General features: G+C 70.7%; 101 protein-coding genes, 2 pseudogenes and 1 riboswitch (2 of these 104 cut by a window edge). Of the genes and pseudogenes, 40 read left to right on the top strand and 63 right to left on the bottom strand.

Translation table 11 applies throughout. From position 1 onward, the window contains the following. The 4 genes from CP981_RS24405 to CP981_RS24390 all read left to right on the top strand — a co-directional run. A protein-coding gene (locus tag CP981_RS24405) for an NUDIX hydrolase (RefSeq protein WP_085924758.1) crosses the window boundary here: on the top strand, positions 1-207 show its end. It extends 261 nt beyond the left edge of the window; the window shows 207 of its 468 coding nt (coding positions 262-468); the start codon falls outside the window, past its left edge; its stop codon occupies positions 205-207. A gap of 492 nt (positions 208-699) precedes the next feature. Further along, positions 700-855, top strand: coding sequence for a tryptorubin family RiPP precursor (locus CP981_RS39565; protein WP_425282159.1), 156 nt, complete (start codon positions 700-702; stop codon positions 853-855). A gap of 77 nt (positions 856-932) precedes the next feature. Continuing rightward, the gene (locus CP981_RS24395) at positions 933-2,003 is read left to right on the top strand and encodes a cytochrome P450 (RefSeq protein WP_085924759.1); all 1,071 of its coding nucleotides are present in this window, start codon (positions 933-935) and stop codon (positions 2,001-2,003) included. Between the two features lie 66 nt (positions 2,004-2,069). Next, entirely contained in the window at positions 2,070-2,516 is a 447-nt protein-coding gene (locus CP981_RS24390) for a GNAT family N-acetyltransferase (RefSeq protein WP_085924760.1), read from the top strand. A 103-nt stretch (positions 2,517-2,619) separates the two neighbouring features. Here the strand turns inward: CP981_RS24390 and CP981_RS24385 are convergent, their stop codons facing one another. The 10 genes from CP981_RS24385 to CP981_RS24340 all read right to left on the bottom strand — a co-directional run bounded on the left by CP981_RS24385 (position 2,620) and on the right by CP981_RS24340 (position 14,768). Beyond that, positions 2,620-3,039 carry a cytidine deaminase gene (locus tag CP981_RS24385; RefSeq protein WP_085924761.1) on the bottom strand — a complete coding sequence of 140 codons (420 nt, stop codon included), beginning with the start codon at positions 3,037-3,039 and terminating at the stop codon, positions 2,620-2,622. Then, positions 3,036-4,316 carry an ABC transporter permease gene (locus CP981_RS24380; RefSeq protein ID WP_085924762.1) on the bottom strand — a complete coding sequence of 427 codons (1,281 nt, stop codon included), beginning with the start codon at positions 4,314-4,316 and terminating at the stop codon, positions 3,036-3,038. Before CP981_RS24380 ends, CP981_RS24385 begins: the two co-directional genes overlap by 4 nt. Next, entirely contained in the window at positions 4,313-5,455 is a 1,143-nt protein-coding gene (locus CP981_RS24375; RefSeq protein WP_085924807.1) for an ABC transporter permease, read from the bottom strand. Before CP981_RS24375 ends, CP981_RS24380 begins: the two co-directional genes overlap by 4 nt. Before the next feature lie 23 nt (positions 5,456-5,478). Further along, the gene (locus CP981_RS24370) at positions 5,479-7,035 is read right to left on the bottom strand and encodes an ABC transporter ATP-binding protein (protein ID WP_208852975.1); all 1,557 of its coding nucleotides are present in this window, start codon (positions 7,033-7,035) and stop codon (positions 5,479-5,481) included. A gap of 218 nt (positions 7,036-7,253) precedes the next feature. Next, positions 7,254-8,285, bottom strand: a complete 1,032-nt coding sequence (locus tag CP981_RS24365) for a BMP family lipoprotein (protein ID WP_085924764.1) — start codon at positions 8,283-8,285, stop codon at positions 7,254-7,256. A gap of 246 nt (positions 8,286-8,531) precedes the next feature. Further along, on the bottom strand, positions 8,532-9,803 hold the full coding sequence (locus CP981_RS24360; RefSeq protein ID WP_085924765.1) for an amidohydrolase: 1,272 nt from the start codon (positions 9,801-9,803) through the stop codon (positions 8,532-8,534). A 138-nt stretch (positions 9,804-9,941) separates the two neighbouring features. Beyond that, positions 9,942-11,150 carry a hypothetical protein gene (locus tag CP981_RS24355; RefSeq protein ID WP_244329773.1) on the bottom strand — a complete coding sequence of 403 codons (1,209 nt, stop codon included), beginning with the start codon at positions 11,148-11,150 and terminating at the stop codon, positions 9,942-9,944. A gap of 31 nt (positions 11,151-11,181) precedes the next feature. Continuing rightward, positions 11,182-12,108: an N-acetylneuraminate synthase family protein gene (locus CP981_RS24350; protein WP_085924766.1), complete on the bottom strand. Its 927-nt coding sequence runs from the start codon at positions 12,106-12,108 to the stop codon at positions 11,182-11,184. A 54-nt stretch (positions 12,109-12,162) separates the two neighbouring features. Next, a complete protein-coding gene (locus CP981_RS24345) occupies positions 12,163-13,416 on the bottom strand; it encodes an acylneuraminate cytidylyltransferase (RefSeq protein WP_085924809.1) in 1,254 nt (417 codons plus the stop codon). 32 nt (positions 13,417-13,448) lie between these two features. Then, the gene (locus CP981_RS24340) at positions 13,449-14,768 is read right to left on the bottom strand and encodes a DUF6716 putative glycosyltransferase (RefSeq protein WP_341873687.1); all 1,320 of its coding nucleotides are present in this window, start codon (positions 14,766-14,768) and stop codon (positions 13,449-13,451) included. Between the two features lie 187 nt (positions 14,769-14,955). Between CP981_RS24340 and CP981_RS24335 the strand changes: the two genes are divergently transcribed. From CP981_RS24335 to CP981_RS24325, 3 genes are read left to right on the top strand one after another with little or no spacing between them, the layout of a single operon-like run. Then, the gene (locus CP981_RS24335) at positions 14,956-15,972 is read left to right on the top strand and encodes a glycosyltransferase family 2 protein (protein WP_085924768.1); all 1,017 of its coding nucleotides are present in this window, start codon (positions 14,956-14,958) and stop codon (positions 15,970-15,972) included. Continuing rightward, positions 15,972-17,327: an alpha-2,8-polysialyltransferase family protein gene (locus CP981_RS24330; RefSeq protein ID WP_085924769.1), complete on the top strand. Its 1,356-nt coding sequence runs from the start codon at positions 15,972-15,974 to the stop codon at positions 17,325-17,327. The genes CP981_RS24335 and CP981_RS24330 overlap by 1 nt, the downstream gene beginning before the upstream one ends. Continuing rightward, positions 17,324-18,478 (top strand): acyltransferase family protein, encoded by a 1,155-nt coding sequence (locus CP981_RS24325; protein ID WP_085924770.1) that lies wholly within the window; start codon positions 17,324-17,326, stop codon positions 18,476-18,478. Before CP981_RS24330 ends, CP981_RS24325 begins: the two co-directional genes overlap by 4 nt. A gap of 12 nt (positions 18,479-18,490) precedes the next feature. On the opposite strand, the gene CP981_RS24320 is transcribed toward CP981_RS24325, so the two are convergent. Beyond that, entirely contained in the window at positions 18,491-19,165 is a 675-nt protein-coding gene (locus CP981_RS24320; protein WP_085924771.1) for a TetR/AcrR family transcriptional regulator C-terminal domain-containing protein, read from the bottom strand. Positions 19,166-19,202: 37 nt separating this feature from the next. Here CP981_RS24320 and CP981_RS24315 point away from each other — a divergent pair, with 37 nt between their 5' ends. Continuing rightward, a complete protein-coding gene (locus tag CP981_RS24315; protein WP_085924772.1) occupies positions 19,203-20,765 on the top strand; it encodes an FAD-dependent monooxygenase in 1,563 nt (520 codons plus the stop codon). Positions 20,766-20,901: 136 nt separating this feature from the next. Here the strand turns inward: CP981_RS24315 and CP981_RS24310 are convergent, their stop codons facing one another. Both CP981_RS24310 and CP981_RS24305 read right to left on the bottom strand, forming a co-directional pair. Further along, a complete protein-coding gene (locus tag CP981_RS24310; protein WP_085924773.1) occupies positions 20,902-22,299 on the bottom strand; it encodes a GntT/GntP/DsdX family permease in 1,398 nt (465 codons plus the stop codon). A 74-nt stretch (positions 22,300-22,373) separates the two neighbouring features. Continuing rightward, positions 22,374-22,892, bottom strand: coding sequence for a gluconokinase (locus CP981_RS24305; RefSeq protein WP_085924774.1), 519 nt, complete (start codon positions 22,890-22,892; stop codon positions 22,374-22,376). A 131-nt stretch (positions 22,893-23,023) separates the two neighbouring features. On the opposite strand from CP981_RS24305, the gene CP981_RS24300 reads away from it, so the two are divergent. Then, complete coding sequence (locus CP981_RS24300; RefSeq protein WP_085924775.1) at positions 23,024-23,725, top strand: FadR/GntR family transcriptional regulator; 702 nt, start codon at positions 23,024-23,026, stop codon at positions 23,723-23,725. 34 nt (positions 23,726-23,759) lie between these two features. Here CP981_RS24300 and CP981_RS24295 read toward each other — a convergent pair whose 3' ends face one another. After that, positions 23,760-23,972, bottom strand: a complete 213-nt coding sequence (locus tag CP981_RS24295) for a hypothetical protein (RefSeq protein ID WP_085924810.1) — start codon at positions 23,970-23,972, stop codon at positions 23,760-23,762. Positions 23,973-24,444: 472 nt separating this feature from the next. On the opposite strand from CP981_RS24295, the gene CP981_RS24290 reads away from it, so the two are divergent. Continuing rightward, the gene (locus tag CP981_RS24290; RefSeq protein ID WP_085924776.1) at positions 24,445-24,900 is read left to right on the top strand and encodes a hypothetical protein; all 456 of its coding nucleotides are present in this window, start codon (positions 24,445-24,447) and stop codon (positions 24,898-24,900) included. A 127-nt stretch (positions 24,901-25,027) separates the two neighbouring features. Next, positions 25,028-26,953, top strand: coding sequence for an LVIVD repeat-containing protein (locus CP981_RS24285; protein ID WP_085924777.1), 1,926 nt, complete (start codon positions 25,028-25,030; stop codon positions 26,951-26,953). On the opposite strand, the gene CP981_RS24280 is transcribed toward CP981_RS24285, so the two are convergent. Continuing rightward, positions 26,929-28,527, bottom strand: a complete 1,599-nt coding sequence (locus CP981_RS24280; RefSeq protein WP_085924778.1) for an acyl-CoA mutase large subunit family protein — start codon at positions 28,525-28,527, stop codon at positions 26,929-26,931. The two genes, CP981_RS24285 and CP981_RS24280, sit on opposite strands and share 25 nt — an antisense overlap. 101 nt (positions 28,528-28,628) lie before the next feature. On the opposite strand from CP981_RS24280, the gene CP981_RS24275 reads away from it, so the two are divergent. Further along, positions 28,629-29,531: a L,D-transpeptidase family protein gene (locus CP981_RS24275; RefSeq protein ID WP_425282158.1), complete on the top strand. Its 903-nt coding sequence runs from the start codon at positions 28,629-28,631 to the stop codon at positions 29,529-29,531. Positions 29,532-29,791: 260 nt separating this feature from the next. Here the strand turns inward: CP981_RS24275 and CP981_RS24270 are convergent, their stop codons facing one another. The 3 genes from CP981_RS24270 to CP981_RS24260 all read right to left on the bottom strand — a co-directional run bounded on the left by CP981_RS24270 (position 29,792) and on the right by CP981_RS24260 (position 33,924). After that, entirely contained in the window at positions 29,792-30,832 is a 1,041-nt protein-coding gene (locus tag CP981_RS24270; protein WP_085924780.1) for a hypothetical protein, read from the bottom strand. Beyond that, positions 30,832-31,623, bottom strand: coding sequence for an RNA polymerase sigma factor (locus CP981_RS24265; protein WP_425282157.1), 792 nt, complete (start codon positions 31,621-31,623; stop codon positions 30,832-30,834). The genes CP981_RS24270 and CP981_RS24265 overlap by 1 nt, the downstream gene beginning before the upstream one ends. A 576-nt stretch (positions 31,624-32,199) precedes the next feature. Further along, on the bottom strand, positions 32,200-33,924 hold the full coding sequence (locus CP981_RS24260) for a beta-N-acetylhexosaminidase (RefSeq protein ID WP_208852974.1): 1,725 nt from the start codon (positions 33,922-33,924) through the stop codon (positions 32,200-32,202). Between the two features lie 235 nt (positions 33,925-34,159). Between CP981_RS24260 and CP981_RS24255 the strand changes: the two genes are divergently transcribed. The 5 genes from CP981_RS24255 (at position 34,160) to CP981_RS24235 (ending at position 38,483) form a co-directional block, all read left to right on the top strand. Then, positions 34,160-34,858 carry a 2-oxo-4-hydroxy-4-carboxy-5-ureidoimidazoline decarboxylase gene (locus CP981_RS24255; RefSeq protein ID WP_425282156.1) on the top strand — a complete coding sequence of 233 codons (699 nt, stop codon included), beginning with the start codon at positions 34,160-34,162 and terminating at the stop codon, positions 34,856-34,858. 204 nt (positions 34,859-35,062) lie between these two features. Further along, the gene (gene sdhC, locus CP981_RS24250; protein ID WP_085924814.1) at positions 35,063-35,443 is read left to right on the top strand and encodes a succinate dehydrogenase, cytochrome b556 subunit; all 381 of its coding nucleotides are present in this window, start codon (positions 35,063-35,065) and stop codon (positions 35,441-35,443) included. 6 nt (positions 35,444-35,449) lie between these two features. After that, on the top strand, positions 35,450-35,935 hold the full coding sequence (locus CP981_RS24245; protein ID WP_085924781.1) for a succinate dehydrogenase hydrophobic membrane anchor subunit: 486 nt from the start codon (positions 35,450-35,452) through the stop codon (positions 35,933-35,935). 20 nt (positions 35,936-35,955) lie between these two features. Beyond that, on the top strand, positions 35,956-37,710 hold the full coding sequence (sdhA, locus tag CP981_RS24240; protein WP_085924782.1) for a succinate dehydrogenase flavoprotein subunit: 1,755 nt from the start codon (positions 35,956-35,958) through the stop codon (positions 37,708-37,710). Beyond that, positions 37,710-38,483 carry a succinate dehydrogenase iron-sulfur subunit gene (locus CP981_RS24235; protein WP_053209451.1) on the top strand — a complete coding sequence of 258 codons (774 nt, stop codon included), beginning with the start codon at positions 37,710-37,712 and terminating at the stop codon, positions 38,481-38,483. Before sdhA ends, CP981_RS24235 begins: the two co-directional genes overlap by 1 nt. Here the strand turns inward: CP981_RS24235 and CP981_RS24230 are convergent. The 8 genes from CP981_RS24230 to CP981_RS24190 all read right to left on the bottom strand — a co-directional run bounded on the left by CP981_RS24230 (position 38,467) and on the right by CP981_RS24190 (position 45,911). Further along, on the bottom strand, positions 38,467-39,294 hold the full coding sequence (locus CP981_RS24230) for a hypothetical protein (RefSeq protein ID WP_244329772.1): 828 nt from the start codon (positions 39,292-39,294) through the stop codon (positions 38,467-38,469). The two genes, CP981_RS24235 and CP981_RS24230, sit on opposite strands and share 17 nt — an antisense overlap. Positions 39,295-39,565: 271 nt before the next feature. After that, complete coding sequence (locus CP981_RS24220; protein WP_085924784.1) at positions 39,566-40,069, bottom strand: FBP domain-containing protein; 504 nt, start codon at positions 40,067-40,069, stop codon at positions 39,566-39,568. A 112-nt stretch (positions 40,070-40,181) separates the two neighbouring features. Next, complete coding sequence (locus CP981_RS24215; RefSeq protein ID WP_143658874.1) at positions 40,182-40,781, bottom strand: hypothetical protein; 600 nt, start codon at positions 40,779-40,781, stop codon at positions 40,182-40,184. Between the two features lie 124 nt (positions 40,782-40,905). Further along, positions 40,906-42,087: a S8 family peptidase gene (locus CP981_RS24210; RefSeq protein ID WP_085924786.1), complete on the bottom strand. Its 1,182-nt coding sequence runs from the start codon at positions 42,085-42,087 to the stop codon at positions 40,906-40,908. Positions 42,088-42,202: 115 nt separating this feature from the next. Continuing rightward, a complete protein-coding gene (locus CP981_RS24205) occupies positions 42,203-43,636 on the bottom strand; it encodes a hypothetical protein (RefSeq protein WP_244329771.1) in 1,434 nt (477 codons plus the stop codon). 69 nt (positions 43,637-43,705) lie between these two features. Next, positions 43,706-44,017, bottom strand: a complete 312-nt coding sequence (locus CP981_RS24200; RefSeq protein ID WP_085924788.1) for a hypothetical protein — start codon at positions 44,015-44,017, stop codon at positions 43,706-43,708. A 216-nt stretch (positions 44,018-44,233) separates the two neighbouring features. Next, positions 44,234-45,601 (bottom strand): metallophosphoesterase, encoded by a 1,368-nt coding sequence (locus CP981_RS24195; protein ID WP_150522366.1) that lies wholly within the window; start codon positions 45,599-45,601, stop codon positions 44,234-44,236. Positions 45,602-45,623: 22 nt separating this feature from the next. Beyond that, positions 45,624-45,911, bottom strand: a complete 288-nt coding sequence (locus tag CP981_RS24190) for an SCO4848 family membrane protein (protein ID WP_085928684.1) — start codon at positions 45,909-45,911, stop codon at positions 45,624-45,626. Between the two features lie 10 nt (positions 45,912-45,921). On the opposite strand from CP981_RS24190, the gene CP981_RS24185 reads away from it, so the two are divergent. After that, positions 45,922-47,352, top strand: a complete 1,431-nt coding sequence (locus CP981_RS24185) for a D-alanyl-D-alanine carboxypeptidase family protein (protein WP_244329770.1) — start codon at positions 45,922-45,924, stop codon at positions 47,350-47,352. A 115-nt stretch (positions 47,353-47,467) separates the two neighbouring features. On the opposite strand, the gene CP981_RS24180 is transcribed toward CP981_RS24185, so the two are convergent. The 4 genes from CP981_RS24180 to CP981_RS24165 form a co-directional block, all read right to left on the bottom strand. Then, positions 47,468-48,475: a YihY/virulence factor BrkB family protein gene (locus CP981_RS24180; RefSeq protein ID WP_085928682.1), complete on the bottom strand. Its 1,008-nt coding sequence runs from the start codon at positions 48,473-48,475 to the stop codon at positions 47,468-47,470. 172 nt (positions 48,476-48,647) lie between these two features. Beyond that, the gene (locus CP981_RS24175; protein ID WP_085928681.1) at positions 48,648-49,232 is read right to left on the bottom strand and encodes a 2'-5' RNA ligase family protein; all 585 of its coding nucleotides are present in this window, start codon (positions 49,230-49,232) and stop codon (positions 48,648-48,650) included. Between the two features lie 182 nt (positions 49,233-49,414). Then, positions 49,415-50,425, bottom strand: coding sequence for a tryptophan--tRNA ligase (gene trpS / locus CP981_RS24170; protein WP_244330070.1), 1,011 nt, complete (start codon positions 50,423-50,425; stop codon positions 49,415-49,417). Between the two features lie 354 nt (positions 50,426-50,779). Continuing rightward, positions 50,780-52,051 (bottom strand): serine hydroxymethyltransferase, encoded by a 1,272-nt coding sequence (locus CP981_RS24165; RefSeq protein ID WP_085928680.1) that lies wholly within the window; start codon positions 52,049-52,051, stop codon positions 50,780-50,782. Between the two features lie 57 nt (positions 52,052-52,108). Beyond that, positions 52,109-52,200, bottom strand: a riboswitch (ZMP/ZTP riboswitch). A gap of 130 nt (positions 52,201-52,330) precedes the next feature. Here CP981_RS24165 and rocD point away from each other — a divergent pair. Both rocD and CP981_RS24155 read left to right on the top strand, forming a co-directional pair. Further along, positions 52,331-53,536 carry an ornithine--oxo-acid transaminase gene (gene rocD, locus CP981_RS24160; RefSeq protein WP_085928679.1) on the top strand — a complete coding sequence of 402 codons (1,206 nt, stop codon included), beginning with the start codon at positions 52,331-52,333 and terminating at the stop codon, positions 53,534-53,536. 93 nt (positions 53,537-53,629) lie between these two features. Next, positions 53,630-54,459, top strand: a pseudogene (locus CP981_RS24155) (IS5 family transposase). 16 nt (positions 54,460-54,475) lie between these two features. On the opposite strand, the gene CP981_RS24150 reads toward CP981_RS24155, so the two are convergent. Beyond that, entirely contained in the window at positions 54,476-55,816 is a 1,341-nt protein-coding gene (locus CP981_RS24150) for an NsdA family TPR-like regulatory protein (RefSeq protein ID WP_150522365.1), read from the bottom strand. A 196-nt stretch (positions 55,817-56,012) separates the two neighbouring features. On the opposite strand from CP981_RS24150, the gene CP981_RS24145 reads away from it, so the two are divergent. The 4 genes from CP981_RS24145 to CP981_RS24130 all read left to right on the top strand — a co-directional run bounded on the left by CP981_RS24145 (position 56,013) and on the right by CP981_RS24130 (position 58,002). Next, entirely contained in the window at positions 56,013-56,327 is a 315-nt protein-coding gene (locus CP981_RS24145; protein ID WP_167536145.1) for a hypothetical protein, read from the top strand. A gap of 86 nt (positions 56,328-56,413) precedes the next feature. Further along, complete coding sequence (locus tag CP981_RS24140) at positions 56,414-56,644, top strand: hypothetical protein (protein ID WP_085928687.1); 231 nt, start codon at positions 56,414-56,416, stop codon at positions 56,642-56,644. Further along, the gene (locus tag CP981_RS24135) at positions 56,619-57,131 is read left to right on the top strand and encodes a DUF6879 family protein (RefSeq protein ID WP_085928688.1); all 513 of its coding nucleotides are present in this window, start codon (positions 56,619-56,621) and stop codon (positions 57,129-57,131) included. The genes CP981_RS24140 and CP981_RS24135 overlap by 26 nt, the downstream gene beginning before the upstream one ends. Before the next feature lie 25 nt (positions 57,132-57,156). Beyond that, a complete protein-coding gene (locus CP981_RS24130) occupies positions 57,157-58,002 on the top strand; it encodes a helix-turn-helix domain-containing protein (RefSeq protein ID WP_085928689.1) in 846 nt (281 codons plus the stop codon). A 568-nt stretch (positions 58,003-58,570) separates the two neighbouring features. Here the strand turns inward: CP981_RS24130 and CP981_RS24120 are convergent. From CP981_RS24120 to CP981_RS38785, 3 genes are all read right to left on the bottom strand, one after another. Next, positions 58,571-59,761 carry a glutathionylspermidine synthase family protein gene (locus CP981_RS24120; RefSeq protein WP_085928691.1) on the bottom strand — a complete coding sequence of 397 codons (1,191 nt, stop codon included), beginning with the start codon at positions 59,759-59,761 and terminating at the stop codon, positions 58,571-58,573. Positions 59,762-59,777: 16 nt separating this feature from the next. After that, positions 59,778-60,179: a hypothetical protein gene (locus tag CP981_RS24115; protein ID WP_085928692.1), complete on the bottom strand. Its 402-nt coding sequence runs from the start codon at positions 60,177-60,179 to the stop codon at positions 59,778-59,780. A gap of 196 nt (positions 60,180-60,375) precedes the next feature. Further along, positions 60,376-67,743, bottom strand: a complete 7,368-nt coding sequence (locus tag CP981_RS38785) for an Ig-like domain-containing protein (protein WP_167536144.1) — start codon at positions 67,741-67,743, stop codon at positions 60,376-60,378. A gap of 645 nt (positions 67,744-68,388) precedes the next feature. On the opposite strand from CP981_RS38785, the gene CP981_RS24065 reads away from it, so the two are divergent. After that, complete coding sequence (locus tag CP981_RS24065) at positions 68,389-68,928, top strand: GNAT family N-acetyltransferase (protein ID WP_085927610.1); 540 nt, start codon at positions 68,389-68,391, stop codon at positions 68,926-68,928. A gap of 90 nt (positions 68,929-69,018) precedes the next feature. Here the strand turns inward: CP981_RS24065 and pdxR (CP981_RS24060) are convergent, their stop codons facing one another. After that, positions 69,019-70,440, bottom strand: a complete 1,422-nt coding sequence (gene pdxR / locus CP981_RS24060; RefSeq protein WP_085927611.1) for a MocR-like pyridoxine biosynthesis transcription factor PdxR — start codon at positions 70,438-70,440, stop codon at positions 69,019-69,021. Positions 70,441-70,487: 47 nt separating this feature from the next. Between pdxR (CP981_RS24060) and CP981_RS24055 the strand changes: the two genes are divergently transcribed. From CP981_RS24055 to CP981_RS24045, 3 genes are read left to right on the top strand one after another with little or no spacing between them, the layout of a single operon-like run. Continuing rightward, positions 70,488-71,006, top strand: coding sequence for a carboxymuconolactone decarboxylase family protein (locus CP981_RS24055; protein WP_107429588.1), 519 nt, complete (start codon positions 70,488-70,490; stop codon positions 71,004-71,006). Continuing rightward, positions 71,003-71,503: a carboxymuconolactone decarboxylase family protein gene (locus tag CP981_RS24050; RefSeq protein ID WP_085927612.1), complete on the top strand. Its 501-nt coding sequence runs from the start codon at positions 71,003-71,005 to the stop codon at positions 71,501-71,503. Before CP981_RS24055 ends, CP981_RS24050 begins: the two co-directional genes overlap by 4 nt. Continuing rightward, positions 71,500-72,228, top strand: coding sequence for an isocitrate lyase/PEP mutase family protein (locus tag CP981_RS24045; RefSeq protein WP_085927613.1), 729 nt, complete (start codon positions 71,500-71,502; stop codon positions 72,226-72,228). The genes CP981_RS24050 and CP981_RS24045 overlap by 4 nt, the downstream gene beginning before the upstream one ends. Positions 72,229-72,305: 77 nt before the next feature. On the opposite strand, the gene CP981_RS24040 is transcribed toward CP981_RS24045, so the two are convergent. Beyond that, positions 72,306-72,776 (bottom strand): carboxymuconolactone decarboxylase family protein, encoded by a 471-nt coding sequence (locus tag CP981_RS24040; RefSeq protein WP_244330069.1) that lies wholly within the window; start codon positions 72,774-72,776, stop codon positions 72,306-72,308. Between the two features lie 106 nt (positions 72,777-72,882). Between CP981_RS24040 and pdxR (CP981_RS24035) the strand changes: the two genes are divergently transcribed. Beyond that, the gene (gene pdxR, locus CP981_RS24035; RefSeq protein WP_085927615.1) at positions 72,883-74,310 is read left to right on the top strand and encodes a MocR-like pyridoxine biosynthesis transcription factor PdxR; all 1,428 of its coding nucleotides are present in this window, start codon (positions 72,883-72,885) and stop codon (positions 74,308-74,310) included. Between the two features lie 57 nt (positions 74,311-74,367). Here the strand turns inward: pdxR (CP981_RS24035) and CP981_RS24030 are convergent, their stop codons facing one another. Then, positions 74,368-75,522: a trypsin-like serine peptidase gene (locus CP981_RS24030; RefSeq protein WP_085927616.1), complete on the bottom strand. Its 1,155-nt coding sequence runs from the start codon at positions 75,520-75,522 to the stop codon at positions 74,368-74,370. Between the two features lie 359 nt (positions 75,523-75,881). After that, complete coding sequence (locus CP981_RS24025) at positions 75,882-76,211, bottom strand: ArsR/SmtB family transcription factor (RefSeq protein ID WP_085927617.1); 330 nt, start codon at positions 76,209-76,211, stop codon at positions 75,882-75,884. A gap of 90 nt (positions 76,212-76,301) precedes the next feature. On the opposite strand from CP981_RS24025, the gene CP981_RS24020 reads away from it, so the two are divergent. Then, positions 76,302-77,276: a quinone oxidoreductase family protein gene (locus CP981_RS24020; protein ID WP_085927618.1), complete on the top strand. Its 975-nt coding sequence runs from the start codon at positions 76,302-76,304 to the stop codon at positions 77,274-77,276. A 72-nt stretch (positions 77,277-77,348) separates the two neighbouring features. Here CP981_RS24020 and CP981_RS24015 read toward each other — a convergent pair whose 3' ends face one another. From CP981_RS24015 to CP981_RS23990, 7 genes are all read right to left on the bottom strand, one after another. After that, positions 77,349-77,561, bottom strand: a complete 213-nt coding sequence (locus CP981_RS24015; RefSeq protein ID WP_085927619.1) for a hypothetical protein — start codon at positions 77,559-77,561, stop codon at positions 77,349-77,351. Positions 77,562-77,737: 176 nt separating this feature from the next. After that, the gene (locus CP981_RS24010) at positions 77,738-78,730 is read right to left on the bottom strand and encodes an ABC transporter substrate-binding protein (RefSeq protein ID WP_425282155.1); all 993 of its coding nucleotides are present in this window, start codon (positions 78,728-78,730) and stop codon (positions 77,738-77,740) included. A 2-nt stretch (positions 78,731-78,732) separates the two neighbouring features. Continuing rightward, positions 78,733-80,724, bottom strand: a complete 1,992-nt coding sequence (locus tag CP981_RS24005) for an ABC transporter permease (RefSeq protein ID WP_085927620.1) — start codon at positions 80,722-80,724, stop codon at positions 78,733-78,735. Next, the gene (locus tag CP981_RS37860; protein ID WP_167536143.1) at positions 80,721-80,891 is read right to left on the bottom strand and encodes a hypothetical protein; all 171 of its coding nucleotides are present in this window, start codon (positions 80,889-80,891) and stop codon (positions 80,721-80,723) included. The genes CP981_RS24005 and CP981_RS37860 overlap by 4 nt, the downstream gene beginning before the upstream one ends. Continuing rightward, positions 80,891-82,024 carry a quaternary amine ABC transporter ATP-binding protein gene (locus CP981_RS24000; RefSeq protein WP_085927621.1) on the bottom strand — a complete coding sequence of 378 codons (1,134 nt, stop codon included), beginning with the start codon at positions 82,022-82,024 and terminating at the stop codon, positions 80,891-80,893. The genes CP981_RS37860 and CP981_RS24000 overlap by 1 nt, the downstream gene beginning before the upstream one ends. Next, positions 82,024-83,565, bottom strand: coding sequence for a GMC family oxidoreductase (locus tag CP981_RS23995; protein ID WP_085927622.1), 1,542 nt, complete (start codon positions 83,563-83,565; stop codon positions 82,024-82,026). Before CP981_RS23995 ends, CP981_RS24000 begins: the two co-directional genes overlap by 1 nt. Before the next feature lie 57 nt (positions 83,566-83,622). Next, positions 83,623-85,125 carry an aldehyde dehydrogenase family protein gene (locus CP981_RS23990; protein WP_085927623.1) on the bottom strand — a complete coding sequence of 501 codons (1,503 nt, stop codon included), beginning with the start codon at positions 85,123-85,125 and terminating at the stop codon, positions 83,623-83,625. Positions 85,126-85,339: 214 nt separating this feature from the next. Between CP981_RS23990 and CP981_RS23985 the strand changes: the two genes are divergently transcribed. Continuing rightward, positions 85,340-86,155 (top strand): hypothetical protein, encoded by an 816-nt coding sequence (locus CP981_RS23985; RefSeq protein WP_085927624.1) that lies wholly within the window; start codon positions 85,340-85,342, stop codon positions 86,153-86,155. Between the two features lie 94 nt (positions 86,156-86,249). Next, positions 86,250-86,822: a Uma2 family endonuclease gene (locus CP981_RS23980; protein WP_244329769.1), complete on the top strand. Its 573-nt coding sequence runs from the start codon at positions 86,250-86,252 to the stop codon at positions 86,820-86,822. A gap of 28 nt (positions 86,823-86,850) precedes the next feature. On the opposite strand, the gene CP981_RS23975 is transcribed toward CP981_RS23980, so the two are convergent. Next, positions 86,851-87,429: a carboxymuconolactone decarboxylase family protein gene (locus CP981_RS23975; protein WP_085927625.1), complete on the bottom strand. Its 579-nt coding sequence runs from the start codon at positions 87,427-87,429 to the stop codon at positions 86,851-86,853. A gap of 99 nt (positions 87,430-87,528) precedes the next feature. Between CP981_RS23975 and CP981_RS23970 the strand changes: the two genes are divergently transcribed. Further along, a complete protein-coding gene (locus tag CP981_RS23970; RefSeq protein ID WP_167536142.1) occupies positions 87,529-87,738 on the top strand; it encodes a DUF5988 family protein in 210 nt (69 codons plus the stop codon). A gap of 20 nt (positions 87,739-87,758) precedes the next feature. On the opposite strand, the gene CP981_RS23965 is transcribed toward CP981_RS23970, so the two are convergent. From CP981_RS23965 to CP981_RS38175, 5 genes and pseudogenes are all read right to left on the bottom strand, one after another. Continuing rightward, positions 87,759-88,739 (bottom strand): hypothetical protein, encoded by a 981-nt coding sequence (locus CP981_RS23965; protein WP_085927627.1) that lies wholly within the window; start codon positions 88,737-88,739, stop codon positions 87,759-87,761. 2 nt (positions 88,740-88,741) lie between these two features. Further along, complete coding sequence (locus tag CP981_RS23960) at positions 88,742-89,116, bottom strand: hypothetical protein (protein ID WP_085927650.1); 375 nt, start codon at positions 89,114-89,116, stop codon at positions 88,742-88,744. Next, complete coding sequence (locus tag CP981_RS23955) at positions 89,103-90,971, bottom strand: hypothetical protein (RefSeq protein WP_167536141.1); 1,869 nt, start codon at positions 90,969-90,971, stop codon at positions 89,103-89,105. Before CP981_RS23955 ends, CP981_RS23960 begins: the two co-directional genes overlap by 14 nt. Before the next feature lie 146 nt (positions 90,972-91,117). After that, positions 91,118-91,393 (bottom strand): DUF397 domain-containing protein, encoded by a 276-nt coding sequence (locus CP981_RS38780; RefSeq protein WP_085927628.1) that lies wholly within the window; start codon positions 91,391-91,393, stop codon positions 91,118-91,120. Between the two features lie 37 nt (positions 91,394-91,430). Then, positions 91,431-92,165, bottom strand: a pseudogene (locus tag CP981_RS38175) (helix-turn-helix domain-containing protein); the annotation flags it as partial. Between the two features lie 216 nt (positions 92,166-92,381). Between CP981_RS38175 and CP981_RS23940 the strand changes: the two are divergent. Next, a complete protein-coding gene (locus CP981_RS23940) occupies positions 92,382-92,744 on the top strand; it encodes a hypothetical protein (protein WP_085927630.1) in 363 nt (120 codons plus the stop codon). A gap of 94 nt (positions 92,745-92,838) precedes the next feature. Here the strand turns inward: CP981_RS23940 and CP981_RS23935 are convergent, their stop codons facing one another. From CP981_RS23935 to CP981_RS23920, 4 genes are all read right to left on the bottom strand, one after another. Continuing rightward, the gene (locus CP981_RS23935) at positions 92,839-93,831 is read right to left on the bottom strand and encodes a malate dehydrogenase (RefSeq protein WP_085927631.1); all 993 of its coding nucleotides are present in this window, start codon (positions 93,829-93,831) and stop codon (positions 92,839-92,841) included. 458 nt (positions 93,832-94,289) lie between these two features. Further along, on the bottom strand, positions 94,290-95,390 hold the full coding sequence (locus CP981_RS23930) for a helix-turn-helix domain-containing protein (protein ID WP_085927632.1): 1,101 nt from the start codon (positions 95,388-95,390) through the stop codon (positions 94,290-94,292). Between the two features lie 252 nt (positions 95,391-95,642). Beyond that, positions 95,643-96,527: a helix-turn-helix domain-containing protein gene (locus CP981_RS23925; protein WP_085927633.1), complete on the bottom strand. Its 885-nt coding sequence runs from the start codon at positions 96,525-96,527 to the stop codon at positions 95,643-95,645. Next, positions 96,524-97,414: a helix-turn-helix domain-containing protein gene (locus CP981_RS23920; RefSeq protein ID WP_085927652.1), complete on the bottom strand. Its 891-nt coding sequence runs from the start codon at positions 97,412-97,414 to the stop codon at positions 96,524-96,526. Before CP981_RS23920 ends, CP981_RS23925 begins: the two co-directional genes overlap by 4 nt. A 326-nt stretch (positions 97,415-97,740) precedes the next feature. Here CP981_RS23920 and CP981_RS37855 point away from each other — a divergent pair, with 326 nt between their 5' ends. After that, positions 97,741-98,154 carry a peptidase inhibitor family I36 protein gene (locus CP981_RS37855; protein ID WP_158092698.1) on the top strand — a complete coding sequence of 138 codons (414 nt, stop codon included), beginning with the start codon at positions 97,741-97,743 and terminating at the stop codon, positions 98,152-98,154. Between the two features lie 111 nt (positions 98,155-98,265). Here CP981_RS37855 and CP981_RS23910 read toward each other — a convergent pair whose 3' ends face one another. Beyond that, positions 98,266-98,694, bottom strand: a complete 429-nt coding sequence (locus CP981_RS23910; protein ID WP_085927635.1) for a DUF3017 domain-containing protein — start codon at positions 98,692-98,694, stop codon at positions 98,266-98,268. A gap of 66 nt (positions 98,695-98,760) precedes the next feature. After that, on the bottom strand, positions 98,761-99,615 hold the full coding sequence (locus CP981_RS23905) for a bifunctional methylenetetrahydrofolate dehydrogenase/methenyltetrahydrofolate cyclohydrolase (RefSeq protein ID WP_085927636.1): 855 nt from the start codon (positions 99,613-99,615) through the stop codon (positions 98,761-98,763). A gap of 242 nt (positions 99,616-99,857) precedes the next feature. On the opposite strand from CP981_RS23905, the gene CP981_RS23900 reads away from it, so the two are divergent. Together CP981_RS23900 and CP981_RS23895 are read left to right on the top strand one after the other, a co-directional pair. Further along, positions 99,858-100,607, top strand: a complete 750-nt coding sequence (locus tag CP981_RS23900) for an RDD family protein (protein ID WP_085927637.1) — start codon at positions 99,858-99,860, stop codon at positions 100,605-100,607. 117 nt (positions 100,608-100,724) lie between these two features. Beyond that, the gene (locus tag CP981_RS23895; protein ID WP_085927638.1) at positions 100,725-101,297 is read left to right on the top strand and encodes a hypothetical protein; all 573 of its coding nucleotides are present in this window, start codon (positions 100,725-100,727) and stop codon (positions 101,295-101,297) included. Between the two features lie 68 nt (positions 101,298-101,365). Here the strand turns inward: CP981_RS23895 and purH are convergent, their stop codons facing one another. Continuing rightward, positions 101,366-102,928: a bifunctional phosphoribosylaminoimidazolecarboxamide formyltransferase/IMP cyclohydrolase gene (purH, locus tag CP981_RS23890; RefSeq protein ID WP_085927639.1), complete on the bottom strand. Its 1,563-nt coding sequence runs from the start codon at positions 102,926-102,928 to the stop codon at positions 101,366-101,368. Next, complete coding sequence (gene purN, locus CP981_RS23885) at positions 102,925-103,581, bottom strand: phosphoribosylglycinamide formyltransferase (protein WP_085927640.1); 657 nt, start codon at positions 103,579-103,581, stop codon at positions 102,925-102,927. Before purN ends, purH begins: the two co-directional genes overlap by 4 nt. Before the next feature lie 245 nt (positions 103,582-103,826). Between purN and CP981_RS23880 the strand changes: the two genes are divergently transcribed. After that, entirely contained in the window at positions 103,827-104,708 is an 882-nt protein-coding gene (locus CP981_RS23880; protein ID WP_085927641.1) for a hypothetical protein, read from the top strand. Positions 104,709-104,752: 44 nt separating this feature from the next. Here the strand turns inward: CP981_RS23880 and CP981_RS23875 are convergent, their stop codons facing one another. Next, positions 104,753-106,378: a cell division protein PerM gene (locus CP981_RS23875; RefSeq protein WP_244329768.1), complete on the bottom strand. Its 1,626-nt coding sequence runs from the start codon at positions 106,376-106,378 to the stop codon at positions 104,753-104,755. A 99-nt stretch (positions 106,379-106,477) separates the two neighbouring features. Here CP981_RS23875 and CP981_RS23870 point away from each other — a divergent pair, with 99 nt between their 5' ends. Then, positions 106,478-107,374 (top strand): sigma factor-like helix-turn-helix DNA-binding protein, encoded by an 897-nt coding sequence (locus tag CP981_RS23870; RefSeq protein ID WP_244329767.1) that lies wholly within the window; start codon positions 106,478-106,480, stop codon positions 107,372-107,374. A 109-nt stretch (positions 107,375-107,483) separates the two neighbouring features. Here CP981_RS23870 and sucD read toward each other — a convergent pair whose 3' ends face one another. After that, positions 107,484-108,368 (bottom strand): succinate--CoA ligase subunit alpha, encoded by an 885-nt coding sequence (gene sucD, locus CP981_RS23865; RefSeq protein ID WP_018089556.1) that lies wholly within the window; start codon positions 108,366-108,368, stop codon positions 107,484-107,486. A 20-nt stretch (positions 108,369-108,388) separates the two neighbouring features. After that, positions 108,389-109,564, bottom strand: coding sequence for an ADP-forming succinate--CoA ligase subunit beta (gene sucC / locus CP981_RS23860; RefSeq protein ID WP_085927643.1), 1,176 nt, complete (start codon positions 109,562-109,564; stop codon positions 108,389-108,391). 876 nt (positions 109,565-110,440) lie between these two features. On the opposite strand from sucC, the gene CP981_RS23855 reads away from it, so the two are divergent. Then, positions 110,441-111,361 carry a peptidoglycan-binding protein gene (locus CP981_RS23855; protein WP_085927644.1) on the top strand — a complete coding sequence of 307 codons (921 nt, stop codon included), beginning with the start codon at positions 110,441-110,443 and terminating at the stop codon, positions 111,359-111,361. A 133-nt stretch (positions 111,362-111,494) separates the two neighbouring features. On the opposite strand, the gene CP981_RS23850 is transcribed toward CP981_RS23855, so the two are convergent. Then, a protein-coding gene (locus tag CP981_RS23850; RefSeq protein WP_085927645.1) for a hypothetical protein crosses the window boundary here: on the bottom strand, positions 111,495-112,496 show its 3' portion. Its footprint extends 516 nt past the window's final position; the window shows 1,002 of its 1,518 coding nt (coding positions 517-1,518); its start codon lies off the right edge, out of view; it ends in the stop codon at positions 111,495-111,497.

The raw sequence follows: 112,496 nt of genomic DNA, 5'->3' as shown, positions 1-112,496 counted from the left end.
GTCTTCGCCTACGACGATGGCGAAGTGCGGCAGGAATTCTCCATCTGCTTCCTGGCAAGACCGTTGGGCGGGCGGCTGGCGGTGTCCGAAGAATCCACGGACGTCCGGTGGTTTGAGCCCGGAGAGATTGATGCGCTTCCGATGGTGCCCAGCATCCGAAAGCGCCTGAACGACTGGCGCGACGGCAATATGCCCGCCACACGCTGAAATCGCCCCTGCGCCGGCTCAGCTCTCACCGGCGAACTGCCCGCAGTGGCCGAGGCGCTGGAACTGATCCGGGCCTGAGGACAAGCTGACATTCCTCGCCTGAGTCGAACTCCCCCTGGCGTCAGAACCCGACCGGGCCGACGATCTGCGCACCGGCCGCGAGCCGCGCAGAGACGACCGACTGCGCCACTTTCACCACCGCTTCACGATTTTTCCGTGTGGGAGAGCCACCGCGCCGGAGCAGGGACCGGGGACCTTCGGCCGGCCTATAGAACATGCTCATGTCACATAATCCATGACCAAACCACCCCATTCGATGCCATCCACCCCCTTTTGATGTCCATATTGGGCCTCTATGGATGGATTAGTACTGATTCGCCGAGATGCGAATGTGGATGAATTCGAAACGTGAATGAGGCAATTCAGTCAGTGATGTGGGTCACTTGACACATTCATCGAACAGGCCTTCACTTTCCACAGCAGTTGAAATGAATGCCGGGAATTCTGCCCGGTATCGACATCTTCTGCCATCGCATAAGTATCTCGTTCGCCACGCAAATGGAGGTGCTCATGAAACTCGTTCGCATCGTCAAGAAGTTCCGTCCAGAAAAGAGCCTCAAGGCATACGCCTGGTACGGCTGGATTTAATTAGACAGCTTCCCTGCCGGGCTCGCGTCGGTCAGGAGTTCTGGCCGGCGCGAGCTGCCTACCCACGGAGTTCAGCCATGCCTATGCACCGCGTCGGCGAGAGCGGTCGGGTCATCGAGTTCGCGCCGAGGATCGACGAACTGTTAAGTCGTTATCGTGGTGCGTCGCTTTTTCGTCTGGAGCCCGACACGATCGGGGTATCCGGCGCCGAGCTGATGGACCGCTTACTCCGCAGCAGGCCGGCCAACGCGGAGGAGAGGCCCACCTTCAAACCCGTCCAGGGGCGGCTCGTTAGCCGTACGGATGCGTCCACCTTTATGCAGGCCGTGGGCTCGGACGTGCGGAACGCGCTGCAACGTCCCCTGGATGAGGCGGTCGACCTGACCGGCCGGTGGCCGCATGTGGCGCATGTTTATCTGCGGGATCTCGTTTTCGGAAACGAACGTCTGCGATTCCGGGTTCTGGTCGACCGCAGGCTGGAGTTGACTCCGAAACTGACCTGGTCGGCCGTCGCCTCCGGAGCCGCTTTGCTGGGCAGGCCCGGGCAGGACGTGCCGCTGTCGAAACTTGCCGCTCTCGTGCTCGATTCCAAGACCTACGGTGACCGGCGCTATGCCATGTACCTGTATCGGCGGGTGGCCGCACCGGTGTGCTTCACCGTATCCGCGCTGGTCACCAACGCCCTGTGGCTCGGGGCTCCGTTCAGCGATGACGTATCGAACCGGAACATCCTCCTTGAGGCACTCCGGCTGCTTCCCCCCTCATGGAACATCTTGCGAATGGCTTCTCCGGAGTTCTCGGACGTGGACGCACGGATCGGCCCGAAAGACGATGTCCTGTTGCTTCCCCTGCTGAGCCACCGCGATCCCGAGCTCTGGGACGAGCCCGACGCGTTTCGTCCCGACCGCTGGGAAGAGCTGGACGGAGACAACCACCCCGGGTATTTCCCCTTCGGCCACGTAAACGAACGATGCTGGGGCCGGCATATGGTCCTGCCCCTGGCCGAACGGCTCCTCGACATCGTGCGCCGGGACGGACTGGTGGTGAATCCGGGGCAGACCAGGGGGAAGGTCGAACTCGACGGTTTGCTCGAAGTGTCCGAAGTGCAGATGACTCGACCGATGGCTAGTCCTATGGCTCGTCCGTGACGGCCTGACTGTCCGTCCCACCTGGACGGGGTTGACGTGCGGAAGGGACTCGGGTCTTCTGCTGCGATGTCTGATCTTCGTATTCAGCGGCCGGACGGCGACGACGCCCTCAAGGACTGGCAGTTCGTCCACAACACGATTATTCCTACCCACCTCCTTTCGCTGGAGGAGGTGCGGGAGCGGGCGCAGCGTCACCATTTGGAGGTCGCGTATGCCGGTGACGAGCTCATCGGGTGCAGCACGGTGCGCCCGCCTGCCGATGACACGCTGACGGTGACCGTGATCGCCCGTGTGCTGGAAGCTCATCGTGGTCAGGGGTTCGGGGAGGAGCTTTATGCGCGCGGGCTCAGCAGGGCGCGGGAGTGGGGCGCCGAAGTGATCGAGACCGTGGTGCTGTCCTCCAACGAGGACGGGCTGCGGTTCGCGCGCAAGCACGGGTTCGTCGAGACCGAGCGCTATCTGCTGCCGGGGGACAGCATTCCGTGGATCGACCTGCGTCTTGCCCGGTCCTGACGCTTCGGGAGCGTTCGGGCCTTCCAGCGGGGCGACGGTCGAGCAGGTGGTGCCGGGGGCGGTGGGCGGCGGGGATGGAGTCACTGCCACCCACCGCTCCCCGTCACCCCCTCAAATGCCCCGGCCCGAACGCGTCCGGAAGCAGCTCCGACAGCGGGCGGATGCCGGCCGCCGTGTCGACCAGGAGGTCGGGGCCGCCGTGTTCCCACAGGAGTTGGCGGCAGCGGCCGCAGGGGACGAGGAGGTCGCCCGCCCCGTCCACGCAGGTGAAGGCGGTCAGGCGGGGGGCGGGCCCGTCGTTGTCGGTCCGGCCCGCGAACAGCTCTGAGATCAGGCCGCATTCGGCGCACAGGGCGAGGCCGTATGAGGCGTTTTCGACGTTGCAGCCGGTGATGGTGCGGCCGTCGTCCACGAGGGCGGCGGCGCCTACGGGGTAGCCGGAATACGGGGCGTAGGCCCGGGACATCGCGTCCCGGGCCTGCGCGCGCAGTGCGGTCCAGTCGACCGGCACCGGTGGTGTCATGTGCCTTGTCCTCGGCGGTAGGGCTTGCCGTTCGCCTTCGGCGGCCGCAGCCGCTGGGAGAAGAGGGCGAGTACCAGCAGGGTGGCGATGTACGGGCTCGCCTCGACCAGTTCGAGGGGAACGGTGTCGGCCAGGAAGTACCAGATGACCAGGACGGCGGCAGCTATGCCGGCGACCACACCCTGGGTGCGCTTGGCGGCACGCAGCCGGAGCAGGGCGAGCACCGCGAGGAGCGCGGCCAGGCCCAGCAGCAGGGCGTGGACGGTCGGGCCGCCGCTGCGCAGCTGCATGGCGTCCATGAAGCCGAACAGGCCCGCGCCCATCGCGACGCCGCCCGGCCGCCAGTTGCCGAAGATCATCGTGGCGAGACCGATGTAGCCACGGCCGCCGGTCTGGCCGTCCTGGAAGAAGTGCACCCCGATGGAGAGGAAGGCACCGCCGAGGCCGGCCAGGGCACCGGAGACCAGCACCGCCGCGTACTTGTACGAGTAGACGTTGACGCCCAGGGACTCGGCCGAGATCGGGGCCTCGCCGCAGGAGCGCAGCCGGAGCCCGAAGGAGGAGCGCCACAGCACGAAGAAGGTGCCGATGAACAGGCCGACGGTGAGCAGGGTCAGCCAGGAGACGTTGGTGACCGCGGCGCCGAGGATGCCGGCGGCGTCGGAGACCAGGAACCAGTGGTGGCCCTCCAGGGTGTTCAGGGCGTCCGACAGGCCGGGGACGGTGAACGTCGGCATGTCGGGCATCGGCGGCGACTGCTTGTCGTTGCCGCCGGCCAGCATGGCCGCGCTGCCCTCCTGGCCGAACCACAGCGTGGCCAGGTACTGGGTGGCGCCGAGCGCCAGGATGTTGACCGCGACACCGGAGACGATGTGGTCGACGCCGAAGGTGACGGTGGCGATGGCGTGGATGAGGCCGCCGAGCGCGCCGCCGAGGATGCCGGCCGCGGCCGCCGCCCAGGGGCCGTGCTGCCAGCCGACCCAGCCGGCCGCGAACGAGCCGAGCATCATCATGCCTTCGAGGCCGATGTTGACCACGCCGGCCCGCTCGGACCACAGTCCGCCCAGACCCGCCAGGCCGATCGGCACGGCGGCGCTCAGCGCGGCGCCGAACTGGCCGGTGGAGGTGAGGTCACCCGCGCCGGTGACGGCCCGGAGGACGGAGACGGCGACCAGCCCGACGGCGATGATCAGCAGGATCCATGGGTAGGTCAGCTTGCGCCGGCCACCCTTCCCGGGGACCGCGAGCTTCGTCGCGGTCTTGAGGTCCGTACTCACGCCGACACCTCCGGGTTGTCGCTCTTGTCAGACTTGTCGGTGTTGTTCGTACGGGACAGGGCGGCCAGCTCCTCGCCGACCTTGCGCTGCTGAAGGCTCAGCCCGTAGCGGCGCACGATCTCGTAGGCGATGACCACGCAGAGGACGATGACGCCCTGCATGACGCCGACGATCTCCTGGGCGTAGCCCTCGAACTCCAGCCGGGAGCCGGTGCGGTCGAGGAACGCCCACAGCAGGGCGCCGAAGGCCATGCCGATGGGGTGGTTGCGGCCGAGCAGCGCGATGGCGATACCGGTGAAGCCGATACCGGCCGGGAAGTCCGTGCCGTACTGGAAGGACTCGCCGAGCAGGGTGGGCATACCGACCAGACCGGCCGCGGCACCCGACAGCAGCATGCTGCACAGGACCATGCGCTTGACGCTGACCCCGCTGGCCTCGGCGGCCGGCTCGGAGGCGCCCACGGCGCGCAGGTCGAAGCCGAAGCGGGTCCGGTTGATCCCGAACCAGTACAGCGCACCGGCCAGGATCGCGATCACCACGAAGCCGAGGACCGGCTTGGGGTGGGTCGGGAACGAGAAGAAGTGGCTGGACTCCGGCAGGAACTTCGTGTGCAGGAGGTTGCCGTCCTTGATGGCGAGGCGGCCGTCCTGGAGGAAGTAGCCGATGATCGACGCGGCGATGGCGTTCAGCATGATCGTGGTGATCACCTCGCTGACGCCGCGGGTGGTCTTCAGCAGACCCGCGATACCCGACCAGATCGCGCCCACCAGCATCGCGATGACGATGAGCAGGATGATCTGGAGTGCGCCGGGCAGCGCGATGGCGCCGCCGACCGCCGCGGCCGCGAACGCCGCCAGGCGGTACTGGCCGTCGACGCCGATGTTGAAGAGGTTCATGCGGAAGCCGATGGCGACCGCCAGCGCCGAAAGGTAGTACGGCACCGCCTTGTTGATGATCCAGACCTGGCTGTCGCTGTAGTGGCCGTAGTCGGCCATGATCCCGTAGGCCCGGAAGGGGTTCTCACCGGAGGCGAGGAACACCAGGGACGAAATCACTATCGCGGCGACGATGGCCAGGACGGGCGCGGCGATCGCCAGGATCACCTTGTCGCGGGTGGCGCTCTTGGCGATGGCGTCCACGGTGGGGTTCTTGGTGGAGGTGCTCACTGCTCGTCGCCCTCCTGCTCACCGGCGTCGTGCGACGCACCGTCTCCCGGCGTGCCGTCTTCCGGCGCACCCTCTTCCGCAGCACTGAGGTGGCCTCTGGCGGCACCGGTCATGGCGGAGCCCAACTCCTCCGGGGTGATGACGGCGGGGTCCGCGTCCGCGACCAGCCGGCCCCGGTACATCACCCGCAGGGTGTCGGACAGCCCGATCAGCTCGTCCAGGTCGGCAGAGATCAGCAGCACCGCCAGACCCTCGCGGCGCGCCTCGCGGATCTGTTCCCAGATCTGCGCCTGCGCGCCGACGTCGACCCCGCGGGTGGGGTGGGCGGCGATCAGCAGCTTGGGGTGGTGGCTCATCTCGCGGCCGACGATCAGCTTCTGCTGGTTGCCGCCGGAGAGCGAGGACGCGGTGACCTCGATGCCGGGGGTGCGCACGTCGTACTGCTCGACGATGCGCTCGGTGTCCTTACGGGCGCCGGGGATGTCAAGGAGCTTGCCCTTGCTGTTGGGGCGCTCGGTGACATGGCCCAGGATGCGGTTCTCCCACAGCGGGGCTTCCAGCAGCAGGCCGTGGCGGTGGCGGTCCTCGGGGATGTAGCCGATGCCGCCCTCGCGCCGGGCGCGGGTGGAGGCGCCGGACAGGTCCGTGCCGTCCAGGGTGATCGTGCCGTGGTCGGGGCGGCGGGTGCCCATGACGGCTTCGACGAGCTCGGCCTGGCCGTTGCCCTCGACACCGGCGACGCCCAGCACCTCGCCCTTGTGGATGGTGAAGGAGATGCCGTCCAGAACGGTGCGGACCACGCCGTCGGAGTCGGTCGCGGACAGATGCACGTCGCTGACGCGCAGCATCTCCTCGTCCGTGACGGTCGACTCGCGGGTCTCCGGCGACGGCAGTTCGCTGCCGACCATCAGCTCGGCGAGCTGCTTGGGGGTGGTCCCGGACGGCTCGACCGAGGCCACGGTGGTGCCGCGCCGTATGACGGTGATGTCGTCGGCGACCGAGAGCACCTCGCCCAGCTTGTGCGAGATGAAGATGACGGTCAGGCCCTCGGACTTGAGCTCGCGCAGGTTGTCGAAGAGCGCGTCGACCTCCTGCGGGACCAGGACGGCGGTCGGCTCGTCGAGGATCAGCGTGCGGGCGCCGCGGTAGAGGACCTTGAGGATCTCGACCCGCTGGCGGTCGGCGACACCGAGGTCCTCCACCAGCACGTCGGGGCGGATGTTCAGCCCGTACGCGTCGGAGAGTTCCTTTATCTTCGCGCGGGCGCCGGCGCCGATGCCGTGCAGTTTCTCCGCGCCGAGAACGGTGTTCTCCAGGACGGTGAGGTTGTCGGCGAGCATGAAGTGCTGGTGCACCATGCCGATGCCGCGCGCGATGGCGTCGCCCGGGGTGTGCAGGGTGACCTGCTCGCCGCCCAGCGCGATGGTGCCCTCGTCCGGCTTCTGCATGCCGTAGAGGATCTTCATCAGGGTGGACTTGCCGGCACCGTTCTCGCCGCACAGGGCGTGGACGGTGCCGCGGCGCACGGTGAGATGGATGTCGTGGTTGGCCACGACGCCGGGGAACCTTTTGGTGATTCCGCGGAGTTCTACAGCGGGGGCGTCCGGGACGGCGGGGCCGCTGCTCGTGGATGCTGCGTTGATGGCGCACTCCCCTCAGGGATGAAGGAGCGGAAAGGACGGAAAGTCAGGGACCGGAAGGTCACAAGGGGGACAGGGGCTCGCCCCGGGGGTCCGGCGCTGCGGCGCCCCGGGGCGGCGGTGGTCCCGGGCTACGGCGTCTCCTTGACCTTCACCTTGCCCTCGATGATCTTCTTCCGGGCCGCATCGATCTGCGGCTGGATGTCCTTGATGAACCCGCCCGAGGTGGCGAGCGACACCCCGCTGTGCTTGAGGTCGTAGGAGTGGATGCCGGTCAGCGGCTTACCGTCCTCGGCGCTCTTGATCAGGTCGAACACGGCCACATCGACGTTCTTCACGACCGACGTGAGGATCCGGTTCTTGTAGCGGGCCAGACCCGGCTGCTGGTACTGGTCCGAGTCCACGCCGATCGCCCAGGCACCCTTGACCTTGCTGATCGCCTCGATGGTCCCGGCGCCCGACTGCCCGGCCGCCGTGTAGATCACGTCGATACCGCTGTCGAGCATGCCGCCGGCCTTGGCCTTGGCGGCCGCCGGGTCGTTGAACCCCTTGTCGTTGTTGGGGTACAGGTACTGCGAGGTGACCTTGGCCTTCGGGTCGGTGTCACGGACCCCCTGCTCGAAGCCGGCCTGGAACTTCTGGATCAGCGCGTTGTTCACACCGCCGATGAAGCCCACCTTGTGGTTCTTGCTCTTCAGCGCGGCCGCGACCCCGGCCAGATACGAGCCCTCGTGCTCGGCGAAGACCATCGCATCGACGTTCTTGCCCTCGGGCACGGCGTCCACGACACCGAACGTGGTGGCGGGGAAGTCCTTGGCCACGTTCTGCACGGCCTGGCTGTAGGCGAAGCCGACGCCGATGACCGGGTTGTAGCCGGCCTCGGCGAAGGAGGTGAGCCGCTGCTCGCGGTCCGCCTCGGTCTCGCCGTTCTTGGCGGTGAGCATCTTGACGTTGACGCCCAGCTTCTTGGTCGCGTTGTCCGCACCGCGGGCGGCCGCTTCGTTGAACGAGTGGTCGTCCCGGCCGCCGATGTCGAAGGCCAGCCCGACCCCCGCGTGTTTGGCGCGGTTGGCCTCGGCAAAGCTCTGACCGCACGCGGTGGCGGTGAGCGCGAGGCCCGCGGTGGCGGTGGCCGCGGCGGCAATCCTGATGACCCGACGCACGGGGCCTTCCCTTCGCTCTAAGCGCCCCCATTGGCGCTGGCTTGTCGGGAGATTAACGCGCGTAGACCTGGCGCAAAACCCTCCACTGCGTGGACGTTATCGATTCGAGGCGTAGGGCACCTGAACGAAACACGGGCGGGCAGGCCGCGCGGCCCGTCCCGGCAAGCTTCCGGAACGGGCCGTTATGGAGTCATTACGGACAGTGTCCCGCTATAAGGGACCGGCCGGCGTGACGGGTGCGCGCGCTCAGTCCGCGAGGTCCCCGTCGAGGAGGGCCGCGCCGGTGAAGAGTTCGACGCCGGCCTTGATCGCCTGCTCGTCCACATCGAAATCGCCGCGGTGCAGGTCCCGGTGCGTGGGGTCGGCGGGCGGATGGACGCCGAGGCGGGCCATGGCGCCGGGTACGTGTTCGAGGTACCAGGAGAAGTCCTCGCCGCCGAGGGACTGCTCGGTGTCCTCGATGGCGCCCTCACCGCGGCGGGCGGCCATCGCGGAGTGCAGCAGCTGGACGGTGACCGGCTCGTTGACCACCGGCGGCACCCCGCGGACGTAGGTGATCTGGGACTTCGCACCGTGCAGCGCGGCGACCTCGTCGATCGCCGCATGGACCAGGTCCGGGGCCTTCCGCCAGGCGTCGAGATCAAGACAGCGGACGGTGCCGGAGAGTTCTGCGTGCTGCGGGATGACGTTGCAGGCGTGTCCGGACGCCAGCCGGCCCCAGGTGACGGCCAGACCGGCGCGGGCGTCGACCCGGCGGGCCAGCAGCGCCGGTACGTCCACGGCGACCCGGGAGGCGGCGGTCACCATGTCGGTGGTCAGGTGCGGGCGGGCGGTGTGCCCGCCGGGGCCGTCCAGCTCGACCTCCAGCCGGTCGCAGGCCGAGGTGATCGCTCCCGTACGGAGCCCGATCCGGCCGGCGTCGACGCGCGGGTCGCAGTGGACGGCGAGGATCCGGCCGACGCCCTCCAGGGCACCGGACTCGATCGCGTCGGAGGCGCCGCCGGGCAGGATCTCCTCGGCGGGCTGGAAGAGCAGGCGCACGGGGCGCGGCAGGGCTCCGGCGCGGGCCAGCTCGGCCAGGACCAGACCGGCGCCGAGGACGACGGCGGTGTGCACGTCATGGCCGCAGGCGTGGGCGCGCCCTGCGACCGTCGAGGCGTAGTCGACGGTCTTGGTGTCCGGGATGGGCAGTGCGTCGATGTCCGCCCGCAGCGCCAGCAGGGGGCGCTCGGGGGCGGCCGCGACGGCCCGCCCGTCGGCCGTGGCGTCCCGGGTGCCGATGTCGCAGATCAGACCGGTGCCGGTGGCCAGTACCCGGGGCCGCAGACCGGCCCGCTCCAGCCGTTCCTTGATCGCCGCGGTGGTCCGGAACTCCTGGTTGCCGAGTTCCGGGTGCCGGTGCAAGTCGCGCCGGAAGGCGCTGAGTTCGGCGCGCAGCGCCTCGGGAAGGGCGCCGGGGAGCTGATCACCGGCGGGGGTACGGGCGGCGCTGACCTCTCGGGACTTCACGTGGTTCACCCGTGGAAGGTTACGGGCCCGGAGGGGGCAACTGTCCTTCGATCAACAAAAGTTCAGCCCGTTAGGGGAAGAAAATCAGGCCGCTCGGCGCATGGATGGTTTATGCGACGGGTATGCAGTAGGGCTTCCCGCGCTCCTTCATCCGGCGGCCATCGGCTGGGTGAACGGCAGTCGCTGCACGTCGCGGGCGGTGCCGGTGACCCCGTCGAGGAAACCCTGGGCCCGCGGTGAGGCGTTGGCCGTCAGCCACTCCGGATCGATGTCGCAGACCGCGACCTTGACCTCCGTCCCCCGCAGCGCCAGCGGCAGGGTGTGCACCACGGTGGAGGGGAAGCTGACGATCAGCCGTCCGATGGGGCCGCGCCGGGCGATCAGTTCGAGCGGCAGATCGGGCCGGACGATCTCCAGCCCGGTCTCGGCCACCAGCCGGCGCAGCTTCTCGGTGCTCTCCTTGCGGTGCGCGAAGTAGCGGGTGGCGCCGTGCGTACGGGCCAGGCTGCCGACCGCGGCCAGATAGCGCTCGGTGTCCACGACCCCGGTCTCCACCAGCGAGGTGCCGACGATGTCGGCGGCGCGGGTGAGCCGGGGCGGGCCGAAGCGGCCCCGGGTCCAGGCGAACTCGTTGGTGGTGACCTCGACGCCCGGGGGCGCCTCGACGGGCATCGAGCTGAACAGGCCGACGGTGCGCCGCCCGCCCTCGGGAGCCGGGGTGAGCCGGCGCCGGGCGGTGGCGGAGAACGGGGCGAAGATCAGGTCCCGTGCGCCGCGGCCGCTGCCGTTGCGGTGCCAGCGCACCAGCTTTTCCCCGCGGGCGAGTTGGGAGATGAACTCCATGGTGGCGGTGCCGTCGTCGACCACGACCAGGTCGCGCGCCCTGGCGAGGGAGAGCAGCAGCTGGACGTAGCGGGAGAACGGGTCGCCGATGACGACGCGGCGGGCGCGGCGCAGCAGCGGGGTGAGGCCGCCGATGGTGCGCATCGGCGCGGTCGGGCCGCCGCGGGCCTCCTCCCAGCGCACCGTATGGCCTTCGTCGCGGGCGAGTTCGGCCATGCGCCGCAGCTGGCCGCGGGTCATGGGGTCGTGCGGGGAGAGGACGACGACGGTGAGCCCGGTGGCCTGTGCCGTGTGCGCCCACTCCAGGACGTTCAGCAGCTGCACCGGGCTCTCGACGAACGCGAGGGTGCCGGTGTCCCGGGCGCCCGTACGCGGCTCACCGGAGCGTGCGGTCCGGTGACGCTGCCGCGGCACCCCCCGGAGACGACGGGCGGGAGTATCCGTCGTCTCCGGGGGCGGAACCTCGGCGCCGGGCGTGCCGGGCACGGCGCGGGTCCCTTCGGGTGAGGTCACCTTGGCTCCCGTCGGTTCGTCGGCCGGGCGGTCAGACGGCGGCCGGCTCGGCGGCCTCGGCCTCGGCGACCACGCCGGTGACGCGGCGCAGCTTCTTCATCGGGCCGAGCTCGCTCTCGTAGACCTTCTTGACGCCGTCACCGAGGGACTCCTCGATGGTGCGGATGTCGCGGACCAGGCGGGACAGGCCGCCGGGCTCGACGGAGGCGGCCTGGTCGGAGCCCCACATGGCGCGGTCGAGGGTGATGTGGCGCTCGACGAAGGTGGCGCCGAGGGCGACCGCGGCGAGGGTGGTCTGCAGACCGGTCTCGTGGCCGCTGTAGCCGATCGGGACGTTCGGGTACTCGTCCTGAAGGGTGTTGATCATGCGGAGGTTGAGCTCCTCGGCCTTGGCCGGGTAGGTGCTCGTGGCGTGGCAGAGCAGGATGTTCTCGCTGCCCAGGACCTCGACGGCGTGCCGGATCTGCTTGGGGGTGGACATGCCCGTCGAGAGGATGACGGTGCGGCCGGTGGCGCGCATGGCGCGCAGCAGCTCGTCGTCGGTGAGCGAGGCGGAGGCGACCTTGTAGCAGGGCACGTCGAACTTCTCCAGGAAGGCGACGGACTCGACGTCCCACGGGGAGGCGAACCAGGCGATGCCGCGCTTCTTGCAGTACTCGTCGATGGCGCGGTAGCCGTCCTCGTCGAACTCCACGCGGTGGCGGTAGTCGATGTAGGTCATCCGGCCCCAGGGGGTGTCGCGCTCGATCTCCCACTGGTCACGGGGGGTGCAGACCTCGGGGGTGCGCTTCTGGAACTTCACCGCGTCACAGCCGGCGTCGGCGGCGGCGTCGATCAGCGCGAACGCGTTCTCCAGGTCGCCGTTGTGGTTGATGCCGATCTCACCGGTGACGTAGACGGGGCGGCCGGGGCCGGCCTCGCGGTTGCCGAGGGTGCGGAGGCGGGAGTTGGTGCTCATGGGGAGGTTCCTTCGCGTTGATAAGGGGGTGTGTGGAGGTGGGGTCTGGGTGGGTTACAGGGACGGGCCCAGCAGCCAGGCGGCGATCTCTCGGATCGCGCCGCTGCCTCCGGGCGTCGCGGTGACGGCGCGGGCCGCGCCGCGCACCACGTCGTGCGCCCCGGCGACCGCCACGGGCCAGCCGACGAGGTCGAAGCACGGGAGGTCGTTGACGTCGTTGCCGACGTAGAGCACGCGCTCGGGCGCGATGCCCGCTTCCTCGCACCACTGCTTGAGGGCGAGGTCCTTGCGGTCGATGCCGTGCAGGACGGGGACCTGGAGCTTGCGGGCCCGTGCGGCGACGACCGGGTTGGTCTCCGTGGACAGGATCAGCAGCTTCAGCTCCGCCTTGCGCAGCGCGGCGATGCCGAGGCCGTCGCCGCGGTGGACCGCGACGATCTCCCGTCCGTCGGCGTCGATCAGCACCCGGTCGTCCGTCTGGGTGCCGTCGAAGTCGAGGACGACGGCGTCGATGTCGTCGACGGTCGGCAGGGCGCCGGGCCGCGGGGCGTCCAGCAGGGGTGCCAGGGCGCGGGCGCGGGCCAGGTCGTGCGGGTCGTCGATCTCCAGCACCCGGGCCGGGTCGGTGCGCACGAGTTCGGTGCGGCCGAAGAACCGGTGGCCGGCGGCGCGGAACCCGGCCGCGTCCATGCCGTAGGCGGCGCCGGTCTCCAGCAGGTCCTGGGGGCGGTCCTGGCGGCGCGGCCGGAAGGACTTGTCGTGGTTGACGCCGTAGCCGCCGGCCGGGAGCGTGGCATCGGCCGGGCTGCCGGTGTCCGCCGTGTCCAGGCCCGCGTCCTCGGCCGCGTCCCGCCAGACGAAGCCGTGGAACGGGGCCACGGTCAGCGCGCTGTCGGCGCCGCCCTCGACGACCGCGGCGGCCACCCCGTCGATGTCCTCGCGGACGATGAACGGGCTGGTGCACTGGACCAGCAGCACCGCGTCGACCGACGCGCCCTGCTCGGCCTCGTAGGCGTCCATGGCGTGCAGGACGGCGGCCTCGCTGGTGGCGGTGTCCCCCGCGATGTCGCCGGGGCGCCGTACGACGACCGCTCCGGCGCCGCGGGCCGCGGCCGCGATCCCGGCGTCGTCGGTGGAGACCACGACATCGGTGACCAGGCGGGCGGCACGGCATTCCCGGACCGCGCGGGCCACCAGGGGCACTCCCCCGACGGCGGCGAGGTTCTTGGCGGGCACGCCCTTGGATCCGCCGCGGGCGGGTATGACGGCCACCACGGTCGGGGGGCTGCTCTGCGGGTTCGGCGGCATTTCGGGCTCCTTCCGGGAGCTGACCGGGGTGGTCACAGCTGTCCCCAGCGGCGGATGGCGGGGGCGACGCGCTGGACGCCGTGGCGATAGGCGCCGCGGGCGGCCTCGCGGACCGTCTCGCGGGCGACCCGGCGCAGTCCGCCGGTCTCCTCGGGGGCGTCCGCGTGGCCGGCGATCGGCTCGCCGTGCGGGTCCAGGCCGTGCCGGGCGAGGATGCCGGGGAGGTAGCCGGGGGCGGTGCGGGGTGTGTAGTACGGGGTGATCGCCGGGAGGCGATCGGCGGTGCGCAGCGCGCTGACCCGGGCGCGGGCCGCGTCGAAGGCCTGCTCGTAGTCACCGTCCGCGGCGACGCCCTGGCGGGCCAGCCACCGCGGGTCCGGCTCCGGGCGGTGTCCGGCGTCCAGCTCGTCCCAGGAGGCCAGGCAGCCGGAGCCGAGGAAGTGGTGGTTGCCTAGGATCTCGCGGATGCCGAGGTCGGTGAGGACGGCGGTGGGGATGCCGCGGTGCAGCGACTCCAGGGCGGCGGTCGAGCTGACCGTCACCAGCAGGTCGGTGCGGTCCAGGACCTCGCCCATGTTGCCGTACACCAGGCGGCAGTTGGCGGGGAGTCCGCCGGGGGCCTTGGCGGCGAGCTTCTGGTAGGGCAGTTCCTCGATGTGGGTGGTGTGCTCGCCCGGCTTGCTGCGGAGCTTGATCAGCACCTCCCGGTCCGGGTGCCGGCGGGCGTGCTCGACCGCTCTGCGCAGCAGGTAGGTGCGGTCGGCGCGGCTCTCCGGGACGGACGGCTGGGCGGCGAACACCACGGTGTAGGGGCTGTGCGCGCCGGTGTAGCGCGCGCCGCCGAGGAACGGCAGGGCGCATTCGACGACACCGCTGTCATCGGCGCCGACCCCGCGGTACACCTCGCGGAACCGGTCCGCGTCGTGCCGGGAGTTGGCGAGGACGACATCCGCGCCGTGCCGCAGCAGCAGCCCGTCGGCGAGCTTCTCGTAGACGACACCGACATAGCCGGTGACGACGACGGGACGGGTGTCCGCGTCTCGCCAGGCGTGGGCGAGGCCGTGCAGCATCGCCTGCACCGCTCCGCCTACACAGGCCAGCACGATGACGTCGTAGCGCGTACGGTCGATGGACCGGACGAAATCCACGCCCCTGATTTCGCGCAGCGAGTCCGCACGGGCGCCGACCTCGTCGAGCTGGCGGACCGTGGGAGTGGCGCGGCCGCGGAGAAGGTAGCCGTCGAGCCGGATGTCCGATTGGATTCGGTACGCTGTCAAAGCGCCCCATTTCCACCGGGTATCCGAGTCGGCGAGTACGGCGACCCGCGGCGAAGAGTTGGTACGTGATGGCACGTCCAAGACGCTAGGAAGGCATTTCGTTGGACGGGCCAACTGGGCCGCAACAAAGGGTTAACAGCGGGTCGACGAATGGCGAACCGGCCCGATAGTCGGCCTGGTTAACCATCCCGCCATTCTTCGTTCACCTTGAGGTCCGCACCCGGTAAAGACGAATGCCGCCTCCGCACCTAACGTCACCCGGGTGGTTAAGCTCTCCGTCATCGTGCCGTTCTACAACGTGCAGACATACGCGCCCGACACCCTGAAAAGCCTGGCGGCCAATGCCCGCGAGGACTTTGAATTCCTGCTCGTCGACGACTGTTCCCGCGACGAGACCCCGGAGATTCTCGCGCGCGCCGAGCGCGAGCTGCCGGGTGCCAGACTGCTGCGGCACGAACAGAACGGCGGCCTGGCCACCGCCCGGAACACCGGCCTGGACGAGGCCCGCGGCGAGTACGTCACCTTCCTGGACGGCGACGACTGGCTCGCGCCCGGCTACTACCCCGAACTCCTCTCCACCATCGAGGAGTTGGGATGTGACTTCGTCCGTACCGACCATGTCCAGTGCACCGCCCGCGCGCGCACCGTGCACCGGGTCCCGCACGGCCGGCGCGGGGTGGCGATGGACCCGCGCGAGGTGATCCTGCCCGCCGACCGCTCCACCTCGGTCGACTACGCGTACGCCTGGGCCGGGATGTACCACCGGCGGCTGCTGGACGACGGGGTACTGCATTTCAAGGACGGGCTGCGCACCGCGGAGGACCGCCCGTGGATCTGGCGGCTGCACCGCGAGGCGAAGTCCATGGCGGTGGTCGGACTGCTCGGTGTTTTCTACCGGCGCGGTGTGGCCTCTTCCCTGACCCAGATCGGTGACGTGCGGCAATTGGACTTCATTCGCGCCTTCGATCAGGTGATCGAGGAAACGGCACAGGACCGCGATGCGGATCTTCTGCTGCCGAAAGCGGTGCGCACCTATTGCGCGATCATTTCCCACCACCTCGGTTCGATCGAACGCTTCGAACCGCAGGTCGCCCGTAAATTGCGCACGATGAGCGCCGCGGCCATGAAACGCATGCCGCAGGACGTACTGAAGGAAGCCCTGGATTCGATGGATGTGCAGCGCGCGTCCCGGCTGCGGCGGCTGCGCCGTCGCCCCTCCCCCACGCTCTCGGCTCCCCTCGAGCAGGGCGGTACCCCCACGGCGGAGGTCGTCGCCTGATGTCCACCCGACCCCGTACCCAGATCTTCATGGCATCCACGCTCTACGGCGCGGCGACCCTCGCCGCCGCGCTGGACGCCGACTGCTTCGCCCCGGCCGAGCGCCGGCTGCTGCTGCTCAGCAACAACGCGACGACCCCGGAGACCACCGCGTCGCTGGACACCATGCCCGGCTTCGCGCAGCTGCGCGGCCGCTTCGACCGGGTGCTGTCGTGGAACGAGACGATCAGCCCGTTCCACCCCGGCGGCTGGTCGCCGCGCGCGGACGACGTCCCGCTGTGGGAGCGGCATCTGCGGCTGCTGTGGGGCCTGGGCGACGACCGCGTCGAGCTGGTCGTGGAGTCCATCCAGGTCAACCCGGCGCTGGCGCTCGCCCAGCTGTTCCCCGACGCGCCGATCGATGTCTACGCCGACGGCCTGATGAGCTACGGCCCGACCCGTAACAAGCTCGATCCGCTGATCGGCACCCGGATCAGCCGGCTGCTGCATCTGGACCTGGTGCCGGGCCTGACGCCGCTGCTGCTCACCGAGTTCGATGTTCCGCCGCAGACCGTGCCGACCGACGCCTTCACCAAGGTGCTGGCCGAACTCTCGGACGCCAGTGGCCCGTTGGAGGTCCCGGACGGGGCGGCGCTGCTGCTCGGCCAGTACCTCTCCGCGCTGGGCATCCTCACTCCCGAGGAGGAAGAGGAGCTGCATGTGCGGATGGTGCGCGGCGCCGCCGAGCGCGGCCACCGCGAGATCGTCTTCAAGCCGCACCCGTCCGCGCCGGCCCGCTGGTCGCGGCTGCTGGAGCGGGAGGCCGAGAAGCTGGACATCGCGCTGACCGTGCTGGACAGCCCCGTGCTGGCCGAGGTGCTCTACCAGCGGATGCGGCCCGCGCTGGTCGTCGGCTGCTTCTCCACCGCGCTGCTGACGGCCGCCACCTTCTACGGGCTGCCGACGGCGCGGACCGGCACCGGACTGCTGCTGGAGCGGCTGTCGCCGTACCAGAACAGCAACCGGATGCCGGTCACGATCGTGGACGCGCTGGTGCCGGACCTGGGCGACCGCAGCGAGCACCCGCGGGCGTATGCCACCGCCGAGGGCATCGAGGGCCTGGTCACCGCGGTCGGCTATGCGATGCAGCACCAGATCTATCCGCAGCTGCGGCCGTCCGCCGAGCGTTATCTCGCGACCCATCTCGACACGTTCACCCGGCGCTACTTCAAGCGCCGCCGGCTGACCGCGCTGGCACTGCCCGGGGCGATCCCGTCGCAGCTGTCGTTCATTCCGCGCAATGCCACCGTCCGCCGGGTCGCGCGCCGGGCGCGTGCGGTGCAGCGGCGGCTGAAGAAGCGGGCCGCGTTCGGATGACCGCCGCCCCCCAGCTGACGTCCGGTGCGCCGCCCGCCGCGCCGGACCTCGTCACCGAGGCACCACAGCCCGTCATACGAGGGCGCAGCCGCGGTCCGTCGCGGCTGCGCGCCCTCGACGGGCTGCGGCTGCTCGCCGCCCTGATGGTCGCCGGGTACCACCTCGGGGGGCGCGGCGGCGAGATAGCGCAGGCCTGGGGCGATTCGCCCGCCCAGCAATTCCCCACCGCCGCCCCGCTGTTCGCCTACGGCTGTCTGGGCGTCCAGATCTTCTTCGTGATCAGCGGCTTCGTGATCTGCCTCAGCGGCTGGGGGCGCACCCTCCGGGCCTTCATCGCCTCCCGGGTCTCCCGTCTCTATCCCGCCTACTGGGCCGCGATCCTGCTGATCACCGCGGTCTTCGCGCTGCCTTGGGTCGCCTACAAGGCACTGCCGCCCAGCGAGGTGCTGACCAACCTGACCATGCTCCAGCAGCCGCTGGGCGTGGACCGGGTGCTGGGGGTGTGCTGGACCCTCTGGGCGGAGATGCGTTTCTACGCACTCTTCGCGCTCTGTGTCGTCCTGCCCGGCGCCACCCGCGGCCGGGTGGTGCTCTTCTGCGCGGGCTGGACGCTGGCCGCCGCCGTAGCCCAGGCCGCCCACGAGCCCTTCCTCGACACCGTCCTGATGCCCGAGTACGCCCCGTTCTTCATCGGCGGCATCGGGCTGTATCTGCTGCACCGCTACGGCGCCCGCGATCCGATCGCGTGGGCGATAGTGCTGGTCAGCTGGCTGATCGGCCAGCACTACGCGGTCGCCGGCCTGTGGCACGCACCGTCGGCCACCGCATTCTCCTACCGCTCGACGGCGGTCATCATCGCCGTCGTCACGCTCGGCTTCGCCCTGGTCGCAGCCGTCGCCCTGGGCAAGCTGCACTGGGCGAACTGGCGCTGGCTGACCGTCGCGGGCGCGCTGACCTACCCCTTCTACCTCGTGCACGAGCATCTGGGCTGGGTCGCGGTGCGGGCGCTGCACCAGGGCGCCGGGCTGCCTTCCTACGCGACGCTGCCGCTGACCGTGGGGCTGATGCTGCTGCTTGCCTGGGTGCTGCACCGTTTCATAGAGCGCCCGCTCACGCCGGTGCTGAAGCGGTCGATCGACCCGCGCCGCTGACCGTCCCCCGGCTCAACTCCGCGGTTCCGTACGGGCTGTCGCCTCGATTCCGGCGATGATGAGGCGCAGCCCGGCCTCGAAGTTCCGCTCGATGTCGCCGAACATCTCCTCGCCGGCCGCCTTCGCCAGCGGATGGCCCGTGCCGATCTGCTCCGCGCGCAGTTCCATGTCGTAGGCCGGATCGCGGTGCTGCGGCGCACCGGGGTCCGGATGGACCGACTGCTCCTCGATCACCAGGCCCATGGTGAAGTTGTAGACCGTCCACCACGCCTGCGCCGCCTGTCGCAGCGTGAAGCCCGCGCCGGTGAGCAGGCCGAGGAGATTCTCCAGCGGCCCGGAAAAGCTCGTGTCGGTCATCCGGGTGCCGCCGAAGACCTTGCCGCCGTCGCGGTAGCCGAGGAGTTCGCGGCGCATGCCCCGGCAGGTGTCGCAGAGGGTCTCCTGCCAGGTCCGGCCGGCACCGGCCGCCTCGCCCTCCCCCCTCCACGACACGGTCATCCGCCGGAACATCTCGGTGGCCATCTCGTCGAGCAGCTCCTGCTTGTTCTTGAAGTGCCAGTAGAGCGCGGGCGCCTGAACGTTCAGCTCCTTGGCGATGCGCCGCAGGGTGAGCCCGTCGAGGCCGACCTCGTTCAGCAGCCGCAGAGCGGTGTCGACAACCTGTCGCCGGTCGATACGCGAAACCATGTTGACAACTTAACACCGTTAAGGCCATGCTCGGAACATGGAACTTAACAACGTTAAGGAGCCCGCCGGTGTTACGGGCGACCTCCCCACGACCGTCGACGTACTGATCTCCGGAGCCGGCCCGACCGGCCTCGCCCTCGCCATCGACCTCACCCGACGCGGTCTGCGCGCCCTGCTCATCGAGCGGCAGGACCGCCTCTCGCCCGGCGCCCGCGGCACCGGAGCGCAGCCGCGCACCCTGGAGGTCTACGACGACCTCGGGGTACTGGACGCGATCCGCGCGGTCGGCGGGCTCTACCCGACGGTGGGCTTCTGGGAGGACGGCAAGATCGCCCGGACCGCCGAGATGATCGAGCGGGTCGCCCCGACACCCGCCAGGCCGTACACGAACACCCTGATGGTGCCGCAGTTCCGCACCCAGGAGGTGCTGCAAGCACGGCTGCGGGAGCTCGGCGGCACGGTGCTCCTCGGCACCGAACTCACCGCGTTCACCCAGGATGCGGAGGGGGTCACGGCCACGCTGCGCGGCTCCGACGGGGTGCAGCGCAGCGTGCGCGCCGCCTATCTGGTCGCCGCCGACGGCGGGCGCAGCACCGTACGCCGGGCGCTGGGCATCGGGATGAGCGGACCGTCACTGCCCCCGGGCGCCGCGGTGCTCGCCGATGTCCGGGTGGACGGCCTGGACCGGGACCACTGGCACCGCTGGGTCCGGCCGGACCACCGGTTCGTCGCCCTGCTCCCGCTCGCCGGCACCGACTACTTCCAGACCATGATGATGACCCACTCGACGGACACCTCGCCCGAGGCGGTCCGCGCCGAACTCGCGGCCCACACCGACCTCGACGCCGGGCAGATCCGCGAGGTCCTGTGGTCCTCCCTCTACCGCCCCAAGGCGGGCCTGGCCGACGCCTACCGCGACGGCCGGGTCTTCCTGGCCGGCGATGCCGCGCACATCCATTCCCCGGCGGGCGGCCAGGGCCTGAACACCAGCGTCCAGGACGCCTACAACCTCGGCTGGAAGCTCGGCCAGGTGCTGCGCTACGGCGCCCCCGACACCCTGCTCGACAGCTACGAGGCCGAACGCCGGCCGATCGCCGAGGGCATCCTCGACACCAGCACCCGTTTGCACCGCTCCGGCTCACTGCGCCGCGGCCGCGAGCTGCACCAGCTCGGCATCGGCTACCCCGACAGCCCGCTGACCCGGGAGCTGCGCACGGACGTCCCCGAGGGCGTGCCCCGCGCGGGCGACCGGGCCCCCGACGCCCCGTGCACCACGGCCGACGGCACCCCCACCCGGCTCTTCGACGCCTTCCGGGGCCCGCACTTCACCCTGCTCACCCTCGGTGCGACCGACCTCGACACCAGCACGCTGCCGGCCGATCCGGCGCTGCTGCGCCTCGTCCGCGTCGGCGGCCCGGACCCCGATCTGGTCGACACCGACGGCCATGTCCGCGACGCCTACGGCAGCGACCCGGCCGTTCTCCTCATCCGCCCCGACGGCTATCTCGCCCTCGCCGCACCGGCCGAGGACGCGACGGCGCAGGTGGCCGCGGCCCTCGCGGCCTGCGTCGGCACCGCCGTCCCGCAGCCGGCCGGCTGACCGTATGCGCACGAGGCCGTACCAGCGGATGTCCGCTCGTACGGCCTCGTGCCGGGGACAGGCGCCCGTGGGGGGTGTGGCGCCCGGGGCGGCGATCCGCCCGGAAAGAACAGCGGCCCGACGCCGGACCGGGGCCCTACAGGACCAGCGACAACAGCAGGACGCAGACGATCCCGACCACCGAGATCAGCGTCTCCATCACCGACCAGGTCTTCAGCGTCTGGCCGACGTCCATCCCGAAGTACTCCTTGACCAGCCAGAATCCGGCGTCGTTGACATGGCTGAAGAACAGCGAACCGGAGCCGATGGCCAGCACCAGCAGCGCGGCGTGCGGGGTGCTCATCTCCGCGGCGAGCGGGGCGACCAGCCCGGCGGCGGAGATGGTGGCGACGGTCGCGGAGCCGGTCGCGAGCCGGATGGTGACCGCGATCAGCCAGGCCAGCAGCAGCGCGGAGAGGTGCCAGCCCTTGGAGACGTCCATGATCATCTGGCCGACAGCGGCGTCCACCAGCGTCTGCTTGAAGCCACCGCCCGCACCGACGATCAGCAGCACCCCGGCGATCGGGCCGAGCGACTTCTCGACGGTGGCGGCGATCCGGCCCCGGGTGAATCCGGCCGCCCGGCCGAGCGTGAACATCGCGACGATGACGGCGGTGAGCAGGGCGATCAGCGGCGAGCCGATGACGTCGAAGACCTTCTGGACCTGGTGCCCGGGGTTGTCGACGACGATGTCCACCAGCGCCTTGGCGAGCATCATCACCACCGGCAGCAGCACGGTCGCGACGGTGATCCCGAAGCCGGGCCGCTTCTCCAGGTCGTCGGAGGCGCGCTCGGGCACCAGGTTCTCGGGCGGCTGGATGTCGACCCAGCGGGCCGCGTAACGGGAGAAGACCGGGCCGGCGATGATCGCGGTCGGGATGGCGACGACCACGCCGAGCGCGAGCGTCACTCCGAGGTTCGCGCCGACCGCGTCGATCGCCACGAGCGGCCCGGGGTGCGGGGGTATCAGCCCGTGCATGACGGAGAGTCCGGCCAGCGCCGGGATGCCGATCCGCATCAGCGAGAAGTTGCCGCGCTTGGCGACCAGCAGCACCACCGGGATCAGCAGCACGATGCCGACCTCGAAGAAGATCGGCAGCCCGACGATCCCGGCGATCAGCACCATCGCCCAGGGCATCGCCTTGCGTCCCGCCTTCGCCAGGATCGTGTCGACGATCTGGTCCGCACCGCCGGAGTCGGCGAGCAGCCGGCCCAGCACCGCACCGAGCGCGATCAGTACGCCGGTGCCCGCGACCGTCGTGCCCAGGCCCGCCGAGAAGCTGGTGACGGTCTTGTCGAGGGGTGCACCGGCCACCGCGCCGAGCACCAGCGAGCCGATGATCAGCGACAGAAAGGCATGCAGCTTGAACTTGGTGATGAGCAGGACGATGACGGCGATGCCGGCCAGGACGGCGATGCCCAGCTGCGCGTGACCGGCCGTGGTGATCGGCTCGGCCGCGTCCGCTGCGAGCATCTCGACGCTGAGATGTGTCACGGCGATTCCCTTGGTTCGACGGAGGGGGAAGGGGGTGCTGCGTTACCTGTGGGGGGAGTTGGGGTGAGGGGGGCCTAGTCGCCCGCGACGTCCCTCGCGCGCAGTGCGGCCACCGCCCGCCCGGCGATCTCCTGCGGGGAGCCGGACACCTCGACGAGGACACCGGCCTCGTCGGGCCCGAGCGGTTCGAGCGTGGCGAACTGGGAGTCCAGCAGCGCGGTCGGCATGAAGTGGCCCGTGCGCCCGGCCATCCGCTCCTCGATCAGCGCGCGCTCACCGGTGAGGTGCAGAAAGACGAGGCCGGGGGCGGCGGCACGCAGCCGGTCGCGGTAGGCGCGCTTGAGCGCGGAGCTGCTGACCACCCCGCCGTGCCCGGCCCGTTCGCGCGCCCAGGCTCCTATGGCGTCCAGCCAGGGGCCCCGGTCGGCATCGTCCAGCGGGCGGCCGGCCGACATCTTGGCGATGTTGGCCGGCGGATGGAAGTCGTCACCCTCGGCGTACGGGACGCCCAGTGCGTCGGCGACCAGCGGGCCGATCGTGGTCTTGCCGGTGCCGGCCACGCCCATCACGACGATCACGTCGGGGGTGCTCATCCCGTGGTACCTCGCTGTCTTCATCGACCTCGTGCGGCCCCCACTGAAACCCATTAGGTACGACGTATTCAAGAGCCTGTGATGCAAACGTCATACTTAATTCGCCGAGACCGGGAACGTAGGCTTGCCCCATGGAAAACGAGGGGAAGGGACTGCACGCCCGCGTGCTGGAGTCCCTCGGTCCCGCGATCACCGCGGGCGACTACCCTCCGGGCACGATCCTGCGTACGGACGAGCTGGAGCAGCGCTTCGACGTCTCACGCACGGTCATCCGCGAGGCGATCCGGGTACTGGAATCCATGCAGCTGGTCGCCTCCCGGCGCCGGGTGGGAGTGACCGTCCGCCCCACCGAGGAGTGGAACGTCTACGACCCGCGGGTGATCGGCTGGCGGCTGGCCGGCCGGGACCGCCCCCGCCAGCTGCGGTCCCTGACCGTGCTGCGCTCGGCGATCGAACCGGTCGCCGCGGGCCTGGCCGCCCGGCACGCCACCCCCCAGCAGTGCGCCGAACTCACCGAACAGGCCATGGGCATGGTCGCCACCTCACGCGGCCAGCAGCTCGACGCCTACCTCGTCCACGACACGGCCTTCCACCGCGTCGTCCTGACCGCCTCCGGCAACGAGATGTTCGCCCGCCTCGGCGATGTGGTCGCCGCCGTCCTGACCGGCCGCACCCAGCACCATGTGATGTTCACCGACCCCGACCCGGCCGCGGTCACCCTCCACGTACAGGTCGCGGAGGCCGTACGAACCGGCGACGCGGCACGCGCGGAGTCACTCACCCGCGAGATCACCGCCGGCGCGATGGCCGAACTGGACGTCCTGGCGCCGTAATTACCACCCGCGGCCGGCTGCCTGCCTGCCTGCCTCAGAACAACGGCTGCTGACCCGGCATCGGCGGCTCCTCCGGATCGAAGAGCTTCTCCGCCGGGGCCATCATCGGCGCGATCCGCCGCGAGCCCGGACAGGAAATCAGCTCCAGCACCGTCCGCCGCCCGGGCGGGTCATGGCGGGCAAAGCGCCCGCCGACGACGGCGATCTCTCGGGTGCAGATGGGGCACGCGCGGCGGGGTGACAACATGCCCACAGTCTGACGCAGCCCGCCCCGGGACTCACAGGCTGCCGGCGCCTGCGGGGCGAGCGGGCCGGGCTCCGGGTGCACCGCGGCCGCCGGCGACGCGTGTCCCCCACTTTCGGCACTCGCACCCGACCAATAAGCAGGAGACCCACCAGTTTCGGCCCCCTGTGGGGGACCACCGAATTGGCCAGGACTCAACGTCATCTGAAGTTCGATGACGTACTGAAGCGGCCCCTCCAAGTTGGTCGTTGCAGGTCATAGGCGAGGCCATTTCAGAGCATCGTTCAATGTAAAACCAAGCGGCGATCAGTTCCAGCCGTCACGGCGTTCCAGAAAAACGTCACTGCCGGCCCACCGTCGGATGACGGGCGAGAAACCGCAGCACCGAGCCGGATAGACCGATCACCGCAGGGGTAGGCAGGCACGCGAAGATCTTGGTGCACACAGCACACCAAAAGGATCCGGAGGGAATTTCATGACCTTCAAGAACATCTTCGACAGCGGCGGGAATGAAGCCAAGTCCGCCGAAGATTCCGCACAAAATGTCAATGAAAAAATTCCCGGCGCTTGGCCCGAGCGAGAAGGCGTCGATCCGGAGCTCTACGACGGAATTCCCGAAGCCGCGCGCGACCCGAAGATTATCCGCGAGACATCGCCTGAGGCACTCGCCGTAATGAACAACTTCCTCGCCCCCCTGTTCAAGAACACCCAGACGGCAGCCACCAAGCAGCGGGAAGCCAGCGAAAACCCCGAATCGACATCCGACATGGCGTCTTCGGCCAAGGATGAGGCATTCAAGAAGGTGGAGGTGGAGATCAGGGACGAAGACCAGCCAAAGGCCGGCGACGAAAGGCTGGAAGAACTGAAAAAGGAAAACCAAAAGTCGGCCAAAAACGTCAAACGGCGTAGCGATGGTTCGGTCGAGTGGTGAGGGCCGAGTAGCAACGGCCCCGCTCGGCAGCCTGACGACTTCTCATTCGGTCACGCCAGGCTGGAAACCACTCACACACCATCACTGAAAAATCACTGAGTTCTGCTACGCAGGGAGGCTGGAAGACATGGGCGGCGCCACCAAAAACAACGTGAGTACCACTCATCTGGGCGAACGGTTCATCCGCCACCCACTGACCGGGCGAAACCTGAAGGAGCTCGAAATCGCCGACAAGACCGCTGCCATCCTGGAGCGGAACAAGGACAAACTGATGAGGAAGGCCGAGAAGAAAACAGCAGAGGGGAAGGACCGGTATATCGCCCCCACCGGGTTCTCCTTGAACAAGGGCCGATTCGGCGACTTTCCCGATGGGGAGGATGCGGCACACCAACGCGGGTGGCGCGCCTATATGACGGTGGGTGTACCGCTCATCGAAGAACGAAGCGACATTGCACAGCCCCCTCCTGACGTGATCTCCAAGCAAACGTACGTCAATCGAACCGACCCCATCCCCATGGATTGGTCGCACACTGTCGAATTCTCGATTTCGAACACCATCAGCTGGTCACTCCAGGGGCAGGTGCAGCTCACTTTCGGGGCGAAAACCACTGCATCACTGCAGCAGCAACTGCAGAAGAGCATGGCGATGAACCAATCCGAGAAGACTACCCTGAAGAACAGCAAAGACAATCAGGGCGTTGACGCAGAGTCTCAGTCACAAACGACGAGTACGACAACAGCCACGAGTACCGCAACGGGCACCGGGGAATTGTCGGCGCAGCTGATGCTTGGGATCACTGCTTCTGTCAGCGGTTCGTTGACCACTGCGTTCAAAACATCGTCCACGCTGAGTGGGAAAATCGGCAGCCGGGTAGACGTCCTGGCCACGCAACGACGTCAGGTGCGGAGGTTCGACTACGAATTCCCTATCTCCTTTGGCGGGTGGGTCGCTTTGTATTACCCCGAGCCAGTAGAGGTCAAGGAGACCAGTCCAGAGGGCCCACAAGCCAAGGAACCGAAATACTCCAAGGTGATTGCATGGAAGCTCGGCGGGACTGAGACCGCTACCGCTACGGAGGATTTCGACTTGACCGATAAAGGCAAGCCGTTTACGCAAAAAGGGGAAGCCGAGCTCGTTTCCACCCTCGCCGGGGTGCACGAGGTATTCGAGCTTGAAAAACTTGACTTCGATATGAAGCAACACCCTCTTCACAAGGGCGGCAGCGAAGAGCAAGAGAGCCCGAAAGAGGCTCCCTTCGCGCTCGCCACCGGGCTGGGGACGGCCGATGGCCTCGCGCTGGACCTGGAGAACCAAAAGGCGTACGTCACCGAGCGGTACAACGGCGGCAAGCTGCACAAGGTGAATCTCGCCAACGGCAACCCGGACTGGGTCTTGGAGAAGCTGGGCGAAGTCAACGATGTGGCGCTGGACCTGCCGGGCAACAAGGCCTACGTCGCCGACTACAGCGGCAAGCGCCTGATCAGGGTGAACCTGTCCGACCGCGCCACCTCCCCGGTCACGGGCACCGAGGGCGTCGGAGCGTACGGCGTTGCGCTGGACCTCCAGGGCAACAAGGCCTACGTCGCCGACTACGACGGCGGGAAGCTGATCGAGTACGACCTGAACAGCGAACCGGCGAAGAAGCTGCGCACCTGGGACGTTCCGAGGGCCGCCGGAGTAGCGCTGAACGGGGGCAAGGCGTACGTCGGCCAGTACGACCGCAACGGGCTGTACGAGGTCGACCTGACGGCAGACGGCAACGCACCGCAGACCGTGGCCACCAATCTCGGGTACAGCGTCCGCGTAGCGCTGGACGGCGCGGTCAACGCATACGTCTCCGATACGAGCGGCAGCAAGCTGCATGAGGTCGTCGTGGCTGACGGCGAGGCCAAGGGCCGTCAGCGCGTGGTGGCCGAGGGGCTCGGCACGGTCTGCGGCCTCGGGCTGGACCGCGAGCACGGCTTGATCTACGTCAGCAACCGGCAGGGCAAGCTGTGGCGGATCTCCGGCGTGCTGCCCGACGCCGCTCAGAACGCATCCGTCGGCACATAAGTCCCCCACACCCCCCGCAGCGCCTCGCACACCTCGCCCAGCGTTGCCCGGGCGCGCAGTGCCTCGCGCATGGGGTAGAGGACGTTGTCGGTGCCCTCGGCGGCCTTTCGGAGGTCGCCGAGGGTTGTGGAGACCGTGCGCTGGTTGCGGCGGGCCCGCAGGGTGGCGAGGCGTTCGACCTGCTGGGCCTCGATGGCGGGGTCGACGCGCAGCGGCTCGTAGGGCTCCTCCTCGTCCAGCTGGAAGCGGTTGACGCCGACCACGACGCGCTCGCCGGCGTCCGTCTCCTGCGCGATGCGGTAGGCGTTGCGCTCGATCTCGTCCTTCTGGAAGCCCCGCTCGATGGCGGCCACCGCGCCGCCCATGTCCTCGACCCGCCGCATCAGGGCCACGGCGGCCTCCTGCACGTCATCGGTCATCGACTCGACGGCGTAGGACCCGGCGAACGGGTCGACGGTGGCGGTCACATCGGTCTCGTACGCGAGCACCTGCTGGGTCCGCAGCGCGAGCCGGGCCGACTTGTCCGTGGGCAGCGCGATGGCCTCGTCGAAGGAGTTGGTGTGCAGCGACTGGGTGCCGCCGAGCACGGCGGCGAGCCCCTGGACGGTGACCCGGGCGAGGTTCACCTCGGGCTGCTGGGCGGTGAGCTGCACGCCCGCGGTCTGGGTGTGGAAGCGCAGCATCATCGACTTGGGGTTCGTGGCCCCGAACTCCTCCCGCATCACCCGGGCCCAGATCCGGCGCGCGGCACGGAACTTGGCAACCTCTTCGAGCAGCGTGGTGCGCGAGACGAAGAAGAAAGAGAGCCGGGGCGCGAAGTCGTCCACATCCATGCCGGCGGCAACGGCCGTCCGTACATAGGCGATGCCGTTGGCGAGCGTGAAGGCGATCTCCTGCGCGGGCGAGGCACCCGCCTCGGCCATGTGGTAGCCGGAGATGGAGATGGTGTTCCACCGGGGGATCTCGGCCCGGCAGTACTGGAAGATGTCCGCGGTCAGCCGCAGGGACGGCTGCGGCGGGAAGATATAGGTGCCCCGTGCGATGTATTCCTTGAGCACATCGTTCTGGATGGTCCCGTTCAGCTGACCGGCCGCCACCCCTTCCTCCTCCCCCACCAGTTGGTAGAGGAGCAGCAGCAGCGCGGCGGGTGCGTTGATCGTCATCGACGTCGACACCTTGTCCAGCGGGATGCCACCGAGCAGCACCCGCATGTCCTCGACGGAGTCGATGGCCACCCCGACCTTGCCGACCTCGCCGGAGGCGATCGGGGTGTCCGAGTCGTGCCCCATCTGCGTCGGCAGGTCGAAGGCGACCGACAGCCCCGTCGTGCCGTGGGCGATCAGCTGCCGGTAGCGGGCGTTGGATTCACGCGCGGTGCCGAAGCCGGCGTACTGCCGCATCGTCCAGGGCCGCCCGGTGTACATCGACGGATAGACCCCCCTTGTGAAGGGGTAGGCGCCGGGCGCGCCGAGCCGGCGCTCCGGGTCCCAGCCGTCCAGCGCCGCCGGCCCGTACACAGGCTCGATGGGCAGACCGCTCTCGTTGTGCCGCACACTGCCCGACTCGTGCGCCATGGGGGTACGCCTCCCAGTGGGTGACCGGTTCGTCCGGGTTTACGCCTTGCTCACAGCATGCCCGCAGGTTCGCCGCCGCGCAGCACTGGGAAGAGTCACCGATGGCCGGTCGGGCCGCCGAGATCCGGGGGTTGCGCATGCAGCGGAGCAGGGGAAGACGTACGGCGCCGGCGGTGGCCGCGGTGCTGGTGGTGGCGGCGTTCGCAGTGGGCTGCCGTCCGGTGACGGTGACCGGGGCCGGCGCCCCGGACAGCAAGGGCGTCCGCTACGCCCCCACCACTCCCGCTCCTCCACCCCTCGGCCGCCACATGCCACCCGCCCGGCACGCCACCAAGCCGCGCCCCGCCCACACCCCGCACCCCGCAAGAACCCCCAGACCACTGATGGCGCCGGGCTCGCGCGGTGCGCAGGTCCGCGAACTCCAGGCGCGGCTGGCCCAGCTGGGCCTGTTCGGCCGCACCCCGACGGGCTACTACGGCTCGGTCACCACCACCGCGGTCCGCGCCTTCCAGCGGCGGCAGGGCCTGCCCCGTACGGGCACCGTGCAGCCCGCGACCTGGCGTGCCCTGCGCAAACAGACCGGCCGGCCGTCACGGACACACCTCCACCCGCCCACCGCACAGCCGATCGGCGTCCCCGATCCGCGCTGTATGAGGGGCAGGGTGATCTGCATCAGCAAGCGGAGCAACACGCTCGCCTGGGTGGTCGACGGCCGGGTCGTCTCGGCGATGGATGTCCGCTTCGGCTCGCAGTACACCCCCACCCGCGAGGGCACCTTCCACATCACCTTCAAGAGCCGCCATCACTTCTCGACGCTCTACCACACGGCCATGCCCTACGCGATGTTCTTCAGCGGCGGCCAGGCCGTCCACTACTCCGCGGATTTCGCCGCCCACGGCTACCGCGGCGCCTCCCACGGCTGCGTCAACGTCCGCGACAAGAAAGCGCTGGCCCCCCTCTTCAACACGGTCAGACCAGGCACCAAGGTGGTCATCTACCACTGACCCGCACTCAACCAAGGGCAATGGCATTTCTTTGACCGAAGCGAAAATTGCTCCACCCCCACCCCGCGCAACCACATCCGCGAGAGCGGCGCCGGCTTAGGCGCAAGGAGGAGGGAGCGGCGCGGGCAGGGCCGGGGGAACGTGCCCCGCCCGCGCCAGATGCGCTGAGCCGTGGGTACGGGGGGAACCCCGGCTCTTCGCGCAGCCGATGACCAGTCGGCTCATTCAGTACTGCGTCACCGGCTCAAAAAACGTCACACCTACGGGGTGACGGTGTCGCTCGGGGCGGCGTCTCCGGGGTCCGTGGTGGTCACCGAGGGCGTCGGAGCCGGGGTGGACGTACCGGAGCCGGGTGTGCTGCCGGGTGTCTGGGAGGGGTGGGCGTCGTCGTCCTCGTCGCCACCCGAGCCGCCGCTCTGTCCGGTGCCGCCGGTGCCTCCGGTGCCGGCGCCGAAGCCGTCGTCGCTGCCGGAGCTGCCGCCGTCCTGGTAGCGCGCCAGGTAGGTGCGGCAGAAGAGGTGCACCTTGTCGGCGCCGCCGGCCTTGCGTTCGAGGCGGCGCAGCGTGTCGCGGTCCAGGCCGTCCCGTTTACCGGACTCATAGGCCTGGCAGACGGCGAGCAGCACGTTCTTCCGGTCGCCGCTGCCGGGAAGCCCGGTGCTCTTGTGACCGGGTCTCTCGCCGCGTCCGGTGCCGCCGCCGGGGGTGCCGCGGCCGGGCTGCTTGGTGGCGCCGGAACTGCTGCCGGGTGCGGGGGTGTCGGTGGGCCCGGCGGACTTGCCGCCGGGGGTGGGGTCGGGGGTATGCCCCGTGGTGCCGTCGGTCTGGGCGCCGGGTTGGCGGGTGTCGAGCGGCCCGGGGCTCTTGGCGGCGGAGACGCTGGAGGCCGGGTGGGGTTCGGCGCCGCGGAAGGGGCTGGGCAGCACGCCGGTGCCGGCTCCGACGGCGACGCCGCCGATGGCGCAGGCGGCGAGGGCCACGGCGAAGCCGCGCCGGAAGGGGCGGCCGAGGCGGGTGCGTTCGACGGATCCGGTGGCGCGTGCGGTGCGGCCGCTCGGGAGCGGTTCGGCGGCGGCGCGGTGGTGTGCGCCGCGGCGGGCGGCCTGCCGGAACGCGGCGACGGCGGCCTCTTCGCCGGGGAGTTCGGCGGTGCCGGGCGTCTTGGCGCCGACCGCGGCGGCGGCCTTGAGGAGCTGTTCGAGTTCGCCTGCGTCGTCACCGTGCCGGGCACTGACCTGTTCACCGCGCAGCAGTCGCTCCGCGGTGTCCTTGTCGAGCCAGTTGTACCGGTCGTCGGCCATCACATGTCCTTCTGCGTTCGTGCGGCCGTTTCCGTCACACCTGGTACGTACGATTCCGCCATGCCGTCGCGGCGCCTTCTGCCCTGTACGGGCACCCCACTCACCGTTCCACCACCTCGGCGCCGGCCCGCCGCGGGCCGGCCGGTGGGGGTGCCTTCCTGCTGGCCGGCGCCGCCTTCGCCGCCGTCCTGACTGCTGTCCTGCCGGGTGCCTGGGCCGCCGCCCGGTTCCTCGCCGAGGAGTTCGGCGAGCCGTCGCAGTCCGCGGTGTGCGGCGGTGCGTACCGCCCCGGCCCGTTTGCCGAGCACCTCCGCGGCGCTCTTGGCGTCGAGCCCGACCACCACCCGGAGCACCACGGCCTCGGCCTGGTCCTGCGGCAGCCGGGATATCAGCCGCATGGTGCGGCCGGTGCCCAGGGCTTCGAGTGCCTCGCCCGCGGTGTCGGACGCGCCGGGGGTGTCGGCCAGTTCGCTTTCGTCGCCGCCGATCGCGGGGCGGCGGCCGCGCATCCGGATGTGGTCGAGGGCGCGGTTGCGGGCGATACGGGCGGCCCAGCCGCGGAAGCGGTCGGCGTCGCCGCTGAAGCGGGCGAGGTCACGGGTGATCTGGAGCCAGGCTTCGGAGGTGACGTCCTCTACGTCCGGTTCGCTCACCAAGGTCCGTACATATCCCAGAAGTCGGGGATGTACGGCCCGGTAGACGGTACGGAACGCCGCCTCGTCGCCGTCCTGCGCCGCCTGCACGGCCACCGTCAGCCGACGGTCGTCCGGCTGAATGTCGTCCCCTCGCACGGGTCCATCCTGTCGCACGCGGAATGTCCGCCGCCCGGTCCTTGCTGCTTTCTCGCTTACCCGGCCACGTCACCGGCCCGGCTCCGCCTGGGCGCCGGAGCTGTGCCGGCTATCGCCTGCCGTCGGCCACTGGTCGGCCGGAAACCCCCGGTAACCCGGTTGTTCCTGCTGACCGTAACGCGTGCGTCACTGCGCTCCGCACCCGGGAGGGGCACACCGACCGCTCCGGCGGGGCCGGGAACGCGGGCGCGCACGGCTTCGCCGGTGCTCCGGCGACGTGCGTGCACGGATCCATCGGGCACTCCCGGGGAGGACGGCTTTCCGGACCGCGCAAAGCGGCGCGAACAGTGCGCCTACCAGCGCGGATCCGCACGTTACGGGCCTGTCCGGGCCCGCGTCCAGACCACTGGCCGTACCCCTGCCCGTACCCCGTGTGACGCTTTCGCACCGCCTGGCGCTGTATCGGGTAGGGGCCGTAACCGGCCCTTCGCGAACGACGGCCGGGGCCTCTCCTGTGGGGGGTGGCGGCCCCGGCCGTCCTCGTACTCTCACCCGTTTCTTACCGGGTCGGCGTGCTCACACCCGGTCGGCCAGCGCCTTGAAGCCCGTCCAGGACAGGGCGGGCGTCCGCGGGTCCCAGGTCTTCTGCGCCAGTGCCGCCAGCGGCAGCCGGATTCCGGCGGCCACCTGCGCCTGGGTCTGCGCCTGCGCCCGGTCGCTCCAGATCGCGAAGCGCGCCCCGGGAATCCGGTCCGGGCCGGTCATGCTCGCGGGCACCGACACCGGCTGGGTACCGCGGATCACCAGCGGGGTCCAGGTCTCGTAGATCCGCTGGCCGGTCGGGTAGACGAACTGGTTGGGCTCGCCGAGGACGTAGTAGAGGTACTCGTCGTTGAAGTTCATGACGTTGCGGCCCTCGCGCAGGAAGGACGAGGGGTCGCGGTGTCCGCCCTCCTTGCCGGTCCAGTAGTCGACCATCCGGTTCTTGTCCGGGGACACCCGCGGGCTGGAGAAGAAGCCGTCGTTCCAGGCCTCGATCCGGTTCTTGCCCTTCGCCTCCACGGTCTTCTGCCGGTCATTGAGCCAGCCGGTCGTCAGGTCCTCGATGGTGCCGTTGGGCCCGTACTTCTGCCGTGCGGCCTGCGCGAGCTGCGGGTACTTGGTCGCCGGGGAGGACGACATCAGCGCCTGGTACTCGTCGCCGCCCAGGTGCCAGTAGGCCGGGGCGCCCTTGGGGTTGGTGAACAGCTCGCTCATTTCCTTCAGCAGCGAGTCGATCAGCGGGGCCGACTTGGGGTTGGAGATGTCGATCGCGCCGGTGATCACCCGGCCCTGGGCGTTGCGCAGCTGGAGGTTGGGGTAGTGGGCCAGGACGGCGCCCAGGTGGCCGGGTGAGTCGAGTTCCGGGACGACGGAGATGTGCAGGCTGCCGGCGAGCGCGACGATCTGGCGGATCTGGGCCTTGGTGAGATGGTCGGCGGAGACGATCTCGGGGTGGGTGTCGCTCTGGATGCGGAAGCCCTGGTCGTCGGAGAAGTGCAGCTGGAACTGGTTGAGCTTGAGATCCGCGATCTCCCGGATCCGGGCCTCGATCCAGTCCTGGGTGTACGGCTTGCGGGCGTTGTCCAGTGACATGCCGCGCTGCGGACGGCCCGGCCGGTCCTGGATGGTGCCCTCGGGAAGACCGCCGGCCGCGCGGACGGCCTGTTTGACGGTGCGGGTGCCGTAGAAAATTCCGGCGTCGGTGGGGGCCGTGAGAGTGAGCCGGGTGCCGTCGGCGGTGAGGGTGTAGGCCTCGTCGGCGGCGCCCTGGACGGGCACGTTGTTCGCCTGCTGCGCACCGCCCTTGCCCGTGATCTTCACCTCGATGTCGCCCGGCTGCACGGTCTGGTCGCCGTAGACGACGGTCAGTCCGAGGTCCCGGGCCATCCGCTGGGCCTCGTCGGCGACATTGCTCTTCTCGCCGGCCGGTACGACCACCCGGGCCCCCTTGGAGGGCCGCCAGCCCCGGCCGTCGGCCCGGCGGAAGTCCCGGACGGCGGGGATGACCTGCGGCGTCCCGGTCACCGGCGCCCAGGTCGGGGTGGCCCGGGCGGAGGTGGGGTTGACCTTGGCGCTGGTGCTCCCGGGCGTCTCGGTGTCCGCGGTGCCGGAGCAGCCGGCGAGCAGCAGGGCGGCGGCGAGCGCCGCGGCCGGAAGCGCGGACCGGGCCGCCGGGCCCGTGCGCCGCGTCGGCGTCGTCGCGGGGCGCAGGGAGGCCGAGGGCCGCGGGGCGCGCGGCGGCCGCATCGGGTTCGACATCGTGCAATCCTCACTTTTCGGGGCGAAGGCATTGCCAGGTGTGCGGAGCGGGTCGTCCATGGGACGCGCGAAAGCTCTCCCATCCGGGTGAAATTCGCGCATCCGTCGGACAGTGGTCGCCAAGCGTCGTTAGCGTGGCGTCTCCGTTCGTCACCCCCATCACAGGGCTCTCCCGGGTCCGCCGGATACCGCCGGGGGGACGTCGCACACGCACCACCGCCCTACCCGTCGCCGCTTGGTACGTATCCCGGCTTCGGTCCGCTCCTCCCCCAGCTTCCTTCAGTCGCCCGTCCCGCACCTGTCGAACCGACCTATTCGCATCCGTCCGAGGAGGCCCACGCTGTCCGGTGACATCCCGGCCGCCCGGCCGACGACGCTGCGCCCGCCGCAGCCCCCGCGGCGCGGCATATCTTCACGGGTCGGCGGCGCCGCGCTGCCGCACCCCCGCACCGAGGGCATCGGGCTCCTCCGCTTCAACACCCTGCCCCGCGAGGACGCCCTGGCCACGCTCCTGAGCTGCTGCGGCAGCCGCCGCTGGGCCGAGCGGGTCGCCGCGCACCGCCCGTATCCCGATCCGGAGTCCCTGCTCGCCGCGGCCGACGAGGCCTGTTACGACCTGACGGCGGCCGAGCTGGACGAGGCGCTCGCCGAGGAGTCGCTCTCGCCGCAGCCGCTGGTCGGCGCCCGTGGCCCCGGGACGCTGGCCGCCCACACCGCACTGCGCGCCGCGCACGCCGAGTACGAGCGGCGCTTTCGCCATGTCTTCGTCATCTGCCTGGACGGCTACCGCGACGAGGAGCTGCTCGACCAGGTGCTGTCCGGGATCCGCACCCGGCTGGGCAACGAGCCGGACGAGGAGCGGGCGGTCGCCGCGGACGAACTGCGCCGGCTGACCCGCGGGCGGCTGGCCCGGCTCATGGCCTCCGGCTCGTGACGGATCGCGGCTTGTGGCCGGGAACATGACGGTTCGTGCTTGTGTGATAGCCCGTTGGTGCCTGTTTGATCACACCTGAGGACCCCGGCGCAAGGAACCGACAACACGTCGCTACGATGGCCAGGGCCGGTGGACCGTACCCGGCCGGGCCCGACCGACAGAGAAGCCGGCTGGCCCCAATCCCCGCTCCCGGAGGGTTTTTCCGTGCCGGCTGGAACGCTGTACCGCGGCCGGGAAGGCATGTGGTCCTGGGTGGCTCATCGAGTCACCGGCGTCCTCATCTTCTTCTTCCTGTTCGTTCACGTCCTCGACACCGCACTCGTCCGCGTCTCCCCCGAGGCGTATGACGACGTCGTAGCGACCTACAAGACGCCGATCGTCAACGTGATGGAGTACGGCCTGGTGGCCGCCATCCTCTTCCACGCGCTCAACGGCCTCCGGGTCATCGCCGTGGACTTCTGGTCCAAGGGCCCGAAGTACCAGAAGCAGCTGCTGTGGACCGTTGTCGGTATCTGGGTCGTCCTGATGGCCGGTGCCTTCTACCCCGTGCTGCAGCACACCCTGCGCACGCTGTTCGGGAGCTGACGCGAGATGTCTGAAACCACCTCCGCAGAGACCACGGCGGCGGGCGGGCCGGACGGCGTCTCGCTCTACGACGTGGACCACCCGGCCCCGGTCATCGAGCCGCCGCGCAAGCGCACCAAGAAGACCGGGCGCGCCTCCCGTGGCAACTTCGAGATGCAGGCCTGGCTCTTCATGCGGCTGTCCGGCATCGTCCTGGTCGTCCTGGTCCTGGGCCACCTGCTGATCCAGCTGGTCCTCGACGGCGGCGTCTCCAAGATCGGCTTCGCCTTCGTGGCCGGCCGCTGGGCCTCGCCGTTCTGGCAGGTCTGGGACCTGCTGATGCTGTGGCTGGCCATGCTGCACGGCGCCAACGGCCTGCGTACGGTCATCAACGACTACGCACAGCGGGACAACACCCGCTTCTGGCTGAAGATGCTGCTGTACACCGCGACGGTGTTCACCGTCCTTCTGGGCACGCTGGTGATCTTCACCTTCGACCCGAACATCTCCTGAAGCCGGGGCTGACTGGAACCATGAAGATCCACAAGTACGACACCGTCATCGTCGGCGCCGGCGGCGCGGGCATGCGCGCGGCCATCGAGTCCACGAAGCGCAGCCGCACCGCGGTCCTGACGAAGCTCTACCCGACCCGCTCCCACACCGGCGCCGCCCAGGGCGGCATGGCCGCCGCCCTCGCGAACGTCGAGGAAGACAACTGGGAGTGGCACACCTTCGACACGATCAAGGGTGGCGACTACCTGGTCGACCAGGACGCCGCCGAGATCCTCGCGAAGGAGGCCATCGACTCGGTCCTCGACCTCGAGAAGATGGGCCTGCCGTTCAACCGCACGCCGGACGGCACGATCGACCAGCGCCGCTTCGGCGGTCACTCCCGTAACCACGGTGAGGCCCCGGTCCGCCGGTCCTGCTACGCCTCGGACCGCACCGGCCACATGATCCTCCAGACGCTGTACCAGAACTGCGTCAAGGAGGGCGTGGAGTTCTTCAACGAGTTCTACGTGCTCGACCTGCTGCTCCAGGACGTCGACGGCGTCAAGAAGTCCGCGGGCGTCGTCGCGTACGAGCTGGCCACCGGCGAGATCCACGTCTTCCAGGCGAAGGCGATCATCTTCGCGTCCGGCGGCACCGGCAAGTTCTTCAAGGTGACCTCCAACGCGCACACCCTGACCGGTGACGGCCAGGCCGCGGCCTACCGCCGCGGGCTGCCGCTGGAGGACATGGAGTTCTTCCAGTTCCACCCGACGGGCATCTGGCGCATGGGCATCCTCCTGACCGAGGGTGCGCGCGGCGAGGGCGGCATCCTTCGCAACAAGGACGGCGAGCGCTTCATGGAGAAGTACGCGCCCGTCATGAAGGACCTCGCCTCGCGTGACGTCGTCTCACGCTCCATCTACACGGAGATCCGTGAGGGCCGCGGCTGCGGTCCCGAGGGCGACCACGTCTACCTGGACCTGACCCACCTGCCGCCGGAGCAGCTGGACGCCAAGCTCCCGGACATCACCGAGTTCGCGCGGACCTACCTCGGCATCGAGCCCTACACGGACCCGATCCCGATCCAGCCGACCGCGCACTACGCCATGGGCGGCATCCCGACGAACGTCGAGGGTGAGGTGCTGGCCGACAACACCACCGTCGTGCCGGGCCTGTACGCCGCCGGCGAGGTGGCCTGTGTCTCCGTGCACGGCGCCAACCGCCTGGGCACCAACTCGCTGCTGGACATCAACGTCTTCGGGCGCCGGGCCGGCATCGCCGCGGCGGAGTACTCGGCCACGGCCGACTTCGTCGAGCTGCCCGAGGACCCGGCGCAGCAGGTCGCCGACCAGGTCGAGCGGCTGCGCAACTCCACGGGCAGCGAGCGGGTCACCGAGATCCGCAAGGAGCTCCAGGAGTGCATGGACGCCAATGTGATGGTGTTCCGCACCGAGCAGACGATCAAGTCCGCGGTCGAGAAGATCGGCGAGCTGCGCGAGCGCTACCTGAACGTGTCCATCCAGGACAAGGGCAAGCGGTTCAACACCGACCTGCTGGAGGCCATCGAGCTGGGCAACCTCCTCGACCTGGCCGAGGTCATGGCGGTGTCCGCGCTGGCCCGCAAGGAGTCCCGCGGCGGTCACTACCGCGAGGACTACCCCAACCGCGACGACGTCAACTTCATGCGGCACACCATGGCGTACCGCGAGGTGGGCGCAGACGGCGTCGAGTCGATCCGCCTCGACTACAAGCCGGTCGTGCAGACCCGCTACCAGCCGATGGAGCGTAAGTACTGATGAGCACCCCGACTCTCGACAAGCACTCCGCGGCACTGGACGCGGCCGAGGACGGCGCTTCGCATCTGATCACGGTCACCTTCCGGATCCGCCGGTTCAACCCGGAGATCTCGGAGGACGCCAGCTGGGAGGACTTCCAGCTGGAGATCGACCCCAAGGAGCGCGTCCTGGACGCCCTCCACAAGATCAAGTGGGAGCTGGACGGGTCGCTGACCTTCCGTCGTTCCTGCGCCCACGGCATCTGCGGCTCCGACGCCATGCGCATCAACGGCCGCAACCGTCTCGCCTGCAAGACGCTGATCAAGGACATCAACCCGGAGAAGCCGATCACCGTCGAGGCCATCAAGGGCCTCACGGTGCTCAAGGACCTTGTCGTCGACATGGAGCCCTTCTTCCAGGCGTACCGCGATGTGATGCCGTTCCTGATCACGACCGGCAACGAGCCGACCCGTGAGCGCCGGCAGTCCGCCGAGGACCGCGAGCGCTTCGACGACACGACGAAGTGCATCCTCTGCGCCGCCTGCACCAGCTCCTGCCCGGTGTTCTGGAACGACGGCCAGTACTTCGGCCCGGCGGCGATCGTCAACGCGCACCGCTTCATCTTCGACTCGCGTGACGAGGGCGGCGAGCAGCGCCTGGAGATCCTCAACGACAAGGACGGCGTCTGGCGCTGCCGGACGACCTTCAACTGCACGGACGCCTGCCCGCGCGGTATCGAGGTCACCAAGGCCATCCAGGAAGTCAAGCGGGCGCTGATCACCCGCCGCTTCTGAGCCCTGCGGCGATCCGGGTCCCGACCCGGCCGCCCAGCAGCGCCGGCACCTCCCGAAGGGCCTCGCCTCCGTATCCCCGGGGGCGGGGCCCTTCGGCATGTCCGCTCTCCCGCTCCTTCGCCGGATACACGAGCACCGGCGGCAGCGCCTCGTCCACCAGCGCCACCGGCACATCTCGGCAGAAATACGACGGGACGAGGACCAGCCCCCGCCCTTCCAGGAACAGGTCCCGCTCCACCGGATAGCCCGCCTCCAGCACCGGCGGCCGCCAGCGCATCACCGGCCCGAAGGTCCGCAGCATCGCCTCCGCCCCGGACTGCGCCAGCGCATGCCTGCGCAACGCCCGGTCCGCGCCGACCCGTTCGGCGATCCGGGGCCAGCTCGGCGCCACCGCCCGGTGGTGGTACGTCCGCAGACTGCGCGCGAGATGGCGCAGCGCGGCCGGCTCCCCCTCCGCGATCCCGCGCGCCCAGCCCGGCAGCGCCCGGTGCCCCGACAGCAGCACCAGCTCGGACCGCAGCCGCTCCCGCGGGGTGCTCATCACGGCCTCCAGCCCCGGCTCGACCCCGTCCAGCCCCGCGAACGGCGTGAGGAAGTCCGGGAAGTAGCCGTGCCGCGGCACCAGCGGCAGCAAGGTCCGCAGCGGCCCCGGACCGTGCCGTACGGCATGCTGCCGCCAGGCGGCCAGCGCCGGTTCGGTCCGGCTCTCCCGTAGGGCATGCAGACTCAGCACCGTCTCCCATAACGGGTCGGCCCCTTCGGCCACTCGCGTACGCGCCAGATCCTGCGCGGTGAAGTGCACTCGCAGCACGTTCGTCCCCCTGGTTCCACGCCGCCTCCCCTGCGACGTGCACCGAGGATCTGCCGCCGGCGGACGGGCCGCAACCGGAACTGGTGGGTAGGGTGGGGGATTTGGTGCGGGGGATCTTGGTGGGGCTTCAGCGCGGGCTACGGGGTAGAGGCTTCGGGGCGGGAGGCAACGGGGCGGCCGGCTTGGGGGCGGGAGGGCTTGGCGCGAGCGCCACGGCGGTGGCGGGAGGGCTTGGCCCAGGCGCCACGGCGGTGGCGGGCGCGCCGCTCACTCACTCCCCCTCAAGAACCTTGTCCAGGAAGACATCCAGGTTCCGCACCGTACGGGCGATCCGCTCCTCCAGCGGCAGCGTCTCCTCATGCCGCCCGGCGAGCTGGGACCGCTTGCGTCCGCGGACGTAAAGGGAGCACGCGAGGTCGGCGCACAGATACGTCCCGACGGTGTTCCCCTGCCGCCCCAGCGGCCCGGCCCGCCGCGCGGCGAGCAGACTGACGCCTGACCCGGGATGCCCGGTCACACACACCGAACACACCGTCGTCTTGGTGAAACTCCGCCGCACCCCCTGCGGCCGCCGCAGCGTCACTCCGATGATCCCGCCGTCCCGCGGCGCCACCAGATAACTCCGGTCCGGCGCCCCCGGATCCCGCCACCCCAGGAAGTCCAGATCCCCCCAAGGGAGTTCAGCCAGCCCCACGGGCAAATTGATCCGGCTCGCCTCACCCTTCGAGCAATTGACGAAGGAGGAGCGTATTTCTTTTTCACCTACGGGTTCCATGATGCCCGAAACTAACAGCGGGCCCTGGGAGCCGTCGCCCGATTTATCTCCGGGCGGGGCGGGACGGGAAGCGCACTGTCGAAGCGGCGCCCGGACCGGCCTCGGTGCCGCCTCACTTCCCGATCCTCATCATCCACGACCGGTTGGTCATCAGGTGCAGCCCGGCCTGCTGGGCCCTTGCGGTCCGCTGCTCGCCGGCCTCCGCCCGTTTCCGCGCGGTCTTGTCCCAGTCCGCCGGCTTCAGGAACAGCATGGCGTTACTCCCCGGCACCACCAGGACACCCCCGAAGGGCAGGTCACCCGCCAACCACGCGCCTTCTTCCGCCCCTTCCGGCCACCGCCGACGCCCCGCCGCATTGATCGCCAGCATCAGCGGCGCCCCGTGCTGCCCTCGCGTCGTCACGCGGATCTGGTGGACATCGCCGTACTTGGTCCACTTCGCACGCTTCATGATCACTCGGGGATGGAACTCCAGCGGGTAGTGACGAAGCACTTTCGCGCACTGAAAGACACGGATTCCGTAAACGGCGCGCCACACCGTCAGGATGAGCACGCCCACACCGGCAGGAATGGGCAGGACCGCGAAGAACGAGTTCACCCCCGTCATACGGGAGAACACCACCGGAATTGCCACCAGAAGTCCGGCGATCAGCAAACGCACCGCCATGAGCCGGACCAGCGCAAGCCGATTGGCTCGCAGTATCTGCGCCACGTCCGGTACCTCAGGCGGCGCCGAAGTCTGCGAGCCGTGGGCCACGGCTTTCTCCTTCTGACTCTTCCCGAGACGGCCACGGGCGGCCGCACGGGGTCTTCGCGGTGGGGCTGCGGAAGGCGGCTCAGCCCCAGCTCTGACCGCTGGCGTTCTTGCGGCGACGGGACACCAGGACGATGGCGACGACGGCCCCGATGACCACCAGAGCGCCGACGCCGATGCCGCCGTAGAGCAGGGCCTTGTTCATCACTTCCTTGCCGCCCATCGGCGGGTCGGCGTCCTGCGCGCCGGCGTCCAGCTGCGCGGACGCCTTGCCCTTCGGCATCGGCAGCGGGCCCTCCTTGGAGCCTGCGGGGATGTTCTTCCGCAGGGCGGGGCCGGGCTGGATGTAGCCGTAGCCGTAGTGCGCGTCCGGGAGCTTGAGGCCCTTCTGGTCCTGGGGCAGACCGGCTGTCTTCACCAGACGGTTGGCGATCTGGCCGGGAGTGAGGGAGGGGAACTTCTCCTTGAGGAGGGCGGCTGCGGCGGAGACGTAGGCGGTCGAGCCCGAGTTGCCGTTTTCCGTGTGGTAGCTCGTGTCGTTCTTCCCCGTCGCGGCCGGGATTTTGACGCCAGGCGCGAGCAGATCCATGTCGGAGTTGTAGTTGTTGAACTCAGCCGACTTGCCGTACTCATCGACCGCACCGACACCGATCACACCCGGGCAGCCCACCGGATAGTTTTTATCGGTCACAGATTCGTTGCCCATACCGGCGACCACCACGGCACCCTTTGAAATGGCGTAGTGGATGGAATCGCAGGTGTCCGCCGAACGACCCTCGGTGTAGGACATATTGATGACATCAGCGCCATGGTCCACGGCCCAGCGAGTGGCCAACCCAGAGTTCTTGTACTCCGGCACGGGAAGGATCTTGGCGTCGGGTGCCAGCCCCTTGACGCCCTCGGAGCCCCCCGGGCCGTGGCCGTGGCCCGCGATGATCGCCGCCATGCCGGTCCCGTGGTCGAGGACGCTCTCACCCGGCTTGAGGTCTTGGGCGCCTTCCTCCTGAGTCGCCTTCCCGAAATCCGGCCCAGGAAGGAACTGGCCCTTCAGATCTTGATGGGTCTGCCGAAAGCCGGTGTCGAGCACGGCCACCGTCACGCCCTTACCGGTGGCCTCCTTCCACAGCTGCTCGGCCCCGAACGCCTCCAACGGCCACAGATCCTTGCGCGTCTGATCCGCGGAGGCGGTACCGCTCGCGGTGATGAGCAGCGCGCCGGTCAGCGCGGCACCCACCGTCGCACGCAGTGTTCGGGTGACCCTCATGCTTGGCTCCTTCTCGCTGTGCTGTCCGGCGGAAGTGTTCCATCAGAAGAGAAGGCCCCGCACCCTCGGGTGCGGGGCCACTCCTTACCAGCCGCCGCAGGACGGCGCCGGCGTCCTACTCGATGACGCGGGGCGCCACATTACGTTCCGGCGTCCACGTCTCTTCGTCCTCGACCAGGTAGTCGGGGCGCTGACCAGTGGTGCGCTCCTTCTCCTTCTTGTCCTTGCCCTTGGCTCCGGCGGCGCCCATGCCGGCCTGCTGGCCGCCACGGCTGCGGTGCAGGCCCGCGCCGCCCTGCTTGGCGCCGCCTGCCGGGCCACCCGGCTTGCCAATCAAGCCGCCACGGGTACGCGCCTGCGCACCGCCGCGTCCGGCCACTCCGGCCTTGCCGCCCTTGGCGCCGCCTGCCGCACCCGCGCCCGGCATGCCTCCGCGCATCCCTCCGGCACCAGGCGCACCGCGACCACCACCAGGCCGCAGCGCACCCCCCGGTACACCCATGGGACCCGGCGGCATCGCGCCGCCCGGAGCTCCGCCGGGACCACCGACCACGCCATGTCCGCCACCGGACGGGACACCGTGATGTCCACCGGAAACCGAGGGCGGGGTCATAGTGCCGCCCTGCACGCTGTCGAGCCCGGTCTGGACCGGGACGTCCGGACGGCTGACCTTGGGACCGTCGAATCCGGACGGGACCGCTCCACCGCCCGCGCCGTTGGGCTGGTGCGGGGTGACCGACGACGGGTCCGGGTGGTACCTGTCGGCCGTGTCAGGCATCCGAACCGGCGGCGGATGCGGGGTGTTCGAGGGCTCCTTCGGCCAGTCGCCGTGGAGACCGTCGTCGCCGTCCTCGATCCAGACCTTGGTGCGTCCCTTGTAGTGGTCCGCCAGCTCATCCATCACGATGACCGCCTCGACCTGGCGCTCCTTGGTCAGGGACAGCTTGTCCCGGTTGAGCTCCAGTGCCTGGCGGGCATCCATCTTCGGGTTCGCCATGTCCCGGTGGAACTGGGCGTCGTCGCCGCTGTCGTCCGTGAAGCGGTCCCACTTGCCCGGGTCATGGATCTTCGACATGGCGGTCATCGCCTGGCGGAGATTGTGGGCGAGGCCGACCTGCGGGCCCGACTCACGCGAGCCGATCAACGACGCCTCGGCCTTCCGGGCATGCTGGTACGTCTTGTCGATCTTGCCGAGTACCTTGATGGCTTCCTTGCGGAACGCGTCGGCCGCCGAGCCCTCCCAGTGCGCCGTCGCGTGATCGACGGCATCCATGAACTTCTTACGGACCCCGCCGTGTCCGTCGTGCCCGCCGAGCAGATCGGCGGACTTGCGCCAGTGGTCGCCAGCCGTCTCAAGCGTCTCCGGCTTGGCGTTCTCGATCATCTTGCGGAGCTCGTTGATGCCGTGGTGGTGGAAGTCGGAAGGAGAGTGTGGGGTCAAGCGCTCGCCCTTGAAGGACTTCAGCTTGTTGTCCCGCTCATGCGCGTCGCGCTCCGCCGCCTCCTTCTGCATCCTCTCGCTGGCCCGCCGGCTGTCGTTAGCTTCCATGGGACTAACCACAGCTGCCCCCGTTCATCTTCATCCCTCTCGTCCTCATCCCTGCGTCGCCGTGGAAGGTCAGCCGTTCATCGAGACCTTGGTCTCGTGGTCCTGGTCCTCGTAAGCACCACGGCTCGATTCCGTCTTCTCGCCGAACTTGTGGGTGAGGTCCTGGAGTGCTTTGACGACGTCCTTCAGATACGTCTGCATGCGGTCATGGGCGTGGGAGACTTCCTCCGCTTCGCCGAAGTTGATCCCGAATGCGGACTTCGGAATGTTCGTGCCGTACTCGACGTTCTGGCCGGTTTCATTCATGTCGTGCTGAAGATGCCGAAGCTGGCGCACGACGCCGTCCAGCTCGTCCAGATCAACCTTGAAGTGCTTGCCCATGACACCCTCCCCGTTCCCCGCTCGTCCCCCTCGTGCGCCCGCACAGCCGGCACGGTAAGGACAACGTAAAGTCAATAAATACTAGGGAGTTGCACCCCTGTGTTGCAAGATCGAAAGTCGGGATCTGTCCGATTTAGCGCAGGATTGCGCCGGACTTTGTAGAGGGGTTGTTACCTTCGCGGCGCAACCCCTGCGCGCGGTGATCAGCGTAGCGATCTAAGCGCGCAGGGAGGCGAGTTCGACCACGGTGACGTCGGGCGGTGCGCCGAGGCGTACCGGCGGTCCCCAGGTGCCTGCGCCGCGGGAGACGTAGAGCTGGGTGTCGCCGTAGCGTTCCAGGCCGGCGACGGTGGGGTTGGTGGCGTCGGCGATGTAGGTGAAGGGCCACATCTGGCCGCCGTGGGTGTGGCCGGAGAGCTGGAGGTCCACGCCGTAGCGGACGGTGTCGTGGATGGTGACCGGCTGGTGCGCCATCAGAACCACGGCGCGGGCGGGGTCGCGGTCGCCGAGTGCCTGGTCGTAATCGGGGCCGGCGCGTTCGGTCTGGCCCGCGACGTCGTTGATGCCGGCGAGGTCGAAACCGGGGAGTTCGGTGCGGGCATTCTCCAGCGGGTGGATGCCCAACTCGCGTACGTGGTCGACCCATTGGTCGGCGCCGGAGTAGTACTCGTGATTTCCCGTGACGAAGAAGGCGCCGTGCCGGGACCGCAGTTCGCGCAGCGGCTCGGCGGCCGGGGCGAGGTCGGTGACGTTGCCGTCGACCAGGTCGCCGACGATGGCCACCAGGTCGGGGTGGGTGCGGTTGATGGTCTCGACGACGCGCCGGGTGTGGGCGCGGCCGAGGATCGGGCCCAGGTGGATATCGCTGACGACGGCGATCCGGAAGCCGTGGGCGGTGCGCGGCAGTTTGGCCAGCGGGATGGTGACGCGCTTGACCACCGGGCCGCGGAGGGTGGTGGCGGTGCCGTAGCCGACGGCGGCCGTGGCGGCGAGAGAGGCGCCTGCGGCGACCGCCCGCGCGAGGAAGAGGCGGCGGGGCGGGGTGGCCACCGGCGGCAGGGCAGGCGTACGGGGCGGGAGGAGTGTGGGGGAAGGGGATGGGGATGGGGTGGGGGGTGGAGTGGGGGTCGACGTGAGGGGAAGTTCCGGGGACGGGTTCAGGGACGAGCCAGGGGCCGGGTTGGGGGAAGGGTCGGCCGACGGTGGCGGGGGCTGGGGGCCGGTCCCGCGTGCCGGGGCGGTGGGTGACGGGGTGCGTTCCGGGGCCTCACGGTCGGGCAGGGCCCGTAGCCAGATGGCGCGGACCGCTTCCCCTACCAGCAGCGCCAGTGTGAGATAGAGCACCAGGGCCAGCCAGAGATAGCCGGGCCAGGCCAGTGCCTGCTGGAGGGGGAAGGGGGCGCCGCCGCGGGCGGCCAGCAGGGCGGCGAGGGTGGTCAGGGGGAGGACGAAGGCGGCGACGGTGCCCGTACGGCGGGGCCGGCTGCCGGGGGTGGTGGTGTCACGGACGAGTCGGCACCACAGGTAGCGGTGCACGCCGAAGAAGAGTCCGAGGACCGGGACCACGATCAGCGCGAAGATCACGGCGTCTCCCCGTGCCTGTGATTCAGGAGGCGGACGAGGAGGAGGAAGGCGGCTCGGGCGTGCGGGCGGCGGCTTCGCGGCGCAAGGCCCGTACACCACGGAACCCGATCACCCCGATCGCCGTCCCCAAAAGAAAGGACGCCACCGCGAGCAGCAGATGGACCCAGAAGTAGGCGGTCGGGTCACCCGCATCGTCGAAGGCGAGACCGCTCCCGTCCTGCCAGAGGTTTTTGACGAAAGTGATCCAGATGAACCAGCTCCACACCCCGAAGGCGAGCAGGAACCAGGACACGGGGCGCGAGAGCTTCATACGTCCCAGTATGGGCAGCGGCTCCATCCGGCGGTCGGCAGGGGCACTCTTCCGTGGGGTGCTGTCGGCGTCCCGGGCAAAGGCGGGTACGTTCACCGACGTGCCGACGACCTTCAGTGCTTCCACGGCTTCCACCGACCCGACCGCCCCGAACGCCTCGGCCACGACCGGCAACGCCGGACGTGCGGCGCGACACGGCTTCCCCCTGCGCACCGTCGCCGCACTGGCCTCCTCCGGGCTGCTGGCCACCCCTCTCCTGGCCGGCACCGCCCACGCCGACCCCAAGGGGCCCAAGGCCCCCAAGCCGCCGGCGAAGATGTCGCAGATCGGCGGGGACCGGCTGGGTACGCCCGGCGTCCAGGTGTCCCAGACGCCCGGCGCGCCGAAGCTGCCGGGCCCGGACATCCTCACCGCCCGTTCGTGGATCGTGTCCGACGCCGAGTCCGGCAAGGTGCTGGCCGCCAAGAACGCCCACTGGCAGCTGGCGCCGGCCAGCACGCTGAAGATGCTGTTCGCCGACACGGTGCTGCCGAAGTTCCCCAAGGACCAGAAGCACACGGTCAAGCCCGCCGACCTCGCGGGGATGGGCGCCGGCAGCAGCCTCGTCGGGATAAGGGAGAACCTGAGCTACTCGGTCCACGACCTGTGGCTGGGGGTCTTCCTGCGGTCCGGCAACGACGCGGTGCACACCCTGTCGGCGATGAACGGCGGGACCGCGGCCACCGTCACGCAGATGCAGCGGCACGCGAAGGAGCTCAACGCCCGCGACACGCATGTGGTGACCCCGGACGGCTATGACGCGCCGGGCCAGGTCTCCAGCGCGTACGACCTGAGCCTGTTCGCCCGGTCGGGGCTCCAGAACCCCGACTTCCGGGAGTACTGCTCGACGGCGAGTGCGCAGTTCCCCGGTGACAAGGGCAAGGACGGCAAGCGGGCCTCGTTCGGCATCCAGAACACCAACCGGCTGCTGAGCGGCGATTACGACATCAAGCCGTATCCGGGCATCGCGGGGGTGAAGAACGGCTCGACGACGAACGCGGGCTCGACCTTCACCGGCGTCGCCCAGCGCGGCGACCGCAAGCTCCTGGTCACCGTCATGAACCCGGAGAAGAAGGAGCACAACGAGGCCTACCGGGAGGCCGCCAAGCTGCTCGACTGGGGCTTCGCGGCGGCCGGCAAGGTGGAGCCGGTCGGCCGGCTCGTCGGCCCGCTGAGCGAGGACGACGGCAGCGGCGCGGAGAACGCCAAGGACAAGGGCAAGGGCAAGGACGCGGACCGGAGCACCCAGGCCGCGCTGGACGGCGCCGGCGCCAAGAGCGGCGCCTGGACGGCGCTGGGGCTCACCACCGGGGCGCTGGCGCTGCTCGGCGTCGTGGCGTTCGCCGTGCACCGCCGCTGGCCGCTGCCGGAGCTGGTGCGGGGGCGTCGGCCCCGTAAGTGAGCCCGTGAGGGAGCCCGTAGGGGAGTCCGTACGGGAGTCCGTAAGTGGGCGACGGCGGGCGGGAGATGAGAGCGCGCGGCAGGGGGTGTAGCCGGGGCTACGGATACGGATACGGCTACGCCGCCCGGGGGCGCTCCCGCCCCTCGGGGCCGTCTGGCCTCCCCGGGCCGGCCTGCCCCTCCGGCCCGGCCTGCCGCTCCGGCCCGGCCTGCCGCTCCTGCCCATCTCCCCCGCTCGGCCCCTCCGGCACCTTGAGCTCCTCGCCCTCCCTGTGCCGTTCCCCGTCCGTGGCCGTCCAGGAAGCGCAGTAGACCAGCAGCTTCGCGGTGAAGTTGATCCACAGCAGCAGGGCGACCGGGGTGCCGAAGGCGCCGTACATGCTGCGCGAGGCGACGCCCTGGAGATAGCCGCTGAGCAGCAGCTTCAGCAGCTCGAAGCCGATCGCGCCGAGCAGGCCGGCGACGACGACGGCGCGCCGCGGCGGATGGACGCCGGGCAGCCTGGTCAGTATGTAGGCGAGCAGCAGGAAGTCCGCGAGGACGGCGATGACGAATCCGGCGACGGAGAGCAGCACGCTGCCGATGCCGCCCTCCGGGAGGCCGGTCGCCTCCGCCACCTTGCCCACCGCGGCGGACGCGAACGTCGAACAGGCCAGGGACAGCACCGCGACGCCGCCCACGCCGAGCAGCAGCGCGCCGTCCCGGAGCTTGCCGAGGAAGAAGTTGATGTCCTCGTCGGGCTTCTCCCATACGGCGCGCAGGCAGTCGCGCAGCGATTCGACCCAGCCGATGCCGGTCAGCAGCAGCGCGGCACCGGCCACCAGGCCGACGGTGGCCGCGTGGTCGACGAGTCCGGCGATGTCGAGCCGGTCCGAGAGGCCGGGGAGCTGCTCGGCGAGCTTGTTCTCCAGCGTGTGCAGCCGGGCGTCGCTGAGGAGCGCGGCGCCGATCGCGGCGGCGACGGTGAGCAGCGGGAAGAGCGCGACGAAGCTGGTGAAGGTGATCGCGGCGGCGAGCCTGGTCCAGTGCACCCGGAGCATGCGTTCGTAGGCGCGCCAGAGGTGCGTGGTCATCAGCCGGCGGACGGCCGGTCCGATCACCGGGAGTGTGCTCAACCAGTTCATGGCAGTCCCCTCGTGCCCGGTCGGCCGCCGGGTCGGGCAGGGGTGGCGGCCGGCGCTCCGGGTGTTCCGGCAAGTTCCGGCGGTCCCGGAACACTAGCGTCCGGGTACCCCGGAAACGCGCACACTCATACGTGCCGTACGGCCATCACGGGCCGGGGCGGGGGCGCAGCCGTCAGCAGGAGGTCGCCGGCGGGCGGGAGAGATCGGCGGCCTGGCGGGGGACGGCGGCCGTCCGGGGCCCGAAGGGGTACTCCCGCTCCAGGCGCCACACCTCGTCCGCGCCCTGCTCGTAGAGGGCGAAGCCGCCGATGGTCCACGTCGCGGTGAAGTCCCGGAGCCCGGCCTGGGCGCGGTCCATGTCCTCTTCGCTGATGCCGTGGGCGATGGTCACATGCGGGTGGTACGGGAACTGGAGCTCACGGGCGCAGGGGCCGGAGGCGGCGCGGATCCGGGCCTGGAGGGCGGTGCAGCCCGCGACCCCGTCGGTGACCTTGACGTAGACGACCGGGGAGAGCGGGCGGAAGGTCCCGGTGCCTTCGAGGCGGAGCGGGAACGGGCGGCAGCCCGCGGCGACCTCGGCGAGGTGGCGTTCGATGGCGGGGAGCGCCTCGGTCCCTACCTCCGTCGGCGGGAGGAGGGTGATATGCGTGGGGATGCCGGGTGCGGCAGGGTCCCCGAAGCTCTCGCGCTTCCGCTGAAGGAAGCTGCCGTAAGGCTCCGGGACCGCGATCGAAACGCCCAGCGTTACGGTCCCCACTGCGTTCTCCCTCCTGACGTGTGTACGGCGCGCTCGCGCACCCTCTTAGTGTGCCGGGTGCGCGCCCTTCTCGGGGAGCGTCCTCGGTCCTGTTGCGAGCGGACAAGGGGCCCACGGGCGGGGCCCCCTGGCTCGGCGGGGTCCGCGCGGCCGGCCGTGGCCCGCCGCGCGAGGGGGTGGCGTCAGTGCTTGGCCGGCAGGAATCCGAGCCGGTCATAGGTGGTGGCGAGGGTCTCGGCGGCTACCGCGCGAGCCTTCTCCGCACCCTTGGCCAGGATGGCGTCCAGCGTCTCCGGGTCGTCCAGATATTCCTGCGTACGGTCCCGGAACGGTGTGACGAAATCGACCATCACCTCGGCGAGATCGGTCTTGAGCGCGCCGTACATCTTGCCCTCGTACTTCTGCTCCAGCTCCGGGATCGAGGTGCCGGTGAGGGTGGAGTAGATGGTGAGGAGGTTGGAGACGCCGGGCTTGTTCTCGGCGTCGTAGCGGATCACCGTGTCGGTGTCCGTGACCGCGCTCTTGACCTTCTTCGCGGAGACCTTCGGCTCGTCGAGGAGGTTGATCAGGCCCTTGGGGCTGGCGGCCGACTTGCTCATCTTGGCCGACGGGTCCTGGAGATCGTAGATCTTCGCCGTCTCCTTGAGGATGTACGGCGCCGGCATCGTGAAGGTGTCGCCGTAGCGGCTGTTGAAGCGCTCGGCGAGGTCGCGGGTCAGCTCGATGTGCTGGCGCTGGTCCTCGCCGACCGGGACCTGGTGGGCCTGGTAGAGCAGGATGTCGGCGATCTGGAGGATCGGGTACGTGAACAGGCCGACGGAGGTGCGGTCGGCGCCCTGCTTGGCGGCCTTGTCCTTGAACTGGGTCATACGGGACGCCTCGCCGAAGCCGGTGAGGCAGTTCATGACCCAGCCGAGCTGGGCGTGCTCGGGCACATGGCTCTGGACGAAGAGCGTGCAGCGCTCCGGGTCGAGACCGGCGGCCAGCAGCTGGGCGGCCGCGATCCGGGTGTTGCTGCGCAGTTCCGCCGGGTCCTGCGGAATGGTGATCGCATGCAGGTCGACCACCATGTAGAAGGCGTCGTGGGACTCCTGAAGCGCCACCCACTGGCGTACCGCACCGAGGTAATTGCCGAGGTGGAAGGAGCCGGCAGTGGGCTGAATGCCGGAGAGCACACGTGGACGCTGCTGCATGGCGGAGCCATTCCCCTGGGGGTGGTGGTGGGCGACGGGCGGGCGATCGAGAGCCATGCCATTGATTGTCTCAGGTCGGCAAGGGGGGCCCGGCCTGTGGTGGCGCATGCGGCAACGGGGCCGGCGGCCGTCGGCGCCGCAGCGCCGGTGCGCGGCGCTCTGTTCGGGGCGGGCGGCAGCGGGAATCGCGGGTCGGATGACCGACGGACAGCCGGTCTCCGAGGAAGCCCGGCGTCGGGCGGGGTGCCGGGCGGGGTACCGGTGCGCCGGGAGGGCGGGGTCCCGCTGCCGGTGCGCCGGACCGGCGGGGGGCACGAAGCCGCCCCGCCGGGCGAACCCCACCGCACCGCCCGTTCAGGCCGTCGGCAGCCCCGGCGCCGGGTAGGCGGCCATCAGCTCCGCGACCTCGCCGCGGATCACCGTCAGCGCGCCCTCGTCGCCCTTCGCCGCGGCCTGGACGCTGCGGTCGATCCACTCGGCGACCAGCGGCATCCGGTCCGTGCCCAGTCCGCGGGAGGTGAGGGACGGGGTGCCGATGCGGATGCCGGACGGGTCGAAGGGCTTACGGGGGTCGAAGGGGACGGTGTTGTAGTTGACGACGATGCCGGCGCGGTCCAGCGCCTTGGCGGCGACCTTGCCGGGGACCTCCTTCGAGGTGAGGTCGATCAGCACCAGGTGGTTGTCGGTGCCGCCGGAGACCAGGTCGTAGCCGCGGGCCAGCAGCGCCTCGGCGAGCGCCTTGGCGTTGGCGACGACGGCGTGCGCGTAGTCCCGGAAGGACGGGGCGGCCGCCTCGCGCAGTGCGACCGCGATGGCGGCGGTGGTGTGGTTGTGCGGGCCGCCCTGGAGGCCGGGGAAGACGGCCTTGTCGACGGCCTTGGCGTGGCTCGCCCGGGACATCAGCATCGCGCCGCGCGGGCCGCGCAGGGTCTTGTGGGTGGTGGTGGAGATGACGTCCGCGTGCGGCACGGGCGAGGGGTGGGCGCCGCCCGCGATCAGGCCCGCGATATGCGCGATGTCGGCGACGAGGACGGCGTCGACCTCGCGGGCGATCTCGCCGAAGGCGGCGAAGTCGATGGTGCGGGGGACGGCGGTGCCACCACAGAAGATGATCTTCGGGCGTTCCTTGCGGGCGAGGTCGCGCACCTCGTCGAAGTCGATCAGCGCGGTGTCGGGACGTACGCCGTACTGCACGCCGCGGAACCACGTACCGGTCGCCGAGACGCCCCAGCCGTGCGTGAGGTGGCCGCCCATCGGCAGCGCCATGCCCAGCACGGTGTCGCCGGGCTCGGCGAAGGCGAGGTAGGCGGCGAGATTGGCGGGCGAGCCGGAGTACGGCTGGACGTTGGCGTGCTCCACACCGAAGACGGCCTTGGCACGCTCGACGGCCAGCGTCTCGACCTGGTCGATGTTCTGCTGGCCTTCGTAGTAGCGACGGCCCGCGTACCCCTCGCTGTACTTGTTCTGCAGGACGGTGCCGGTGGCTTCCAGGACGGCGGCGGAGACGTAGTTCTCGCTGGGGATCAGTCGCAGCGTGTCGGCCTGGAGCTGTTCCTCGGCGCCGACCAGTGCGGCCAGTTCGGGGTCGGCGACGCTCAGCGCGGGATGCGAAAGGGACCGGGACATGCGGGGCTGTGACATGGCGTCCTCCGGGGCGGTCGATCGGTGTTGCCGGTCGTGGTCCCGGGGTGCCCAGGCGGGGCGGCACCTCGTGATGGTTGCCGCACACCGCTTCCTCGAGGTTGCTTCCCCGTGCGCCAGTCGCGGTGCGCACCGCAGAGTCTAAGACACCCCCCGGGGCCCTGTCCGGCGGATCTTCGCAGGCCGGGCGGTCCGGGCGGGCGCGACAATGGAGAGGGACGCGGCAGTGCCCGCGCCCGTACGGCCTACCGAACGGAGTCACCGGTGACGTCCACGGAACGCGGCATCGCGGCCGCCGAAGCCCACAGCGCGCACAACTACCACCCGCTGCCCGTCGTCGTGGCCACCGCCGAGGGCGCCTGGGTGACGGATGTCGAGGGCCGCCGCTACCTGGACATGCTCGCCGGGTACTCCGCACTGAACTTCGGGCACGGCAACCGCCGGCTGCTCGACGCGGCCACGGCGCAGCTGGAGCGGGTCACGCTCACCTCGCGCGCCTTCCATCACGACCGGTTCGCCGACTTCTGCACCCAGCTGGCGGAGCTGTGCGGGATGGAGCTGGTGCTCCCGATGAACACCGGCGCCGAGGCCGTCGAGACAGCGGTGAAGACGGCCCGTAAATGGGGCTACAAGGTCAAGGGCGTCCCGGACGGCCGGGCGAAGATCATCGTCGCGGACAACAACTTCCACGGCCGGACGACCACCATCGTCTCCTTCTCCACCGACCCCGAGGCGCGCGCCGACTTCGGCCCGTACACCCCCGGCTTCGAGATCGTCCCGTACGGCGACCTGGCCGCGCTGGAGGCGGCCGTCGACGCCGACACCGTCGCCGTCCTCCTGGAGCCGATCCAGGGCGAGGCGGGCGTGCTGGTGCCGCCGCCGGGCTATCTGGCGGGCGTACGGGAGCTGACCCGCAGCCGGAACGTGCTGTTCATCGCCGATGAGATCCAGTCGGGGCTGGGCCGCACCGGCCGGACCTTCGCCTGTGAGCACGAGGACGTGGTGCCCGACATGTACGTGCTCGGCAAGGCGCTCGGCGGCGGGGTGGTGCCGGTCTCGGCGGTCGTCTCCTCCCGCGAGGTACTGGGCGTCTTCGCACCCGGCGAGCACGGCTCGACGTTCGGCGGCAACCCGCTCGCCTGCGCGATGGCCCTGGAGGTCATCGCGATGCTGCGGACCGGCGAATTCCAGCAGCGGGCCGCGGAGTTGGGCGAGCATCTGCACAGCGAGCTGGCGCAGCTGGCGGCCGGCGGCGCGGTGGCCGCGGTGCGCGGCCGCGGACTCTGGGCCGGCGTGGACATCAACCCGTCGCGCGGCACGGGCCGGGAGATCTCCGAACAGCTGATGGCCCGCGGCGTGCTGGTCAAGGACACCCACGGCTCGACGATCCGGCTCGCGCCCCCGCTGGTCATCAGCAAGGAAGACCTGGACTGGGGGCTCGACCAGCTGCGGGGCGTGCTGGAGGGGTGAGACCGGGGCGGTGCCGGACGCGGGCTGCCCTCGTGTGCGGTCCTCCTAGGGGGTGTCTTCAAATGATCTCGGGTGGTAGATCATGGTGGGGTGATACGTCGCCATGAACTGTCGGATGCCGAGTGGGAGTTCGTCCGGCCTCTGCTGCCTGAATCGTTGCGGGGGCGGAAGCGGTTGGATGACCGCACTGTGCTCAACGGGATCGTGTGGAAGTTCCGGACCGGCACGGCCTGGCGGGATGTGCCTGAGCGGTACGGCCCGTGGGCCACGCTGCACACCCGCTTCCGTCGCTGGGCCCTGGACGGCACCTTCGAGCGGATGCTGCAGGCCGCCCAGGCGAGGGCGGACGAGGCGGGGGACATCGACTGGCTCGTGTCGGTCGACTCCACCGTCGTCCGTGCCCACCAGCACGCCGCCGGGGCCCGAAAAGGGGGCTCCAAAGCCCCGGACTCGGACGCTCCCGGGGCGGTCTGACCAGCAAGATTCACCTCGCCTGCGATGCCACCGGCCGTCCGCTCGCCTTCCTCGTCACGGGCGGGAACACCAACGACTGCACCCAATTCACCGCCGTGATGGACGCGATTCGGGTGCCCCGAACCGGCCCCGGACGGCCACGGGTCCGGCCCGCCCACGTGCTGGGCGACAAGGGCTACAGCTCCAAGGCCATCCGGACCTGGCTGCGGCGACGAGGCATCGGCCACACCATCCCCGAACGAGCCGACCAGATCCGCAACCGCCTCCGGCGCGGCAGCCACGGCGGACGCCCGCCAACCTTCGACAAGCAGCTCTACAAACAGCGCAACGTGGTCGAACGCTGCTTCAACCGCCTCAAGCAGTGGCGCGGCATCGCCACCCGCTACGACAAGACCACCGAGTCCTACCAAGCCGCCGTCACCCTCGCCTCGCTCCTGATGTGGGCGTGATATTTGAAGACACCCCCTAGGCGGAGAGCGCGGCCGGGGTGACGAGCCGGGCGCGTTCGTGGAGTTCCCGGGCGGCGGGGTTCTTTAGGTGGGGGCGGATGAGCTTGAACATTGTTCGCATGCGCTGATCTGCACGCCCCGACTGCACCAGAGGGTAATCATCCAGGGCGAGATGCCATGTCGCGCATGCTGCTTCGAGGTGGCCGATTTCCAGTCGCCGCTCAGCCAAGGTGGCGCGGTGGCGTACGCGAGCGCGACGGTAGACGCTGAAGCGCACCTTGTCCGAGTCCTGCATAGCCTTGATGGAGCCGGGAATATCGCCGAGTTCGTACCGGACCTGGCTGGTGTGGTAATTCAGGGCTGCCGGATCATACGAGCCGAACGCTTTCCCCCTGGACTCAGCCCTCTCCATGGCCACTTCGGCCTCTCGCAGATACATCAGCGCATTGCTGTGGTCGCCGATTTGCGCGGAGGTATGCGCCTGCTGCCCGGCAAGGAAAGCTCGCATTCGCGGACCAGCTTGCGGAGACGCGGCAGCGGCAGCGTCAGCGAGCCGCATGGCCTGCCTGCCGTGCCGTAGGTCAACAGCCTGCACACTCATCCCCCGAAGCGTTGTGCAGTACGTCAAGTGATCCTCTGCCGCTCCGGCAAGTTCCAACGCCTTGAGATAGTACTGCTGCGCAAGGCCGTGAACGCCTTCATCCACTGCCATGTACCCGGTGAGATAGCACAAATCGGCAGCAGCCGACATCATAGCTTTGCGTACCGACTCGGAGGCGTCAGCCCGTAGATATGGGGCTACCGTGTTCACCAAGAAGGCCGCCGCCATCGGACGGGCGTGACGCCCGCCGAATTGGTCATCCAGTTCTGACACTCGTTCGGTCATGGCAATAACCATGTCAACCTCTGGCATGCCAATACGCCGGGGCTGTCCGCTTTGAACGGCTTCCATCCGTCCCACCACATCCGGCCAATTGGGCACGGTCAGCGCAACGGAAAAGAGCCCTATACCGAGAACGCTACGACGCGAGGGGTCCATATCTCCCCTACCGAGATCGATCAGCCCTTCCACCGTGCCCGGAGTGGCACCGGAGCTCTTGACCGGTGCGGGGAATCCGGCCTCGGCATGCGTGACCGGACGTCCCAGCTTCCGCGCCAGGGCCTCCACGATCAGCGGTCTGGCCTGCTCCTTCGGCAGGTGCCCCTGACACCACTGATGGGCCGACGGCTCGCGGTACTTGAGCGGGGTTCCCCGCTCGGTGCCGATGCGGTTCACGGCCTGGACGAACTGCCGCAGCGTCCAGCCGGTCTGCCGGTAAAGCCGTTCAAGGTGCCGGTTCGGTTCCCGAGTGCCCATCAGCCCTCAACTCCCCGCTGTGCACGAGCGCTTAAAACTTTTAAAAGCCGCTTCCTCTGCCACCGTACCGCTGGGTGTAGCCGAGCGGTTGCCTAGAGCGAGGAAGGCCCTCCTGGCTACGGACAAGCAAGAGGACCCCCGCGACCGTGGTGGACGGCCCGGGGGCGTGGCCCTCAACTACAAGGGAGTTGACGACATGCCCGACGTTACAGCGAAGGTCTTCGTCCGGCTGCTGCCGTGGACCAGCCCGGACGGAAAACCGTGCTTCCTGGCGGGCGACGGGACCGGATATGTCTCCCGCATGGCCGACCGGATCGAGGAGGAGCAGCTCGGCTCAGCCGACGACCTCATCGACGAAGCCCGCCAACTGCTTGCTGCACGCGCGTGGACGCCCGGCGAACTGCACCTGCTGGCCGTGGAATTAACCGCCACCCTCGCCGATGTCCGCCGGGTGGCCAGGAGCCGGGGCGGGCGCCTGGCCGCGCTCGGGCAGGCATCGGCCCCTACGTAGAAGTTCGTGCAAGTCGCTGGCGCGCCGCGGCGGCTCAAGTACAAGCTCGGACATGTTGATCGTCACCCGAGGCGACGGAGGACACCATGGCTTTGCACCGCCTGGGCAAGGACCCCGAGAGTCCGAACAACGGCTCCCCGACTGTGTACCTGGACGATGAGAGCGGAAACTACGTCCTGCAAGGTTGGCGGGTCACGGACCCCGAGCGCCTGGCACAGCTGGACGTTCCCAGCCATGAGACCGTGATCGAGTTCCCGAAGCGCATGATGCAGTTCTTCCCGGAGGTGAGCGGTGGCGACGGCGGAGCCGACATTTGAGGAGCTGTTCCGGTCGGCCCGGCACAGCGCGTGGCACTTCGAGGCCAGGGACGCCTACGCGCTGGACGAGGCGTACCAGGAGTGGATCGCCGGTGACCACTTCGACCCCGCCAAGCGATGGCCGTGGTGGATCGACCTTGTCTCGGCTTCGGTGGCCCGCGGCGTGGACGTGCGCCGAGCACGTGTCGTCTCGGAACCCGTATCCGCCTACATCCGCTACGAGCACGCGCTCACCGGTGGACACAACGTCAAGGCCGGAGAGTCGGTGCGCTGGCTCCCCCGTCGGCAAGCCTCTTCCTTGCTGTTGCCGGGCAACGACTGCTGGGTCTTCGACCGTTCGTCGGTGCTGTTCAACCACTTCAACGGTGACGGGGAGATGACCGGTGAAGAGCTGGTGACCGACCCCGGGGTGGTCCACGCCTGCGTATCGGCGTTTGAATCGATCTGGGAACGGGCGACTCCCCACGAGGAGTACCGGCCGGTCTGACCGTACGTACTCGGAGCACTCGAACGTGACGTCGTCGTCCAGCGTCCGGCAGGCCCGAGAGGCCCTTGGCAAGCGCCTGCGTGAGATGCGCAAGGATTCGGGTCTGACAGCACGGGAGTTGGCTGCCCGGGCCGGCTGGCATGAAAGCAAGTGCAGCCGCATCGAGAACGGCCGCACCGGGCCTTCTGACGATGACCTACGGGTGTGGGCGCTGCACTGTGGAGCGGCGGGGCAGACGGCCGACTTGATCGCCACCGCACGCAATATCGATGGTGCGTATGTCGAGTGGCGGCGCTTGGAGCGCTCCGGACTCCGCCGTGCACAGGAGTCGGTTCTTCCGCTGTGGGAACGCACGCGGCACTTCCGCGCCTACTCGTCGTGGCTGATCCCGGGGCCCTTCCAGACGCGCGCATACATTGAGGCACTCCTCAGGGCGATTCGTGACCGGCGGGCACTTCCTGACGACCTGGAAGAAGCTGTCCAGGTCCGCGTGGACAAGCAGCGCATCCTGCACGAAGGTCCGCGCCGCTTCGCCGTGATCTTGGAGGAGAGCGCACTTCGCCACCAGATCGGCGGCCCTGCGACGATGGCAGGTCAGCTCGGGCACCTGCTGTCTCTGGCTGCGCTGCCCCACGTCAGCCTCGGGGTGATCCCGCTGCACGCGGACCGGACCGCGCTGTGGCCGGTGGAGGACTTCTGGATCTTCGATGATGCCCAGGTCAACGTTGAGCTGGTGGCCGCCTTTCTCACCATCACGCAGCCGCACGAGATCAGCATGTACGCCCATACCTTCGCGGGCCTGGCCGAATTGGCTGTTTACGGGGCTCCGGCACGGACTCTGATCACAGCAGCGATCGATTCCCTCGGATGAGCGCGCGCAAGTTCACGCAAGTTCGTTGAGGCCGACTCTTCAGCATTCCTAGTTTGTCGCCATACGGAAATACGTCGGAGGGGATGGCGGAAAGGCGATGAGCAGTCGGCGATAGCCGGTATCAAGACTCCCGCCCCGGCTGCGGAATACCCGGACAGGTCGAGCGGCCGGGGCGGGTGAGCGCCGCAGGGAATCCCTTGCGGGCCTACGGGCCATGCGTCGACGGTACGGCGGCATGGCCCCTCATGGAAGAGGAGGTTGGTAGATGAGCGTCGCAGCCGTTGAGACGTACAAGACGCGCACGCCCGACGCCGAAGGGTGGCCCGGAGTCCCTTTCCGGCACCCGGCCGACATGGCGGCGGACGACGGTAGGCACGACGGCGGGCCCATGCCCCCGGAAGCCCCCCGTGACCCGCAGCCCAGTGGTGGGGACAGCGACAACAAGTAGTCGCGAAAGCTGAAGAAGGCTCGCCTGCTTACGGGCCGGTCGCGCAGGCCCCGTCCGGTGCGCCGGGCGGGGCCTGCTGCTGTATCCCGCCGAGGTGCCCGAGCGGACGCCCCGGCGGATTCAGCGGATCACATGCGGCAGGAACCGCGCATACTCATCCGTGACCGGCCCCGCCGATTCGCGGATGCCGAGGCCGGCCGACTCGTCCTCGACGACCCAGGCGCCGAGGACGACGCGGTTGCCGTCGAAGTCCGGGAGCGGGGCCAGCTCCTGGTAGCAGCAGGGGTCGTCGGGGTCGCGCAGGACCGGGTCGGCGCCGGGCTCGTGGAGGGTGACGCCGGCGCCCTCGCGGCCGAGCAGTGGCTTGGCGACGTAGCCGCGGGTATGGGCCAGTTCGCGGGGGCCGTCGAGGTAGGCGGGCAGCAGGTTCGGGTGGCCGGGGTAGAGCTCCCACAGGATCGCCAGCAGCGCCTTGTTGGAGAGCAGCATTTTCCAGGCGGGTTCGATCCAGAGGGTGGAGCCGGTGCCGCCGCCGTTGTCGAGGGTGTCCAGGACGTGCGGGCCGAAGTCGTCGGTGGCCAGCCATTCCCACGGGTAGAGCTTGAAGCAGGCCCGCATGAAGCGCAGCCGCTGGTCGACGAAGCGGCCGGACAGCTGGTCCCAGCCGATGTCCTCCATGGAGATCGTGACGGTCTCCAGGCCCGCCTGCTGGGCCGTCTCCTCCAGGTAGGCGACGGTCATCAGGTCCTCGCCGAGCTCGTCGCCCGCGGAGTGCGCGAAGTGCAGCGGTGCGCCGGGCGGCAGCAGCGGGGCCTGCCGCTTCCAGGCCGCCACCAGCCGCTCGTGCAGCGAGTTCCACTGGTCGGCGCCGGGAAAGCGCTCCTCCATCCAGAACCACTGCGGGCTGGCGGCCTCGACCAGCGAGGTCGGGGTGTCGGCGTTGTACTCCAGCATCTTGGCCGGGCCGCTGCCGTCGTAGTGCAGGTCGAACCGCCCGTAGAGGGAGGGGAGTTCGTCGCGGCGGCGCCAGGACTCCGCGATGAGTTCGGCCAGTCGCGGGTCCTCGATGCCGAGGTCGGCGAAGCGGTCCCGGTCGACGATGTGCGCGGCCGCGGCCAGGCACATGCCGTGCAGCTCCTCGACGACCTCTTCCAGGGCCTCGACCTCGGGGAGGGTGAAGGAGTAGTACGCGCTCTCGTCCCAGTAGGGGCGCAGCGAATCGTCCGGGTAGCGGGTCAGCGGGTAGATCAGGCCCTGCGCCTCGACGGTCTGCTGCCAGCCGGGGCGGGGCTCGATGGTGTGGCGTTCCATGCCGTGCCGGGTCCGCTCAGCCGCCGAAGGAGCCGTGCCGGCCGCCGCCGCTGCTGTGCGAGCCCGAGCAGCCGAAGCCGCCGCGGTTGACGGCCGTGCTCTTGCTGAACGTGCCGCTGTCGGCGTACGAGCCGCCCTTGTTGCTCGGGTCGTAGTACCACTGGCCGTCGACCCGCTGCTTGCCGCGGCCGCTGCTGCCGCCACTGCCGGTCCCGCTGCTCCCGGAGGACGAACTGCCGCTCGCCGAGCAATTCTTGGAGTCGACGACGCGGTAGCCCTTGAGCGTGTCGTAGCTGTTGCGGTCGACGCAGCGCTTGTCGGGCTCGGAGCCGCAGGACGTCAGGGCGGCGGCGAGCGCGCCCATGCCTCCCAGGATCACCGTGCTGGACCGCAGCCGCCGGCGTGCCTTCTCTGCCATGTCGTGCCTTCCCCCGTTGGACATCTGTTTGAGCGGGGCCAGCGTAGACGGCACCCAGGGGCCCGCCGCAAACGAGGTGCCGTCCGGCGCCGGTACAAACGGGCCGGGCGCCGACAGACCGGGAGCAGACAGGCGTCGGGCCGCCCTCGTGAGGACGGCCCGACGGTGTTGCGCAGGTCAGGAGAAGGGAAAGGGATCAGGTGACCGTGTGGGTGTCGGTGTCACTGGAGCCGGTGAAGTTGGTGTCACCTCCGTAGACCGCGGTGATGACGTAGTCGCCGGGGGTGGCCAGCGGGGTGCTGACGGCGGCGACACCGTTACCGTCGAGCGTCCCGGTGAGGGTCACGGTGGTCACCCCGTCGGTGACGGTGAAGGTGACGGTGCCGGTCGGGGTGCCGCTGCCCGGAGGCACCGCCGTCACGGACGCGACGATGTTGACCGTGTCGCCGGCCCCGGACGGGTCCGGGAACGAGGTGACCGTGGTGGCCGTGGCCGCCTGGTTCACCGTCTGGGTGTCGGTGCCCACGGAACCGGTGAAGTCGGCGTCCCCGCTGTAGGTCGCGGTGACGTTGTGGGAGCCGGCGTCGAGGGTGCTGGTGGTGACGGTCGCCACGCCCCCGGCGACGGTGCCGGTCAGGGTTCCGCCCCCGCCGCCGTCGATGACGAAGACCACCGTGCCGGTCACCGTCCCGGAGCCGGGTCCGACCGGGGCGACCGTGGCCGTGAAGGTCACCGGCTCCCCGACCACCGAGGGGTCGGGCGCGGAGGCGACCGTCGTGGTCGTGGACGCCTGGCCCACGACCTGGGTGTCACTGTCACTGGACCCGGTGAAGTTGGCGTCCCCACTGTAGGTCGCGGTGACCGGGAAGGAACCAGCCCCCAGCGCACTGGTCGTCGCGGATGCCGTCCCCCCGGACAGAGTGGCGGTCAGCGTCGGCCCGCCGGTGACAACGAAGGTCACCGTGCCGGTCGGGGTGCCCGCTCCCGGCGCGACCGGCGCGACGACGGCCGTGAAGGTCACCGGCTCCCCTGCCACGGACGGGTTCGGAGCCAGTGTCAGTGCGGTGGTCGTCGACGCCTGGCCGACGATCTGGGTGTCGGTGCCAACGGAACCGGTGAAGTTCGCGTCACCGCTGTACGTCGCCGTCACCGAGTAAGTACCCGCGGTGACCAACCCGTTGGTGCTGACGCTGGTGGTGCCGCCGCTGAGGGTGCCGGTGAGGGTCACCGTGGTCACCCCGTCCGTGGCGATGAACGTGACGATGCCGGTGGGCGTGCCCGTGCCCGGGGCCACCGGCGCGACCGTCGCCGTGAAGGTCACCGTCTCCCCCACCACGGAGGGGTCCGGCGCCGAAGTGACCGCCGTGGTCGTCGAGGCCTGAACCACCGTGTGCGTGTCCGCGCCGACCGAACCGGTGAAGTCGCCGTCACCGCTGTAGGTCGCCGTCACGGAGTAACTGCCCGCGGTGACCAGCCCGTTGGTGCTGACGCTGGTCGTACCCCCGCTCAGGGTGCCGGTGAGGGTCACCGTGGTCACCCCGTCGGTCGCCACGAATGTGACCGTGCCCGTGGGCGTACCCGTACCCGGCGCACCCGGCGCGACGGTCGCCGTGAAGGTCACCGTCTCCCCCACGACCGACGGGTCGGGGGACGGGGTGACCGCCGTGGTCGTCGACGCCTGACCCACCGTGTGCGTGTCCGCGCCGACCGAACCGGTGAAGTCGCCGTCACCGCTGTAGGTCGCCGTCACGGAGTAACTGCCCGCGGTGACCAGCCCGTTGGTGCTGACGCTGGTCGTACCCCCGCTCAGGGTGCCGGTGAGCGTCACCGTGGTCACCCCGTCGGTCGCCACGAATGTGACCGTGCCCGTGGGCGTACCCGCACCGGGCGCGACCGGCGCGACGGTCGCCGTGAAGGTCACCGTCTCCCCCACCACGGAGGGGTCCGGCGCCGAAGTGACCGCCGTGGTCGTCGACGCCTGACCCACCGTCTGGGTGTCCGTACCCACCGACGAGGCGAAGTTCGGGTCACCGCTGTACGTCGCCGTCACCGTGTAAGCACCCGCGGTCACCAGCCCGTTGGTACTCACGCTGGTCGTACCACCACTGAGCGAACCGGTCAGCGCCACCGTGGTGACACCGTCGGTCGCCACGAATGTGACCGTGCCCGTGGGCGTACCCGTACCCGGGGCCACCGGCGCGACGGTCGCCGTGAACGTCACCGTCTCCCCCACGACGGAGGGGTCCGGCGCCGAAGTGACTGCCGTGGTCGTCGACGCCTGACCCACCGTCTGGGTGTCCGTACCCACCGAGCCCACGAAGCTTCCGTCGCCGCTGTAGGTCGCGGTCACGGCGTAGACGCCCGCGGTCACCAACCCACTGGTGGTCACGCTGGTCGTACCGCCACTGAGAGTGCCGGTCAACGTCACCGTCGTCACACCGTCGGTCGCCACGAACGTGACCGTGCCGGTCGGGGTACCCGCACCCGGCGCCACCGGCGCGACAGTGGCAGTGAAGGTCACCGGCTGGCCCACAACGGACGGGTCCGGCGACGAGGAGACCGCGGTCGTCGTCAGCGCAAGGGTCACCGTCTGGGTGTCCGTACCCACCGAGCCGACGAAGCTTCCGTCGCCGCTGTAGGTCGCGGTCACGGCGTAGACGCCCGCGGTCACCAACCCACTGGTGGTCACGCTGGTCGTACCGCCACTGAGAGTGCCGGTCAACGTCACCGTCGTCACACCGTCGGTCGCCACGAACGTGACCGTGCCGGTCGGGGTACCCGCACCCGGCGCCACCGGCGCGACAGTGGCAGTGAAGGTCACCGGCTGGCCCACAACGGACGGGTCCGGCGACGAGGAGACCGCGGTCGTCGTCAGCGCAAGGGTCACCGTCTGGGTGTCCGTACCCACCGAGCCCACGAAGCTTCCGTCGCCGCTGTAGGTCGCGGTCACGGCGTAGACGCCCGCGGTCACCAACCCACTGGTGGTCACGCTGGTCGTACCGCCACTGAGAGTGCCGGTCAACGTCACCGTCGTCACACCGTCGGTCGCCACGAACGTGACCGTGCCGGTCGGGGTACCCGCACCCGGCGCCACCGGCGCGACAGTGGCAGTGAAGGTCACCGGCTGGCCCACAACGGACGGGTCCGGCGACGAGGAGACCGCGGTCGTCGTCAGCGCAAGGGTCACCGTCTGGGTGTCTGTGCCGCTGGACCCGGTGAAGTTGGCGTCACCGCTGTAGGTCGCCGTGACGGTGTGGGTGCCGACGCTCAGCGCGTTCGTCGAGACGCTTGCCGTCCCGCCGGACAGCGTGCCGGTCAGGGTCGGACCGCCGGTGATGACGAAGGTGACGGTCCCGGTCGGGGTGCCCGCGCCGGGCGCCACCGGCGCCACGGTCGCCGTGAAGGTCACCGTCTCACCGAACACCGACGGATCGGGGGCCGAGGTGACCGTGGTGGTCGTCGACGCCTGGCCCACGGTCTGGGTGTCCGTACCGGTCGAGCCGGCGAAGTTGGCGTCACCGCTGTAGGTCGCGGTCACGGCGTAGACGCCTGCGGTCACCAGCCCGCTGGTGGTCACGCTGGTGGTACCGCCACTGAGAGTGCCGGTCAGGATCACCGTGGTCACGCCGTCCGTCGCCACGAAGGTGACCGTGCCGGTCGGGGTACCCGCACCTGGCGCGACCGGCGCGACAGTGGCAGTGAAGGTCACCGGCTCACCCACCACGGACGGGTCGGGGGACGAGGTGACCGTAGTCGTGGTCGCTGACGGGTTGACGGTCTGAGTGTCCGTACCCACCGAGGAGGTGAAGTTGGCGTCACCGCTGTAGGTCGCCGTGACGGTGTGGGTGCCGACGCTCAGCGCGTTCGTCGAGACGCTCGCCGTCCCACCGGACAGCGTGCCGGTCAAGGTCGGACCACCGGTGATGACGAAGGTGACCGTCCCGGTCGGCGTCCCCGCACCCGGCACCACCGGCGCCACGGTCGCCGTGAACGTCACCGTCTCACCGAACACCGACGGATCGGGGGCCGAGATGACGGTCGTGGTCGTCGACGCCTGGCCCACCGTCTGGGTGTCCGTACCGACCGACCCGACGAAACTGCCGTCACCGCTGTAGGTCGCGGTCACGGCGTACACGCCCGCGGTCACCAACCCGCTGGTGGTCACGCTGGTCGTACCGCCACTGAGAGTGCCGGTCAGCGTCACTGTCGTCACGCCGTCCGTCGCCACGAACGTGACCGTGCCGGTCGGGGTACCCGCACCTGGCGCGACCGGCGCGACAGTGGCCGTGAAGGTCACCGGCTCACCCACCACAGACGGGTCCGGCGACGAGGAGACCGCGGTCGTCGTCAGCGCAAGGGTCACTGTCTGGGTGTCCGTGCCGACCGACGAGGTGAAGTTGGCGTCGCCGCTGTAGGTCGCGGTGACCGTGTGCGTGCCAACGCTCAGCGCGCTGGTGGTAACGCTCGCGGTCCCTCCGGAGAGAGTGCCGGTCAGGGTCGGACCGCCGCTGATGACGAAAGTGACCGTCCCGGTCGGCGTCCCCGCGCCGGGCGCCACCGGCGCCACAGTCGCCGTGAAGGTCACCGGCTGCCCGAACACCGACGGATCGGGGGCCGAGGTGACCGTCGTGGTCGTCGACGCCTGACCCACCGTCTGGGTGTCCGTACCCACCGAGCCGGTGAAGCTGGCGTCACCGTTATAGGTCGCCGTCACGGTGTAGACGCCCGCGGTGACCAACCCGCTGGTGGTCACGCTGGTCGTACCGCCGCTGAGGGTGCCGGTCAGCGTCACTGTCGTCACGCCGTCCGTCGCCACGAACGTGACCGTTCCCGACGGGGTACCCGCACCCGGCGCGACCGGCACGACAGTGGCCGTGAAGGTCACCGGCTCGCCCACAACGGACGGGTCGGGGGACGAGGTGACCGTCGTGGTCGTCGACGCCTGGTTCACCGTCTGGGTGTCCGTACCCACCGACGAGGTGAAGTTGGCGTCCCCGCTGTAGGTCGCGGTGACCGTGTGCGTGCCGGCGCCCAGCGCGCTGGTCGTGACACTCGCGGTCCCTCCGGAGAGGGTGCCGGTCAAGGTCGGACCGCCGCTGATGACGAAGGTGACCGTGCCGGTCGGGGTGCCCGCGCCGGGCGCCACCGGCGCGACGGTCGCTGTGAAGGTCACCGGCTGCCCGAACACCGACGGGTCCGGGGACGAGGTGACCGTCGTGGTCGTCGACGCCTGATTCACCGTCTGGGTGTCCGTACCCACCGACGGCGTGAAGTTGGCGTCGCCGCTGTAGGTCGCGGAGACCGTGTGCGTGCCGGCGCCCAGCGCGCTGGTCGTGACACTCGCGGTCCCTCCGGAGAGGGTGCCGGTCAAGGTCGGACCGCCGCTGATGACGAAGGTGACCGTGCCGGTCGGGGTGCCCGCGCCGGGCGCCACCGGCGCGACGGTGGCCGTGAAGGTCACCGACTGTCCCACCACGGACGGGTCCGGCGACGAGATGACCGTGGTGGTCGTCAGCGCCGGGAGCACGGTCTGGGTGTCGGTGTCACTGGAGCCGGTGTGGTTCGCATCGCCGCCGTAGGTCGCGGTGACGGTGTAAGTGCCCGTGGTCACCAGCCCGTTGGTGCTGACGGTCGCGACGCCGGCGCCGTCGAGGGTGCCGCTGAGGGACACCGTGGTGACCCCGTTCGTGATGACGAAGCTGACGGTCCCGGTCGGGACGCCGCCACCGGGGAACACCGGCCCCACAAAGGCGGTGAAGTTGACCGTCTGGCCCACCACGGAGGGGTCGGGGAACGAGGTGACCGTAGTGGTGGTCGCCGCCTGGTTGACGGTCTGGGTGTCCGTACCGACCGAGGAGGTGAAGTTGGCGTCGCCGCTGTAGGTCGCGGTGACGGTGTGCGTACCGACGCTCAATGCGCTGGTCGTGACGCTCGCCGTGCCCCCGGAGAGGGTGCCGGTCAGCGTCGGGCCACCACTGATGGCGAAAGTGACCGTGCCGGTCGGGGTGCCCGAACCGGGCGGCACCGGGGCGACCGTGGCCGTGAAGGTCACCGTCTGCCCGGACACCGACGGGTCCGGCGACGACGTGACCGTAGTGGTCGTCGCCGCCTGGTTGACGGTCTGGGTGTCCGTACCGGCCGACGAGGTGAAGTTGGCGTCGCCGCTGTAGGTCGCGGTGACCGTATGCGTACCGGCGGAAAGGGCACTCGTGCTGACGCTCGCCGTGCCCCCGGAGAGCGTGCCGGTCAGCGTCGGACCACCACTGATGACGAAAGTGACCGTGCCGGTCGGGGTGCCCGAACCGGGCGGCACCGGGGCGACCGTGGCCGTGAAGGTCACCGTCTGCCCGACCACCGACGGGTCCGGCGACGACGTGACCGTGGTGGTCGTCGAGGTCTGGCCCACCGTGTGGGCGTCCGTGCCCACAGAGGAGTTGAAGTTGGCATCACCGCTATAGGCCGCGATGACCGTATGCGTACCGGCGGAAAGGGCACTGGTACTGACGCTCGCCGTGCCCCCGGAGAGGGTGCCGGTCAGCGTCGGGCCGCCAATGACGACGAAAGTGACCGTGCCGGTCGGGGTGCCCGCGCCCGGCGCCACCGGGGCGACCGTGGCCGTGAAGGTCACCGGCTGGCCGACCGCCGACGGATCCGGCGCCGAGGTGACCGTGGTGGTCGTCGACGCCTTGTTGACCGTCTGGGTGTCCGTACCGCTCGACGGCGCAAAGCTGCCGCTGCCGCTGTAGGTCGCGGTAACGGTGTGGGAGCCCACACCGAGGCTGCTGGTGGTCACGCTCGCCGTGCCGCCGACCAGCGGGGCGGTCAGCGTGCCGCCCCCGGTACCGCTGATGACGAAGGTGACCGTCCCGGTCGGGATGCCCGAACCGGGCGGGACGGGTGCGACGGTGGCCGTGAAGGTCACCGGCTGCCCGAAGACCGACGGGTCGGGAAACGAGGTGACCGTAGTGGTCGTCGGCGTCAGGACCTGCTGCACCGTCTGCGTATCGGTCCCGGACGACGCGTTGAATTGTGCATTGCCGCCGTATGTCGCGGTGATGAGATGGGTGCCCGGGCTGAGACTGCTGGTGGTGACGGTCGCCGTGCCACCGACCAGCGGGGCGGTCAGCGTGCCGCCTCCGCCGCCGGCGATGACGAAGGTGACCGTGCCGGTCGGGGTGCCCGCACCGGGCGCGACCGGCGCGACGGTGGCGGTGATGGTGACCGGCTGTCCGAAGTTCGAGGGGTCCGGCGACGAGGTCACCACGGTGGACGTCGACGCCTTGTTGATCGTCACGGACCCGAAGCCGCTGGACGGCGAGAATTGGGGGCTGCCGTTGTAGTTCGCGGTGAAGGTATGGAAACCGATGGGGATGCTGGTCGTGGTGACGGTCGCGGTGCCACCGACGAGGGGGGCGGTCAGAGTGGGTCCGCCGGCGACGACAAAGGTCACGGTGCCGGTGGGTGTCCCCAGGCCCAGTGGAATGACGGTGGCGGTCAGCGTCACCGGCTGTCCGAAGACAGCCGGGTTCGGCGCCGCGGACGCCAAAGTGAAGGTGGGTGCCATGTGATGGCCCTCCGGTTGCTGGATGTGGGCGGGCCGTTCAGCTCCCCGCGGAGCTTGTGGTTCTGCGGGAAGTGGGCATCAACCTGGAGAGCAGGCTCGGTAATGATGGCGACGGTGATTCGCACCTGCATACCTACGCCATCCGCCAGGTGGGCAACCCGCCGGTCGTTAGCATCAGTAGGCGCGTCGATCATGCCGCCACGCCATAGGGGTCACACCCAATTACCCTGAATGGCGCAGCGCGTAGTGGCGCCCGGGACGCAGCGGGGCGCGCGCCATCGGGCGTATATGTGACACGGGTCGGGACTGGTGACACACGGTCAGTACGGGACGTCGCCGGGAGCGGTGACGGCACCACCCTCAACCGCCGTTGCGCAACCGTGCAGTTGAGTGCGCGGCGTACGCGGGGTGGAGAGCTGTCGGCCATTCGCTCACTTTGCCCGCGCAACGCACACGGCAGGGTCAGGCGAACAGTGCGGCGGTTCCTCCTTTGTCGCCGCAACGAGCTGTTCGCGCAAGAGAGCGCAAGAGAGTTGGCCGGGCGAGAGGCGACTTTTCGCCAGCCGCCCGGAACGGCCGCCGTCTACGCTGGCCCACGGATTGGGGCAAGATCCCGTTCACCCCGGAGGACGGAGGAGCCAGACCATGACCGAGCACGCCCGAGTGCTGGAACAGCTGCCCGGACAGCTGACGTTGCGCCGCCCGGCGCCCGCGGATCACGCGCGGCTGCGGGCGGCCCTCGCCGACTGGTGGGACGGCCTGGGCGGCGAGGCGGGCGCACGGCAACGCCAGTCGCTCGTACCGCGCCTCTGGCTTCAGCACTTCGCCGACACCAGCTTCCTGGTCGAACGGCCGGACCGGACCCTGTACGCCTTTCTGATCGGCTTCCTGTCCCAGACGGACCCCAGGACCGCGTATATCCACTTCGCGGCCGTGTGCCCGGAGGGCCGGGGGAAGGGCATGGGCAGCACCCTCTACGACCGTTTCTTCGCCCTGGCCCGCGCGGCCGCCCGTAGCGAGGTCCGCTGCATCACCAGCCCCAACAACCGCAACTCCATCGCGTACCACACCCGTATGGGATTCCGGCTGGAGCCGGGCGACCGGATCGACGACGACGGTGTCCCGGTGCACGGCGACTACGACGGGCCGGGGCTGGACCGGGTGTGCTTCGTACGGGAGTTGTGAGGCGGCGCGGGCTCCGGACCGGCGCATCGCGTCCGCGAACAGACGCCGGCGCGTCGCGGCGGCGGCGCACACCGGCCCGCCTGCTTCCCCCTACTCGCCCGGCTCCCCCGGCGGCAGCGCGCGGAGCAGGGCGTCCAGTGCGTGGGTGAAGGAGTGGTCGGGAGGGGTGCCGTAGGCCACCACCAGGGCGTCGCGGGAGGCCGGTGGGGCGGCGGGGTCGTGGAAGCGGCGCAGGCCCTCCAGGGCGAGGCCCTGCCAGCGGGCTCCCTGGACGATGGACTGTTCGGTGCCGGGCGGGAGTTCCAGCACGGCGTGCAGACCGGCGGCGATGCCCGAGACATGGACCTGGGGTGCGTGGTCGGCCAGGGCGGCCACCAGCTGATCGCGGCGCCGCCGGTAGCGCAGCCGCATGCCGCGCAGATGGCGGTCGTAGGCGCCGGAGGACAGGAACTCGGCGAGGGTGAGCTGATCCAGCGTGCCGGACTGCCATTCGCCGGTGCCCTTGAGCGCGAGCACCGGATCCACCAGCCGGTCCGGCAGCACCATCCAGGACAGCCGCAGTGCGGGGGCGAGGCTCTTGCTGGCGGTGCCCAGGTAGACGACATGGTCGGCGTCGAGTCCCTGGAGGGCGCCGACCGGCTGGCGGTCGTAGCGGAACTCGCCGTCGTAGTCGTCCTCCAGGATGAAACCTCCGGTGGACCGTGCCCAGTTGACGGCGGCGGCGCGGCGGTCGGGGTGCAGCGGCACGCCGGTGGGGAACTGATGGGCGGGGGTGAGCAGCGCCGCCCGTACGCCGTCGAGCCCGGCCAGCTCCTCCGTACGGGCGCCGCGTTCGTCCACGGTGAGCGGGACGGTGCCCAGGCCGGCGCGGGTGATGACGGCGCGGTGGAAGTCCAGGCCGTACGACTCGACGGCCAGCTGCCCGGTGCCCAGCGCCCGGCTGAGCAACGCCAGCCCCTGCATGAAGCCGGCGCAGATGACGATGCGGTCGGGGTCGGCGCGTACCCCGCGGGCGCGGGCGAGGTAGTCGGCGAGGACGGTGCGGAGTTCGGGGCGCCCGCGCGCGGTGCCGTAGCCGAAGGCCTCGCTGGGGGCGGCGGTCAGGGCGCGGCGGGCGGCGGCGAGCCAGGCGGTGCGGGGGAAGGCGGAGACATCAGGGGTGCCCGGGGTGAGGTCGAAGCGCGGCCGGTCGGCGTGGCCGGCCGGGCCCGGGGTGCGCCGTGCGGCGGGGGTGGCGCGCGGCAGCACCCGGGCCGCGACGCGGGTGCCGGAGCCCTGCCGGGCGCTGAGCCAGCCCTCGGCGACGAGTTCGGCGTAGGCGTCGGCGACGGTGTTACGGGCGATGCCGAGGTCGGCGGCGAGCGAGCGGGAGGACGGCAGCCGGGTGCCGGGGGCCAGCCGGCCGGACCGTACGGCATCCCGCAGGGCGCGCAGCAGGGCGGCCCGCAGTCCGCCGGGACCGGTGAGGTCGAGGTGTAGATCGCGCCCGAAAGTGGCCCAGGAATTCCCCATGGAAGTGGACCATACAGCTGTGCCATTGCCGCCGTAGCGTCGTAGCCATGACGACCACACCGACAGCACAGACGACGACACCGGCCACGGCCCCCGGGACGGCGGAGGGCGCGGCGCACCGGCACGGCCCCCGGCTGCACTGGGCGAAGCTCGCGCCGGACGTCTACAAGGCCATGATCGCGCTGGACGTGGCGGCGAAGCAGGGCCTCGACCCGACGCTGGTCGAGCTGGTCAAGATCCGCGCGTCGCAGCTCAACCACTGCGCCTTCTGCATCGATATGCACATCAAGGACGCCCGCAAGGCCGGCGAGACCGAGCAGCGCGTCTACCTCCTCAACGCCTGGGAGGAGGCCGCCGGCCACTACACCGACAAGGAACAGGCCGCCCTCGCCCTCACCGAGGCGATCACCCTCCTCACCGACGGCTTCGTCCCGGACGCCGTCTACGACCGCGCCGCGGGCCACTTCGGCGACACCGAACTCGCCCAGCTCATCGCCCTGATCACCACCATCAACGCCTGGAACCGCTTCGGCGTCGCCACCCGCATGGCCCCGGGGCAGGCATGACCACGACAGAGACCCCGCGGCTGCGCTTCTACCGGCTCGCGCCGGGCATCTACGGTCCGCTGCTGGCACTGACCCGCGCCGCCAAGAAGGACCTCGACCCGGCCCTGGTCGAGCTCCTCCTCATCCGGGCCTCGCAGCTCAACCACTGCGCTTTCTGTCTCGATATGCATGTCACGGATGCCCGCAAGGCCGGGGAGACCGAGGAGCGGATCGCCCTTCTCGGCACCTGGGAAGAGGCCGCCGGTCTCTACTCCCCCAAGGAGCAGGCGGCCCTAGCCCTCACCGAGGCGGTGACCCTGCTGCCCCGGAGCGGCGTCCCGGATGAGGTCTACGACCGGGCAGCGGCCCACTTCGAGGACACCGACATCGTCCGCCTCCTCGCCCTGATCACGGCCATCAACTCCTGGAACCGGATCAATGTCGCGGCCCGTATCCCGGTGGGGGCGAATCTGGCCCCCACCGAAGCGGTGCGCACCCCCGTCGGAGGTGCGTCATGACGGCCGCCGTACTCCGTGCCCTGCACCACGGCCTCGATCTCCCGCTGGTCCTTCCCGGACCGTGGGACGCGGCGAGTGCCCAGGTCTTCGCCGACGCCGGGTTCCCGGCGCTGGCCACGCCCAGCGCGGGCGTCGCGGCCTCCCTCGGTTACGAGGACGGTGCGACCCCGCCCGACGAGATGTTCGCCGCCGTGCGCCGTATCGTCCGCGCCGTCGGCATCCCGGTCTCGGCGGACGTGGAAGCCGGATACGGTCTGTCCGCCCGGGAGTTGGTCGGCCGGCTCGCGGACGCGGGGGCGGTGGGCTGCAACCTGGAGGACGCCGACCACGCCACCGGCACCCTGCGGGACGCGCACCAGCAGGCCGACTGGCTGGCCGAGGTACGCGCCGAGGCGGGCGACGCCCTGGTGATCAACGCCCGGATCGACACCTACCTGTGCGGCGTCCCGGACCGGGACGAGACGGTCCGCCGCGGCCGCCTTTACGCCGAGGCCGGCGCCGACTGCGTCTACCCGATCCTCGCCCCGCCGCCCCTGCTGGCCGACCTGGCCAGCGCCATCGGCCTCCCGGTCAATGCCGTGGTGACGCCCGACGGCCCCGCACCCCGCGAACTCGGCACCCTGGGCGCGGCCCGGGTCACCTTCGGCCCCGGCCTCCAGCAGCGGGCGATGGCGGCCCTGACGGGGATGGCGGAGCGGCTGCGGGAGGAGCTGGGAGGGGGATGACGGCGGGGGGCTGAGGCCCTGAGGGCCTTTGGGAGGGAGGTCGGGCCCGTCCCCACGCCGGGCCCGGCCCCACCCTCCTACCGCTCGTCCGTCCCCGCCACCTTCCCCGTGCTGAGGGCGAGCCGGTTCCAGGTGTTGATGGTGAAGATCAGGGCCAGCAGGCGGGCCAGTTCCGGCTCGTCGAAGTGGGCGGCGGCGCGCTGGTAGACCTCGTCCGGTACGCCGCCCTGCGCCACCAGGGTCACGGCCTCGGTGAGGGCGAGGGCCGCCCGCTCCTTGGGGGTGAAGAAGTGTGCGGCCTCCTCCCAGACGGCGACCATGTGCAGGCGCTCCTCGCTCTCACCGGCCTTGCGGGCGTCGGTGGTGTGCATGTGCAGGCAGTACGCGCACTTGTTGAGCTGCGAGGACCGGATCTGGACCAGTTCCACCAGGGCCGGGTCAAGCCCCTCACGGGCCGCGGCGTCAAAGCCGATCAGAGCCTTGAAGGCCTTCGGCGCGGCCTTCGCGAAATTGACCCGGGGGCTGCGGCCCGCCCTCTCGTCCGCCATGTTCGCCTCGTCGATCCGAGCGGTGATCTGTGCCGTGTTGAGCTGCGCTTCATTCGTCATGCCTTGAATCTAGAAGAGCAGGCGACCGGCTGTAGGGTGCATTTCCATGCCGGAATCATGGGTCAATCTCGCGGAGAGCCTGGGCGCCGATCTGCATCTGGAGCTGACCGGGCCCGGCAGCCGCCGCGCCGTCCTCATCCGGGCGCTGCGGGACGCGGTACGGTCCGGACGGCTCACCCCCGGCACGCGGCTGCCGCCCTACCGCTCGCTCGCCGCCGACCTCGGCATCGCCCGTAACACCGTCGCCGACGCCTACGCCGAACTCGTCGCCGAGGGCTGGCTCAGCGCCCGGCAGGGCTCCGGCACCCGCGTCGCCCACCGCGCGCAGCCGCTGACGCCCACCCGGGCCCCGGCCCACCGCGCCCCGGTGAGCCGCCCCACGCACAACCTCCTCCAGGGCCAGCCGGACGCCGCGTCCTTTCCGCGCACCGCCTGGCTCGCCGCCGCGCGCCGTGCGCTGACCGCCGCCCCGCACGACGCGTTCGGCCCCGGCGACCCGCGCGGCCGCCCCGAACTGCGCCGCGCCCTCGCCGACTACCTGGCGCGCACCCGTGGCGTACGCACCGACCCCGAACGCATCGTGATCTGCTCCGGCTTCGCCCACGCGCTGCGGCTGCTGCTGCCCGCCGTGCTCCCCGGGCCGCTCGCCGTCGAGTCCTACGGCCTGCCGTTCCACCGCCATCTCCTGGCCACCGCCGGCCTCCGCACCCACCCCCTCGGCATCGACGAACACGGCGCCGTGAGTGCGGAGTTGGCGGAAGCCAAGGGAGTGGAGGCGGTGCTGCTCACCCCGGCGCACCAATTCCCGCTCGGCGTGCCGCTGCACCCGGACCGCCGGGCCGCGGTCATCAACTGGGCGAGGGAGAGCGGAAGGTACGTCCTCGAAGACGACTACGACGGTGAATTCCGCTACGACCGCAAGCCCGTCGGCGCCCTCCAGGGCCTGGATCCGGAGCGTGTCCTCCATATCGGCTCGGTCAGCAAGAGCCTCTCCCCCGCGGTGCGGCTGGGCTGGATGGTGCTTCCCGACCGGCTCATCGACGCCGTACTGGAGGCCAAGGGCGAGCGCGAGGCCTGGGCGGGCGTCACCGACCAGCTCACCCTCGCCGAGTTCCTCGCCCACGGCGCCTACGACCGGCACATCCGCCGGATGCGCCAGCGCTACCGCCGGCGCCGCGACCAGCTGCTCGACGCGGTGGCCGACCATGCCCCGCACCTCACCGTCACCGGCATCGCGGCCGGTCTGCACGCCGTCCTCCAACTCCCCGACGGCGCGGGCGAGCCGGACGAACAAGCGGCCCTGCGCGCCGCCCGCTGGCAGGGCCTGGCCCTCGACGGCCTGTCCGGCTACCGCCACCCCGAGGCCACCATGACGGCCCACCACGGCCTGGTCGTCGGCTATGCGGCCCCCAGCGACAGCGCCTTCCCCGCCGCCCTGGAGGCGCTGTGCCGGGCGCTGCCGCCTCTGGGGTAGCGGCCGTGGGCGGGGCGGCGGAGGGGCTCTGAGCCGCCTCCGCCGCCCCGTCCTCCCCTACCGGTTCGCGAACTTCCGGCTGATGTCGGCGAAGACCCGCTGGGCCTCCGGGCCCAGGTGGGGGCCGGCCAGCCAGGTGTGGGCGTTGGAGCTGATGGAGGTGTTGGACACCAGGGTCAGCTTGCCGCCGCGGTTGACGAACCAGCCGCCGCCGGAGGTGCCGCCGGTCATGGTGCAGCCGATGCGGTTCATGGCGGGCGTGCCCTGCTGCATGACGAGGCGGCCGGGGCGGGCCGGGCAGTTCATCATGCGCGCGCCGTCGTAGGGGGGAGCCGCCGGGTAGCCGAAGGCGTCCAGGGAGCCGATCTGGTTCGCGGCGGGGGCGTTGAACCAGACCCGGGCGGCGTTGCCGACGGTCTCCTGGAGGGACTTGCCGCTGCCGTTCTCCGGCTTGACGTGCAGCACGGCGAAGTCGTAGGCGGAGCCGCCGTTGCCGGACTTCTCGCTGCCCATGTTGATCCACTCACCGGAGGTGGTGATCCAGTCGGCCCAGAACCGGCCGTAGGGCGTGACCTGCTGGGCGGGCGTGCTGTTGACCTGGTTCATCGGCACGCCGTTGTCGTTGTAGGACGGCACGAAGACGATATTGCGCATCCAGCCGCCCTGCTTGCCGGAGTGCACACAGTGGCCCGCGGTCCACACCAGGTTGGACTTCCCGGGGTGCGCCGGGTCCTCGACGATCGTGCCGGAGCAGACCATCGGGCCCTTGGGGCTGTCGAAGAAGATCTTCCCGACCGGGGCCATGTGCTGGTGGTACGGCCGGGCGACCTGCTCGGCGGTGACCGGCTGCGGTTCGGGGTCGGTACCCTCGAACTCACTCCCCGTGCCGGTGGCCTTGACGCCGATCTCCGGCGAGGTCTTCGCCTTGGCCAGCCGGTCGGACTTCCAGTGGTCCTTGATGACCGGGTTGGCGAAGTCCTTTGCGTCGCGGGCCCACTTGTCCCAGTCCTGCCAGCCGCCGTCCTTCCACTTCTTCAGGTCGTCCAGGCTGGTCGGCGCGCCACTGGGAAGCTTGAAGCCCCCGTCGGCCCGGTCCTTCTGGTCGGCGGCCGCACCGCCGACGGCATCGTCCGGGCCGCAGGCGGTGACGGTGCCCGCGAGCAGTGCGACGAGTGCCGCGGCGGCGGCGGTGGAGCGGCGGATGGATGGCATGGAGCGGGAGTCCCCCTGGTACGGGGCGGCGCCGAGCGCAACAGCGCACCGTTGCCACCGTTAATTGTCATGTCCCTCATCGGGCTGCGCCCTACTATGCCGTCACGCCGGGCCCGCCGGGCAACCAGGTCCCGGCCGTTCGGCACCCGCGGGGGACAGGACGTACCGCAATGTCACCTTCGCCGTAATGCTCCGGGCGGAGCGGGTTCGCCCGGCGCCGATTCGCCGCGGAGGGGGCGGAGTTGGCGGTCGCGCGCTCAGCGCACGGCGCGCAGTTGGTGGTCGCGCTCAGCGGACGTGCGGACCGCCGGCAGAACTCACTGCTCGCTGCGGAGCTTGTCGAGCTGGGCGGACACGCCCTACGCCTCCTCTCGCAGCACCAGGTGGAGCAGGCCCGGGAAGCGGGTGTCGAACTCCTCGCGGCGCAGGCGGTTGAGGCGCTTGGGTCCCTGGTCGCGCTGCTCCACCAGACCGGCGGCGCGCAGCACCGCGAAGTGGTGACTGAGGGCCGCTTTGCCGACCGGGACACGGAAGCTGCCGCAGCTGTGCGTCCAGGCGGCGGACCCGGCCAACTCGCGGACGAGCTGGAGCCGTACGGGATCGGCGAGCGCGGCGAGCGCGGTCTCGATCGGGACGTCGTCGGGGTGGGTGTGCACCGGCTCGGCGCGGTGGCTGCTGCGGTCCGGCACGTCTCGATCCCCCTTGCCAAGTGTTCGATGCCGATCATACAGTCGCAGTGTTCGCTTTCCATTGAACACTCATAAGGGGCGTGTGCAGTCATGCGTGCGGTTGAGTTCCAGGAGTACGGCGGCCCGGAAGTCCTGACGGCCGTGGAGCGGGCCGTGCCCGAGCCCGGTCCCGGGCAGGTGAGTATCGATGTCGTCTACGCCGGGGTGAACTTCGCGGACCTCAAGGCCCGCGCGGAGGGCTACCGCGTCCCGTCCCTGCCGTTCCGGCCGGGCCTGGAGGTCTCCGGACGGGTGCGTGCGGTCGGCGCGGAGGTCACGGGGCTGCGGCCGGGGCAGGAGGTCGCGGCACTCACGGACGGGGGCGGGTACGCGGAGACCGTCGTCGCCGCCGCGGCAACCGTGTTCCCGCTCCCGGAGGGGATGGACCTCCGTCGCGCGGCCACCCTGCCGACGGTGTTGCCCACCGCGCATGCCCTGGTGCACGAGGTGGGCCGGCTGCGGGCGGGCGAGACCGTGCTGGTGCAGGGCGCGGCGGGCGGGATCGGGACGGTCGTCGGCCAGCTGGCGAAGGCGGCGGGCGCGGGGGCCGTCCTCGGCGTCGTCTCGACGGCGGCCAAGGCCGGGTACGCACGGAAGTACGGCTACGACGAGGTGTTCGTGGGCCCGGACTTCGCGGCGGAGGTGCGCCGCGCCACCGGCGGACGGGGCGTCGACCTCGCGCTGGACCCCGTCGGCGGCGACACCTTCCGGCGCGGCCTGGGCTCCCTGGCCGTCTTCGGCCGCCTGGTCTCGTTCGGTAACGCGAGTTCCGCCGAGCCGTGGCAGGTGGGGCAGCCCGAGCTGTACCCGAGCGGACGGTCGGTCGCGGGCTTCTCCATCCTGGCCCTGGCCAGGACGGCACCGGACGCGCTGCGCGCGCTGGCCGAACGGGCCTTCCGTACGGTCACCGACGGCACCGTGGAGCTTCCCGTCACCGCCGAATTCCCGCTCGCCGAGGCCGCCGAGGCGCACCGGCTGATCGGCAGCCGCCAGAGCACCGGCAAGCTGCTGCTGCGGGTGGGGTGAGGTGAGGGGCGGGGCGTCCTGCCGAGCGCAATCCGCTTCCGCCGCCGTGGTTGACGCACCCCGAAACCCCGCCTACCGGTGGGCCGCCCGCGGGTCCCGGTGGGCCGCGGCGGGCCGGCTCGTTCCGTAGCGGAAGTCCTGGAGCTGTTCTGCCGTGGGGTACCACTGCTTGCGGCAACGGCAGCACCACCAGCGCCAGTTGTCCCAGTCGGTGCTGGTGTGCGCGGTGTCCTTCCACAGCCGGTCGTCGCAGTCGGGCGTGGGGCAGGTCGGCGGCAGCGGCATGACGGGCCTTTCGTCGGTGACGGCTGCCCAGCCTTCTGGGCCGGGCGCCGCGCCGTGCGGTGGTTCGCCACCCGCCACCCGAACGGGTAAGGCCGGCGCGCAAGGCCCCGGAACGCGCTCGCGGGCAGCCGCACACATCGTGCGACTGCCCGCGGGGTTCCGCGCTTTCCCTGCGGCTACTTCTTGGTCAGCCACTTCTTCCAGACGTCCGGGTGCTTGTCCACCCAGCGCTTCGCCGCCTCGTCGGCGGACAGACCGCCCGAGGCGATCGACTCGGAGACCTCGTTCTGGTCGTCCTTGGTCCACTTGAAGTCCTTCAGGAACGCCGCGGCACTGCCGCCCTTCTTGGCGAATTCCGTGTTGAAGTACTTCTGGAGGGGCGTGGTCGGATAGGCGCAGTCGATGGACGTGGGGTCCTTGGCGCCCTTCTCCGCACAGGCATCGGTGTACTTGGGGAGCTTGACCTCCACCATCGGCACCTGATTGAAGAGCCACTGCGGCTCGTACCAGTACGTCAGGAAGGGCTTCTTCTGCTTGGCGAACTGCTGGATCTGGGTGATCTGCGCCGCCTCGGAGCCCGCGAAGACGACCTCGTAGTCGAGGTTGAGGTTCTTCACCAGCGCCTTGTCATTGGTGACATAGGACGGCGAACCGTCCATCAGCTGGCCCTTGTTGCCGCTCTCCGAGGTACGGAGCTGCTTGGCGAACTTATTGAGGTTCTTCCAGTTGGTGACCTCGGGGTGCTTGTCCGCCCAGTACTTGGGGACATACCAGCCGATGTGGCCGGTGACGCCGTTGCCGCCGCCCGCCGTGATCGTCTTCTTGTCCTTGACGTACCGCTGTTCCTGCTCGGGGTGGCCCCAGTCCTCCAGGATCGCGTCGACCCGGCCCTGGCTGAGGGCGTCCCAGGCGGGGATCTCGTCCACCTGGACGGTGTCGACGTGGTAGCCCATCTTGTGTTCAAGAAGGTACTTGGCGACCGCGACATTGGACTGGGCGCCGACCCAGGTCTGCACCGACAGCGTGACCGACTTGGAGCCCTTGGCCGCCGCGAACGGCGAGACCTGCTTGGTCATGTCGGCCTTGCCGCAGGAGGACAGGGAGAGGGAGAGGACCGCCGTGCCGGCCAGCGCGGCCGTCCCGATGATCATGGTGCGCTTACGGGACATGGTCAGACTCCCTTCCCCGTGGTGCGGCGTTCCGTGGGCTGGGTGACCCGGTCCAGCATCAGGCCCAGGCACACGATGGCCACACCCGCGACCAGGCCGAGGGCCAGGTCTCCGGTGGCGAGGCCGGTGACGACGTCGTAGCCGAGGGCACCGCCGCCGACCAGGCCGCCGATGATGACGACGGCGAGGACCAGGACCACGCCCTGGTTGACGGCGAGCAGCAGCGCCGGCCGGGCCAGCGGGAGCTGGACCTGGCGCAGAATCTGCCAGCGGGTGGCGCCCAGCGAGCGGGCGGCCTCCATGGCGCCCGGGTCGACCTGGCGCAGGCCCTGGGTGGTGATGCGGATGACGGCGGGCAGCGCGTAGACGACCGCCGCGGCGGCCGCCGGGGCGCGGCCCACGGCGAACAGCGCGACCACCGGGATGAGGTAGACGAACTGCGGCATGGTCTGCATGACGTCCAGGACCGGCCGCAGGATCGCCTCCAGGCGCTTGCTGCCGGCGGCGAGGATGCCGACGCCGAAGCCCAGCACCAGGGTCACCACCAGCGCGGCGAGCACCTGGGACAGGGTGTTCATCGACGGCTTCCACACGCCGAGCACACCGATGGCGGCCATCGCGAGAACGGCGGTCAGCGCGGTGCGCCAGGTGCCGATGAGCCAGGCCAGCGCGGCGACGATGAGCAGCGTGCCGTACCAGGGCAGCGCGGTCAGGCCGTCCCGCAGCGGGTTGAGCACCCAGTTGGTGAAGTGCTCGGCCCAGTCGGCGGTGCCGCCGATGACCGGGACGCCGGAGTAGAGGTGGTCGACCATCCACTCCTTGAAGTCGTTGACGGGGCGGGCGAGGTCCACGGCCCAGGCACCCGGCCACACCAGCGAACCGCTCAGCCGGCCGGCCAGCGCGAGCACGGCGGTGACCACGGCGATGCCGGTCCAGGCCTGCCAGCCACGCAGCCACGCCGGGCCGGGGGCGGAGGTACCGGCGCCGAGACGCTCACCGGCCGCGGCCGTGGTGCGGTCCATGACGATGGCCAGCAGCACGATCGGGATGGCGGCGGCGAGCGCGGCACCGACGTCGACCGAGGCGAGGGCCTGGTAGACGCGGTCACCGAGACCGGCGGCGCCGATCATCGAGGCGATCACGACCATGCCCAGCGCCATCATGATCGACTGGTTGACGCCGAGGAGGAGTTCCTTACGGGCCAGCGGCAGGCGGGCGGTCAGCAGCCGCTGCCGTCCGGTGGCGCCGAGCGAGGAGACCGCTTCCAGGACGCCGGGGTCGGCGCCGCGCAGACCCAGCGCGGTGAGCCGCGCCATCGGCGGAGCCGCGTAGATGACGGTGGCCAGCAGCGCGGCGGGGACGCCGATGCCGAAGACCAGCACCACGGGCAGGAGATAGGCGAAGGCCGGGAGCACCTGCATGGTGTCCAGGACCGGGCGCAGGACGCGGAACAGCCGCTCGGACAGGCCGCCGGCCAGGCCCAGCAGGGCGCCGACGACGACCGAGAAGATCACCGCCACGACCATCAGGGCGAGGGTCTGCATGGTCGGGACCCACATCCCCAGCAGGCCGCTGACCAGGAAGGAGATCAGTGAGATGGCGGCGATACGGAGACCGGCGACGCGCCAGGCGATCAGCGTGACACCGGCGGTCACACCGGTCCAGCCGAGCGCGAGCAGCAGCATGTAGACCGCGCGTACCGAGATCACCACGGCGTTGCTGAGGTGACCGAGGAAGTAGACGAACAGCCAGTGGCTGTCGCGGTTGTCGATGATCCAGTCGCTGGTCTTGCCGAGCGGGCCGGAGACATCGACGGTCAGCGAGGACGGCCAGGTGGCGCCGTACTTGGTGGCCAGCAGCGGCACCAGGACCGCCGCGGCGAGGACGAGCAGCAGGAGCTTGCTCAGGGCGGGGAACTGCCGCACCGCCCGCAGGGGGCCGGGCCGTTTGGCATCGCTCAGCGGGCGTACCGCGATGGGGGGCGTGATGCTCATGCGCGCCCCCTCTTCACCGTGCCCGTGGGGATGTTCAGGGCGGCGCAGCGCTGGGCCTCGCGCCAGCGGCGCAGGAGGGTGGCGCGCAGCCGGGCCCGCGGCGTGGCCGCGGGAGCTCTGGAACCGACGGCGCGCACGGCGCCGCGGTGGGTGGTGGCGGCGTACATCAGGCAGCCACCTCGCCGTGCTGCGGGCTGTCGAGCCGGGCGACCACGTTCAGCAGGCAGGCGTGGTCGACGATGCCCAGGCAGCGCTTGCCGTCGACGACCCGGGCGGCGCCGCCGGAGCGGGCGACGGCCTCGATGGCGTCGGAGATCAGGGTGTCGGGGCTCAGCGCGGGGCCCTCGTCGGCCTCGCCGTCCTTCGCCGGGCGCATCGCGCGGCGGACGGTCAGCACCTGCTCGCGCGGGACGTCCCGGACGAAGTCGCGGACGTAGTCGTCGGCCGGGGAGCCGACGATCTCCTCGGGGGTGCCGAGCTGGACGATCTTGCCGTCGCGCATCAGGGCGATCCGGTCACCGATCCGCAGCGCCTCGGCGAGGTCGTGGGTGATGAAGACCATGGTGCGGCCCTCTTCACGGTGCAGGCGGACGACCTCTTCCTGCATATCGCGGCGGATGAGGGGGTCCAGGGCGCTGAACGGCTCGTCGAAGAGCAGGACCTCGGGGTCCACGGCGAGTGCGCGGGCCAGGCCGACGCGCTGCTGCTGGCCGCCGGAGAGCTGCCCGGGGCGGCGCTTCTCCATCCCGGCCAGGCCGACCTTGTCGACCATCTCGTTGGCCTTCGTGCGGCGCTCCGTCTTGCCCATGCCCTGGATCTCCAGGCCGTAGGCGACGTTGTCGACGACGGTGCGGTGCGGCAGCAGGCCGAAGTGCTGGAAGACCATGGCGGCGCGGCGGCGGCGCAGTTCGCGCAGCGTGGTGCGGTCCATGGCGCGGACGTCCTCGCCGTCCATCTCCAGCTCACCGCTGGTCGGCTCGATCAGCCGGGTCAGGCACCGCACGAGGGTGGACTTGCCGGAGCCGGACAGGCCCATGACGACGAAGACCTCGCCCTTGTGGACGTCGAAGGAGACATCGCGGACGGCGGCCACGCAACCGGTCTGCTCGCGCAGTTCCTGGGCGCTCAGCTCCGTCACGGAGGAGTCGCCGGGAATGCGCTCGGCTTTGGGGCCGAAGACCTTCCAGAGGTTGCGAACGGAGAAGACGACCTCACGTCCGTCGGACGCCTCGGTGGCGGCGGCGTCCTTGGACGTACGGGCGTTGGGTATCTCGGATGCGCCGGCGGAGGTGGTAGCCATCACGCATCACCTCCTTGGGTCGGAGCCTTATGGAGCAGTTCAGCGCACTTCTCCCCCACCATGAGCACGCCCAGCATCGGGTTGACCGCGGGCATCGTCGGGAAGACGGAGGCGTCGGCGATCCGGATGCCGGACAGCCCGCGGATCTTCAACTCGGGGTCGACGACGGCGAGTTGGTCATCGGCGGCGCCCATCTTGCAGGTGCCGGCCGGGTGGTAGACGGTGTGGGCCGCCTTCCGCACCAGCTCACTGATCTCCGCGTCGTCGGTGACCTCGGGGCCGGGGAAGACCTCCCGCTTGAGCCACTTGGCGAACGGCTCGGCCTGGGCGATCTTGCGGGCCAGCTTGACGCCGTCGACGAGGGTCTGGCCGTCGTAGTCGTCCTCGTCCTCGAAGTAGCGGAAGTCGAGGGCCGGCTTGGCCTCGGGGTCCGCGGAGGTGAGGTAGAGGCGGCCGCGGGAGCGGGACTTGGGGATGTTCGGGGTCATCGACACGCCGTGCTCGGGGCGCTCGTAGCCCAGTCGCTCGGGGTTGTCGGTGAACGGGATCTGGTAGAAGTGGAACATCAGGTCGGGGCCCTTGTGCTCCGGGTCCCGCTTGACGAAGAGGCCCGCGTCGGAGTCCATCGCGGAGTTGCCCGGGATCGGTCCCTCGGTCTCCCAGACGATCACCGACTCGGGGTGGTCGATCAGGTTCTCCCCGACGCCCGGCAGGTCGAGCACGCACGGCAGACCGAGCGCCTCCAGGTCCTTCTTCGGCCCGATACCGGAGTGCATCAGCAGCCGCGGGGTGTCGACGGCGCCGGCGCAGACCAGCACCTCGCGGGCGGCCTCGACATAGACCTCCTCGCCGTCCTTCGTGCGGACGTGGACGCCCTTGGCGGTGGTGCCGTCCAGCTCCAGCTTGTGCGCCCAGGTCTCCAGCATCAGCGTGAGGTTCGGGCGGTCGCCGGCCTCGATGTGCGGGTGGAGGTAGGCGACGGAAGCGGAGGAGCGCTTGTTGTTCTCCGGGTGGTAGGAGAGGTCGAAGAAGCCGACGCCCTCGTCGAAGGGCTGGTCGTTGAAGCCGACGACCTCGGGGACGCCGAGGGCCGTCTTGGTGGCCTCGATCCAGTCGGTGGCGATCTGGTTCTGGTCCTTCTTCGCCACCCGCACGATGTTGTTGCGCAGCTTGCCGAAGTACGGGTCCATCGCCTTGGCGTTCCAGCCCTTGGCTCCCGCCTCCTCCCACTCGTCCCAGTCGGACGGCAGGGGCTTGAAGGAGATCAGCGTGTTGTGGGAGGAGCACCCGCCGAGCACCTTGGCGCGGCTGTGCAGGATGTGCGAGTTGCCGCGCGGCTGCTCGGTGGTCGTGTACTCGTAGTCCAGCTCGCCGCCGAGCAGGCCGAGCCACTTGCGCAGCGTCAGCACGTCCTCGCGGTCGATGTCGGACGGGCCACCCTCGATGACGGCGACGGTGACGTCCGGGTCCTCGGTGAGGCGGGAGGCGATGACGGAACCGGCGGTGCCGCCGCCGACTACGACATAGTCATACACAGGCATTGGGGGTGCTCCTTCTTACAACGTGCGTGGTGCGGGTGGTGCCAAGGAGGGCGGGGGTCAGCCCGCGAACCAGCGCACCGGCTCCGGCCGGAGGTTTTCGTAAATGTGCTTGCTCTCGCGGTACTCGTCCAGACCCGCGGGACCCAATTCCCGTCCGATGCCGGACTTGCCGAAGCCGCCCCACTCCGCCTGCGGAAGGTAGGGGTGGTAGTCGTTGATCCAGACCGTGCCGTGCCGCAGCCGCGCGGCGACCCGGCGGGCCCGCGCGGTGTCGGCCGAGAAGACCGCACCGGCCAGGCCGTACTCGGTGTCGTTGGCGAGCGCCACGGCCTCGTCCTCGGTGGTGAAGGTCTCCACCGTCAGGATCGGGCCGAAGGTCTCCTCACGGACCACCTTCATCTCGCGGTGGCAGCCGTCGAGCACGGTCGGCGCGTAGAAGTAGCCGGCGGCCGGACGGACGTCCGACGGCTCGGGCCGGGCTCCGCCGCAGCGCAGCTGGGCGCCCTCGGCCAGCGCCGAGGCGACGTAGGCCTCGACCTTGTCGAGCTGCTGCTGGGAGACCAGCGGACCGCACTCGACACCGTTTTCGGTGCCCCGGCCGAGCTTGATCTTCTCGGCCCGGCGGGCGAGCTCGGAGACGAAGCGGTCGCGCACCGACTCCTCGATGATCAGCCGGGCACCGGCCGAGCAGACCTGGCCGCTGTGGATGAACGCGGCGTTCAGCGCCTGGTCGACAGCGGTGTCAAAGCCTTCTTCGGTGGCGCAGGAGTCCGCGAACACCACATTCGGGTTCTTGCCGCCCAGCTCCAGCGCGATCTTCTTGGCGCCGGAGACCGCGGCCGCGCCCGCCTTCGTCCCGCTGACCAGGCCACCGGTGAAGGAGAACAGGTCGACGTCCGGGTGCTCGGCGAGCCGCTGGCCGACCGGCAGGCCCGCGCCGGTGACGATGTTGGCGACCCCGGCCGGCAGCCCGGCCTCGACCAGCAGCTTGATCAGGTGCACGGTCGACAGCGGGGTGACCTCGCTGGGCTTGATCACAAAAGTGTTGCCGGCCGCGAGGGCCGGCGCGATCTTCCAACTGGCCTGGAGCAGGGGGTAGTTCCACGGCGTGATGAGCGCGCACACACCGACCGGCTCGTGCACGACCACGCTGTGCACGTCGGGCGAACCGGCGTCGACGACCCGGCCGCCGCTCTCGTTCATCACCAGGTCGGCGAAGTACCGGAAGGCGTTGGTGACGTCATCGACGTCGACCCGGCCCTCCTCCAGCGTCTTGCCGGTGTCCCGGCTCTCGATGAGGGCGATCTCCTCGCGGTCGCGCTGGAGCAGGTCGGCGACCCGGCGGAGCAGCGCGGAGCGCTCGGCGACGGCGGTACGGGGCCAGTCGCCCTCGTCGAAGGCCCGGCGGGCGGCCGCGACCGCCGCGTCGGTGTCCTCGGCACCGCCCTCGGCCACCAGCTGGAGCGTCGTCGCGTCGGCGGGGTCGAGGACCTCCCGCGTTTCGCCGGCTGCGGCGGCCTGCCACACCCCGTCTACGTGAATGGTCTCGATTGACGACACGTCGTTCTGCCTTCCGGTTACCGATCTCGTACCCACTGGTGCAACCACTGGCGTCACCAGCAACGTGGACCCCTCCCCCCAAGCTGCGGACCTATGCCCAAACATTCATGGAAAGTGACTCGACTCACTGAACGTGCGGCCGAATATCCCGGAACGTACCCTGAATAGCCGTATGTCCCAGGCTGCATTTCCCCTCGGGACCGGAGGTACCCAGATGACCAGCAGACGGCGTGCCGCCACCGCCACCGCGGCCCTGACCTGCGGCGCGGCCCTGATCGCCGGGGCCGCCTGCACCGGCGCCGCGGCGGCCGAGGATCCGGACGGCGGCGAGGGCGACCTCGCCAACAAATCGGCCCAGCAGATCTCCGACGATTCCCTCCACCAGCTGGTCGCCGCGAAATCCCTGCGGTTGCGCACCCAGACCAGTGCTGATCCCACCAAACTCGACCTCACCCTCGACCGCGCCGGCAATTGCACCGGCGCCATCAGCAAGGGCTCACTCGGCCGCGTCGAGCTCGTCAAGCGCGGGAACCAGGTCTGGATGAAGCCGGACGCCGCCTTCTGGAAAAGCCAGCTGCCCGGGAACGAGGGCCGCGACGCCGCCGAGAAATACAAGGACACGTTCCTGCACGGCACCACCAAGAACGCTTTCCTCGGCAACCTCTCCGCGGCCTGCGACCTCAGGGCGTTCCAGAAGTCCGCCCTACCCCCCGAGAACCCGCCCTCCGGCGCCCCCTCCCCCTCGGCCACCCCCACCCTCACCAAGGGCCGCCCGACCACCCACGAGGGCACCCGCGTCCTCCCCGTCGTCAAGAAGGCCCAGGGCGCCGTCCAGACCCTCTACGTGGCCATCGACGGCAAGCACTACCCGCTGAAACTCACCGCCGAGGTCGACCACCAGACCGGCACCATCCTGCTCAGCAACTACGACACCCCGGTCTCCAGCAAGACCCCCGCCCCCGGCGACACGGCCGACATCTCGGTGCTGGAGGACCGGATCCAGGGCTCCGAGGGCTCCCAGAGCGCCTGACTCCTGCTCGTCGCGGTACGTAACCGTTCGTACATACGTATCGTTGAACCGTGCGGCTGCCCGCGGCGCGCGGGCGGCGGGGAGGAGCGGCACGGTGACCATCGAACTGACCGACAGGACCGAGATGGCCAGTAGCAGCGAGCTGGACGACATGTTCGAGCAGATGCACATCCCCGAGGGCTACAAGGCTGAGATCGTCGAGGGGACCATCTACATGGCGCCGCAGCGGGGCACGCACTGGGAGACGATCCTGGACATCGTCGAACATCTGCGTACGCGGTATCCGAAGAAGCGCGTGCTGTCCGACGTGCGCATCGATTTCCCCGGCTATCTGAACGGGTTCGCCTCCGACGTGGTGGCGCTGGCGGAAGGCGCCACCAAGAACGACAAGGGCCACCCGCGTTACCGGGACATCGAGTTCGTCGCCGAGGTCATTTCCGAGAGCACCGGCAAGAACGACTACGGCCCCAAGAAAACGGCCTACGCCCTCGCCGAGGTCCCGGTCTACATGATCGCCGACCCCTATCTGGGCCGGTGCCGCGTCTTCACCGACCCGCAGGACGGCGATTACAAGATCGACGTCACCATCGCTTACGGCACGCCTGTGGACCTCACCCACACCATCGTCGGAATCACCTTCTCCACCGACGAGTTCCCCCGGGACTGACCCCACGTGCCGGCGCCCGCCCGCCCCCTCACGCCGCCCCGCCCGGCGTGAGGGGCCGGGGCGGGATCGCGCAGGCGTCGGAGAATCCCTGGCTGTGCAGGCCCAGGGCGCTGTTCGTGCGGGAGCGCAGGTTCTCCACCGCCACCATCGTGGTGAGCTCGACGAACGCCGTGTCGCCCAGCCGCCCGTGCAGGCTCTCGGCCAGCTCGTCGGTCACGGCGGGCGGTGTGGCGGTCATCGCCTCCGCGTACTCCATCACCAGCCGCTCCAGCTCGGTGAAGGACTCCTCGTGTGACCGCCAGTCGGGCACCTTGCTGACCTTCTCCAGCGGCAGTCCCAGCCGGTCGGCGTGCCAGTGGCCGAAGTCCACACACCACGAGCAGCCGATCGTCACCGCCGACGCCATCTCCGCCAGCGTCTTCAGCGCCGGGTCCAGCGCCTTCCACCGCGCCACCTTGCTCTCGAAGGAGAAGTAGGAGCGCAGGACCCTGGGGTGGTGGCCCATCGCCAGCGCGGGCTGGAGCACCTCGCCGTAGGCCCGCCGTGAGTACCACTCGGCCAGTCGCAGGGTGAGCGTGCGCCGCGGGGTGAGCGAAATCCGTGCCATGTCGGGGCCTCCTCGTTTCCGGTGTGCTGCGGCGCCCGGGAGTGGGCGCCTTCACTCCTTCGACGAGCGAGCAGGTCCGGATGTGACGACAATGCAGGCATGGCTGACACAGCGGCGAAAGCAGTGCTCGAAGGCGGCCCCGAGGAACTCCCGGAGCGGATCGTGCCGATCGATCCGCCCGGGATGGAGCTGAAGATCCCGTTCCGTAACGGCTATGAACACTTCCGGGCCACCAGCCGGCAGCAGAACACCTCCGAGGGCGCGCTCCCCGTCTACGAGTGGTGGGAGCGCACGGAGCTGCCCGGGTAGCCGGACCCCGCGCGCCGCGCTCAGGTGTGAGGGACGAAGGTCCGCAGCGCGATCTCCTGGGTCTGTTCCTGCTGCGGCCAGTCGTCCTCGGCGCCCAGGACGAGGACCGCGAACTGGCGGCCGTCGGTGGCGGTGAAGGCACAGTCGACGACCTTGACGCGGGTGTGGAGCCGCTTGCTGTCATAGGCGTAGACCAGTTGGTTGGCATCTATGCCCGGCCCCGGGAAACCCAGCGGTTCGAGGCTGATCTCCTCGTAGCCAGGGTTGGCGGACAGGCCCTGGGATGCCTGCTGGAGCGCCTCGCGCGGGGTGATTTCGGGGTCCGTGATCTCGAAGATCTGCACCAGGCCGCGGTCGTCCGGTGCGGTGTAGAACACCCCGGTCTTGCGCTCGCTGCGCGTCCAGGTGCCGGGCACCGCGAGCGTGAAGTTCTTCTTGTCGTGGGCGAGGCGGAAGCCGTCGGGCAGCTCGGAGAGGGTGGGGGCGGGCGTGGGGCTGTCCGGGGCGCCGGTGGACGGACCGGTGGCCGTACGGGACGGGGCGGAGGACTGGGTGCGGGCCGCCGGGCGGGCGGCGGCCGGATCGTCGTCGTGGCCCCAGAGCAGATAGCCCCCGCCGACGGCCGCCACGATCACGGCCACCGCGACACCGGCGACCAGTCCCGTGCGGCGCCGGGCACCGGGGTCGTAGCCGGCGTCCGCCTCGGGGGTGCGGTATGGGTCGGCGGCGGGGCCCGGTAAGCCCTCGGTGTACGCGCTGGGGTGCGGGTAGGGGTACGTGCTGCGCGGCGCGGCGGCCGCCGGGGGCGGGTCGGCCGGAGACGCAGCGGGCGGAGGCACAGCGGGCGGGGGCACGTCGCCCCCGCCGTCCCCGGGCCCGCCCACCGACGGCGTGAACGACGGCCGGGGCGGCGTCGGGCCCGTGTACGGGGCGGGTGCGGGGGTGTCGTTCTCCCAGCGCTGGGTTTCGCTGTTCCAGCGGGGCCGGCCACCGCGCTTCATGGTCAGCCTCCCGCCAGTGCCGCGACCGCCTGGCTCACCGCGGCGCCGGAGGCCAGCAGGCCCACCACCGCGCCGGCGTCCGCGAGCGCCGTACGGAGCCGGGAAAGACGGCCGGGGCCCGCCGCGCCGTGGTCCGCGATCTCCGTCTCGGTTTCGGCGAGTTCCCCGCTCAGGGCCGTGATCTGCGGGCTCTCCACGGCCCGGGACAGATCGTCGCGCAAGGCGCGGACGGCGCGCAGCAGTTCCTCCTGTGCCGGGTCCGCCGCCGGTGCGGCCGGGCCCTCGTGGTGGGTCACCGTGTTGTGGTCGCCGATGGCGAAGGCACCCCGGACACTGCCGATGTGGATGCCGTTTCCGCGCTCGTCAGCCGTTGCCACGCCGGGCACTTCCCTTCGTCTCGGTCCCGCGCGGGGGTGCGGAGTGGTGGTTGATCGTGTTGTGGTCGCCGATGCCGACGGCGCCCTGTGCGGATTCGACATAGACGCCGCCCTCGGCGACATGCACGATCCGCTGCTCGAACTCGTCGGTCTGATAGCCCGCCTCGCGCAGTGCCGTGACCACCCCGGCCGCCACCCGCTGCTGAACGGTCTTCAGATAGCGGGCGACATCCATGTCCTGGAAGAGCGAGGACTCCCCGTACGAGCCCAGTTCACGTACGGCGGCACCGGGGCCCTCGGGCAGCGCCGCGCCATGTCCCGCGGTGGCCAGCCGCCAGGCCGACAACAGGCCGCGGGCCAGCGTGCCGAGGGCGTGTCCGGCGGAGCGGGGCGTGCGGGCCAGCGCCCAGACCGCCTTGCCGAAGTGGTGATGGTGGCGGTAGCGGTGGGCGAGCCGGTCGGCGTCCTGGAAGGGCTGCCGCAGCGGCCACAGCACATGCGGCGCGACCTCCAGCATCAGCATCCCGCCCTGGGTGTGCACCCGGACGAAGACCGTGGTGACGATGCCCTCGTTCCAGCCGCCGACCCGGATGCGCAGGAAGTGCCGCCGGGTTTCGCCGCCCTCCTCCACCGCGGCCGCCCGGTGCTCCTCGAACGCCTCCGGGGCGTACGGCGCGGCCTCCCGGGTCGGCAGCCCCTCGGCCGGCAGGAAGACGCACTCGTCGATCTCCAGCGCGCGCAGCCGGTCGCGGACCGCGGCCGCGGCCGCCGGCGAACCGTGCGGCGACGGCACCCGCAGCGCCGCCACCAGCGGCACGATCCGGGCCAGGATGGCGCTGTTGTCCAGCGGTTCGGCGGTGCGGTCGGCGCGGGGGTTCAGCTCCACCGACAGCGACCAGGTCTTGTACGGCTGTCCGGCACCGCAGAACGGGTTGGCGGCCCGGTACATCACCAGCGGCCCGTGCTGCTCGGTCCGCACCCGGTCCCGCAGCCGCAGGAAGCGGTAGCCCGCGAAGCGCTCGGCGGGGTCGGACATGACGTCGGGGAAGCGTTCCCTGGACAGTTCCTGCGCCATCACCCGGGCGAACTGCCCGCGTTGCAGACCGACCAGCAGGGCCAGGGCCAGTGGCAGCAGCAGCGCGATCCACACCCCGACCAGCAGGCCGGACGCGTGGGTGGTGCCGAAGTCACTGCCGTCGGAGCTGTCCCACGCGCCGGAGCCGTAGGAGCCGTACTCGTCCGAGGAGTCCCGCGTCAGGGAGTCCAGCGCCTCCGGGAGCAGCGTGGTGAACAGCCAGTTCGGGCCCATGATCGCGAGCCCGCCGATGAACGCCGCCACCAGCATCGACACATAGAAGAAGGCGAGCGTCAGCCGCCCGTACCAGCGCAGGACGAAGGCGAGGAAGCGGGCCGGGCCCGGCAGGACCGGTGACCGGCGGACGACGCGGGCCACCGCCATGAGGACGACGGGGAACACATAGAGCCCCGCGAGTCCCGAGGACAGCGGGAGGGCCACGATCCACAGCAGCAGGATCCCCGCCGCCCAGCCGAGCTGGAGCCGCCGGGCACGCAGCGCGTGGGCCAGCACACGGGCGGCGTCGAAGCCCAGGGACGGTGCGGCGAACCGCTCCTCGTGGACGTACAGCTCGTCGATGACCGCGTCACGGAAGCTGTCGTCCATGTACGTGCCCGCACACAGCAGCCGGGTGGCCTCGCTGGCGCCGGGCGGGGTCGGGAGGAGCGGGGCCGGGGGCGGGAGGGGCTGGGTCGGCGGGGCAGCGCCACCGTCCGGCTTCCGTAACCCCGGCGAGCCACCGGGCTCGCCGGGCTGCGCAGGCACATTCATCCGAGTCATCGACCTCCCCCGAAAAGACCAACGAGCCGTCGCTGCGGGCCCGTTGGGCAGTCGGGCTGCCGATACCGGCCGCGGCGGTACGGAAACCGCAGCATAAGGGAGTGGAGCGCTCCGTGTCAGCGCGATAACAGAAGGTCGCTGCCAGGTCAGACGGCCGCGGGGAACTCCCCGTTCTTGACGGCCGTAACGAAGGACGACCAGCCGCCCGTCGGGAAGACCAGTACGGGGCCGTCGGGGTCCTTGCTGTCACGAACGGGGACGGCGTCGGGGATACCGGGGGCTACTTCGATGCAGTTGCCGCCGTTGTTGTCGCTGTAGCTGCTCTTCATCCAGGTGAGCGCCACTTCGATGCAGTTGCCGCCGTCGTCGTGGCTGTAGCTGCTCTTGGTCCATATCGCTGTGCTCAGCTGGTGCTTGTCCATGGTCCCCGTACCCTTCCATGAAGTCGCCGATCAGCGCGGCGGATTCGGGGGCTGACAGAGCATCCGCCCGGAGCACATCATAGGTCTGGATGTGGCGGGCGTAGACGGCCGGATCCCCGTTGAAATGGCCACGGTCCAGCGACTCCGAGTAGAGCCAACGTTCCCCGTCGGGCAGCGTGATCAGGGCCATGGAGGCTTTGGGACGCCGAATCTCGGCACGGTCGGCCGAGGCAACCTGGACGCGGACGTTGGCGTACCGCCCGACGCTCAACAGATGCGCGCACTGGGCGCGCATGACTTCCGGGCTGCCCACGACGTTGCGCAGACAGCTCTCGTCCAGAACAGCCAGGTACAACGGGCCGTTGGCCGCCAGGAAGCGCTGCTGTCGACTCAGTCGCGCCCGGACTCGCTCCTCCACCGCTTCAGCGCTCGTGAGGCGGCGACTGAACAGCGCGTGCGCGTAATCCGGCGTCTGCAACAGTCCCGGGATCACCTGCTCTTGATACTCCCGCAGCGCCACCGCCTTCGCGTCCATCTCCGCCCGCCGCTCGAACCAGTCGGGATGCTGCACCTCCGGGTACCAGTCGATCCGCCCCCATAACCGCAGCAGCACTCCCCCCGTCCCCAGCAGTTCATCGCACTGCTTGGCGAACGTGTCCTGCGGTACGCGCGTGCCCGCCTCCACGCGGGCCACGTGCGAGCGGTCGCACGGGATTTGGTTCGCCAATCTCTCCTGCGTGAAGCCCGCCGCCTCCCGGAAGTGCCGCAGCACCTCCCCGAACACGGCGGCATTGGTGGCGGCCGGTCCACTCGTGGCGTTGCGTCGTCGTCGGCTCACCGCATCCCCCTTGGTGCCAGATGGCGAATGTCACGCGTCTGACGTTGCGACCCGCGCTACGGGGCGCAACGCTGAACACACCCAACGTAACGGGTCGTTCGGCCGGCTGTGCCGCCTTCTCGCGCAACCAACTTCTGGGAGTCAATGAGCATGAGTTACGACCGGGATGCCGCCCTCGCACCCGCGCCGGGGCTGCGCCTGCTGCCGTGGGAGAGCGAGGGCGGGAAGCCGTGCTTCTTGTCGGCGGACGGGGCCGGGGGTGTGCTGTCGCGGCTGGCCGATGAGGTCGAGGCGGAGCAGTTGTGTGACGGTGCCGAGGTGCTCAAGGGCGCGGTGGCCGTACTGGACGACGGCAAGGCGGGGGAACACGCGCTGCGGCGGGCGCTGCGGGCGACCACGCAGTCCTTCGGCGATGTGCTGCGGGTCGCCGACAGCCGGGGCGCGCGGCTGCCCGTGGCGGCGGACGGTGACGAAGAGGCCGACGAAAAGGAGCCGGGAGCCGAGCCGGCATGACCGGACCCACATGACCGAGCCCGCACGGCCGTTGCGGACCGTGCGGGCTCGTGGGGCTGCGGTGCCGCCCGGGTGGGGCGGCCGCGGCGGTGGGTCAGCCGAGGAGGCCGAGACCGCGGACGGCCTCGCGCTCCTCCGTCAGCTCCTTGACGGACGCGTCGATGCGCTCGCGGGAGAAGTCGTTGATCTCCAGGCCCTGGACGATCTCGTACTTGCCGTCCTTGGTGGTGACGGGGAAGGAGGAGATCAGGCCCTCCGGGACGCCGTAGGAGCCGTCCGAGGGGATGCCCATCGAGGTCCAGTCGCCGGCGGCGGTGCCGTTGACCCAGGTGTGGACGTGGTCGATGGCGGCGTTGGCGGCGGAGGCCGCGGAGGACGCGCCACGGGCCTCGATGATCGCCGCACCGCGCTTGGCGACGGTCGGGATGAAGTCCTCGGCCAGCCACTTCTGGTCATTGACGACCTCGGCGGCGTTCTTGCCGGCGACCGTGGCGTGGAAGATGTCGGGGTACTGGGTGGCGGAGTGGTTGCCCCAGATCGTCAGCTTCTGGATCTCGGACACCGGGGTGCCGGTCTTCTTCGAGAGCTGCGAGAGCGCGCGGTTGTGGTCCAGACGGGTCATCGCGGTGAAGCGCTCACGCGGTACGTCCGGCGCGGCGGCCTGGGCGATCAGCGCGTTGGTGTTGGCGGGGTTGCCGACGACCAGGACCTTGATGTCGTCCGCGGCGTGGTCGTTGATGGCCTTGCCCTGCGGCTTGAAGATGCCGCCGTTGGCCTCCAGGAGGTCGCCGCGCTCCATGCCCTTGGTACGGGGGCGGGCGCCGACCAGCAGCGCGACATTCGCGCCGTCGAAGGCCACGTTCGGGTCGTCGGAGATGTCGATGCCCTGGAGCAGCGGGAAGGCGCAGTCGTCGAGCTCCATCGCGGTGCCCTCGGCGGCCTTCAGACCCTGGGGGATCTCCAGAAGGCGCAGCTTGACCGGCACGTCGGCGCCGAGCAGATGACCGGAAGCGATGCGGAAGAGCAGTGCGTAACCGATCTGGCCGGCTGCGCCGGTGACGGTGACATTGACGGGGGTGCGGGTCATGGCGATCTCCTGCGCGGTGTTTTCCGGGGGCAAGCCCCTGGACCACCATGGTTGGCGGTGGGTGTCCCTGCCCGGCTATCGAGGTCTCTTGGTATCGAGAGACCCGGTCGTCAGGCTATCGGACCCCTGCCCGGGGCAGGCGGCGGGCCGGTGTGCAACACCTCACCGGGTGGCCCGGGGCGTCCGTACGGCCGTCCGGAACAGGGCTTGCGGGGTCCGGTGTGCGCTCCGCGCGGGCCCCCGTGGGCGAGAGGCGGCGGCCACCCGCTCTAAGGAGGGGGGAGTGCGGGCGGCCGCCGAGTTGTGCCACACCCGTGGGGGGTAATCGTTCGCCTGCCCGCGATCCCGGAGGGCATGCCCCCCGTCTTTCGGACATCCTCCGCGGGCGGTGTTCCCGGGTCCGCGGGGCGGCCGGGCGGCCCCCGCGCGGTGCGGTTGCCGCCCGTGCCAGGGGCGCTCTAGCGGACCGCGGCGCCGGTCGAGGGGGCGGTCGAGGGGGCGGGTGCTCCGGCGGGCGTGGCCGGAACCGGACGGGAGCAGCCCTTCACGCCCGCGACGGTCGTCCCGCAGGCCGCGACCTTCGCCGGGTCGCCGGTCACCTCGACCATCGGGGTGTAGGCGGCGCCGTCCCGCTCGGCCTGTGCCGTGGCGCTGTGGCCGCCGGCGCTGAGGGTGGCCTGGTCGCCCGGTGCCGCCCGGCTGATCCGGGCCCAGGCCGTGTGGCAGACCTTGCTGTAGCGGACCTCTATCACCGCCCGGCCCGCCCGGCCGCGGGACGGGGTGATGGCGTGCGCGCCGCCGCAGCCCATCGCCTCCGGGTCCTTGCCCACGCAGCCGGCGCCGGTGCAGCGCACCCCGGCGGGCAGGACCTGCTTCGCGCTCGGCGCGGCCGCGGGCCGGGAGGCCGCCGTCTTCTTGGCCGTGTCGGTGCCGGGGTTGAGCAGGAGGAAGGCGGCGCCGCCCAGCAGCGCCACACCGGCCGCTCCGGCGGCGATCATGAGGGTCCGGCCGCGGCGGGTGCGCCGGGCCGGGCCCTGGGGCGTGGGCGCCGCCGGGGACGGGGCCGCGGCCGCCGCCCATTCGGGAAAGTCCGCGGCCGACGGGCTGTCCGTGCGCCGCTGTTGGGGCACCGAGGGCATCTGCGTCGTGCCCGGCGCCGGTGCGGCCTTCGTCGCCTTGGTGAATCTCGCGCTCTTCGCCGGGGGTTCGGCCTGGTCGGCGTCCCACCCGAGCGCGGCGCGCGCCTGGGCCACGCTGATCGCTTCCATGGTGACGTCCTGCCGCATCTCGTCGCGGCTCCAGGCCCGTTCGGCCAGCTCCCACAGGGTGGTGAGGTGGGCGGGATGGGCGCCGGTCGCCTCGGCGAGCGCGACCACGGCGCGCTGCGGTGGCAGCAGCCGCCCGTTGAGATAGCGCTCCCAGGACGTTTTGCTGTAGCCCGTGGCGTCCGCGAGGGCGGCCACACTCAGGCCGCTGCGGTCCACGAGCCTGCGCAGCTGACCGGCGAACTCCCGCACCTGCGGGTCCAGTTCCTCCGGCAGCGCCTTCCAGCGAGGCATTGCCTCCCCCTATCCCCCCGCGTACGTGCCCGAGCGCGGCCCCCCGGTCCGCCCTCCTTGCTCCCCGTGGGACGCCCCCGGTCAGGACGGCGTTTCCCTTCACGGGCACACGGGAACATGCGGGCATAGTTCACCCGTTCGTGCGCCCCGTGACCCCAGCAGTGTGGCATTTCCGACGGAGTCCGGACGACTTCCGTACGAATCCTGACAAGAACCGGCCAAGATGGCATCAATATCGGCCGCGGTCAGGCATCATGCCGAGAAGCATTCCCGGGCCCCGCCGCCCGCCGGATAGAGGCACAGCCGGACGCCCTCGGGCCCGCGGGCCGCCGCCATCGGCGTGACGAGCGCGTCCTCGGCGTCGAACCGGTCCAGCACCCGCACCGACCGCGGTGCCACCCCCGGCGCCACCACCTCGACCCGGTCCCCGATCCGGCCGTCCCGGACCCGCCCCCAGGCCGCGCCGCACACCGTGCCGTAAAGGAGCTGCACCCGCTCGCCCCCGGCCGCGGTGCGCTCCAGGGGCGTCCGCACCAGGTCCGGCAGATCACAGCGCATCGACTCCGGGTCCTTGCCGTCACACGCCCTCGCCCGGCAGCCGGTCATCTCGGAAGCGTCGGGCACGGCGCCCGTCACCAGGCCGCCCGCGCCGACTGCCGTCCAGAGGGCCAGCGCCGCGGCGAGCGCCACCCCGCCGGCCCCGGCACCGGCCGCCAGGCCCGCCAGCCGCTGTGCCGTCCGCGGCGTGGCTTCGCCGTCCGCCGGGGGCCCGGCCGCCGCAACCGCGGCCGGGCCCGGCGCAGTTACCCTCTCCGGCCCGTGGGCCGCCGCGCTCCCGCCGTCCCGGGCCTGCGCCGCGCCGGACCGGCCCCGGCCGCTCCAGGCCGCGTCCGCCAGCTCCCACAGCGCCACCAGCCGGCCTGGCGGTTCCCCCGCCAGCCGGCACAGCGCCTCGACCGCGTCCCGGGGCGGCAGCTTCTTGCCGTTGAGATAGCGCTCCCAGGACGACTTGCTGTACGGGGTGCGGGCGGCCAGCGCGGCCAGGCTCAGCCCGGTGCGCGCCCGTAAATCCCGCAGCCCCGCGGCCAGCCGGGAACTCTCGACCCCGCCCCGCGGCGCACCACCGGGCCCGCTCACCGGCGCAGCGCCTTCCAGGTGCCGGGGCCCACGATCCCGTCCGTGGGCAGCCCCGATCCGGCCTGGAGACGCTTGACGGCGCGGAGCGTGCGGCCGCCGACGAGGCCGTCCACCACACCCGGGTCGTACCCGTGGCGGCGCAGCAGGCACTGCGCCTCGACGACGTCCCAGCCCTCCGCGCCGCCGCCCAGGACCGTGCTGCCCGTACGGCTGTGCCCGGCGTAGAGAGCGCCGCCCTGGCGCCGGACCCGGCAGTCGAAGGTCTCCCCCGGCCGGGACGTGAACTCCGGTGCGGCACCGAGGGCGCGCCCGGCCATCGCGGCGCCCGTACCGCGCCCGGCGGCGAGCTGGTCCTGCCACGGGCGCAGGACCGGCAGCACCACGACGAGCACGGCCAGCGCGCCCAGGACGAGCGGCCCGAGCGGCACCTGGCGACCGGGCCGCCCGGGAACGGTGTGCACGGCGGGGAGCGGCGCCTCGCCCCCCGCCGCGCGCGGTGGCGGGCCGCTCCGGCTGTTTTGCGGGTCCGGCGGGACCGGCGCGATCCGCGGGACCGGTTGGACCGGCGTGGCCGGTTGGACCACCGGTACCGGCGGCCGGGCTTCCGGCGCCGGACGTCCGGCGCGCCAGGTCTGCGCGGCGACCTCGTGCAGCGCCAGCAGCCGGGTCACATCGGCCCCGCAGAGCCGCGCCAGCGCCTCCACGGCACCGGCCGGCGGCAGCTTCTTGCCGTTGAGATAGCGCTCCCAGGACGACTTGCTGTACGGGGTACGGGCGGCGAGCGCGGCCAGGCTCAGCCCGCTGTGGTCCTTCAACCTCCGTAGCTGTACGACCAGTTGCCGCATCCGCTGGTCCAGCGATGCGGGCAGCCCGCTCCAACGCGACATGTCCCACCCCATACGCGTCCGTTCTCCCCCGAGGCCATGGCCCCCTTTGGCGCCGATGATGGCGCGGATGCTCCCTCCGTTTCCGCCCTTTGCCGTTCCGGATGCCGCACGGACCGCCGTCCGGGCCGCCGTCCGCCCCCTCCCCGTCCCACCGAAGCCTCCGGGGCGGTGACGTCCCCGCAGGTCAGCGGGTGGGACATCCCACGGCGTCCCCACCGGGGCGGTTGCCGTGGCCGGACAACGGCGGGTGGGCGCACAGTCGGTGGCGCAATCAGCGGGTGGCGCGGCCGACGCGCCTCCGCCGTACACGGGGAGGAACCCACACCATGAACGTCCGCAAGCGCATCGCCCTCGCCGCGGCCGCCGCGGCGCTCACCGGCGGCCTGGCACTGGCCCCCGCCGCGGGCGCGTCCGCCGCCCCCGCACCGGCCAAGCACGGCTCGGTCACCGTCCAGCGGGCGCCGGCCAACTGCCCCCGCACCTACCTGTGCGTCTACCCGAAGACGAACTTCCAGGGCACCCCGAAGAAGGTCAGGTCGAACAACCGGAACCTCAAGCCCTATGGCGGTGCCTTCAGGTACCCGCTGTCCGCGTACAACAACGGCAGCCAGTGCAGCGTGACCGTCTACGAGAAGCCCAACTACCGGGGCGGGCACGCGAAGCTGAACCGTGGCACCGGCTGGCGGTTCATCGGCAGCAACCTCATGACCATCTACTCCAACAAGTGGTGCGTGCGCTGACCCGGCCGACCGGGTAAGGCACGTCACAGAACGACGGCGGCCCGCCTGCTCCCGAGGGGGAGGAGGCGGGCCGCCGTCATCGCCAGGGGCGGGGGCTGCGGGTCAATACAGCTAGCGCACCGTGAAGTGCACGATGTCGTCCAGGAACGGGATGTGGATCCACGGCTTGGGCTGCACCATCAGCGACAGCATCACGATCACGAAGCCGAGCAGACCGTAGATCGTCATGTCCGTGAAGCGGGAGCGGACGGCCAGCATGCCCACCGACGGCAGCGCCCACCGCAGCACCGCGCCGGCCAGGAGAGCGAGCCCGATCACCAGCACGCCGATACGGAACGCGTCGAGCGCCACCAGCAGCAGTCCGACCGCGACCCCGCCCATGACGCTGAGCAGCGGCCACTGCCGGGCGGGCGCGGGGTAGCCGCCCGCGGCGGCGCGCCCGCCGCCTTCCGGGCGGGCCGTGTCGCGGGTCAGCGTCGGAAAGCGGCGCGAGGAGCGCTGCGGCTCGGAGGCTCCATCCGAATGCGCATCGGCACCCATGGCAGGCAGTCCCTTCCGGTCGCCGGATATGTCTGTCACAGACAAGGGTCTCAGGTCCGGCCGCGCTCAGCCGGCCGCGCGCTCGGCGGCCTCGACGACATTGACCAGCAGCTGGGCGCGGGTCATCGGCCCGACACCGCCCGGGTTGGGGGCGACCCAGCCGGCCACCTCGGCGACACCGGGGTGCACATCGCCGACGATCTTGCCGGCCTCGTCACGGCTGACCCCGACGTCCAGGACGGCCGCGCCGGGCTTGATGTCCTCGGGCTTGATGATGTGCGGCACACCGGCCGCGGCGACGATGATGTCGGCCTGCTTGAGGTGCGACGACAGATCCCGGGTGCCGGTGTGGCACTGGGTCACCGTGGCGTTCTCGGACTTGCGGGTGAGCACCAGCGGCATCGGGCGGCCGATGGTGATGCCGCGGCCGACGACGACCACGTGCGCGCCCTTGATCTCGACCTCGTGCCGCCGCAGCAGCTGGACGATCCCGTACGGGGTGCAGGGCAGCGGGCCCTCGATGCCGAGCACCAGCCGGCCCAGGCTCATCGGGTGCAGCCCGTCGGCGTCCTTGGCCGGATCCATCAGCTCCAGGACGCGGTTGGCGTCGATGCCCTTGGGGAGCGGAAGTTGGACGATGTAGCCGGTGCAGGCGGGGTCCTCGTTCAGCTCCCGTACGACGGCCTCGATCTCTTCCTGGGTGGCGGTCTCGGGCAGTTCGCGCTGGATCGAGGCGATGCCGACCTGGGCGCAGTCGCGGTGCTTGCCGTTGACGTACCAGCGGCTTCCCGGGTCGTCGCCCACCAGGAGGGTGCCCAGACCGGGCTGTACGCCCTTGGCCTTCAGTGCCTCGACGCGGGTGGTGAGCTCGGACTTGATAGCGGCTGCGGTGGCCTTGCCATCCAGGATCTGGGCAGTCATACCCCCCATCTTCCCGGATGAGGGCGGTGACGTTCCAATCAGGGCATGCGGGTCCCCGATGGCCGGAATTGATCATTGCACTTGGACAACGGTGAGACCCCTTGACTGGACAGAGTGAATGCGCAACTAGAAGGATTGACGCCGCAGTGCCGCAGGCTTCGTCGGGGGGTGGCCAGTGAATCCTGTTTTTCCTCCGCGTCACGCCTTGTGTCCCCCACTGACCCAACGGAGGAAAACAGCAGATGAGCTTTGGTGACCCGAACAACCCGTACGGGCAGCAGCAGCCGCCGCAGGCGCCGCAGGGCCCGTACGGCCAGCAGCCGCCGGTCCCGCCGCAGCAGGGCCAGCCCGGCTACGGCTACCCCCAGCAGGCCCCGCAGCAGCAGCCGTACGGCTACCCCCAGCAGCAGGCCGTCCCGCCGCAGCAGCAGGCCTACGGCGCCTACCCGCAGCAGGCGGCGCCTTACGGCCAGCCGATGCCGGGCATGCCCATGGGGTACGCGAGCTGGGGTGCCCGACTGGGCGCCTTCCTGCTCGACGGCCTGATCATCGCCGCGGTGCCGATCATCCTGTACATCATCGGCGGCATCATGGTCGGCTCCGCGTCGACCACCCCGGACACTTCGTCCTGCCCGCCGGGCGATGTGCAGTGCATCAGCGACGCCTACGACACCGCCGCGTCGAGCAGCACGCCGGTCGGCGCCCTCATCATCATGGCCCTGGCATGGCTGCTCATGATCGGCGGGACCTTCTTCCTCATCGCCAAGGAAGGCGCCTCCGGCCAGACCCCGGGCAAGAAGGTGATGGGCGTCAAGGTCATCAAGGAGGCCACCGGCCAGCCCCTCGGCTTCGGTATGACCTTCGTGCGCTACCTCTGCCGCTACCTGAACGGCCTGCTGTGCGGCCTCGGCTGGCTGTGGCCGCTGTGGGACGACAAGAGCCAGACCTGGGCGGACAAGCTCGCCGGCACCGTGGTCGTGAGCGTCAAGTAAGCCCGCTCTGGGCTGCACGGACGCCCTGAACAGCCCCCGAAGGCCCCCTCGCCACCGCGAACGGGGCCTTCGCGGCGCTCGCCGATACCGCCTCAAGTCGCCCGAAGGACACCGCTCGTGAGCTACCCCAACCAGAATCCCTACGGTCAGCCGCCGGGCCAGCAGCCCAACTACGGCTATCCCCAGCAGCCGCCGCAGCCGCAGCAGCCGATGGCCCCGTACGGCGGCTACCCGGGCGGTCCCGTGCCCGGGATGCAGCCGCAGTACCCCATGGTGATGCCCGGCAGCGTCAAGGCCGCCCGGGTGCTGCTGTTCGTGCTGTCCGGTCTGAACCTCATCGGCCTGGTCCTCGCGGTGATGGGGCTGGGCGGCGTCAGCAAGGCCTCGCACGAAGCCTCGACGTACGCCGCCGCGGACGACATCACGGCGATGAACGTCGGCAAGGGCCTGCTGATCGCGGTGATCGTGATCATCGTGATCTTCACCGCTACCGCGATCACGCTGGCCCTCCAGTTCGCCAACGGCGGCGGCGGGGTCCGGGTCGGCACCATCGTCTTCGGTGTCGCCAACCTCATCCTGAGCCTGTGCACGTTCCCGCTCGGCCTGGTGCACACGGTCCTCGGTGTCCTGGTGCTGGTCTTCGTCGCCAAGGACGAGGGCAACGCCTGGTTCAACCGGCCGCGTTACTGAGCACGGCGGACGCGAGCGACCGAGGGCCGCACCCCGCGCGGGTGCGGCCCTCGGGGCGTTTGTGCGGCTCAGTGGAAGAAGTGCCGGGTGCCCGTGAAGTACATCGTCACGCCGGCCTTCTGCGCGGCCTCGACGACCTGCTCGTCGCGGACCGAACCACCGGGCTGGACCACGGCCTTGACGCCGGCCTCGGCCAGCACCTCGAAGCCGTCGGGGAACGGGAAGAAGGCGTCGGAGGCCGCGTAGGAGCCCCGCGCCCGCTCCTCGCCCGCGCGCTGCACCGCGAGCTTCGCGGAGTCGACGCGGTTGACCTGGCCCATGCCGACGCCGACCGTGGCACCGTCCTTGGCGAGCAGGATCGCGTTGGACTTGACGGCACGGCAGGCCCGCCAGGCGAAGGCCAGCTCGGCCAGTTCCGCGGCGGGCAGCGCGGCACCGCTGGCCAGCGTCCAGTGCGCCGGGTCGTCGCCCTCGGCCTGGAGCCGGTCGGTGACCTGGAGCAGCGCACCGCCGTCAACCGGCTTGACCTCTACCGGGTTCGACGGCGCCTCGGGGCAGCGCAGCACCCGGATGTTCTTCTTGCGGGCGAGGATCTCGACCGCGCCGTCCTCGTAGCCGGGGGCCACGATGACCTCGGTGAAGATCTCGGCGACCTGCTCGGCCATCGCCACGGAGACCGGGCGGTTGACGGCGATGACACCGCCGAAGGCCGACAGCGGGTCACAGGCGTGCGCGTTGCGGTGCGCCTCGGCGACATCCGCGGCCACCGCGATACCGCACGGGTTGGCGTGCTTGATGATCGCGACGCAGGGCTCGCTGTGGTCGTACGCGGCCCGGCGCGCGGCGTCGGTGTCCGTGTAGTTGTTGTACGACATCTCCTTGCCGTGCAGCTGCTCGGCCTCCGCGAGCCCGCCGCTGCCGTCCACGTACAGCGCGGCGCCCTGGTGCGGGTTCTCGCCGTAGCGCAGGACGTTCTTGCGGGAGTAGGTGGCGCCGAGGAACTCGGGGAAGGTCGCGTCGTCCGCGTAGCCGTCGAGGAACCACGAGGCGACGGCCACGTCGTAGGCCGCGGTGTGCTGGAAGGCCTCCGCCGCCAGCCGCTTGCGCCCGTCCAGCGCGAAGCCGCCGTCGGCGACGGCCTTGAGGACCTCGCCGTAGTGGGCGGGGTTGACGACGACGGCCACCGACGGGTGGTTCTTGGCGGCGGCGCGGACCATCGAGGGGCCGCCGATGTCGATCTGCTCCACACACTCGTCGGGGGTGGCGCCGGAGGCCACGGTCTCCCGGAACGGGTAGAGGTTGACGATGACCAGGTCGAACGGCTCGACGCCGAGCCGTTCGACCAGCTGCTGGCGGTGGTCCTCCAGGCGGAGGTCGGCCAGGATGCCGGCGTGCACCTTCGGGTGCAGGGTCTTGACCCGGCCGTCGAGGCACTCGGGGAAGCCCGTCAGCTCCTCGACCTTGGTGACCGGCACCCCGGCCGCAGCGATCTTCGCGGCCGTCGATCCGGTGGAGACCAGCTGGACGCCCGCCGCGTGCAGGCCCTGCGCCAGCTCCTCCAGCCCGGACTTGTCGTAGACGCTGACCAGCGCGCGGCGGATGGGCCGCTTCGTGCCTTCGGTGGCGGTCACGAGATACGTACCTTTCGTCCCTCAATGCGGTAGCCGTGCCGGGCCAGTTGCCCCACGACCTCGACGAGCAGCGATCGCTCGACTTCCTTGATGCGCTCATGCAGCGCGGATTCGTCGTCCTCGTCCCGGATCCCGACCACGCCCTGGGCGATGATCGGGCCGGTGTCGACACCGTCGTCGACGAAGTGGACGGTGCATCCGGTGACCTTCGCGCCGTACGCGAGTGCGTCGCGCACGCCGTGGGCACCGGGAAAACTCGGCAGCAGCGCCGGGTGGGTGTTGACCGTGCGGCCACCGAAGCGGGCGAGGAACTCCTTGCCCAGGATCTTCATGAAGCCGGCCGAGACCACCAGGTCGGGCTCGTACGCGGCGGTCGCCTCGGTGAGCGCCGCATCCCAGTCCGCACGGCTGTCGTAGTCCTTGACCCGGCAGACGAACGTCGGGAGCCCGGCGGCCGCGGCGCGCTCCAGCCCCGCGATGGCACCCCGGTCGGCGCCGACGGCGACGACCTCGGCCCCGTACACCTCCGGGCCCTGCGCGGCGATGGCGTCCAGCAGCGCCTGAAGGTTCGTCCCGGAACCGGAGACGAGCGCGACGATGCGGGCCGGGCGGCCGGGTCGGGCGGGCTGGACGGGGGGTGGGGAGGAAGCCACGGCGGGGCTCTTTTCCGATCTCGCGTGCTTTGTGTGGTCGTACAAGACTGCGGGTACCGCAGATCCGGGGAACCCTACGAAGGCGCCGACCGTCAGCAACGATACCGGCACACCGCGCGGCCCCCACGGGACGGGGGCGGGCACGGGAGGTAGCGTCAGGCGTAAGACTGCATGCAGTTCGTGGTAACCGCGCGCCCGCCGCCGAGGCCCGCGCGCGGACGAGACAAGGGGAAGACACACCTCAGATGACGGACCGACGCCGCCGCGCGGCCCTCCTGCTCCTGCTGCCCGCCACCGCCCCCGGGGCGGTGCTGCTGCCGCGGGAGCGCAAGTCGTCGTCCTCGTCGTCGGAGCCCACCACCCCGGACTCCCCGGACACCGAACGGGACAACCCCTTCGCCCCGCCGCCGGCCGGCACCCCCGACCAGGCCTGGCGCCCGCGCCACCCCGCCCCGCACCGGTCCGGCCAGGACGGCGACGGCGACGAGGAGCAGCCGCAGGACGAGTCGACGCCGAGCTGGGGCAGCCAGTGGAGCCCCCGGCAGCCGGGGCGGCAGAACGGCGGCTTCGGCACCCGGCCCGGCGGACGCAACGGCCAGCAGGGCGGCCCTGGTGGTCCCGGCGGTCCCGGAGGCCCGGGCGGACTGCGCTGGGACCCCACCGACCCGGCCCAGCGCCGGGCGCGCTACGCACTCCTCGCCGGTATGTGGTCGTTCTTCTTCGTGCTGTTCAGCCTGCCGGAGGTCGCGCTGCTGCTGGGTGCGCTGGCGATCTACTGGGGCATCAGCGCGCTGCGTGCCAAGCCGAGCCCCGCGAAGGCCTCCGCCGCGGCGACCACCGCCGCCATGGAGGGCCGGCCCGCGCCCGCCGCCGAGCAGCCCGACCGCGGCGACCGGCCCGGTGCCCCGTCCGCGCCGGGCTCCACCCGGCCGCAGGTCACCTCCGCCATCGCGGGGCTGGTGACCGCGTCGCTGGCGCTGATGATGGTGGCCGCGACGTTCACCGTGCAGATCGTCTACCGCGACTACTTCACCTGCGTCAACGACGCCCTGACGCAGTCGGCCGGCAAGTCCTGCGAGAACCTGCTCCCCAAGGAGCTGCGGCCGCTGCTGGGGACGCGGGAGTAGCGGAGCGTTCCCGGAGGGCGCCCGGGGGTGCCAGTTCGGGGCCGTCAGTCGTCTGCGGGGGCGTCGGGGCCGGTCGCGCAGCTCCCCGCGCCCCTGAGGGGGGCGGGCGTGCCGCATTGGACTGCGGCCAGGGCGCTGCCGGGCGGGGCCTCGCCGTCGCTGTCGTGCTGGGTGCCACTGTCGGGCTCGGCGTCGCTGTCGTTCCCGCTGTCGCTGTCGGCCTTCGCGGTGCCGTCTCCGGCGTCCGTCGTGGCGCCGTTCTCGTCCTTCGTGCTCGACGGCTCCTGCGGGGCCGGTTCGTTCCGCGGGGCCTCGGCCTCCCGCCGCTGGACCCGCAGCCACCAGACCCGTAGCGCGAGTGCGGCCGGGATGCCGGTCAGGGCGGTCCAGGCCGCTGCCGCCAGGCCCGTACGCCACCAGCTCGGGCCGAAGGCGGCGAGCGCGCCGGTGCCCAGTGAGCCGCCGGCGAGGGCCGCGAGCGCGGCCATGACCACACCGCAGGCGCCTGCCCCCAGGGCGGCCACACAGGCCGTCGGCCACCAGGACCAGGGCGCGCCAGGGGAGTTCGGCGCGGTGGCGGAGCGGGCCACTTCACGGGCGAGCAGCACTCCCGCCGCCACGGGCACGACGGCCACCGCCCAGGTCAGCGGGTAACCAGGGCCGGCGTCGGGCAGCCCGCTGAGCAGGGGCAGTTGTGGCAGCACGGGATGTGCCGAGGTCCCCAGCGGGGCGACCGTACTGCCCGCGCCGACGGTGAAACCCGGCCCCAGGCCGTATGCGGCGCCCCAGACGGCCGCGTTCGGGAGCAGGGCCAGGCACAGCAGGAGCACCGTGGCGCGGCCCGCCCAGTCGGGCGCCAGTTGGAGGAGGTCGTGGCGTACCCGGCCCGCGTGCAGGCCGAGCGAGAGCAGGGTGAGCAGACCGCCGGCCGCCAGCAGGGCGCCGAGGGCGGTGCCGGCGGCCCGGCACACGGTGCCCCGGCGGGCGGCGGCGACCCGGGAGCCGCCGAGGAACGCCCGCAGCCGGCGCGGTGCCCTGGACCTGAGCCGCAGGACCTTGGCGGGCAGCAGCTCGGGGCCGGGGTGGCGGAGGAGACGCCAGGCCGTGCCGCCGAGGACGGCGGCCGTGGTGGCCGGTACGCACAGCAGCACGCTCAGTGGCTCGGCCCGCAGCCGTCCACTTGAGGCGTAGATCAGCGCACCGGCCACGATCAGCAGATATCCGGCGAGCAGGGCGCCGAGCAGGGTGCGCGGCGGAACCCGGTGGGCGGCGTCCGCGGCCGGGCCGGTGGACGGGGCGGGGCCGGGCGGGCCGTCGGCCGAGGTGGCCAGGGCGTGGCGGGCGGCCCGGTGGAGCAGCCAGACCGGGAGGACGGCGAGCAGCAGCGGGGGCACGGCGACCGGGGCGGCGGAGTGGGCGGCGGTGCGGACGAGGTCGCCGCCGTGTGCCAGCAGCCACAGGTCGGCGGCGAGATGCAGGGCCCGGGAGGGGTCGCTGTCGGGGTAGGGGGAGGCGACCCAGAGCAGCAGCACGGCGACCGTCAGCGCGCCGAGGCCGAGACCGGCCGCCGTCACCCCGCCGAGGAAGGCCGCGCCGATCGCGGAGGAGCGCTGGGCGGCGGTCCGGCCGTGCGAGGACAACGTGGGGCCGCGCTCGATCAACTGGCTCACGCCGCCATGCTGCCAATAAGACACCTTTCCGCCATGTACTGGCGAAATGCCCGACGTGTCGCACCGCACCGGTGCGGCGGGTTTTCCACACTGCTGTGTATGACCCAGCGCGAGCAGGCCGCCACCGCCTTCGACGATCTCCACACCCGGCACGCAGCGGCGCTGGCCCAGCAGGCGTATCTGCTCACCGGGCGGCCGTGGCTCGCCCGCCGGGCCGTGGAGCGGGGGTTCCGGCTGGCCTGGCAGCGCTGGCCGGAGGTCGCGGTGGATCCGGATCCGGCGGGGTGGGTGCGGGCGGCGGTGTACGAGTACGCGCTGACGCCGTGGCACCGGTTCTGTCCCGGGCTGCGGACCGCCCGCGGCCTGCGGAACGCGTCGGCCGCCGGGCCGTCGGACCGCGCGCTGGCGGCGGCCCTGCTGAGCCTGCCCGCCCCGTACCGGCGGGTGCTGCTGCTGCACGACGTGGTCGGGCTCGGGCCGGCGGAGACCGCGGCCGAGATCGAGGCGAGCGTCCCGGCCGCGGCGGCGCGGCTGGCGCACGCACGGGAGCGGCTCGCCGCGCTGCTGCCGGGGCTGGGGCTCGACGGGCAGCCGCCGGTACGGCAGGGCGAGATCCTGCGGGCCCGGATCACCGCGCTGCCGGACGTGGCGCCGACGGCGCCGCTCACCGCGGAAGACGTACGGAGCGGCAGCGAGCGCAGCGCCCGGCGGATCACCCGGGCGGCGTTCGGCGGGACCGGGCTGTTCGCGCTGGTGACGCTGGTGATGGTGGCCCTCACCCCGGCCCCTTACACGCCGCCGGAGCGGCACCGGGCGAGCGCGGCGCACACCCGGACGGCACCGGACCGGCACCAGGGCGCGGACGCCCGGGACCACCGGAACGCGGCACACGAACGGAAGGCCGCACGGGACCGGCGGAACGCGGCCCGGGAGCAGGGGAACGCGGCCGTACGGAAGAAGATCCGGCAGGCCCGGCTGGCACCCGAGCTCCGCTGATCCGCACGGCCCGCCCCCGGGAACGGGCGCGGGCCCGCACCCCAAGGGGTACGGGCCCGTGTCCGGGTCACTGCGCCGCAGGACGGGTCCGGCGGCGCGGGAACGCCAGTCAGCCGCCGAGGATCTCGCGGGCCAGCCGCGCGGTCTCCGACGGGGTCTTGCCGACCTTGACGCCGGCGGCCTCCAGGGCCTCCTTCTTCGCCTGGGCGGTGCCGGAGGAGCCGGAGACGATGGCACCGGCGTGGCCCATGGTCTTGCCCTCGGGCGCGGTGAAGCCCGCGACGTAGCCGACGACCGGCTTGGAGACGTTGGCCTTGATGAAGTCGGCCGCACGCTCCTCGGCGTCGCCGCCGATCTCACCGATCATCACGATCAGGTCGGTGTCGGGGTCCGCCTCGAACGCCTCGAGGGCGTCGATGTGCGTGGTGCCGATGACCGGGTCGCCACCGATGCCGACGGCCGAGGAGAAGCCGATGTCACGGAGCTCGTACATCATCTGGTAGGTCAGCGTGCCGGACTTGGACACGAGACCGATGCGGCCGGGCTTGGTGATGTCGCCCGGGATGATGCCGGCGTTGGACTGGCCGGGGGTGATCAGGCCGGGGCAGTTCGGGCCGATGATCCGGGTCTTGTTGCCCTTGGCCTTGGCGTACGCCCAGAAGGCGGCGGAGTCGTGCACCGCGATGCCCTCGGTGATCACGACGGCCAGCGGGATCTCGGCGTCGATCGCCTCGACGACGGCCGCCTTGGCGAAGGCCGGCGGCACGAAGAGCACGGACACGTCGGCGCCGGTCTTCTCCATCGCCTCGGCGACGGAGCCGAAGACGGGTACCTCGGTACCGTCGAAGTCGACGCTGGTGCCGGCCTTGCGCGGGTTCACACCGCCGACGATGTTGGTGCCGTCACCGAGCATCAGCTTGGTGTGCTTCATGCCAGTGGCACCGGTCATGCCCTGGACGATGACCTTGCTTTCCTTGGTCAGGAAGATAGCCATGGTTGTTGTGTCCTCGTCCTTTACTTAGCAGCCAGCTCGGCGGCCTTGTCGGCCGCGCCGTCCATGGTGTCCACGCGCTGCACCAGCGGGTGGTTGGCCTTCGACAGGATCTCGCGACCGAGCTCCGCGTTGTTGCCGTCGAGGCGCACGACCAGGGGCTTGTTGACGTCCTCGCCCTTGGACTTGAGCAGCTCCAGGGCCTGGACGATGCCGTTGGCGACCTCGTCACAGGCGGTGATGCCACCGAAGACGTTGACGAAGACGGACTTGACGTCCGGGTCGCCGAGGATGATCTCCAGGCCGTTCGCCATGACCTCGGCGGAGGCGCCGCCACCGATGTCGAGGAAGTTGGCGGGCTTGACGTTGTTGTGCGCCTCGCCGGCGTAGGCGACGACGTCCAGGGTGCTCATGACGAGACCCGCGCCGTTGCCGATGATGCCGACCTGGCCGTCGAGCTTGACGTAGTTCAGACCCTTGGCCTTGGCCGCAGCCTCGAGCGGGTTGGCTGCGTCCTTGTCCTCCAGCGCCTCGTGCTCCGGCTGGCGGAACTCGGCGTTCTCGTCCAGGGACACCTTGCCGTCGAGGGCGATGACCTCGCCGCTGGCGACCTTGGCGAGCGGGTTGACCTCGACGAGGAGCGCGTCCTCGGCGACGAAGGTCTTCCACAGGGTCACCATGACGTCGGCGACCTTCTCGGCGACCTCGGCCGGGAACTTCGCCTGGGCGACGATCTCGCGGGCCTTCTCGATCGTGACGCCCTCGTTGGCGTCGACCGGGACCTTCGCGAGCTCGTCGGGCCGGGTGGCCGCGACCTCTTCGATGTCCATGCCGCCCGCGACGGAGGCCATGGCCAGGAAGGTGCGGTTGGTGCGGTCGAGGAGGTACGAGACGTAGTACTCCTCGGCGATCTCCGGAGCGGTCTCGGCGATCATCACCTTGTGGACCGTGTGGCCCTTGATGTCCATGCCCAGGATCTGACCGGCCTTCTCGACCGCGTCGTCCTCACTGGTGGCCAGCTTCACGCCGCCGGCCTTGCCGCGGCCACCGACCTTCACCTGCGCCTTGACGACCGACTTGCCGCCCAGTCGCTGGGTCGCCTCGCGCGCCGCCTCAGGCGTGTCGATGACTTCACCGGCCAGCACCGGTACACCGTGCTTGGCGAAGAGGTCCCTCGCCTGGTACTCGAACAGGTCCACGCGCGTCCGTCCCTTGTCTTCTCAGAATCGCCGTAGTGATCGCGGTTCGTTCGTCTGCGATGGGCGTGCCGCGAAGGGCAACGTGACGGCGCTGTCACTGAGGGAGGCGTACACGGTGACCGGATACGCGGCATGTCCGTCCGGCAGGTTATCGCCGCAGGAGCTGAGGCCCTAAATCGCAGATCACACTCCGGCGGTGATTACCATCACAGATCTTTTGGCCAAGTTACGCCTCCCTGGGATTTCCGCATGTTGTCGGGTGGATTTCCTCCGTCCCGCACGCATATGTGGCGGGGATGCGCTCCGGCCCCGGCCCGCCCCGGCTCCGCTGTCACTCACCGTGCGCTCCCGCGTTGCGCACGGTTCGCGATCTCCTCCCGAAACGCCCCTGTGCGCCCCGTCTCAGGCGATTCCGGTCCCGGTGCCGCGGGAATCCAGTTGGGAAGAAGTGGCGACTCCCGCGCACAGGGCCTCCGCAGGCGGTGTCCGGAATGGCCTCTTGACCCTCCAACTCCCGCTTACGGACACTGTGTTGAGCACATACGCATACTTACGCCTCAGGAGCCACACACCCCGGCCCCCGCCCGCCGTCCCCCTTCTCGATTTCCCGGTGTCCTCGCATTCGGTGCCCCAAGGGATTGGCGGGGAATGCCGGCACATACGCCCTCTCCCCTGTTTATGCGGAAGAGCTTCCCCGCCGCATCCGCGGCATCACCACCGTCACCCCATCCGTCACCCCATCCGTCACCCCGTCCGTCACCCGGCCCGGGACCGCTTTCGCCGGCGCACCCGGCGCGCACCGCTCCACCGGCCGATACGGATCACCGGCTGCGCCGCCCCGGCCGCAGCCGCGGTCGACGAGGAAGGAATCGCCTGATGGCCACCCCGCTGACCGCGAGCCGGCTGCTGAAGGCACTGCGCGACGAGGGCCTGGTGGTCCATGAGGTCCGCAGCTGGCGTACGCACAACCGGAACGCGAAGGGCCCCTGGGGCCCGACGCACGGCGTGATGATCCACCACACCGCCACCGAGGGCACCGACACCTCGGTGGACCTCTGCTACGACGGGCGCTCCGATCTGCCGGGCCCGCTGTGTCTGGGCGTGATCGACAAAAAGGGCGAGGTCCATCTCGTCGGCAACGGCCGCGCCAACCACGCCGGGCTCGGTGACGGTGACGTACTGCGCGCGGTGATCAACGAGGACCCGGACCTGCCGACGGACAACGAGGCGGACACCGACGGCAACCGTCACTTCTACGGCTTCGAGTGCATCAACCTCGGGGACGGCAAGGACCCGTGGCCCGAGGAACAGCGGGTCGCCATGGAGAAGGCGGCGGCCGCGATCTGCCGGGCGCACGGCTGGAACGAACACTCGGTGATCGGCCACAAGGAGTGGCAGCCAGGGAAGGTCGATCCGCGCAGCATCGCGATGGACGACCTGCGCGGCCGGGTCAAGAAGCGGCTGGCGAAGCCGGCGGAGGGCGCGCCGGAAACGGACGGTACGGAGCCGGACGGCTCGGGGCCGACGCCGCCGGAACCGCAGCATCCGCGGTACGAACCGTTCCCGGGCCGGGACTTCTTCCGGTCGGGGACCAGCAGCCCGGTGATCACGGCGATGGGTGAACGGCTGGTCGCCGAGGGGTGCGACCGCTACGAAGAAGGCCCCGGTCCGGAGTGGACCGAGGCGGACCGCGCGTCGTACGCGGCCTGGCAGCGCAAGCTCGGCTTCCGCGGCAAGGACGCGGACGGGGTGCCGGGAAGGGTCAGCTGGGAACGGCTGCGGGTCCCCAACTCGTAGTGAACGGCGGCTTGTTGCCGCGCAGATACACCAAGGCCGGGCGGCCCTCCCCCACAGAGGTCCGCCCGGCTGTTCTTGGGTGTTCCGGCATCGGTCGCCGCCGCGACCGGGAGCCGGTGGTGCCGGCTGTGGCTCAGACGGCCTGAACCGGGAGGGCCGGCAGCGCCGGGATGTTGGCGGCGTTGGTCAGGTCGGCCAGGTCAGCGGGCACGGCCGGGACGGCAACGGCGTCGGTGAGGTTGGCGGGGACGGCGGGCACGGCCGGGGTGGCGGGCACGGCCGGGGTGGCGGGCACGGCCGGGGTGGCGGGCACGGCCGGGGTGGCCGGGAGGGCGTCGGTCACGTTGGCCGGGACGGACGGGACGGCGGGCACGGCCGGGGTGGCCGGGAGGGCGTCGGTCACGTTGGCCGGGACGGACGGGACGGCGGGCACGGCCGGGGTGGCCGGGAGGGCGTCGGTCACGTTGGCCGGGACGGCGGGCACGGACGGAACCGCGGGCACGGCCGGGACGGCCGGAACGGCGGGCACGGACGGGACAGCCGGGACGGCCGGGACGGACTTCGCCGGGGTCAGGCTCCGGACGCCGGTCACGGCCTGGCCGACGGTGTCCTGCGCGTCGGTCGCGACGACGGTGGCCAGCCCCTGCGCGAACGGAACGGCGTCAGCGGCCGCACCCTGGGCGAAGGCCACCGCGTCGGTCGCCTTGCCCTGGGCGAACGGGGCCGCCTTGCCGGCCTCACCCTGCGCGAACGGCACCGCGTCGGTGGCTACGCCCTGGGCGAACGGCACCGCGTCGCCCGCGGCACCCTGCGCGAACAGCTGCGCCTGGCCGCCGACGACGGTCACGAACGGGGTGGCCTGGCCGGCCGCGTCACCGGCGAGCTGACCGGCACCGCCGACCGCACCCTGGGCGACCGGCACGACCCTGATGACGACCCGGCGGGCGACCGGCGGCAGCGCGTCGGCGGCGGCCTGGTCGGCGACCGGACGCGCGGTGGCCAGCGCACCCTGGGCCTGCTTCGTCAGCTGCTCGGGACGGACGCCCGCACCGGCGAGACCGGCCAGCAGGTTGTCGGCCGAGCCGGGGGCCTTGGGCAGCGCGGGAGCCTTGGGCAGCGCCGGGGTGCCGGGCAG

This window comes from Streptomyces platensis (assembly GCF_008704855.1).
Lineage (GTDB): Bacteria > Actinomycetota > Actinomycetes > Streptomycetales > Streptomycetaceae > Streptomyces > Streptomyces platensis.
This window is presented reverse-complemented; position numbering and strand designations above follow the sequence as displayed.

What these genes read in the sequence shown, in the direction of transcription:
- CP981_RS24000 (WP_085927621.1), bottom strand. Translation starts at nt 82,024, where the DNA reads ATGGCTACCACCTCCGCCGGCGCATCCGAGATACCCAACGCCCGTACG.
- CP981_RS24385 (WP_085924761.1), bottom strand. Translation starts at nt 3,039, where the DNA reads ATGACACCACCGGTGCCGGTCGACTGGACCGCACTGCGCGCGCAGGCC.
- CP981_RS23920 (WP_085927652.1), bottom strand. Translation starts at nt 97,414, where the DNA reads ATGTCGCGTTGGAGCGGGCTGCCCGCATCGCTGGACCAGCGGATGCGG.
- CP981_RS24065 (WP_085927610.1), top strand. Translation starts at nt 68,389, where the DNA reads ATGACCGAGCACGCCCGAGTGCTGGAACAGCTGCCCGGACAGCTGACG.
- CP981_RS24115 (WP_085928692.1), bottom strand. Translation starts at nt 60,179, where the DNA reads ATGGCAGAGAAGGCACGCCGGCGGCTGCGGTCCAGCACGGTGATCCTG.
- CP981_RS24140 (WP_085928687.1), top strand. Translation starts at nt 56,414, where the DNA reads ATGGCTTTGCACCGCCTGGGCAAGGACCCCGAGAGTCCGAACAACGGC.
- sdhA (WP_085924782.1), top strand. Translation starts at nt 35,956, where the DNA reads ATGAAGATCCACAAGTACGACACCGTCATCGTCGGCGCCGGCGGCGCG.
- CP981_RS23970 (WP_167536142.1), top strand. Translation starts at nt 87,529, where the DNA reads ATGGCTGACACAGCGGCGAAAGCAGTGCTCGAAGGCGGCCCCGAGGAA.
- CP981_RS23910 (WP_085927635.1), bottom strand. Translation starts at nt 98,694, where the DNA reads ATGGGTGCCGATGCGCATTCGGATGGAGCCTCCGAGCCGCAGCGCTCC.
- CP981_RS24270 (WP_085924780.1), bottom strand. Translation starts at nt 30,832, where the DNA reads ATGGCCGACGACCGGTACAACTGGCTCGACAAGGACACCGCGGAGCGA.
- sucD (WP_018089556.1), bottom strand. Translation starts at nt 108,368, where the DNA reads ATGGCTATCTTCCTGACCAAGGAAAGCAAGGTCATCGTCCAGGGCATG.
- CP981_RS24210 (WP_085924786.1), bottom strand. Translation starts at nt 42,087, where the DNA reads ATGAGGGTCACCCGAACACTGCGTGCGACGGTGGGTGCCGCGCTGACC.
- CP981_RS23855 (WP_085927644.1), top strand. Translation starts at nt 110,441, where the DNA reads ATGGCCACCCCGCTGACCGCGAGCCGGCTGCTGAAGGCACTGCGCGAC.
- CP981_RS24285 (WP_085924777.1), top strand. Translation starts at nt 25,028, where the DNA reads ATGGGCGGCGCCACCAAAAACAACGTGAGTACCACTCATCTGGGCGAA.
- CP981_RS24205 (WP_244329771.1), bottom strand. Translation starts at nt 43,636, where the DNA reads ATGGAAGCTAACGACAGCCGGCGGGCCAGCGAGAGGATGCAGAAGGAG.
- CP981_RS23935 (WP_085927631.1), bottom strand. Translation starts at nt 93,831, where the DNA reads ATGACCCGCACCCCCGTCAATGTCACCGTCACCGGCGCAGCCGGCCAG.
- CP981_RS24235 (WP_053209451.1), top strand. Translation starts at nt 37,710, where the DNA reads ATGAGCACCCCGACTCTCGACAAGCACTCCGCGGCACTGGACGCGGCC.
- CP981_RS38780 (WP_085927628.1), bottom strand. Translation starts at nt 91,393, where the DNA reads ATGGACAAGCACCAGCTGAGCACAGCGATATGGACCAAGAGCAGCTAC.
- CP981_RS24390 (WP_085924760.1), top strand. Translation starts at nt 2,070, where the DNA reads ATGTCTGATCTTCGTATTCAGCGGCCGGACGGCGACGACGCCCTCAAG.
- CP981_RS24045 (WP_085927613.1), top strand. Translation starts at nt 71,500, where the DNA reads ATGACGGCCGCCGTACTCCGTGCCCTGCACCACGGCCTCGATCTCCCG.
- CP981_RS24040 (WP_244330069.1), bottom strand. Translation starts at nt 72,776, where the DNA reads ATGGCGGACGAGAGGGCGGGCCGCAGCCCCCGGGTCAATTTCGCGAAG.
- CP981_RS24185 (WP_244329770.1), top strand. Translation starts at nt 45,922, where the DNA reads ATGGGCAGCGGCTCCATCCGGCGGTCGGCAGGGGCACTCTTCCGTGGG.
- CP981_RS24345 (WP_085924809.1), bottom strand. Translation starts at nt 13,416, where the DNA reads ATGCCGCCGAACCCGCAGAGCAGCCCCCCGACCGTGGTGGCCGTCATA.
- CP981_RS39565 (WP_425282159.1), top strand. Translation starts at nt 700, where the DNA reads ATGCCGGGAATTCTGCCCGGTATCGACATCTTCTGCCATCGCATAAGT.
- CP981_RS24280 (WP_085924778.1), bottom strand. Translation starts at nt 28,527, where the DNA reads ATGGCGCACGAGTCGGGCAGTGTGCGGCACAACGAGAGCGGTCTGCCC.
- CP981_RS24150 (WP_150522365.1), bottom strand. Translation starts at nt 55,816, where the DNA reads ATGGGCACTCGGGAACCGAACCGGCACCTTGAACGGCTTTACCGGCAG.
- CP981_RS24320 (WP_085924771.1), bottom strand. Translation starts at nt 19,165, where the DNA reads ATGGTTTCGCGTATCGACCGGCGACAGGTTGTCGACACCGCTCTGCGG.
- CP981_RS24005 (WP_085927620.1), bottom strand. Translation starts at nt 80,724, where the DNA reads ATGAGCATCACGCCCCCCATCGCGGTACGCCCGCTGAGCGATGCCAAA.
- CP981_RS24350 (WP_085924766.1), bottom strand. Translation starts at nt 12,108, where the DNA reads ATGAGCACCAACTCCCGCCTCCGCACCCTCGGCAACCGCGAGGCCGGC.
- CP981_RS23930 (WP_085927632.1), bottom strand. Translation starts at nt 95,390, where the DNA reads ATGCCTCGCTGGAAGGCGCTGCCGGAGGAACTGGACCCGCAGGTGCGG.
- CP981_RS38785 (WP_167536144.1), bottom strand. Translation starts at nt 67,743, where the DNA reads ATGGCACCCACCTTCACTTTGGCGTCCGCGGCGCCGAACCCGGCTGTC.
- CP981_RS24295 (WP_085924810.1), bottom strand. Translation starts at nt 23,972, where the DNA reads ATGTTGTCACCCCGCCGCGCGTGCCCCATCTGCACCCGAGAGATCGCC.
- CP981_RS24200 (WP_085924788.1), bottom strand. Translation starts at nt 44,017, where the DNA reads ATGGGCAAGCACTTCAAGGTTGATCTGGACGAGCTGGACGGCGTCGTG.
- CP981_RS23940 (WP_085927630.1), top strand. Translation starts at nt 92,382, where the DNA reads ATGAGTTACGACCGGGATGCCGCCCTCGCACCCGCGCCGGGGCTGCGC.
- CP981_RS24275 (WP_425282158.1), top strand. Translation starts at nt 28,629, where the DNA reads ATGGCCGGTCGGGCCGCCGAGATCCGGGGGTTGCGCATGCAGCGGAGC.
- CP981_RS23965 (WP_085927627.1), bottom strand. Translation starts at nt 88,739, where the DNA reads ATGAAGCGCGGTGGCCGGCCCCGCTGGAACAGCGAAACCCAGCGCTGG.
- CP981_RS23870 (WP_244329767.1), top strand. Translation starts at nt 106,478, where the DNA reads ATGACCCAGCGCGAGCAGGCCGCCACCGCCTTCGACGATCTCCACACC.
- pdxR (WP_085927611.1), bottom strand. Translation starts at nt 70,440, where the DNA reads ATGGGGAATTCCTGGGCCACTTTCGGGCGCGATCTACACCTCGACCTC.
- CP981_RS24015 (WP_085927619.1), bottom strand. Translation starts at nt 77,561, where the DNA reads ATGCCGCTGCCGCCGACCTGCCCCACGCCCGACTGCGACGACCGGCTG.
- CP981_RS24180 (WP_085928682.1), bottom strand. Translation starts at nt 48,475, where the DNA reads ATGAACTGGTTGAGCACACTCCCGGTGATCGGACCGGCCGTCCGCCGG.
- CP981_RS24190 (WP_085928684.1), bottom strand. Translation starts at nt 45,911, where the DNA reads ATGAAGCTCTCGCGCCCCGTGTCCTGGTTCCTGCTCGCCTTCGGGGTG.
- pdxR (WP_085927615.1), top strand. Translation starts at nt 72,883, where the DNA reads ATGCCGGAATCATGGGTCAATCTCGCGGAGAGCCTGGGCGCCGATCTG.
- CP981_RS24055 (WP_107429588.1), top strand. Translation starts at nt 70,488, where the DNA reads ATGACGACCACACCGACAGCACAGACGACGACACCGGCCACGGCCCCC.
- CP981_RS24395 (WP_085924759.1), top strand. Translation starts at nt 933, where the DNA reads ATGCCTATGCACCGCGTCGGCGAGAGCGGTCGGGTCATCGAGTTCGCG.
- CP981_RS23905 (WP_085927636.1), bottom strand. Translation starts at nt 99,615, where the DNA reads ATGACTGCCCAGATCCTGGATGGCAAGGCCACCGCAGCCGCTATCAAG.
- CP981_RS24020 (WP_085927618.1), top strand. Translation starts at nt 76,302, where the DNA reads ATGCGTGCGGTTGAGTTCCAGGAGTACGGCGGCCCGGAAGTCCTGACG.
- CP981_RS24300 (WP_085924775.1), top strand. Translation starts at nt 23,024, where the DNA reads ATGGAAAACGAGGGGAAGGGACTGCACGCCCGCGTGCTGGAGTCCCTC.
- CP981_RS24120 (WP_085928691.1), bottom strand. Translation starts at nt 59,761, where the DNA reads ATGGAACGCCACACCATCGAGCCCCGCCCCGGCTGGCAGCAGACCGTC.
- CP981_RS24330 (WP_085924769.1), top strand. Translation starts at nt 15,972, where the DNA reads ATGTCCACCCGACCCCGTACCCAGATCTTCATGGCATCCACGCTCTAC.
- CP981_RS24145 (WP_167536145.1), top strand. Translation starts at nt 56,013, where the DNA reads ATGCCCGACGTTACAGCGAAGGTCTTCGTCCGGCTGCTGCCGTGGACC.
- CP981_RS37855 (WP_158092698.1), top strand. Translation starts at nt 97,741, where the DNA reads ATGAACGTCCGCAAGCGCATCGCCCTCGCCGCGGCCGCCGCGGCGCTC.
- CP981_RS24220 (WP_085924784.1), bottom strand. Translation starts at nt 40,069, where the DNA reads ATGGAACCCGTAGGTGAAAAAGAAATACGCTCCTCCTTCGTCAATTGC.
- trpS (WP_244330070.1), bottom strand. Translation starts at nt 50,425, where the DNA reads ATGCAGCAGCGTCCACGTGTGCTCTCCGGCATTCAGCCCACTGCCGGC.
- CP981_RS24315 (WP_085924772.1), top strand. Translation starts at nt 19,203, where the DNA reads ATGGAACTTAACAACGTTAAGGAGCCCGCCGGTGTTACGGGCGACCTC.
- CP981_RS23955 (WP_167536141.1), bottom strand. Translation starts at nt 90,971, where the DNA reads ATGACTCGGATGAATGTGCCTGCGCAGCCCGGCGAGCCCGGTGGCTCG.
- CP981_RS24010 (WP_425282155.1), bottom strand. Translation starts at nt 78,730, where the DNA reads ATGTCCCGTAAGCGCACCATGATCATCGGGACGGCCGCGCTGGCCGGC.
- CP981_RS23880 (WP_085927641.1), top strand. Translation starts at nt 103,827, where the DNA reads ATGACGGACCGACGCCGCCGCGCGGCCCTCCTGCTCCTGCTGCCCGCC.
- CP981_RS24260 (WP_208852974.1), bottom strand. Translation starts at nt 33,924, where the DNA reads ATGTCGAACCCGATGCGGCCGCCGCGCGCCCCGCGGCCCTCGGCCTCC.
- CP981_RS24305 (WP_085924774.1), bottom strand. Translation starts at nt 22,892, where the DNA reads ATGAGCACCCCCGACGTGATCGTCGTGATGGGCGTGGCCGGCACCGGC.
- CP981_RS24245 (WP_085924781.1), top strand. Translation starts at nt 35,450, where the DNA reads ATGTCTGAAACCACCTCCGCAGAGACCACGGCGGCGGGCGGGCCGGAC.
- CP981_RS24030 (WP_085927616.1), bottom strand. Translation starts at nt 75,522, where the DNA reads ATGCCATCCATCCGCCGCTCCACCGCCGCCGCCGCGGCACTCGTCGCA.
- CP981_RS24290 (WP_085924776.1), top strand. Translation starts at nt 24,445, where the DNA reads ATGACCTTCAAGAACATCTTCGACAGCGGCGGGAATGAAGCCAAGTCC.
- CP981_RS23995 (WP_085927622.1), bottom strand. Translation starts at nt 83,565, where the DNA reads ATGCCTGTGTATGACTATGTCGTAGTCGGCGGCGGCACCGCCGGTTCC.
- CP981_RS24325 (WP_085924770.1), top strand. Translation starts at nt 17,324, where the DNA reads ATGACCGCCGCCCCCCAGCTGACGTCCGGTGCGCCGCCCGCCGCGCCG.
- CP981_RS24050 (WP_085927612.1), top strand. Translation starts at nt 71,003, where the DNA reads ATGACCACGACAGAGACCCCGCGGCTGCGCTTCTACCGGCTCGCGCCG.
- CP981_RS24165 (WP_085928680.1), bottom strand. Translation starts at nt 52,051, where the DNA reads ATGTCCCGGTCCCTTTCGCATCCCGCGCTGAGCGTCGCCGACCCCGAA.
- CP981_RS23985 (WP_085927624.1), top strand. Translation starts at nt 85,340, where the DNA reads ATGACCAGCAGACGGCGTGCCGCCACCGCCACCGCGGCCCTGACCTGC.
- CP981_RS23975 (WP_085927625.1), bottom strand. Translation starts at nt 87,429, where the DNA reads ATGGCACGGATTTCGCTCACCCCGCGGCGCACGCTCACCCTGCGACTG.
- CP981_RS37860 (WP_167536143.1), bottom strand. Translation starts at nt 80,891, where the DNA reads ATGTACGCCGCCACCACCCACCGCGGCGCCGTGCGCGCCGTCGGTTCC.
- CP981_RS23900 (WP_085927637.1), top strand. Translation starts at nt 99,858, where the DNA reads ATGAGCTTTGGTGACCCGAACAACCCGTACGGGCAGCAGCAGCCGCCG.